Source organism: Maribacter arenosus (assembly GCF_014610845.1).
Classification (GTDB): domain Bacteria; phylum Bacteroidota; class Bacteroidia; order Flavobacteriales; family Flavobacteriaceae; genus Maribacter_A; species Maribacter_A arenosus.
Map to the genome: position 1 here is coordinate 1 of NZ_JABTCG010000007.1, position 109996 is coordinate 109996.

Consider the following 109996-nt stretch of genomic DNA (forward strand, 5'->3'; position numbering starts at 1 on the left):
TTTGCCGGGGTCACGTTGTCATCGGCGATATCCACCGTTGCAATGGTCAGATCTGCGATCTGTGCCGTTGTGATGCCTCCCGTTGGGACACTTAATGGATTCGTCACACTTCCATTACCAACAATTGTAGTACCATCTGCTTGTACAGTTCCCCCTGTTCCAGTTGGTAGGTTATCCCAAATTACATTATTTCCCGCATCAGTACTTAGAAATTGACCACTTGTACCAGGTTCTATTTTTATAGGAGTTACGTTAGCATCAGCTATTTTTGTTGTGATGACCGCATTGTTGGCCAGTTGCAATGTATTAATGCCGGCGTCGGCTACTTGAAATTCATTTGCTAGAGTTCCATCCCCTGTAATTGTTATCTGGTCTGCAAGTTCCGTGGTTCCGCCACCAGGTGGAAGGTCCACCCATGTAACTGCGGTCCCTGTGGCATTTGTCCTTAGGATCTGGTCCGCTGCTCCCGGTGCGATTTTGGCGTCGGTTACGTTAGCATCGAGAATCTTAACTGTAGTCACTGCATTGTTACCTAAATCAACAGTCTGTACCCCACCGTCAACTATTTTGGCAGTAGTCACAGCATTATCAGCAATGTCAATGGTTAAAATTGTACCATCAGTTATCTTAGTTGAATTGATGGCACCATCATTTACCTCAAATTCATTACCCGTAGTCCCATCACCTACGATGGTAACTTGATCCGCCAGTTCAGTGCTGCCTCCTCCAGGCGGTATTCCTGCCCAAACAACGTTCCCCCCAGCATCGGTATTTAAGAATTGACCAGTTACTCCTGGTTCTATGGTAAAAGGATCCCCAGCAGTACCGATACCAGTTATTGTTGTTTGATCGGCTACTTCGGTACTGCCGCCCCCACCTGCTAAAGAATTCAGGTTGACAGTAGTTGTGTTGCCAGGTTCTGTAATTACCAGTTCATTTGAAGCATTCAATATGGCATTTGTAATTAGCTCATTAGTTTCGTCCGTATCATCATCGTTTGCAATATGTGTCGCTAAATTATTTGTATTGGCGGTTACACTATTTTGCAAAGGAATGGCATTATATAAAGCCCCACCATCAGTACCAGACGTTATTGAGTTTGGAGTATTTCCACTCACAATGGTTTGCGTAGAACCCCCGACAACATTATCCACATAAACTTTCACCGCATTTTGGGTTGGATAACTAGTGTTAGATGTACCCAGTAGGGTATTCGGGTCTTTATTGGCAAGATCTTCTTTTGTAGCAAGTGTTGCTGTATTGGCATCTATATCATTTTGTAAAGGAATGGCATTGAACAATGCCCCACCATCGGTTCCCGCACTAATGGAATTAGGTGTATTAGCACTGACAATGGTTTGGGTCGAACCTGTTATTTGGGTGTCTACATAGGACTTGACGGCATTCTGGGTCGGAAAAAGTATGGCCGAATTGCCCAAGGCTATGTCATCCGATTTATTGGCCGCGTCTTCCTTTAAAGCGATATTGTCGGTATTGGTTTGAATATTGGCCGCATTGGTCGCAATATTCCCTGAATTTGCTGAAATGGCATCAAATACCGGGGTGTTGTTATAAAAAGCGCCCCCATTATCGGTTAGGGCATTATTTGGGGCACTACTCACGATATCGGCCCCTGTAATAAAACCGGGGGTATTCGTTAGGGTTCCCAAGGTGACCTCATCGGTATCAAGGGCTTCCAACCCCACCGCATTTTCCGCAATTTCATTCCGGCCTACAGCATCATTACCAATCTTACTCTGTCCGATGGAATTGTCCTGAATGTCGATTCCATTAATACCCCCATCCACAATTTGGGCACTGCGAATGCTATTTGGGGCCACCTCGATATGGTTGTTCTCCCCATTGGGCGTTATGACCAAGGTACTGTTGGCATTGACAAAGGGATCGGTCGTCAGGTTCGGAATGCCCCCAACCTCTTCACAAATATTGACCCATTGGGCGCCATCGTAATAATGCACACATTGCAAATCGGTGTTGTAGACCACGGCCCCGGGCAAGGGGGTAATGGCATTCATCTCTACCGTGTTTACACGGGTGATTACCAATACACGGGAATTGCTTTCAAGTTCCAATACCGAAGAAGGATCAATATTTTGGGGGTTGTCCCCAATTTTGATCTGACCTTGTATGGGACCGACAAATAAAATGCCAAAAACCAGAAATAATAGTGCTCGTTGCATACGAATAACAGATTAAAAAAATTCGAATTAGGGGGACTAACAAAAATAGAATTATATCGATACATATCTAATTTTAGGAGTTAAAATAACCGCTTATTGGGTTGAAGGGTTGTCCTTTGGGGCACAAAAGTTTATTGGGTCTGTTCTTGGCCATTATTTGGGCCTTTCTTCCCTTTTGGCCGTACCTTGGGACAAATTAACAAAAGTTTAGAGCCGACTGCTTTTATAAACCGTTTAGTTGTGTTTACTTTATGTTTCCTAAATTCCATATATGAAAGCCGTTTTACTTGCCGTTTGTTGTTTATTGTTCGTTGGCATAGGGTATTCCCAGGAAGATGACCGTAGCCCTTTAAGGGGCCAGGTCCTGTACCGAAACTCCTATGTGCCCGATGAAAATGTGATCAATACCACTTCGCAGTTCGCCACGATCACCAACGAAAAGGGGGAGTTTATAATCGACGTTAAATTGGGGGATGAGCTTGTGTTTACGGCCATCAATTACCAATTGCGCATTGTGATCATTACCGAGGAGATTTTAAAAAAGGGACGGTTGGTCGTAGAGGTTAATGAAAAAGTGACCCAATTGGATGAAGTGGTGGTGACCCCGGAAGATCAAGAAAGGTTCCTTGAAATCAAGAATGAAGAGTTTAAGGAGTATGAATATGAGATCGATCGTTCCACAGAGGTTGAGAATATTGCCATGCCCCAATATCAACGGGGTATGAAAGATGGAATTAATTTCGTCAATATTTTCAAGGCCCTTGTAAATACGAATCAATCTTCGGTTGAAAAACGTGCGCCTCTAAAAGTGAGCCAGGTCATGCGTCAGGTTTATGATGATGAGTTTTTTGTGAAAGATCTGAACGTGCCCCAGGACAAGATCGATGCCTTTTTGATCTATTGTGACAGTAAAATGCCGGCCCAGACCCTTTTGAAAAAAGAGAACGAATTTCAGCTGATCGATTTTCTGGTGACCCACAGTAAGACCTTCTTGATGCAAATGAATGACGAGGAATAAGCTACTTCTTTCCTTATTTCTTATACCCGGCGCTTTCTTAAGTGCCCAAACTTCGCCAAGTAAACAAATTGAAGGTCGCGTGTACAGCGAAAGTGGGGATGTGGCCGCTACCCATGTGCTCAACATTTCGGCAAAAAAGGCTTCGATTACCGATAATGAAGGTTTCTTTACCATTACCGCCAAACTTGGCGATACCTTGGTTTTTTCGGCGGTTCAGTACAAGCGAATGACCATGATGGTCACTTCGGCCATGCTCGATAGCAAGTTGCTCTATGTGCCCTTGGAAGAGGTGCTGAACCAGCTCGATGAGGTCATCGTAAGGCCCTATAACCTGACCGGCGATATGGCTACCGATTTGGCCCGTACCGAAATAGAGCCTTTGGTCACCGCATCGACCTTAGGCCTGCCCAATGCCTATGTCAGGATCCTTACAAAGGCCGAAAGGGAACTCTTCGCAGCTACCGCCAATCCTTTTACGGGTTTTGACCCTTTGATCAATGCCATAACAGGGCGTACCAAGATGCTAAAAAATAGGATTGTCAGGAATGAAAAATATGAACGCACCCAACGGGTGAGGGCTTTCTATCCCGATTCCCTCTATACCACGGAATTTCGGATTCCATTGGAAAAAATAGCCGATTTTATGTATTTCTGCGAGGTAGATCCGGCATTTCAGACCTTGGTCGATACCCATGACCGGTTCAAGATCTGGGAGTATATGCGAAAGAAGAGCATCATTTATAGGGAAAACAATGATTTGCACGATTGATTCTAGAAAGACAGGAAAAACTGCGTATTTGGCCGACTCAGACCGGGCAGTCAGGGTTGTTTTCTGGAGATTCTTTTTGGTATCCTTTTTATTCACCCTTACAAACCATGCCCAGCAAACCAAGGACCTGGAAGGACAGGTGTTTAGCATTGATGGCGATGTGGCCGGTACCCATGTCATGAACATCTCTTCCCAAAGGGCCACCATAACCGATGTAAACGGATTTTTCTCCATTCCCATAAGGTTCAACGATACCTTGGTTTTTTCGGCCGTTCAGTACAAACGGAAGGTAGTACCTGTACAATTGGCCATATACGAAAGCGGATTCCTGAATGTGTATATGGAAGCGGGGGAAATAAAGCTTGAAGAAGTAACGGTGATGCCGTATAATCTAAGTGGAAGATTGGCCAAGGATGTGGTCGGACTATCGATCGACCCTTTGGTAACGGCCAATACCCTGGGATTGCCCAATGCGGATGTACGGTTTCCTACCCAGGCCGAACGTAGCTTGTATGCGGCGAGGACGTGGGATGCGCACTTCTATATTATCGCTGCTGGCACCAATCTAGACCCTTTGATCAATTATTTTTCAGGGCGCACCAAAAGGTTGAATCAGCGCATCGCCCGTGAGGAAGCCTATGAACAGATCCAAAAAGTAAGAGGCTTTTATGTCGATTCGCTTTTTGTACAGGGGTTGCGCATCCCAAAGGAGCGAATTACCGATTTTATCAATTTCTGTGAAGTCGACACTGAATTCAAATCCCTGTTAGAAGCAAAGGATAAATTGGGATTATGGGAATTTATGTTGAAAAAAGGGGCCCGCTATAGGGAAGGGAATAATCTGGAATAGGTAATAGCTTGGCACAAAGATTGTTTAATTTTGATTGAAATTTTAAGGGAATGAAGTTTTTTAAGAAGAGTTTACTGCTGTTAGTATTGCCCGGGCTGGCATTTTCGACAGCCCATAAATTCTATGTTAGCGTAACCAATATCAACTATTCTGAAAAGACCGAAGCGATCCAAATTACCTCTCGTGTTTTTATCGATGATTTTGAAGACGTCTTATTCGAGCGTTATGGTATTGACTCGCATTTGGCTACGGATATGGAAACAGAATTGGCCAACGAATACATAGAGAAGTATTTTAAGGCAAAATTCCTGGTACATATCAATAGGAAACAAAGCACTTACACCTTTTTAGGAAAGAAATATGATAACGATGTAATGATCTGTTATATGGAAATTCCCGAGGTCGATGGGGAACGAATAAAATCTATAACCGTACAGAATGAAATTCTCACCGATCTCTTTGAGGAACAGCAAAATGTGGTCCATTTAAAAGTCAAGGGAAAGAAGAAGAGTTTTGTGCTCATTAAGGAGAATAATAAAGGAATGTTAAACTTGTGACATTCCCCTACAAATACTGAAAAATGCTTTAATTTTCGCCCTCTAAATACAAAAAATGAATAAAATCAAGTATGGTTTTGCTTCGATTTTCTTCCTGTTTGCCACGGTGATGACCGCCCAGGGAGTAGAACAAAACCAAAGAGCCCCCGGACACACCAACCTAAGCAAATTTAAACAGATGTATGAGGAGTTCGCTACTCCCAATTCCTACAGATCAGCCTCTGGGACCCCAGGACCCGATTATTACCAACAACAGGCCGATTATAAGATGGATATAGCGTTGGATGATAGGAATGCGAAAATTTATGGTACCGAAACCATTACCTATACGAATAATTCCCCCGATGCCCTGGAATTTCTCTGGTTACAATTAGATCAGAATGTGAGGGCCAAGGATAGTAAATCGCCCTTACGCGAAGGTTCTGAGGTTGCATTGACAGAGTACCCGAGCGGTTTCGCCAGTAAATATTTAAAAGAACCCTTTGATGGGGGTTTCAAAATAGAATATGTAAAGGACGATTCAGGTAAGCCTCTATCATTTACCGTCAACCAGACCATGATGCGTGTTGACCTTCCACAACCCCTTAAAAGTAAGGCGCAAATCTCCTTTTCATTAAAATGGTGGTACAATATTCCCGATCATACGATCAATAGGGCCCGCTCGGGGTACGAGTATTTTCCGAAAGATGGGAATAGGGCCTTTGTAATAGCCCAATTCTTCCCAAGAATGGCGGTTTACAATGATGTTGAAGGGTGGCAAAACCACCAATTTTGGGGCAATGGAGAATTTGCCCTTCCATTTGGCGACTATGAGGTGAATATTACGGTGCCTGCAGATCATATACTTGATGCCACGGGAGAACTTCAGAATAGAAAAGAGGTCTTTACGAAGGAAATGATGATTCGCTACGAGGAAGCGAAAAAATCATATGACAAACCTGTGTTCATTGTGACCCAAGCCGAAGCCGAGGCGGCCGAGCAAGGTTTTTCCGAGAATAAGAAAACATGGAAATTCAAGGCCAAAAATGTGAGGGACTTTGGATTTGCCTCTTCCCGAAAGTTTATTTGGGACATGCAAGCGGTTAAAATGGGCAATAGGGATGTGATGGCCATTTCGTTATATCCCAAGGAAGGCAATCCCCTTTGGGAAGAATATTCTACGAAAGCTGTAGCGCATACCTTAAAGACCTATTCCAAACATACCTTTGACTATCCCTATCCCAAGGCAATTTCGGTCCATGCAAAAAATCAAGGTATGGAGTACCCGATGATCTGTTGGAATTATGGAAGGCCCAACGAGGATGGTTCCTATTCGGAACGCATTAAATTCGGAATGATCAGTGTGATCATCCATGAAGTAGGCCATAACTTCTTCCCTATGATCGTGAATTCCGATGAGCGACAGTGGGCATGGATGGATGAAGGTTTGGATACGTTTGTACAGTATTTGACCGAACAGGCCTTCGGGGAAGAATATCCAGAGGCAATTGCCCCAAATAAAACCTATCCCTCTGGTAGCGGGGAACCAAGGAAGATCGTACCGTATATGAGCGGTGACCAAAGCACCATTTCACCCATAATGTCAAACCCCGAAAATGTATACCAATTGGGAGCAAACGCCTATAGTAAACCTGCTACGGCCCTCAATATCTTAAGGGAAACCATAATGGGAAGGGAGTTGTTCGATTATGCGTTCAAAACCTATGCGCAACGTTGGATGTTTAAGCACCCCACCCCCGAAGATTTTTTCAGGACGATGGAGGATGCCTCTGCCGTTGACTTGGATTGGTTCTGGAGAAGTTGGTTTTATACCACCGATTATGTCGATATCGGGGTAAAGGGAATTAAAAAGTATTATGTTTCCGATAAGCCCGGTAAGGAAATGCAGGAGTATATGGCAGCAAGGAACCTGACAGTGGCGGATCTGGTGCCGTTGGTTTTTTTGGCGGAAGAAGATGGGGATATTGATATGGATTTAAAGGGCAAAGCCCCGTCAGAAAACTCCCAAGCCTTAAAAGAGTTCATGATGGACAATATGACTGTCGAAGAAAGGGCAGCTGTTAAAGAGCCAAAATATTTTTATGAAATTACTTATGATAAGCCGGGAGGCATACCCATGCCTTTGATCGTTGAATATTCCTATGCGGACGGTTCCAAGGAAAATATTACCTATCCCCCAGAAATATGGCGAAAGAACGATGCGGAGGTAAAAGTGGTACTTCCTACCCAAAATGAATTGGTGGGGATTGTCGTGGATCCAAAGGCTGAAACCGCCGATATCGATACGAGCAATAACTCCTGGCCTAGGAAAGAAGAAAAAAATGACTTTGAAAGGTTTAAGGAAAACATAAAGGGATAGTCAAATTTTAAGATTATAAAAAAGTCTTGATGATATCATCGGGACTTTTTTATTTAGCAATTAATCTTCACTATATTTGGTGTATGTATTCAATGATATTTCTTTTCATCAGCGGGGGTGAAATATTTTTCATCTTATTCATTGTGGTGATGGTATTCGGCGCCGATAAGATTCCTGGCATTGCCAAGGGGTTGGGCAAAGGTATGCGGCAATTAAAGGATGCTACAGAGGATATTAAACGGGAGATCCAAAAAAGCGCTGAAAAACAAGGGATCGATACTAGTTTCGTTGAAGATATCAAAAAAGATGTCAATGAGGTTAAAAGCAACCTTGAATCCGGCTTGGGCGATGACATTAAAAAAGGCTACCAGAAAGTAAAAAAGAATGTCGAGGATGTTACAGGAAGCATAAAACGTCAATAAGCCATTACCTATGCTCGAGAAGATTCTGCAATGGGATAGGGAAACGCTGATTTATTTGAATAGTTTAGGAATAGAGGAATATGATTATTTCTGGTCTGCGGTAACCAATATCTACACATGGATCCCTTTATTTTTGTTTTTTTTCGTTCTTATTTTTTGGAAATTCCCTCGAAAGGAAGCCATCTATGTAACCCTTACGATATTGGCATTGATCGGTTTTATTTTGCTGGCTACCGATTTGACCAAGGGTTCTATCGGAAGGTTACGGCCCAATAATGATGCCGATATCAACACGTTGATTCGGGTGTTGCACAACCCTTCAAGTTTTAGTTTTTTCTCGGGCCATGCTTCCAGTTCATTTTCAATAACCACCATAATCGTCCTGTTTCTTCGGAAAAGGGTCAAATGGGTATACGTTTTCTACTTATGGCCGCTGCTTTTTGCCTTGAGTAGAATTTATGTTGGGGTTCATTATCCCGTCGATATCATTGTTGGGGCCTTGATCGGGATCCTAACTGCCTTTGCATTCTATTACCTCTACAGGCGGATTATCGCACCCTACTTAGGGATAACCCATCCCTAATCGGCAAAAGAACGGTCTCGAGGCGTGGATCTTCTTTGAGCATTCGATTGTACTCCAAAAGAATTTGAGTGGTCTTGTCCTTTTCTTTTACAGGTTCCAAAACTTTACCTGACCATAGCACATTGTCAGATAATATTAGGCTACCCGATCTTGTTTTCGGCATTACCTCCTGAAAGTAACCGGGATACTCCTTTTTTTCAGCATCGATGAACACCAAATCGAAAACCATATCCAACGTAGGGATGATTTTCAAGGCATCGCCCGTATGTTGTATGATCTGCCCCCCCAAACCACTCCGGTCAAAGTATTTTCGCTGTATATCGAAAAGCTCCTCGTTTACGTCTATGGTATGCAATTCCCCGCCTTCGGCCATCCCTTCCGCAAGACATAAGGCCGAATAGCCCGTATAGGTCCCGATTTCAAGGATGTGGGTAGGACAAACGATTTTGGATAATAGGCTCAACACCCTACCTTGAAAATGACCGGTGATCATTCTGGGTTGAATTACGGTACGATGTGTTTCATAGGAGAGGGCCTTCAATAATTCGGGCTCGTTTTCAGAATGGTCCTGAATATAATCTTCCAACAAAGAAGATAAAAAGTGCATGGGATTTTTTTGTAAAAATATGCAATTATGTACTACCTTGAAATTTGAATACATTGAATTCCACTAGTAGCTGCCCATGGATACCATACACATAAGAAGTGCTACCCAAAACGATTTGAAGGTATTACGCACGTTCGAGCAAGGGGTGATCAAGGCCGAAAGACCTTTTGATGTAACCCTGGATGCCGATCCCATAACCTACTATGATTTAGGGGAGTTGATACAAAACGATAATGCCCTTGTTGTCGTTGCGGAAACAAACGGTACGGTCATTGCATCGGGTTTTGCCCTGGTCAAACCCGCAAAACACTATTTAGACCATGATCACTTTGCGTATTTGGGTTTTATGTACACCCGTCCCGAATATAGGGGTAAAGGAGTAAACGCCAGAATCGTCGAAAGATTAAAACAATGGTCCTTTGCCAAAGGATTGAAAGAAATTCGATTGACCGTCTATAACGACAATCAAAGTGCGATTAAGGCTTATGAAAAAGTCGGGTTCAAAAAGCATATTATAACCATGCGATTGGCATAACCACATTCATAAGGTGAATTTTATTTAAACCGATATCGTACTTTTGAGGAAAAGAATAGGATGCAATTTCAGAATTCACTTGCCTTTGCACAACAGTTGGATGAGAAGGACGAACTTCGTAACTACAGAAAGGAATTCCATTTCCCCCAGATTGCTGGTAAGGATGTAATTTATTTCACTGGAAATTCCCTAGGATTACAGCCTAAAATGACACAGAGTTATATTGATGAGGTAATGAACGATTGGAAAGAACTGGGTGTGGAGGGTCATTTCCATGCCAATAAACCTTGGTGGGACTATCATGAACGATTGGCCGCCCCATTGGCCAAAATCATGGGAGCCCAGGAGGAAGAGATTTCCGTAATGAATACCTTGAGTGTAAACCTTCATTTATTAATGGTATCCTTTTTTAGACCTACAAAGTCACGTTATAAGATTTTATGCGAGGAGAAGGCGTTTCCCAGTGATCAATACCTATTGCAAAGTCAAGTACGGTTCCATGGTTTAAACCCCAATGAAACTATTGTGGAGGTAAAAAAAAGAAAAGGGGAACACTTTTGGCGCACCGAGGATATCCTCGCCAAAATAGAGGAATTAGGAGACGAACTCGCCTTGGTATTCATAGGTGGGGTCAACTATTACAACGGACAGGTTTTTGATATGCAAACCATTACCCAAGCTGGTAAGTCGGTAGGGGCTTATGTTGGATGGGACCTTGCCCATGCTGCGGGAAATATCGCCTTGAAATTGCATGATTGGGAGGTGGATTTTGCAGCGTGGTGTAGTTATAAATATATGAACAGTGGTCCGGGAAATGCCTCTGGGGTATTTATACACCAAAAACATTTGGGCCAAAATGATATGCCACGGTTCGAGGGATGGTGGGGAACGAAAAAGGAAACCCGTTTTTTGATGAAGCCAATTTTTGAACCTATGGATACCGCCGATGCATGGCAGATCAGTAATCCACCTGTTTTGGCCTTGGCACCCTATTTGGCATCCTTGCAACTTTTCGAGGCTGTGGGTATGGAAGCCCTGATCAAAAAACGAAATACAATCGTTGCGTATTTGGAGTTTATCCTGAATGAAATTGCCAATGAAGTCAGTGGAACCTTTGAAATAATCACCCCGAAGGATAGAGGGTGCCAGCTTTCTGTTTTTCTACATGGGCAGGGGAGGCCCCTATTCGATTATTTAATGAAACAGGGGGTAATAGCGGATTGGAGGGAGCCCAATGTCATTCGCCTGGCACCGGCGCCATTCTATTGTTCCTATGAAGATATGTTTCGATTTGGACAGTTATTAAAAGAGGGTATTTTGGCTCAAATCGATTAGTCCTCCAAGGCTATTTTCATTAGATTTGCCGCTTAATTACAACTAGCGATGAATTCACTTCGATTGATTCTATCGAATCCAAGATATTTTGGGCCTGCATGGGTATATGCGAGTCTTAATATTCTTTTTGGAACCTGGGCCATATACATCCCAACAGTAAAGGATAAGCTAAATATTGACAAGGCCGATCTTGGAATCGCCATTTTCTTTCTTGCCCTCGGCGTATTTACGGTATTTCCTATTGCCTCTAGGATCATTAATAAGATTGGAGTGGGAAGGGCAACTGCGCTTGGTGTACTCTTCAGTAGCTTATCCGCGTTACTGCCCTTGATTGTCCCTTCCTATTACTCTTTAATGGCAGCACTTTTTGTTTTTGGGGCCTGTAACGGTTTTACCGATATCTCTATGAATACCCTGGTTACGGAAATTGAAAAAGAAGACAAACAAAAATTCATGTCCGCCGCACATGGATTTTTTAGCTTGGGAGGGGTTTTGGCAGGTTTGGGCAGTTTTTTGATCATTGGGATAAATAATCCCCCTATGCATATGCTAGGTGCTGTGCTACTTGTTTTAGGCGTGAATATATTCTTTTTCAGAAAATATTACCATGTGAAGGCAGCTCCTATAGAAAAAGAACCCTTTGGTCTAAAATTATTCAAACCATTGATGCTTTTAGGGGTGGTTTCATTTATAGCTATGGGCAGTGAAGGGGCAATCGTGGACTGGAGTGGACTTTTTCTAAAAGAAATTAGCTTGGCCCCAGAGGCTTTGTGGGGTGCAGGCTTTTTGGGCTTTCAGATTACCATGACCTTGGGGCGTTTTGTGGGGGATGCCATTAGCTCCCGAATAGGCTCGATCAAAATAGTATCATTAGGGACTTCTATTGCAATTCTTGGTTATTTATTCATATTGTCAACGAACACCTATATGGCTATCGCAGGTTTTGCCTTAAGCGGCTTGGGATTTTCGGTAATCGTTCCCGAATTGTTTCGAATAGGCGGAAATGTCAAGGGAGTGCAATCATCGCAAGGAGTTGCATTCATTGCAGGTTTAGGGTATGCAGGATTTTTATTCGCACCGCCCATTCTAGGGTTTATTGCAAAAAGCTATTCATTGCTTGCCTGCTTTATAGTGCTTCTTTGTTGTGGGCTATTGGTCTTGGCGGCAACTTCCCTTATGAAAAAAAGGTAAGCTTTAACCTTAAATAGGTGTTATTCGGAAGAAACCTTTATATCGGAAAAATACAAGGTAAAACCCTCATTATTTTTATGCATTTTTGCGATTTTTAGTCCACCCATTTCCACATAATCCTCCCAAGTTGTTATAAGGGAAGGTTCTGGTTGGTTTCCTTTTCTAAAAACCCATTCCTTAACCAAATAATCTTCCCCAAAATAAAAATCATAGGCATCACCAGGGGTATAACCCCCATCGGAACCATAAACAATGGTTAGCTTATCCATTGTATTATTGCTAATCGGTGCTATTTCCTGTTTAGTATATGTATGTGTGAAGTTGTCTTGGTCCCATTCTAGATTGAAAGGAGCCAATAGCCAATATTTATCGTTTATAAACCCACCATTGGTTTTATAGGCAACACTATCCATTTTAGACCAATTATAGGAAAGTGTATCCCCTTTGGATATAGCTACAATATCGTTGGTTTTGGGCTTCCATATCCAAGTCCGTTCAAAGTGTGTGGTGTCCCTGTCCACATTAAACGTGAACTGTAATTCATCAACATTTTTCCAATTAGCCATACCGTTGGCATTGGCAATTTTTTCCAATATTGTAGGTTCCATTGCCACGAGGGGTTGTTCTGGCTTCTTTTCCATTTTACAACCCATGACGACCAAGACCAACAAGAGCAGTTTGCTATTATTCATTGTATTGCGGTTTATTCAAATATAATGGAATCGATCCAATAAAGGGATATAGGTAAAAAACAATTTCATATACATTTCAGCAACGGACGATCTTACTGGGAAAGAGGCCTATGACCATGGTTTCTACAAAGTTAGGCTTCCTGTTGAAAAAGTGTCGTATACATGAGTTGATCTGATCTTGTTTTATTGCAATTCGATGAATCAATTTTCTGAATATTTTTAATAAAATGCTTAGTTTTGGGTTCTTAAATAAAATAAGATGAGTTCGAAAAAGGGAAAAGTACAGGAAGCAATTGATGAAAAATTATTGGAAGAACGCAAGGTTTTTCTCTGGGGTATGGTCGATGATGATTCTGCCAAACACGTAATCGATCGTTTGTTGTATTTGGATATGCAGAATAATAAAGAAATCCAACTGTTCATCAATAGCCCTGGGGGGTATGTAACTTCAGGTTTTGCCATGTATGATACCATAAAGTCCTTGAAAAGTCCGGTATCTACTATTTGTACAGGATTAGCGGCTTCTATGGGGTCCATTTTGCTTTCTGTAGGTAAAAAGGGAAGAAGGTTTATACAACCCCATGCCCAGGTTATGATACATCAGCCTAGCGGAGGTGCTAGGGGCCAGGCATCGAATATTGAGATTCAAGCCAAGGAAATCATCAAGACCAAGGAATTAAGTGCAAAGATCCTTGCTGAGAATTGTGGACAGGACTATGAAAAGGTGCTCAGGGATTTTGATCGCGACTATTGGATGAACGCCCAGGAATCAATAGAATACGGTATAGTAGATGGTATTTTGAAATAATCAATAATACCTTTACAAACGAAAAAGTCCTTCGCAATCGTGTTGTGAAGGACTTTTTTAATGATATATATGGACGCCGAAGCGGATTGTAGTATATATACGGGAAATAGGGCTTGTTTGGATGTTTTTATGGGGTCATTTCCATCATTTTAAGGGATGTCCCAATCTGGCTTACAACCTTCATGAACTTGGAAGGATTGAAGTTTATTTTATTAAATTTACCAACTAACCCTCTTATTTTCCTTTTCCATAATGAAACAAACACCGAAGAAGATTGCCATTGTTGGATCGGGTCTGGTAGGTTCCTTGCTGTCTATTTATCTGAGAAGGCTGGGCCATGCTGTCACCGTTTTTGATCGAAGGCCCGATATACGTACCATTGTTTTCTCGGGACGTTCGATTAATTTGGCGATGAGCAATAGGGGCTGGAAGGCAATGGCGGAAATTGGAATTGAGGACGATATTAAGAAAATAGCCATACCCTTGGATAAAAGGGCCATGCATGTGGTAGGTAAACCCATGTACTTCCAAAAATATGGCAAAGATGGGGAAGCAATTTGGTCGATATCGCGAGGGATATTGAACAGAAAGATGATCGATTTGGCCGAAAAGGCCGGGGTTACCTTCAAATTTGAGGAAAAAGTGTGGGATGTAGATCTCCCAGAGGCCAAATTATACACGGGGGAAACTGAAAAAGGGGAGTGGGAAGAATATAAATATGACTTGATTTTTGGTTGCGATGGGGCTTTCTCAAGGGTACGCCATAAAATGCAACGCCGAAGTCGGTTTGATTATTCCCAGGATTTTATTGATGTAGGCTATAAGGAATTGACCATACCCGCGAATGCGGATGGTAGCCATAAATTGGATGCCCATTCTTTTCATATCTGGCCTAGGGGTAACTTTATGTTCATTGCCATGCCCAATTTGGATGGCAGTTTTACCTGTACCTTGTTTATGCCGTTTGAAGGTGAGATATCGTTCGAAAGTATAAAAACAAAGGAAGAGGCACAGCATTTTTTCAAGGTCAACTTTCCAAGTGTGGACCAGGAAATTGAAAATTTGGCCGAGGACTTCTTTAAGAATCCGACCAGTGCCATGGTCACTATGAAGTGTTATCCATGGACCTATTGGGACAAAGTAGCCTTGGTTGGTGATTCTGCCCATGCCATCGTGCCTTTCTATGGGCAAGGTATGAATGCCGGATTTGAGGATATATATATACTCAATGAAATCATAAAGAAACATGGTGACGATTGGGAATCCATTTTCCAAGAATATCAAAAAGAACGCAAGCCCAATGCAGATGCCATCGCTGAATTGAGTTATCGCAATTTTGTGGAAATGAGTAGTAAAACGGCCGACCCTAGGTTTTTATTACAAAAAAAGATAGAGAAAAGATTCGCGAAAAAACATCCCGATAAATGGATTCCATTATATTCTAGGGTCACCTTTTCCGATCGTCCCTATTCGGAGGCTTTGGCCATTGGGGATCAACAGGAAAAAATCATGCAACACGTCATGGAGTTACCAAATATTGAAGATAAATGGGATAGCGTCGAGGTTGAGGAGCGAATCTTAAGTTTGCTCTAGGGCCTGCCAACATAAAGCCATAAGTAGCTTTTATGTCCTTTTTCTTTATCAAACCATCAAAATACAGTCTTCCCATATAGGATGAACAGGTCCTATTGCTTTTTTGAATGTTTCATTTCAGCCTGGCGCATCGGCATACTATCTATTAAACTGAAAATGGCTTTAGGGTCCACAACAAAACGTTCCTTCATTTTTACGCCTCCATCCTTTCCAATAAGTATCAGGCCCTGAAAATCCTTTAATCCATAGGCTTCAATAATTTGCCTGGATTTTAATGCTGTTTTCCTTTTTAAGGTATCGAGAACGGCATCGTCGGTTACAATGAAAATGAGGATATCCCGATTCCGTAATTCTACTGGGTGGTGTTGTAAGGTTTTTAATTGCTCTTTTAGCTCCCCGGAACTAAAATCCGAAACCTTTAACAGCAGAATGCGATTTTCCCATTTATAATCATCGAGATTTTGGGCCATTGTGGTGGTTGAAATAAGAATCACGGTCAGTAGCCAGATGTTGTTGAGATATTGCATATTCGTAAAATAACCAAACCCTAAATTAACAAAAAAAGCCATCTGGGAAGATGGCTTTATACTGCTTAACCTTATTTTACCTATATCTTGGAGAACATTTTTTCCATTTTGGCTTGCTCTTCCTCTGCCAATACGGGATCGACCAAGATTCTTCCACTATGTTCGTCGGTAATGATTTTTTTGCGCGAAGCGATTTCCACTTGTACTTGTGGTGGTATGGTAAAAAAAGATCCCCCTGATGCCCCTCTCTCGACAGGTACCACGGCAAGTCCGTTCTTCACATTGTTTCTAATTCTTGCATAGGCTTTAACCAAGCGCTCCTCAATTTGCTCCTGGTACTCGATTGATTTGGACAAGAGTGCTTTTTCTTCTTTTTCGGTTTCCGCCAAAATCGCAGCCAATTCGTTTTTCTTATGTTTCAAGTGCGTTTCCCGTTCACTCAAGTTTTCCTTGGTTTCGGAAATCACCTCTTTTTTCTGTTCTATTTGCGCCTTGAACTCCTTTATATTCTTTTCTGCAAGTTGGATTTCCAATTCTTGAAATTCCAATTCTTTGCTTATAGAATTGAATTCCCTGCTGTTACGAACATTTTTTTGTTGCTCTGTATATTTCTTGATCAACGCTTTTGATTCATCGATCAAGTTCTTTTTAGCCGTGATTTCGAAATTGATCGTTTCTACATCGGTCTTAAGCTTGTCCAATCTAGTTTTTAGCCCTAAAACATCATCTTCCAAATCCTCTACTTCTAAGGGTAACTCGCCCCTAACATTGCGTATTTCGTCAACCCTAGAATCGATTAATTGCAAATCATACAATGCCCTCAACTTCGCTTCTACGGTTATTTCACCTTTTTTTGCCATACCTATAAATACTTGATTGGATTCGTTATACTTTCCGATAAACGGATTGCAAAATTAGGAATTTTTTTCGTAAGATAATCAACTAAAAGATTTTTTGTAAACTGTTCGGTTTCAAAGTGTCCGATATCCGCAATCACCATGCTACCTTCGGCTTCGTAAAATTGATGGTATTTGACATCTGCAGTGATGAAGAGGTCTGCGCCAGCCGCCTTGGCGGCCTTGATCGCAAAAGCGCCACTTCCACCCAAGACGGCCACTTTTTCAATAGGTTTTCCACGTAATTCTGAATGTCGAATGCATGATGCATGCATTCTTTCTTTAACGATTTTAAGAAAATCTACCTCCTTCATCGGATTTTGAAGCGAGCCGATCATGCCCATCCCGATGTTTTGATTCGTGTTTTCCAGGGTTAGGATTTCATAAGCCACCTCTTCATAAGGATGGTTTTTAAACAAGGCATTCATAACTTTTTTCTCGATCGCTGCTGAAAAAGTGATGTTCACCTGCATTTCTTCCTCATAGTGTATCTCACCGATTTTACCCTTTGTTGGATTGGCATGTTGGTCCGCTTTGTAAGAGCCTATTCCCTTAGAGGTAAAGCTACAATGGCTATAATTGCCAATGGTTCCTGCTCCGGCTTCAAATAGGGCGTTCTTTAAGCTCTCGGCCGCATCCAAAGGAACATAGGTGGTCAATTTCTTAATGGTACTTTTTTGTGGTATAAGAATTTTTGGATCCATGATGTCCAGTACCTCGCAAATCTTTGCATTTACCCCTTCCATGGCGTTGTCCAAGGCCGTATGCATACTATAAATGGCAATGTGATGCTGAATGGCCTTTATCACAGTACGTTCCACATACGTGGCGCCGGTAATTTTTTTGAGACCATTGAAAATTATGGGATGAAAACTCACGATAAGATTGCATTTTTGTGCGATTGCCTCTTCGACCACATTTTCCAAAGTATCCAAGGTTATCAGAATACCCGATACCTCTTGGTTTTGGTCACCGACCAAGAGTCCAACATTGTCAAAATCCTCGGCATGGGCCAATGGGGCCAATTCTTCCAATATCCTAGTAACTTCTTTTACTATCATTTTAGCGTTTTATAAGGTGATCAAAGATAAAATATTATATTTTCGTTCTAATGCAACTGCTTAGAAAAATAGCCTACCCCATTTCCTTGGTTTATGCCGTCGTGGTATATATTCGAAATATACTTTACGATGTTGGCTTTTTTAAAAGCACCTCCTTTAAAACCCCTACAATATGTGTGGGCAACCTGAGTGTCGGGGGTACTGGTAAAACCCCTATGATCGAATATTTAGTCGAAAATCTTAAGGGTTCATACAAAGTGGCCGTATTAAGTCGGGGATATGGACGAAAAACAAGAGGATATGTATTGGCTACAAGCAACAGTAAGGTTGAGGAAATAGGGGATGAGCCCCATCAAATAGTTGCTAAATTCCCTGATGTTACCGTTGCAGTCGATGGTAATAGGCGTAACGGCATAACAAATCTGGAACAATCCACCAGACCGGATGTTATTCTTTTGGACGACGCATTTCAGCACCGCAAGGTAAAGCCCCGTTTTTCGATACTGCTTACAGCCTTTGATAATTTATACTCCGAAGATTGGTATTTGCCCACTGGCAATTTAAGGGACTCAAGAAAAGAGGCCCAACGGGCCGATGTGATCATTGTCACTAAATGTCCTTCTACCTTGACCGAAGAAAGGCAACTTCAAATTAAAAAACAGCTACGGCCCAAAGAACATCAAAAAGTATTGTTCAGCGGATTGTACTTTGATGGGATATTAAGAAGCAATACCTCTAGCATAGCTTTAAACGATCTTTCGGGACAGAGGGTAACGTTGGTTACCGGCATTGCCAATCCAAGGCCTTTAGTCCGCTATCTGGAAAGTATGGGGTTGGATTTAGAGCATTTGGAATATAGGGACCATCATTTCTTCAGCACTTCGGAAATAGCACTTTTCAATTCAAAAGCAATGGTCTTGACAACAGAAAAGGACTTCGCCAGATTAAAGGGGAAGGTCAGCAATTTATATTATATACAAGTGAAACACGATTTCTTAAATGGGGGAGGTTCCATTTTGATCAATGCCGTAAAGGAGATTATACCGTAGGGGTACTACTTTCTGGGTGACCAAAAATGTTCTCCCCGATTTTTTGATAGAAAACCTCGGGTTTAAAGGGTTTTGTGACCACATCATTACATCCTGCGGCATAAAAACTTTCTAGACTATCGTCTAAAGAAATTGCGGTTAAAGCGATTATAGGCGTTTTCATATCGAATTTCCTAATTTCTATAGTCGCTTCTTCCCCACTAATGCCTGGCATGTGGATATCCATTAATATGGCATCATAGGTGTTCTTCTTGGCAAGTTCAATGGCTTCTGTTCCATTACTGGCGATATCGCTGGTAATATCTTTCTTTGATAACATTTTCTTTGTTATGACCTGATTGATCTTATTATCCTCAACGATCATCAAATGCAGACCTTTGAATTCATAATCGGTATGTGTGATCTCAAAGGGGATGTCATCGATGATATCATCCTTGCTTTTTAGTTTTAGTTCAAAATAGAAACAACTACCTTGGCCTAGATCACTTTCCAATTTTATGTTACTATCGAATAAACCTAATAGACTTTTTACTATGGTAAGCCCAAGCCCGGTACCTCCGTATTCCCTATTTATTTGTATAGAACCTTGTTCAAATCCTTCGAAAATCTTTTGTTGTTGGTCTTTGGAAATGCCAATACCATTATCCTTAACTTCAAAATAAAGAGTAACATCCTCTTCCTCTTTATGCACCATTTGAGCCTTTATGGTTACTTCCCCATTTTTTGTGAACTTCAAGGCATTACCGATAAGATTCATGAAAATTTGTGAAAGTTTCAAAGGATCGCTCATCAAATGGGAGGGGATGCTTTCATCATAATCCAAGACAAGCTTGGTGTGGTTTTCCTTGGCACTTTGTTGAAGGGAGTCAATGACCTCTTTTAAAACCTTTTTAAGATTGAACTCCATGATCAAAGGTTCTAATTTGTCGGCATCGATCTTGTTTATATGTAGAATATCATTAATAAAGTTCAGTAGATAATCCCCGGAGAATTTTAAAGCCTTGAGATGCTCTTTTTGGTTTTCATTGGGATTTTCTTCCAATAATAAGTGGGTAAGTCCTGTTACTGCATAAAGCGGGGTTCTCAATTCATGGCTTACTGTCGATAAAAAGTTGGTTTTGGCTTCCATCGCACTGACAGCGGCATCCCTAGCAGCCTGTAACTCACTATTTTTGGTATGCAAAAGATCGTTGGTCTTCAATTTTATCTGGTTGTTCCGGTATAAAGAAACTGCCAATAACGAAATGATAATCAAAAAAGCGGAAGTTAAGATTGCCGTTATTTCGGATCGGTTGGCAGATTTGCTCAACTCTTCAATCCGCTTATCCTGACGTTTAATTTCCGAGGCCATATTCTCACTATGTATTTCATCTGCCGTTTTCGTTGCCTGATTTAATTTTTCTAGACTAAAAAGCGAATCTTTGGCGGCATATAAATTTCGGGTAGCCGTAAGGGCGTTTTCAAATTTGCCTTGCCCTTCATTGGACTCGGCCAGTAATTCATTACTTTCAATGATCTCAACCGCAAAATTGTTTTCCTTGGCAAGTGCATTGGCATTTTCGGCATTTTTCGCCGCTTCTTCATAATTGCCGGTTCTAAGGTTGGTTCTCGCAAGTCCTAAATATGCCTTTGTAGCCAGGAAATCCTTTTCATATACATCGGTATTAACGACTAAGGAATTGAAATTTTTAGAGGCGCTTTCATATTTTTCGAGATTTAAATAGATCTCACCCTCGGTCAAAAGGATATTATTGAAGAAATTACGGTCATTATTCAGTTGCCTTGCTTCATTAAGCATAAAAATGGCTTGGAAATTTTGATTTTCCCTGAAAAGAAAAATGGCCTCAATATATTTATAGATGGCATCGCCGTATGGGTATTCAACCTCCCCTAATAAAACTTTGGCCCTGTCCCAATAATATTTGGCAGTGTTTTCCTTATTCAATTTAAGATAAAGCAAGGCGAACATATGGTAGCTATCAACGAGGGTTTTGACATCTTTGTTCTGTTCGGCCAGTGTAGCGGCTTTCTCCAGGGATTTTAGCGCGAGGTCTATTTCGTTTTTATTCCTATAGGTTCTTGCCTCATTAAAATAGGATTGTACGTCGTTCTGAACCGCATTGTCCTGTGCCGTTACACCGATGGATATGCATACAAAAGCCAAAATCAAAGTGAGATTTTTAAGGCACTTATGTAGTATTCTTAGGTTCAAACGAATTTCTTTTTTTATCCAATAATTGATTACTTCTATAATTCTGCTATTATCTCCAGTTTAAATATTAAACCCTCCAATGACCTTCATTATATTTAAAATTACAAAAGTCATCTGAGAATCAAACGTACAAGAATACTATCTATTGTTTATAACGGGGGATACTATAGGGTCTTTTGTGAAAAAAAGTATATTCTTTAGTTCGTTTAATGACGCTTTTTCAAAAGTATTATTTATTTCTTGAATGGTAGATTCCTTTTTTAGGTTAAAAATAATGTTGATCAAAGACTTATTCTCGACAGGGAATTTAATACCACAATCCATACTGACATGAGCTACGGACTTGGTGTTTGCCAAATAGTTGATTGCTACGTGATTCAATTGCGGATGGAACTTTTGAATTTTTAACGGGTTACCACCAATGCTACCGATATTGATTTTTTTCATTGGATGTTGTACCCTATTTCCCAAGTATATTGTAAAAGGCCAACGCCAATTACAATACATGCTTGTGTGCCTTGTAGGAAGAGCGCACCAACGCCCCACTTTCGACATGTCTGAAGCCCATTTTAAGACCAATTTCCTCATACTTTTTAAACTGCTCGGGAAGAATGAATTCCTTTACGGGCAGATGTTTTTTTGAAGGTTGAAGGTATTGTCCAATGGTAAGTACATCCACCTTGGCATTTCTAAGGTCTTCCATAGTTTCGAACACCTCCTCTTCAAGCTCTCCGAGACCTAACATGATCCCCGATTTTGTTCGGTTGACCCCTTGGCTATTTAGATACGCCAAAACCTCAAGGCTTCGTTCATACTTTGCTTGTATTCGTACCTCCCTAGTAAGTCGTTTAACGGTTTCCATATTATGGGATACTACTTCTGGGGCAACCTCGATTATGCGGTCTAAATGTCTTTCAATACCTTGAAAATCAGGAATAAGGGTTTCGAGTGTGGTTGTTGGGCTCATTCTTCGAATGGCCTTTACGGTCTCTGACCAGATTATAGATCCCATATCGGTCAGGTCATCGCGATCTACCGAGGTGATAACGGCGTGTTTTATCCCCATTAATGTAATAGATCTAGCCACTTTTTCAGGTTCTGCCCAGTCAACAGCAGATGGGCGACCTGTTTTAACGCCGCAAAAACCACATGAACGTGTACATATGTTACCTAATATCATAAATGTTGCGGTACCTTCACCCCAGCATTCCCCCATATTAGGGCAGCTACCCGAAGTGCAAATGGTATGCAGATCATATTTATCTACCAAATTTCGCAATTGGGTATATTTCTTACCTGTAGGTAATTTTACCCGCAACCATTTTGGTTTTCCTTGTGGAGGAGCCACATTATTCACGCCCATATTTGGATTTTGGACAAATATACGAACAAATTAATGTTTTGCCGATCAAGCGGAAGTCTATTAAAAAACTACAAGGGAAGCGCTTTAACGAAGTATTTTGGGGTGTTATTTCTTCTTTCTAATGATTTCCGCCAATAATTTTTTGGCCCGTAACAACTTTACCTTTATGTTGTTTATCGGTTCGTTGAGCTGGGCGGCAATAGCGGCATAACTCAATTCATGAAAATAGCGGAGGTTGATCACTTCTTGGTAATGTGGTTTCAACTTTTTAATATTCTGCAATAGTGTTGCCAAGTTCTGTTCTGTGATCAAACTGTCTTCAGCCGAAGGGGCATCATCCAAAACTTTTGAAATCGCTTCGTTGTTTCCCCATGCTTCCAAGACATTTCTTTTTCTTTTACGGATAAGATCAACGTGTATGTTCTTTGAAATGGTAATCAACCAAGTCTTGAACTCATAAGAATCGTCATACGAATTGATTTTGTCAAAGGCCTTGGAGAATGTTTGTATGGTAATATCCTCAGCATCATTTTCATTTTCGGTACGTTTGAGCTGAAAACCATAAACGTCATTCCAAAAAGTATCCAACAAGGTACTGAAGGCCATCTGGTTGCCCATTTTCGCCTTATTGATAATAGCAAGTAAGGTATCTTCGGTTTTATTCAAAATAGAATAAGGATTTACACCCTAAAGCACTATACTTAGTGCAATTCCGGGGCAGTATCTTTCTCGCAATCCCTTTCGCCCGGTAATTTCCCACACATGCCACATGCCTCTCCGTTCGTATTCAGAAAAGGACTTTGACTAGCGCAAGTTCCTGAGAACCGGCCATCTTTTTTAGACCATATTTTGATTGCAATGCCAGCAAAGGCGAGTGCTAAAAGACCTATTGTCAAAAGGATAAGCTTCATTGTAAAATTTTGTGCAAAGATATAAAAATAAAGCCCTGACTGTGTGGTCAGGGCTTTGAAAATAAGTGCTATTTTTTAAACTAGTAATCAATTTTGGCCACAACTTTATCAACCGAAGGGGTTTTATTGCCACCTTTAGGTTCGATGGTGATGTAGCTTACGGCCTTGTCCGCATAGGGCAAAGCCAAGAGTTTTTCTTTTCCCACGAATTCGTCGATGATTCCAAGGTTGATCATTTCGCCGTTCACTTCGGCCCACATTTGAAAACTTTGGTCTTCGGGTAGATGGGGAAGATTCTTTACATTGATATAGGATAACTTTTTTACGGGATTGATATAGGCAACGGCCTTCAATTCCTTCGCATTTTGGTTTCCCTTGACATTATACCTTCTTGTTTGAGGATTGTTCAATACAATGAATTGGTTACGAACATCCTCAAGTTCAAGCCTCATGTCTTCTTTCAATAATTCAATCTTATTGTTTACGATGACATTCTCCTCTTGTAGACTCTGATTCTGATTCCATAGGAAATAAGAGGCGCCGGCAAACATCACAGCAGCAAAACTGGCTGCAATGGCATACCTGAAGAATTTCTTTCTACTGGCATTCTCGGATTTAATTCGCGCCAGAATCTTGTTTTTTAATCCTTCCGGAGTCTTAATAGCATGCAGTTTCACGAAAGTCTCCAAGTTTTCCTGTAGCTCATCGTAGGTTTCCCTTACTTCAGGGTAAAGGGCCAAGTACCTTTCTACCTGTAAAGTTTCATGGTCATCGGTAGTTCCCAATAAATACTTTTCAAGCAAATCCGAATCCAAAAATATTTTTATTTTTTCTTTCATTATATCAGATTTAGTAAGAGCGCAAATATCATTGATGAACCATAGATTTTCTTTAATTCCCTAAGACCTATTTTCAATCTTGATTTTATGGTTCCCAAGGGGATATCCAGTTCATCACTGGCTTCTTGTTGGGTCATTCCATGAAAAAACAGGGCTTCAAGTACAATTTGATACTTGTCTTCTATCTTATCCAGGTTTTCACGGACATCCATAAATTCAGGCCTAATGCTATCAACGCCTAAGTTATATACGTCGGAAACGTCCATTTGGATTTCTTTATCGGATTTCGTGTTGACACTTCTTAGCTTATCTATGGCTGTATTTCTGGTAATTCGAAACAACCATGTGAATAATTTTGCCTTTGTAGCATCATATGAATCTGATTTCTTCCAGATTTTCACAAAACTTTCCTGTAAAACATCCTGGGCCAATTCTTCATCACGAACCACTTTTTTTGCAACACCGTACAGCGTATCACCATAGTGTTCGTACAAGAGCGATATGGCCTTATCATTTCGTTCTTGTAGTAATTCCACAATATGCTTTTCAAGAAGTGTGCTCATGTAATGGGTTGGCTACGAAAAATTTATGCACGCGGCATCCAATCGGTTCGTTTTAACCGTATATCCTTTAAACGCTAATTTATAAAATTGATTGTTATAGCTAGCGTTATCTCAAATTTTTAATTATAAATGTACAACTGGTAATTGTACATTTAGTTTTTGGTTAGTTTGGTTTGGTATAGCCCCTGTTATTCTTTAGCAGGGGTTATTTTATGATATTAACTTCCGGGGTTATTCTGATTCTATACCTTTCGAAAACGGAATTCATAATCTTTTCCGCCAACCCTATAATATCTTTACCGGTTGCATGGCCATAGTTGACCAGGACCAAGGCTTGGTTTTTATGTACTCCGGCATCCCCATAGCGTTTTCCTTTGAATCCGCATTGCTCGATCAACCATCCCGCAGGAACTTTATAGGCATTTTCAGATACTTTATAATATTTAGCTTTCGGATGTGCAGCAATGAAATCTGCGAATGTCGTTTTGGTCAAAACTGGATTTTTAAAGAAGCTTCCACTATTGCCCAATTCTTTGGGATCGGGAAGCTTACTTTGACGAATAGCCACTACGGCCTTGGAAACATCCTGTATAGTGGGTATTTTAATACCCCATTCCTGCAGTTGGGTTTCAATGGCGCCATAGGACGTATTTAGTGGGTGGTTTTTTTTGGTGAGTTTAAACAAGACCGAAGTTATTACATACTTGCCTTTTCCCTCATTTTTAAAATAGGAATCCCTATAATCGAACTGGCAATCGGCTTTTGAGAAGACCTTGATGGTCTGATCGTTCATATCCAAAGCTTCACAGCTAATAAAAGTGTCCTTGAGTTCAACACCGTAAGCCCCAATATTTTGGATGGGAGCTGTACCTGTATGCCCTGGGATGAGCGAAAGGTTCTCCAAACCCCCAAAATCATGTGCTAGGCACCAAAGTACCATATCGTGCCATACCTCACCGGCCATTACCTTAAGATAAACATGGCTATTATCTTCCTTAAGTATTTCCTTCCCTTTTATGTTTATATATAAAACAAGGGCGTCGATATCTTTTGTAATCAACATATTGCTACCCCCACTAAGTAGAAATGGCTCGGGGTACCCCTTAAGTTGTAGTGCTTTTTTTAGATCCTCCAAGGAATTTATTTCGCAGAAGTAACGCGCCGTAGCATCTATACCAAAAGTATTATAGTGTTTTAAGGATTTATTTTCTTGGATTTTCATCGACCCTTGTAGATTTTTAAGGCTTCTTTGAGAATATGCACCGCTTTCCTAAGACTATCCTTGTCCAATACATAAGCAATGCGTATTTGGTTTTTACCCAATCCTTCAGAAGCATAGAACCCCGCTGCAGGGGCTACCATGACGGTTTCGCCCTCTACCCTGAATTCCTCCAATAACCATTGTGCGAAATCATCCGAATCTTCTATGGGGAGTTCGGCGATGCAGTAAAAAGCCCCTTGGGGATGGCCAATTTTTATTCCATCGATTTTTTCCAGTTCCTCGATCAAGAGGTTTCTTCTGGAAACATACTCCTTTTTTACATCATCAAAATAGCTTTGTGGGGTTTCCAAGGCGGCCTCACTGGCAATCTGGGCATAGGTTGGAGGCGACAAACGGGCTTGCGCGAACTTTAGGGCTGTTTTTATGACTTCTTTGTTCTTCGATACCAAACAACCAATTCGTGCACCACACATGCTATATCTTTTGGAAACGGAGTCGATCATGATCGCATTTTCATCCAATCCTGATTCCTGCAGTATGGAGTAATGCTCCTTGCCATCATAGGTAAATTCCCGGTAGACTTCATCTGCAATCAAAAAAAGGTTATGTTTTTTGACTATAACGGCCAATTTTTGAATTTCATCCCGACTATATAAGTATCCCGTAGGGTTTCCCGGATTGCATATGAGTATCGCCTTTGTCCTAGCCGTTATCAGTTTCTCGAATTCCTCTATCGGAGGTAGGGCAAAATTATCATCGATTCGGGAAACTACCGGTACCACCTTGATTCCCATGGCCGTTGCAAATCCGTTATAATTTGCATAAAATGGTTCAGGAATAATGATTTCATCGTTGTTGTCCGCGATACTTCCCATGGTAAATGAAAGCGCTTCGGAACCCCCAGTGGTTACCAAGATGTCCTGTGCGGTGATATTAATGTGGTGTTTGGCATAATAATCGGCCAATTTTTCACGGTAAACCTCTGAGCCTTCCGTTCTGCTATACTCCAATACAGTAAGCGTATTGTTCTTTACGGCATCCAACGCAATTTTCGGGGTTTTGATATCAGGCTGCCCAATGTTCAAATGAATCACTTTTGCTCCGTCTTTTTTCGCCTGTTCGGCAAAAGGAACCAATTTCCGAATAGGTGATTCGGGCATCTCGAGCCCTTTTTTCGATATGGATGGCATACACTCTTAATTTTAAACAAAAATGAGAAATCATTACATAGAATACAATAGTACCCGAGTTTATTTAATATGTTTTCAATATGTTAATTTATAATGGTTTAATGGATATTTTACGTAAATTGAAGTAGAGCGAATAATTTATGGAGTAGGTTTTGAAAAAGTTTGGATTATTTTTTTTGGTATTGACACTATGCATTCCCTTTTTGGGAACAGGACAATCCTTTGAATTACCCAATGGCCAGAAATATCAAAAAGTAAAATTCGAACTTGTCAATAATCTGATTATTATCCCTATTGAGGTTAATGGAACCGAGCTTTCCTTTTTGCTGGATTCCGGGGTGAACCAACCTATTCTTTTTAACATAACCGATCAAGATTCTGTACAGATCAACAATGTATCGGAAATCAAAATCAAAGGGTTGGGTGAAGGGGAACCTATAAAAGCCTTAAGTTCTGTCGGCAATACCTTCAAGCTTAAAAGTATCACCAACCAGCAACAATTGTTATATGTGATCATAGATAAGAGCCTAAATTTTTCGACCAGTTTGGGAATTCCGGTGCATGGTATTATTGGGTATGATCTATTCCGCGATTTTGTGGTAGATATCAACTATGCTACCAAGACGATAAAATTTTTTGATCCTGATCACTATGTGTACAAAAAGGATAAGCGGAAAGAGATTTTACCATTGACCATTACTGGAAAAAAGGCTTACGTTGATGCCAATGTTTTTATTGCGGATTCTGAAAACATACCCGTGCATTTATTGATAGATACCGGGAGTAGTGATGCTATTTGGCTTTTTGAAGATGAAGAAATTGGGATACCCGCAGAGAATTACAATGATTTTCTAGGCAAAGGCCTAAACGGGGATATATTTGGAAAACGCACGAAGGTGAACAGCATCCAGCTGGGTAGTTTTGTACTTAGTGACGCCAAAGCGGCATTTCCGGATACCCGCTCTTTTGCTTCCATTAAGAATTTAGGCAATCGAAACGGTAGTATTGGAGGTGAGATATTAAAGCGATTTAATATTGTTTTCGACTATCCCAATCAAAAAATTACCTTGCGAAAAAACAGCATGTATAAATCGCCATTTCATTATAACCTTAGTGGAATTACATTACAGCACGATGGGCTTAGATTTGTGTCCCAACGCATTTCCGATGGACGTGGGGTAGTAAAAAGCAAGGAAGGTTCTTTTGGGAATGTGCAAATACTTTTTGAGAACCATACGCGGTTAAGTTTGGTTCCTGAGATCGTGGTTTCGGGTATCCGGGCAGGTAGCCCAGCTGAAACGGCAGGACTTAAGGAAGGGGATATTATACTGGCCGTAAATGGTAAGAGCATTCATCAATATAAGATCCAGGAAATTAAGCAGATGCTCGATGAAAAAAAAGGCAAAAAAATTCGGGTGCTTATCGAAAGGTATAACAGGGATTTGTTGTTTTCATTTGTTCTTGAGGATTTGTTCAAACATAAAAAACCCTGATTACGAAGATTTATGTAATCAGGGTTTTTATATTTATAGGGGTTCTTCTACTTGGTTCCTGTAGATTTCACCTCTCCTTTTATTTTAAGGACCTTTGTTGGGGTGTCTGCATTTGAAATGACCGTAACAGCTTTTCTTATTGGGCCAACACGATTTGTATCATACTTCACTTGAATTTCCCCGGTCTTGCCAGGTAAAATCGGGCCCTCCGGTTTCTTCGGTATCGTGCATCCACAACTAGAACTCACCTTGCTTATAATCAAAGGGGCGTCCCCAGTATTTGTAAATTCGAATACACGTACACCATCACTGCCTTTGGCTATTTCACCATAGTCCACAGTTTCGGTCTTAAACTCGATTTTTGCCACAGTTTCCTGGGCGCTTAGGCTAAATCCTAATAGTCCTACAAATAATACAAGTACTATTTTTTTCATCATTATTTAGTTTTGGGTGAATTTCAAAAGTAATCTTTTTAGACCAACGTCCAAAATTCTTTTTGTTATGTAATAACGTTACTTATTTTTGTTTGGTATTTAAAATTGGGCCAAAAACCCGTCAAAAATGATAATTTAACATATCTTTCCGGTCAATTTTTTTGTCACCGGTTCCCTTAAATCAAAAACTGTTCCAAAACATGGATATCCCTTCAAAATATGAACCTCAAAAGGTGGAAAACCGTTGGTATGACTACTGGATGAAGCATAATTATTTTCATTCCATACCCGACGGTCGGGAGCCCTATACCATTGTTATACCCCCACCTAACGTAACAGGTATACTGCATATGGGGCATATGCTCAACAACACTATTCAAGATGTTTTGATCCGTAGGGCACGATTACAGGGTAAAAATGCATGCTGGGTACCTGGAACCGATCATGCCTCGATCGCGACCGAAGCAAAGGTAGTGGCTAAACTCAAGGAGGAAGGTATACACAAGGCGGACCTTTCTAGGGAAGAGTTTTTGAACCATGCCTGGGATTGGACACATGAATATGGAGGTGTAATCCTAGAACAACTGAAAAAATTGGGATGTTCATGTGATTGGGACCGTACTGCCTTTACCATGGACGAGAATATGTCGGCTTCCGTAATCAAGGTATTTGTTGATTTGTTCAATAAGGGCATGATTTATAGAGGGTATCGCATGGTGAATTGGGATCCCCAGGCGCAAACCACCTTATCCGATGAGGAAGTGGTCTATGAAGAAAAACAAGGGCTTTTGTATTATTTGTCCTATCCCATAGAGGGATCCGATGAAAAGGTGATCATAGCTACTACGCGTCCGGAAACTATTCTAGGGGACACGGCCATATGTATCAACCCCAATGATGAACGATATTCCCATTTAAAAGGAAAAAAGGCCATTGTTCCTATCTGTAATAGGGTCATACCCATTATTACCGATGAATATGTTGATATTGAATTCGGAACAGGATGTTTAAAAGTGACCCCTGCACATGATGTCAACGACAAGGCCTTGGGTGAAAAACATGAATTGGAGACCGTCGATATTTTCAATGCCGATGCCACGCTCAATAGTTTTGGGTTGCATTATGAAGGAAAAGATCGGTTCGTGGTTCGTAAGGAAATAAAGAAAGAGCTTGAGGATAAGGGATTTTTGGTAAAGACCGAAAATTATATCAACAAAGTCGGTACATCGGAAAGGACGAAGGCCGTTATTGAGCCACGTTTGTCAGAACAATGGTTTTTAAAAATGGAGGACTTGGTAAAGCCGGCCATTGAGGCCGTTTTGGAAACCGATGATATTAATTTCTTTCCTAAAAAATTCGAGAATACATACCGCCACTGGATGGAAAATATAAGGGACTGGAATATTTCCAGGCAGTTATGGTGGGGACAACAGATTCCGGCTTACTATTTCGGCGACGGACAGGATGATTTTGTGGTGGCCGAATCTGTCGAAGAGGCACTAATTTTGGCCCAAGGAAAATCTAACAACTATGAACTAGCACTTTCCGATTTGCGGCAAGATGAAGATGTTGTTGATACTTGGTTTTCCTCATGGTTATGGCCTATGAGCGTTTTCAATGGTATTTTGGAGCCAGACAATAAGGAAATCAACTATTATTACCCCACAAGCGATCTTGTAACAGCCCCCGACATCATTTTCTTTTGGGTAGCCCGTATGATTATCGCCGGATATGAATATAGAGGCGAAAAACCTTTTGAAAATGTCTATTTTACAGGGATTGTCCGTGATAAGGAACGTCGCAAAATGTCCAAATCCTTGGGCAATTCTCCAGATGCGTTGAAATTGATAGAAAATTATGGGGCCGATGGGGTCCGTGTGGGCCTTTTATTAAGTTCTGCGGCCGGGAACGATCTGTTGTTCGATGAAGATCTTTGCCAACAAGGAAAGAATTTTGCCAATAAGATATGGAACGGTTTCCGATTGCTTAAAGGTTGGGAAGTGGCAGATATACCCCAACCAGAAGCGTCAAAATTGGGTATAGCATGGTATAATGCCAAGTTCAACCACACCTTGGCCGAGATTGAAGATCATTTTGGTAAATTTCGAATATCGGATGCCTTAATGGCGATTTATAAATTGATTTGGGATGACTATAGCTCTTGGTTGCTCGAGATTGTCAAACCAGCCTACCAACAACCGATAGATAGAATGTCCTTTGAGGCGATAATCGGTATTTTTGAGAATAATTTAAAGCTGTTGCATCCTTTTATGCCCTTTCTTACCGAGGAGATTTGGCAGCACATCGCAGAGCGTTCGCCCAACGAGGCACTAGTTGTATCCCAATGGCCTTCGATCCAAAAACCGGATGTTGGACTGATAAGGCAATTCGAGTTTGCCGCTGAGGTTATTGCGGGCATACGTACTATCAGAAAGGAAAAGAACATACCTATGAAGGAAAGTTTGGAACTTTTGGTATCGAATGCCGAAAAATTGGGAAGGGATTGGGATGCCATTATAAAAAAACTGACCAATGTTTCCTCTATATCCTATGTAGACGCCGCTGTAGAAGGTGCCCTTACCTTTAGGGTTAATAGCAATGAATATTTTATACCAATAAGTGGTGCCGTTGATGTGGAGGCCGAGATTAAAAAAATAAAAGAAGAATTGAAGTATACCAAAGGCTTTTTGCAGTCGGTTCGAAAGAAACTCTCCAATGAACGTTTTGTAAATAATGCCCCTGATAAGGTTATTGCCATAGAGCGCAAAAAGCAGGCGGATGCCGAGGCGAAAATCGAGACTTTGGAAAAGAGTTTGGCAAGTTTAAATTAATGGTTTTAATGATCTTTTTTTATTCAATTTAGGGTCATTTCCGAAGTGATGTGTATATTTAAGAAAAATAGGTCAAAATGAAACGATTATTACTTATTGGAATTTGCTTGGGTTTTCAATTTACAATCGCTCAGGAAAAAGCGGAGATTCTTCCCAAGGACATTCAAATTAAAACAGCGGTCTTACCGGCTCCCGAAGAAGACAAAGCAGGGGCCATGGTATATGGATATAATGATAAAGGGGAATTCGTGGTGTTGCGTGAAGGCACCAATAATTTGGTATGTATCTCGGATGACCCTAATAAAGAAGGGATTAGCGTATCCTGTTATTCCAAAAAACTGGAACCTTTTATGGCCAGAGGTCGTGAATTATCTGCTGAAGGGAAGGATTTTAATGAAAAGCGGGAAATACGTGGTGCCGAAGTGGCTTCGGGTAAAATACCTATGCCAAAGGCCCCTAGCATGACCTACATATTTTTCGGTAAGGATGAAAACTATGATAAGACTACCGGCGAACTGAAAGATGGACAGTTCAGGTATGTGATTTATACACCTTTCGCCACCCCGGAGGAGACCGGATTGCCTATTAAACCACACGCAAAAGGCATGCCCTGGTTGATGGATCCTGGAACACATAGGGCGCACATTATGATAGGACCTTTTAATTAAACCAAAATCAATTAGTTTAGTAGCTGACCGTAGTTTGTGAAAACATGATTATCGGTAGTCCAAGGCCTTGTTCAATTTTGAAACTTTAAGAAATTATAAAATAATACATGAAGTTTACCGCAGAAGATATAGTATCGGCAAAGACAAGAAAAGATTTGATTGCCATTGCGAATGAAAAAGATGTAAAAATAGACAAGGTTGTAAGAAACCTTGAATATGAATTGGAATTGAGCAAGCTCCAGAGCGAACTGGTGAACTTGCAACAATGGATTACCGAACATAATTTAAGGGTAGCCGTACTATTTGAAGGGCGTGATGCCGCAGGTAAAGGAGGTTCCATCAAACGGTTTATGGAACATTTGAACCCGCGATCTTCGAGGGTAGTTGCCCTTTCGAAACCTACGGACAATGAAAGAGGGCAATGGTATTTTAGAAGGTATATCAAAGAATTGCCCAACCCTGGCGAAATAGTCTTTTTTGACCGAAGTTGGTACAACCGGGCCGTTGTTGAACCTGTTATGGGCTTTTGTTCCAAAGAGGAATACAACCAATTTATGGTACAGGTACCGGAATTTGAACATATGTTATATGAGGATGGGGTCATTATCATTAAATTTTGGTTTTCGATATCCAAGGAGGTGCAGAGTAAAAGATTCAATTCCCGACTTAAGAATCCATTAAAACAATGGAAATTTAGTCCAGTGGATAAAATGGGACAAAAACTTTGGGATGAATATACTTTTTACAAAGAGCAGATGTTCACTAAGACCCATACGAACTTTAGTCCCTGGATTATTGTAAAGACCAACGATAAGAAAACGGCCAGATTGGAAAGTATGCGTTATTTGCTTTCGAAGTTCGATTATACCGATAAGAAAAAAATCTCGGACTTGATCCAACCCGATCCGAACATCATCGTTCGCTATTATAGGAATGCCAAACAAATCGATATATAAGAGATTAAAAATGAATAAAGTACAAGATATAATACTTACGGATGATGATTTGGATTTACTGAATTCAAAACTGGGGCTGCGAAGTTTGTTTAAAAGCAAGAAAATAGATTTAGAGAAAACCTTGGCAGAGGTGAAATACGAAATTCAATTGCGTGAACAACAGGCCGAGCTTGTAAAATTGCAGACATGGGCAATAGAGAACAGGAAAAAGATCGTTATTATTTTTGAAGGGAGGGATGCTGCAGGTAAAGGAGGTGCAATACGCAGAATGTCAGCCTATATAAATCCAAGATATTATAGAATTGTCGCTTTGAACAAACCCACCGAAGATGAAGAAGGACAGTGGTATTTCCAACGTTATGTGAACAAGTTGCCAAAACCTGGTAAAATTGTCTTTTTTGATCGTAGTTGGTATAATAGGGCCGTGGTAGAGCCTGTTAACCAATTTTGTACCCAAGAACAATATGAAAGGTTCATGTCTCAGGTCAATGATTTTGAAAAAATGATCATTGCCTCTGATACCTATTTGATCAAGTTTTATTTTTCAATTACCAAAGAGGAACAACAAAAACGTTTTGACGATATACGCAAAAGTAATTTAAAGCGCTGGAAATTATCGGCAGTGGACGAAAAGGCCCAGGGCCTTTGGGACGAATATACCAGATACAAAAAAGTGATGTTGGAGGAAACGGACACAGCATACGCGCCATGGGTTATTATTGAAGCTAACAGAAAGACAGAAGCCCGGTTGTTTGCCATGAATCATATCCTTAATACCATACCTTACAAATAAAACATATAGAGGCCCCCAAGGCATAGCTAAAGAAAACCGACCGCAATGGCGGTTTTCGTTATTTAAAAGCATTAGTTTTTAAATTCATTTAGAAGGGCAGGGTCTATTTTTATTAGGTTCCTTGCAAATCTATAAGAGATTCCAAAGTTGACCAGGTAATCGGCAAAGGCCGCATCTCCATTTCTAGGCATGCCAGTAAGAGCTTCAGCCTGCTTGTCCGTAACACTTTGGGGCCTTTCCCGTCGTACTGCAAAAGGTACGTTCAAGGTCAATGAGAAATTGTTCTTGGAAAAGGCAACTCCTGGATCAATGGAGAGCACATTCCCAGGTCTTCTGAATCCCTTATTCCCTCCCAATATATCTTTGACCGGAACGCCCTCATATCGAACTCCCAATGACGTTGTAATGTTTTGATATACATGATAGCTTAATCCACCGCGTACGGAAAATTGATCAGGAACGGCCATGATCGCCTCATTTTCCAAAATAGGGTTCAGCGTTTCCCTAAAAGTTCTAATGCCATTTACCTCCTTAGGATTCAGCAAATAAAACCCACCTCCATAGGCGAAGATATTCGAAGCGATCTTTGTATAAAACTGAAAATCCATGATTAACCCAAACCCACCATCACCGGGTTGTATGGATTGGTCGACCGGTCTTACTTGCGGGCTTTCTTCTGGACCCACATTATAGAAAACATCCGTGGCATTATAACTTCCCGTGGGCAGTTTTATTCCAAATCCAATGGCAATATTTACATTGGGGTGTTTTTCCAAGTCGAGTAACCAATACCCTAATCCCATCCGTATATCGCCCAGACCTCTTGAGAAAGTAGTATGGCGTTCCTCTCGGCCATGTTCATAAAGCGAAGATCTGGTATTTATGACCATAGGTAAGGAAATACTAGTATACCATCTTTGATTTATACCGTAAGTTAAAAAGTAATCCCAAGCATGTGCATTATTGATTACTTCCGTTTCATTGGCCAGACGGTCAGGCTCCTCCTCCAAACCCCTAAAATGTCTGAATGACCGAAAATAGCGGTAATTCATTCCGATTTGTATATCGCCTGAATTCAATAGGTTGTTTTCAAGGGTTGATCCAACGCATGACGAAAAATGCCTTATGGCAACACAACCTTGCCCCCAACAATGTATTGTGGCCAATGACAACATAAAAAAAAGAAGTACTACCGTCTTTTTTTGTGACTGTTTCATATGAATTGTTTTAGATGTTGAAAATCTATGAGCGGGGGAAGAATTTATTCAAATAAAAGGGCCAATCACGTTACCAAGATGACTGGCCCTTTTATACTTAATTATTCAACTCAACTTAAATCAGGGCTAAAATACGGTGAAATAGACTTGATAGGGATTAAGGAAAAACTAAATAAGATTAATGAAAAGTTAATAAGATGAACAAAAAACTAAAAACCGCTAAGAGAACCTTATTTTTATGCTTCTTTAGTAGGTATTTTGAAAAAGCGACGTCTCTATATCCTAATTTTTATAATTTCTATCCTAGGCCTTTCGATAGTACAGTACCAATATTTAAGAATTGGCATCAATTTGGCCAAAGTACAATTCAGTAGTAAGATTGGTTTGGCGACCGAGAATATTAAAAACACCCTGGAAACCAAAAACAAATTGACTTTTCTTCTCGCGAATGCCATAAAGGAAGATAGTCTGTATTTTGCGATAAGTGTAGATAGTCTAAAGGATGCCTCCAGCCATTTTTTGAATGACTTCCTTACCGAGAAATTAGTGGAAAAAGGTATTGAAGCCGATTTTACCTATCGCTTATTTACAAAAGACTCGGCGTACTACCTGAAATCTCCTGTAGTTTACGAGCGTTCGGCGGAAGTGGTCACCTATCCTATCGAAATTAAAGGGTACCTTCCTAAATTATTGGATGCCGATTTGATTTTGGAGATGAAATTTCGGAATTTAGACAGTTATTATCTCTCCAAACTCAATGGATTAACCGTCCCCAGTCTTATATTTATCTTAGGAATCGTAATTGCAATTCTGTGGATGTTGAGAACATATTATTGGCAGCGAAGTGTTATTACCACCACCAATGAGTTTATAAACAATCTTACCCATGAACTAAAGACTCCTGTATTTTCAATTGGTCTGGCATCTAAAATGTTGGAAGAGGGTATTCCCGCGGATAAAGCCCCGATTTTGGAGATAATAAGGCAGCAAGTCGAAAGATTGAAGGCCCATATCGATAAAGTATTGGAACTAGCCAGTTTTGAGGAAAGTAAGAGTGTCTTCAAACTAAAAGTTTTGGATTTCGGACCCAGATTGGAAAACCTTTGTAAAGAATTCAGTACGTTGGCCTCATTCGAAAAATGTAATTTTTCTTATCATTTGGAAGATAGACCTTATTTTATCAAAGCGGAAGTCTCCCATTTGGAGAATGCAATAAATAATCTACTTGATAATGCTAAGAAATACGCCCAAGACCCGAAAATCGAATTGCTTTCCCGTATAGAAAATGGAAAATTGGTTATTTCGATATCCGATAATGGGAAAGGAATTGAAAAGAAAGATCAAAAATTGGTCTTTCAAAAGTATTATAGGGTTTCTAACGGTAATAAGCACGAGGTAAAGGGATACGGATTGGGTCTTAGTTATGTTAAGAAAGTAATTAAAAAGCATAAAGGTAGCATTTTATTGCAAAGTGAATTGAATCAAGGCACAACGGTAGTATTTAAAATACCCTTGTATAAGCATGGAAAAAAAGTATAATATATTATTGGTAGAAGATGATGCTTCTTTAGGGTATTTGCTATCTGAATACCTCAAAATGAAGAACTTTGATGTAATTTGGGAAAAAAACCCTACCAAAGTAATGGGTCTCATTCAATCTAACCGATTCGATCTGGCGATTTTAGATGTAATGATGGTCGAAATGGATGGTTTCACCTTGGCTGCGGATATTTCAAAAAAATTTTCCAATCTTCCCTTTATATTTCTAACGGCAAGATCATTGAAGATAGATGTTCTAAAAGGATTTTCACTCGGGGCGTTGGATTATCTTAAGAAACCGATTGATGAGGAAGAGCTGGTGGTACGTATATTTACCTTGCTAGAAAGACTTAATAAAGGGACCTCCACAGATAAGGAAAAGGAGATGTTCGAAATTGGTTCGTATCGGTTGAATAGCTCAACACAGGAATTGATTTTTGAGTCCGAAATGACTCATTTGACGTCGCGCGAAAGTGATTTGCTTAAATATTTGGCTTCCCATCCGAATACTTTATGCCACCATAAGAATATATTGGAGACGATTTGGGGCAACGATGATTATTTTAATAGAAAAAGTTTAAATGTATTTATTACCCATTTAAGAAAGTATTTGGCAAAAGATCCTTCCTTGAAAATTGAAAATGTACACGGTAAAGGTTTTATCCTAAAAACCGATCTTGGAAAAAATAATTGATTTCCTTAATAATTGGTATATTTCATTATTGAAATCGAAACAGTGGAAATTTACGCCAACGCCCTACTATATGCTATTCCTTTTTTTATGTGCCTTTTGGTTATAGAAATGGGTTATGGCTACTTCGTAAAAAGCCAAAAACATAAGGTAATGGATTCGGTGGCGAGCATAAGCTCGGGACTTACCAATATCGTTAAGGATTCATTGGGCATAGGTATTATTATCGTAACCTACCCTTTCTTACTTGAACATTTGGCCTTGTTCTCTTTAGAATCCACTTGGATCGTTTGGTTGATTGCGTTTTTGGCGATCGATTTTGCTGGCTATTGGAACCACAGATTGAACCATAAAGTTAATTTTTTCTGGAACCAACATGTAATCCATCACAGTAGCGAGGAGTTTAATTTGGCTTGTGCCTTACGTCAACCTATCTCCAATCTATTGGGTTATTTCCCCATATTGATGTTTCCGGCGGCTATTATGGGCATCCCAAGTACTATTATAGCTATTCTGGCCCCTATTCATTTATTCGCCCAGTTTTGGTACCATACGCAGCATATCGGTAAATTAGGATGGGTAGAGAAAATTTTGGTGACACCCTCACAGCATCGAGTACACCATGCGATCAATCCTGAATATATAGATAAGAACCTAGGGCAGATTCTTTGTATTTGGGATCGTTGGTTTGGTACCTTTCAAGAAGAATTGGATGAAGTGCCTCCCCAATATGGCGTTTTAAAACCAGCCTCAACATGGAATCCGATTATCATAAACTTTCAGCATTTATGGCGATTAATTAAAGATGCATGGCGCACCCAAAATATTTGGGATAAATTTCGGATTTGGTTTATGCCCACTGGATGGAGGCCTGCGGATATGAAGGAAAAATATCCGTTAATGATAATCGATGATGTATTTCATTTTAAAAAGTACGAAACCCCTGCATCGAATGCTTTAAAGGGATATTCTATCTTTCAGGTTTTGTTTACGACTATTTTATTGTTGTTTATGTTCTATAACTATGCCTCGATCGGGTTTGATGGCTTATTGTTTTTCGGGGCATTCGTGTTCATAGGGATCTATGGGTATACCACTTTGATGGATAAGGTCGATTATGCTGTTTGGATAGAGGTGTTAAGGGGACTTTCCGGTATTGCCGTAATTTGGATTACAGGCGATTGGTTTGGTATTGATACGTATTTTAAATATGGCAGTCTTACGGTAGCTATTTATTTTTTGATAACCATATCCGCAGGAATTTATTTTACCTATTTGGAAAATAACCAGGCAACAAGTAATGTTGCGATTTAACTTGTAAACATTCACTTTATGAGACCATATATATTGGCCGAAACCAACTGGAAGGCACTCAAAAACGCCAATTTTGATTTGGCCGTTTTACCCTGGGGCGCAACCGAGGCACATAATTATCATTTACCCTACGCTACCGACGTCTATGAAAGCGACGCCCTAGCTGCGGAATCGGCAAGGATTGCCTGGAAAAAGGGGGCCAAGGTCATCGTTTTACCAACCATTCCATTTGGTGTGAATACGGGGCAATCGGATATTTATTTGGATATAAATTTAAACCCGAGTACTCAACTGTCTATATTGAATGATATCATTACGGTACTTGACCGACAAGGCATAAAGAAATTGATTATATTCAATAGCCATGGCGGTAATAATTTTAAACCTCTGGTTAGGGAATTGGGTTTAAGGTTTCCTGAAATGTTCCTATGTTTTTCGAACTGGTTCCAGTCGATGGATAAAACCGAATACTTTGATAATGAGGGCGACCATGCCGATGAAATGGAAACCAGTCTAATGTTATACCTAAAACCGGAGTTGGTACTTCCTAAGGAAGAGTGGGGTAGTGGGGCATCCAAAAATTATAAAATCAAATCTTTTTCAGAAGGTTGGATCTGGGCCGAACGCAAATGGTCCCAGATCAGTGAGGATACCGGTGTTGGTGACCCTGCACAAGCAACCGATAAAAAAGGCGAACGTTATTTTACCGATGTTACCCAGAAAATTGGGAATTTCTTTTTTGAACTTTGTAATGCAGATTTGAATGATCTTTATGAATAGGTTAGGGACCAAATCATTTTTTGATTTCTTTTTTCACCAAAGCTATATAGGATTCCATCGCCTCACGACGGCTAATGTTCCGTGCCTGTATCAAAGCATTGGCTTTGAAAGCATTTATTAGAGGGGTCTTGCTGCCGGGGTTGTCAAAGTTTTTGTTCGCAATTTTATAGTAAGCATATAATTTCAGCAAGAGGTCGGCGGGTAATGCCTCCGTGTAATTGTTTACTTCAGCAACTGCTTCCTCGAAATTCTTACGTAAGGTCTCTTTCTTCATGACGGTCAACAAAGGTAGCGATACAAGTTTTGGCTCCGACTACCTTTTGGTTAAGTTTCACTGCAATACCACAATCCAAAGGTAATAATAAGTCTGCCCTAGAACCAAATTTTATAAAACCCGAATCTTCCCCTTGACGCACACTTTCACCTTCCTCAGCATAGTTGACAATTCGTCTGGCCATAGCCCCTGCAATCTGGCGGTACAAAATTTCCCCGAATTTCGGTGTGTTTATGACGACCGTAGTTCGTTCATTGTCCGTACTGGATTTAGGGTGCCATGCCAATAAATATTTTCCTGGATGGTATTTGGAATATTTGATCGTTCCACTAATAGGATAGCGGGTAACATGGACATTGAAAGGAGACATGAATATAGATACCTGGAGTCTTTTATCGTTGAAATATTCAGTTTCTAGAACTTCTTCTATCACTACTACTTTACCATCAACAGGGGCCAGGATTTCATCAAAAAGATTGTTGGCACTTCTTTTAGGATTTCTAAAAAACTGAAGAATCAATACCAACACAACAATTGAAACGAACTGTAGTCCCCAACACAACCATTGGTTCGTTATGTAGAACTCTGAAAGTAAGACAATGGCAACGACTAAAAAAAAAGTCGTCAGTATTATAGTTTGGCCCTCTCTATGAAACATAAGTAAATATATTTAACGTTAAATAGGCAAAAGGAGCGGCGAATACCATACTGTCCAATCGGTCGAGCATACCACCATGGCCGGGTATAATAGCTCCACTATCCTTTACCCCAGCAGATCTTTTTAATTTTGATTCTATCAAATCACCTAGAGTGCCAAATAATACAATTACCGCTGCTAGAATCATCCATTGCGCAGGATCTAAAATTGGTTCGTACTTACCTAGGAAATAGGATGCAATGGCCGTAAATACAAAACCTCCCATCGTACCTTCTATGGTTTTTTTTGGCGAAACCGCGGGGAATAATTTGGTACGCCCTATGGTACTGCCAACCAGATAGGCAAAAGAATCGTTTATCCATATCAAGATAAAAATACCCATAATCAGCAATTTGGCAAAATCGTTGTTCTTATAGGGTATCATGGTCAGAAAGATGCAGCCACCCCCTATGTAAAACAGACCGATTAAAAATTTTTGATAAAACCGGAAGGGCTTCTTTTTTCTCGAAAAAAGAAAAAAGAGTAGGGTAATATTCGTCGATATCGTAAGAAACATTAGAATATTGATCAACCATTGATCATTAACCAAGTAGATGAACGCCCACCATAAGGCCAGATAGGCAATAAAAATATGGTAGCCTTTGAGATGTACAAGTCTTTTATATTCGTACAAACAGGCCAAACCGAAAGTCATAAACAAAAAATCGAATGCATCTGTACTTAGGAATACCGCTGAAAGTAAGATAATGATATAAACTACCCCAGAAAGTGCCCTTCTAATAACTTCTTTCATACTATAGATCTTCCAAAAGTAAAAGATACAGATTTTTGGAACTACTACCGTATGTTAAAAAATCATCCGAATTTTCATTAGTGGCTTGAAAGTGTTTGAGGGTGGTAATGTTGGCTGGAATACTATGACCGTATTTTTTCTTTATTTTTTTAAGTCCCTCCCCAATCGACTCTACCAATTGGCTAGTTGTGGCAAAAACAATGATATTGTCTGGGAGTTCATGAAGTTTCTTTTCCATCAATTGATTAGAGCATACTAGGATAGAACCGTTCTGGGCGATTAGGTGTTCGCAAGTCGTAAAGAAGACCTCACTTTCGGTGGCCTTATGGGTAAAAGCTATATTCTCTTTTGAAAACCGATCCTTTAGCATGGGGTTCATTACAAAGAAAAGTTGGTCTTCCCAACTATTTTCTTTTACAATATTCTGCAGTGCTTCGGATATTTCTTGAAATGAATCGCAATAGATGAATTTGCCACCGTTCTTTTTAAAATGAATGGTGAATTTTTCATCAACAGGAATATTAAGATCGGGCATATGTACCCCACGGGTTTCTGCGGTTTCCTTGGAAACCTTTTTTTTGCCTCCTCCGAAAAGTTTGTCAAATAGCCCCATTAAATTAATTAAAGCGTCTTACCGAGTCCTCATAGTAAGGACAACGTAAATCATGTTTATTTATTTTCTTTTTTGCCTTTCACTTTTTTCTCAGGAACAACTGCTTTTTCTTTCTCCTTGGCCAAACCTTCTTTTTTTTCACTCTCGGGCTCTTTCTCGGGCTCTTTCTCGGGTACTTTCTCGGTCACTTCTTGTCCTTTGCCATCAAAATGTTTGTCAAAAGGTCTTTTTCCAAAAATCTTTTCAAGATCTTCCTTGAAAATCACTTCTTTTTCCAAGAGACGCTCGGCCAGTTCAATGAGTTTGTCCTTGTTCTTTTCTAAGACATCGATCGCTCTTACATATTGCTCTTCGATTATCTTTGAGATTTCTGAATCGATTTTTCTGGCCGTCTCCTCACTATAAGGTTTTGTAAAACCATATTCATTTTGTCCGGAGGAATCATAATAGGTTAGATTGCCAATTTCATCGTTAAGGCCATAAACGGTTACCATTGCCCGGGCCTGTTTGGTGACTTTTTCAAGATCACTTAGTGCTCCAGTTGAGATTTGGTTGAAAATCACTTTTTCTGCGGCTCTACCCCCTAACGTGGCACACATTTCATCTAACATTTGCTCTGGTCGAACAATAAGTCTTTCTTCGGGTAAGTACCAAGCAGCTCCTAGAGACTGTCCTCTTGGAACAATGGTAACTTTCACCAATGGTGCAGCATGTTCTAACATCCAACTCGTAGTAGCATGACCTGCTTCATGATAGGCAATAGTTTTTTTCTCACCAGCAGTAATGATCTTGTTCTTTTTCTCTAAGCCACCTACAATTCTGTCCACCGCATCCAAGAAATCTTGTTTACCAACCGCTTTTTTCTCTTGTCGCGCGGCGATTAAAGCGGCTTCATTACAGACATTTGCGATATCTGCACCTGAAAATCCAGGGGTTTGTCTAGCTAAGAAATCCAAATCCAAGGTTTCCGCAGTCTTGATCGGTCTTAAATGCACTTCGAATATTTCTTTACGTTCCCGGATATCTGGCAGATCTACATAAATCTGTCTATCGAAACGACCAGCGCGCATTAAAGCTTTGTCCAATACATCGGCCCGGTTGGTTGCCGCAAGTACGATGACATTGGTATTGGTGCCAAAACCATCCATTTCTGTCAATAATTGGTTTAAGGTATTTTCACGTTCATCATTTGACCCTGTAAAATTATTTTTACCTCTTGCCCTACCAATCGCATCAATCTCATCTATAAATATAATAGCTGGGGATTTGTCCTTGGCCTGTTTAAAAAGATCTCTAACCCTAGATGCACCAACCCCAACGAACATCTCGACAAAGTCTGATCCGGACAATGAGAAAAATGGGACTTTAGCTTCACCGGCAACCGCTTTTGCCAATAGGGTTTTTCCTGTTCCCGGAGGCCCAACCAATAATGCGCCTTTGGGAATTTTACCACCAAGTGAAGTATATTTATCTGGATGTCTTAAAAATTCAACGATTTCTTCTACTTCTTCTTTAGCTCCCTCAAGACCTGCAACATCTTTAAACGAGGTACGGGTGTCTGTCTTTTCATCGAACAATTTGGCTTTCGATTTGCCTATATTGAAAATCTGACCTCCGGCACCACCACCACCGCCGCCCGACATTCGGCGCATTAGGTAAATCCAGATTCCGATAATAAGTACAAAGGGTAGAATTCCCAATAATAAATCACCTAAATAATTCGATTCTTTATCAAATTCGACAATGGTATCCAGGTTTACCTCCTTTTTGATTTCGGTGATTTCATTTTGGAAAATCTGAAGATCCCCATAATCCAGTATATATTGGGGCATGGCGCCTGTGGTAGGCAACATGGGTTTTTGCGATACATCCTTATGTACTTCCTTTAGTAAGGCTTCGTCTGTCAGGAAAACCTTGGCCTGATTTGTATTGGTGATTATCAAAATCTTACTGATATCGCCATTTCTTAAATACTCCTGTAGTTCGGAAGTGGTTGTTGTTTTGGTATTGGAAAGGCTACCTCCACCAATGAACTGAAACCCAATTAGAAATACTGCGATTAGCCCATAGATCCACCATGAACTGAATTTTGGTTTTTTGGGTGTTGTATTGTTATCTTTTGCCATTATTTATTTTTACTGATTAATACTACTTTCTACCAAGGTGAACTTGGCATCACCCCAAAGCCCTTCTATATCGTAGTATTCTCTAATATGTTTTTGGAAGACATGTACCACTACATTGACATAATCCATTAAAACCCATTCGGCATTGTCTTCACCTTCAACGTGCCAAGGTTTATCTTTTATTGCCTTGCTAACTGTTTTTTGGATTGAACCGACTATGGCATTAACATGTGTATTGGAAGTACCATTACAAATAATAAAGTAGTCGCATACGGTGTTTTCAATTTCTCTTAGATCAAGAACATTTATATCATGTCCTTTTACATTTTCTATTCCCTGTAAAATTAATGCAATTAACTCATCTGCACTAGCTTTCCTTTTCTGCATTCAATATTTTTAATTTGTACAAAGTTATTATTTTTTTGTTCTTTTATCCTTAAAAATTTTAACAATAGAAAGTTAATCCTTTTAAAGGGCGATACATGCAGATAATCAAACTTAATGCCACGGACTCTACGAACTTGTACTTAAAAGATTTAATGAACAAACGGTCCTTGGACGATTTTACTATTGTGGTTGCCGATTCCCAGACTCTGGGAAGGGGCCAAATGGGCACCAAATGGGAATCTGATCCTCATAAGAACCTAACGGTCAGTATTTTAAAAAAAATGGAATCCGAACAATTCGACAACCCTTTTTTATTGAATATCTGTGTTTCCATGGCCGTTTTTAACACCTTAAAAACATTACATATACCGTCTTTAAAAATTAAATGGCCAAACGACATTATGTCAGGCCATTTCAAGATTTGTGGAATATTGATTGAAAATATAATATCAGGGCCCCGAATACTTTATTCTATCATCGGTATAGGGTTAAATGTGAACCAGGAAAAGTTTTTGGATCTACCGAATGTTTCATCGCTTAAGCTATTGACCGGAAGAAATTATGAGTTGGATGGGTTATTGCTAAAGTTACAGCGCGAATTGAAGAATTCCTTTAAGGTTATTGAAGAAAAAGGGGCCGATGCGATCAGAGACCAATATGAAAGTGTATTATTTAGAAAAGATAAACCATCAACTTTCAAAGATGCGAACGGTCAAGTGTTCATGGGATTTATACGTGGTGTCTCCGATCAGGGAAAATTGGTAGTCGCCCATGAGGACGAATTCCTGCGAGAATATAATATGAAAGAAATCAGCTTGCTTTACTGACCCATTAAATACTACCAAGGTTTTCCGACAAGGTTCCCATAAAATTCGTTATGGGTTTTTTTATCATCATGGCCATCATGGCATTAAACTCCCCTTCGAAACTCAATAGCACTTCACAGGTATCCTCGTCGAGTGCAACGATATCCGCAGTCAAGGTAAAAGGTAATTTATCGCTTGCGGCTCCCAAGACTATTTTATCATATGGGTGCTGATCTTTCCGTTGCAAAACAATTTGGGGCATTCCCTTTAGGGCAAAAAGAAATCTATCCTCATTAATTACCTCGAACTTATCGATATTGTCAGGCATTAGTCTTTCAAAGTTCTTAAGATCCGTAAGAAATTCATAAACATCCTTAGCGCTTTTGTCAATCTTGTTTTTTTGGGTTTCTATATGCATGTTATGCTATTATTGGTTCCATTGGGACGGATCTTTGCGCCATTCCAATAATGTGGTCATTTGCTCTTCCTTGATATATCCTGTTTCCGAAGCTTGGGCAATGAGGTGGGCATAGTCGGACAAAGTATGGAGCTCAAGTTCCTTTTTTTCAAAATTTTTGGTAGCCACATCAAAACCATATGTGAATATGGCCAACATTCCTTTGATATTTGCCCCGGCAGCTGCCAAGGCGTCCACTGCATTTAGGCTACTTTTTCCTGTACTGATCAAATCTTCTATGACTACAACACTTTGACCTTGTTCGAGAAGGCCTTCAATTTGGTTTTGGCGGCCGTGGGATTTTGGTTCAGGGCGCACATAGATAAAAGGCAAACCTAGATAATCTGCTACCAAGGCCCCAATTCCTATGGCCCCAGTGGCCACCCCTGCAATTATATCAGGTTTTCCATAAAGGGTTTCAACCTGCTTGGCCATTTCCTCTCTGACAAAATTTCTTATGGGCGGATAGGATAAAATAATCCTGTTGTCGCAATAGATTGGTGATTTCCATCCCGAAGCCCAAATAAAGGGATTTTCAGGATCCAACTTTATTGCATTAATTTGCAGCAGAAGCTCTGCAGTTTTTTTCGCCGTGTTTTTATCTAAAACCATTACGCAAATGTATAAAGTTTTTGTTAAAGAACTACCTCTGATTTTAACAAATGAACTATCGGAAATATCGAACAGCAAATATTTTTTATTGAATGGTGATGCGGTACGTGAAGCGATCAATGCCTTGGCAAAGAAAAAGTTGACCGAAGCTTACATCTATCATCCAAACCATGAAGAAATACTTAAAAAATTCTGCAAGACCATTCCCAAGGAGGTGGCCGCAGGTGGTGTTGTCACCAATTCCAAGGGAAAAGTACTGTTCATTTACAGAAATGATAAGTGGGATTTGCCAAAGGGTAAATTGGATAAGGGGGAAACCATTGCGGAATGTGCCATTCGGGAGGTAGAGGAGGAGACCGGGGTTAAAAAACTGAAAATCGAAAATTTCTTGAATACCACCTATCATATCTTTAAGCGTAACGGTAAATACAGATTAAAGGAAGTACATTGGTTTGCCATGAAAACCACATATGAGGGAAAATTGAAAGGTCAAGCCAGTGAGGGAATCGAAAAAGTGAAGTGGAAAGGCCCTAATAAGATAAAAAAAGCACTTGCCAATTCGTATGTGAATATCCGGTCTTTGTTCGGGGAATAGGCCATAAGGTCGTTCTGCCTATAATCGCTTTTATTCCACTGGTTTGGTGATTTCGATAATTTCTGCCCTGGTTATCGGTTTATTGTTGAATCGTATCAAATGATGGGTTTTATGTTTATAAAATTCCCAGTTTTCATAATCCGCAGGATCGATAGAGGAGGTGACTATATTTATGAGTATTTTATTCGATATCGGTAGTTCAATGAATTCTGCTAAAAACTGCCATCCATCCATAATGGGCATATTTAGATCCAAGAAAATAACCTCAGGAACAGATTTATTGGTGTCCAAGGTTTTTTTTATGCCGTCAATGGCCAGTTTACCATTGCCATAGGTACTGATTGAATTGAATTCAATAGCCATATCCAACATTTTTCGAATTCCGAAAACGGTTATTGGATCATCATCAACAATATAAATGGAATTAATTTTCTTCATTGAAATAAATATTAAAAGTTGTTCCCACTCCCACGGTACTAGTGACGGTCATTTTCCCATTCATGGCCTCGATCTGGTTTTTTGACAAGTATAATCCAATACCTCGTGCATCGGGATTGTCATGAAACGTTTTGTACATTCCAAATAATTTATCCCCATATTTTTTTAAATCGATTCCGAGCCCATTATCCTCAATACTTAAAATCGTATACCCATTGTCTTTTGTGGCACTTAGCTTGATTATAGGGTTCCGTTCATGTGATCTGTATCTAATGGCATTGGTAATGAAATTGGTTAAAATACTTTCGGCATAAGCGGGTACCGCCGATATACAAACTTCATCCGATATGGTATTAATGATCTTCACCTTTTCCTTTTTTAGGGGAACAGCCAGGGTTTTCATTATTTTGTCAATATTTTTATTCAGGTTAATAGACGACTTCTTTAAATTTATCTTAGTGCTGATGGCTAAGACCTCATTAAGATTTTCTAAAGTTTCCAATAAATTATTCGAAGCATCGACCAACATTTTCACAATGTTTTTCTTTTCAGCCTCGTTTTTTTCATTGACCAGGAATTCCAAAAGCATTGAGAAATTGGCAGAGTGGGACCTTAAATTATGGGAAACAATGTGGGCAAAGTTTAAAAGTTTCTTGTTTTGTAACGAGGTTACATTGATTAGGCTTCTTAGTTCCTGCTCTTTTTGCTTTAATTCAGTTATATCAAGACTTATTCCCACTAGACCATAAGCATTGCCGTCTTCCCCTTTTAAAGGGATCTTTGAAGTTAAAAAAGTGGTAATAGTGCCATCTTTCTTTTTATTGACCGTTTCGGCCCCTAAAATTGGTTTTAGCGAAATCATTACTCGAAGATCCTCATCGCGGGATACTTGGGCAATCTCTTTGTCATAAAGGTCAAAATCGCTTTTGCCTAATAATTCTTCGGCATTATCAACACCTAAATAATCACATTCGGCTTTATTGACCAAAATCTTTCTTGAATGTTCATCTTTTATATATACGTTGAGTGGTAAATTGTCAATAACCGTTTTCAATAACTTGCGTTCTTCACGTATTTGCCTTTCTTTCTCTTCGGATTCGGTAATATCTTGAATAATGGTCCAAACCTGCTTTTCGCCTTTCTTGTTGACTATCAATGATTTATTGATAATCACTGAAAATTCAACACCGTTTTTATTGATTAATTTTTCTCCATACGGCCCAAAAGTCCCTTTTGTTTCAAGCTCAATACGGACCTGTTCCCTGTATTGTTTGCTTCTATTATGAAATAGTTCCCAAAAATTAATATTCGCAACATTCTTTTTATGATACCCGAATGTGCTTTCGAAAGAATGATTGAAATCGATTATTTTATCGGTTTCATAATCATAGAGTACAAAGCTTACTGGCGACATTTCATAAAGTGTCCTGAACTTTAACTCGCTTTCCTTTATTTTTTCCCTGGCTGCAACCATTTCCGTAATCATTCGGCCTTCTGCCAATAGGGACACTACTTTATTGTCTTCATTGTAAATGGGTTTCAAGGAGAAATCTACAGGAATCTTATTTTGGTCTTTATCATAAACTTCAACTTCATTTCGAACGAATTTTCCTTTTGCGGCAGCTTTTATACTTTTTTTAAGCGCCTGTTTTATAGCCTCCGTTTGGGGCCACCACATGGTTTCCCAGAATTTTTTGCCAATAATCTCTTCGGAAGTGACATTTGCGAAACCCAAAGCTGTTTCATTTATTTCAATAAAAGCCCCGTCGACATCGAGAATACCTGTAAATTGGTACGATGAATTGAAGATACTTCTAAAATTACGTTCTTTCTCTTCGAGTTCGCGCTGTGCTTTTCGCGTTTCGGTAATGTCCAGTGACATGCCGACAATTCCCTCTATCTCATTTTTGGCATTGAGTAAAGGAATCTTTGACACTAAAATTGAAGTCAAGGAGCCATCTTTGGCCTTGCATATGCTCTCTTTACCTAAAATCGGTTTTAAAGTATTGATTACTTCCAAGTCCTCGTCCCTAAAAGCTTGGGCTGTTTTTTTGTCATAAATGTCAAAGTCGTTTTTGCCCAAAATATCGTTGGGACCATCGACGCCTGCGAAATCACATTCCGCTTTATTGACCAGGATCTTCCTTGATTCTATGTCTTTGATATAGACGTTTATGGGAAGATTGTCGATCAATGTCTTTAATAGTTGTTCACTTTCCTTAATTTTTGTCTCGGACAATACTTGTTCGGTAATGTCTTGAAAGGTACCGATGAGACCAACTAGCTTATCCTTATCATAAATGGGCTTTCCCGAGGCAATAATCCATTTTTCGTTCCCTTTTGCCGTGATTAGCTGAAGTTTTTCATTCCAAGGTCTACCGTATTGTAGAACGTTGTTAAAAGCCATGGAAATGGTATTGCGACTATAACCGTTTTTATAAAAATCAATAGCTGTATCAATATTTGGTATAAAATCTTCTGGGACCTCATGAATTTTTTTGGTCATTTCACACCAATGAACACTATCTTTTTCGATATCGTATTCCCAAGTTCCAATTTTTGCTATTTCTGATTTACCTGCTAAAAGCGATTTTAGTTTCTCTAATTGCAATTCATTCAGAATCTTTTGTGATATATCCTCTGTTTGAATGATGATTCCAATGATATTTTCTTTTTCGTCATACCAGGGTACGTTGGTCCACTCAAATCTTTTTTCTTTATTTTCTTTAGTAAGGTAAGTTTCATAGGAAGATTCACTTCGTTTACCTTTAAGACTTTCTTTAATATCCCTTTGCCAACCTTTGCTCATTTGATTAAATAGTTCGCTAATTTTCTTACCGATTACACCATCATGCGTCAATTCGAAATCTTGGATCCATTTATCAGAAACATGAACAACTTCTAATTTCTTATTCAGAAAAACAGTCGCTTTTGGCAGCTGTTTAACCAAATAATTATTATAATCTATCCGTGTTTCCTTAATCATAACGAAGTAATTTCTTACGAATGTAGGCGTATTATTCAACAATGATAAAGCTTTGTTGTGAACAGGGCGATACTCGTTGTGATAAGGTTGTTAGGCAGTATGAAGCTTTAAATGGGGAAGATAATTAGAAAGAAAAAACGCACAAATTATAGATGATGTATACTTTTTGTATTATGGATTTTTTCACTTTTAATCTTACAAGAATGCATTATTTGGCCCGTACCGTATCAGGGACCAATATAGAATAGTCCCCTCCATTTCTAATGACATCCCTAACTATGGAAGAACTGATGAAAGACTTGCCCGATGAGGTCAATAAAAAAACAGTCTCGATTTCTGAAAGTTTCCTGTTGGTATGGGCAATGGCTTTTTCGAATTCGAAATCCCCAGGGTTTCTCAAACCCCGTAGAATAAAACCGGCATTTACCTTATCACAAAAATCCACGGTCAGGCCTTCGTAGGTAAGTACCTTAATTCTAGATTCCGTGATAAATGCCTTTGTAATAAATTCGATACGCTGTTCAAGGGTAAACATATATTTTTTGTCGGCATTAACGCCAACTGCAATGATAAGTTCATCGAAAAGTGTAATACCTCTTAAGATAATATCGTGGTGTCCCAATGTTAATGGGTCGAAGGAACCTGGAAAAATTGCACGTCTCATAGGATAAAGTTATGGGTTTTTTGGCAATACCTCCAATATGGCATTCCCAAACAACTCAGAAAGCGATATTCCGGCTATTTTAGCTTGCTGCGGAAGTATGCTTTCAGTGGTTAGCCCGGGAGTGGTATTCATTTCGAGCATATAGGGTTCATCCCCTACAAAAATGAATTCACTACGCGAAAACCCGTTCATCTTAAGAATATCGTAGACGTTTTTGGCAACTGCACTGACTTTTTCTTCCTGTTGCAAGCTGATTCTTGCAGGGGTAATTTCTTGTGATTTCCCTTCATATTTGGCCTCATAATCGAAAAATTCGTTCTCTGTGACGATCTCGGTTATGGGCAAAACCTTGGTTTTACCTTTATATTTGATAACCCCAACAGAGACTTCAATGCCCTCTAAGAAACCTTCAATGATTATCTCATTATCCTCTTTATAGGCCAGCTCAATGGCAGATTTCAACGTCTTCTTTTCGAATACTTTGGATATGCCGAAGCTACTGCCGGCTTTGTTGGCCTTTACAAAACAAGGCAACCCTACCTTGGCAACGATGGCATCCTCATTGACTTCATCACCATAATTCAAATAATAGGATGGGGCCGATTTAATACCATAGGGTTTTAAAACACTTAACAAATCCCTTTTATTAAAGGTCAAGGCAGCTTGATAGTAATTACAGGAGGTTTGCGGAATTCCGAGCAGTTCAAAATAGGCCTGCATCAGGCCGTCTTCCCCAGGGGTACCATGGATGGCGTTAAAAACGCAGTCAAACTTTATTTTTTGGTCATCGATTTTCACAGAGAAGTCGTCCCTGTTTACCGCATATTCCCTTTCTTCATCATCCACATATACCCATTTATCCCTAAATATATGTATTCGATAGCATTCAAAATTGGCTTTGTTCAAATACGTATAAACGACATTCCCACTCTTGAGCGAAATTTTGTACTCACTGGAATAGCCGCCCATGATAATGGCCACTTTTTTCTTCATAGTGTACTTTGGTCAATTGATAGAAAGCAACTTTCTAGTTTCAAAGTAAAGAAAAAGCCTTTGTTTTCTTTGAATTCCGATGATATTTTTTTAGCGTTTGGGCTAAGTTACACGAATTGTACCATTCTTTAACCAACATTTGGGAATGTGGTCGTTTAAAGTTTTACCTCATTTCCTATATTTGCGGGAACATTTATATCAGATGAGAAATTTTTTCAACTTTTTGCGAAGTCGTACCTTTTTAATTCAATTGGGTTTGGCCTTCGTATTATCGATTGTTTTAGTCTTCGCGGCTTTACGATGGTTGAACAGCACTACACACCATGGAGAGTTTGTTGAAGTGCCCGATTTTGCTAAAATGTCGGTGATGGATATGCGTAAGGGTGTTGAAGAAGCCGGTTTGCGTTATGAGGTCTTGGATTCTGCCAATTTTAATCCAGACTATCCAAGATTTTCAATTATTGAACAAGACCCAAAGGCAGGAAGTAAGGTGAAAGTGAATCGGAAAATATATTTTACGGTGAATCCGTCTGGATATAAAAAGGTCACCGTACCTAATATTATCCAAGTGACACAGCGAAATGCCGCATCTATGTTGAAGGCCGTTGGCCTGGATGTACAACGAGTAACCTATATTGATGAACTGGGAAAAGATATGGTCTACTATATCAAGTATAAGGGTAAGAATATAAATCCGGGGGAAAAACTTCCTAAGACCTCCAAATTAGAGTTGGTATGCGGTAACGGTACCATTACCGATCGGGCGCAGATAAAGGCAGATTCAGATTAAAATATGGGTCCACAACAACATGAGCCAAATGATGAAGAACTCTACGAACACCATAGGTTCGTCGCTTCAAAAGGGCAAGATCCATTACGGGTTGATAAATTTTTGATGAATTTTATTGAAAATGCCACACGCAACAAAATTCAACAAGCTGCCAAGGATGGTCATATTTGGGTCAATGATACTATAGTAAAGCAAAATTATAAGGTGAAAGCCGGGGATGAGGTCAAGGTACTCTTTGAGCATCCACCCCATGAGTTATTGCTTACACCTGAGGATATTCCTTTACAAATTGTTTATGAAGATGAGACGCTTCTCGTCGTCAATAAGCCGGCCGGAATGGTGGTGCATCCGGGACATGGTAATTACTCCGGGACCCTAATCAATGCCTTATTGTTCCATATCAAAGATTTACCTATAAACGATAATGAACGCCCGGGATTGGTGCATAGGATCGATAAGGATACATCGGGCCTATTGGTAGTTGCCAAAACTGAGGCGGCGATGACGCATTTGGCAAAACAGTTTTTTGATAAAACCTCAGAACGTGAGTATATTGCCTTGGTATGGGGAAATGTTGAAGATGACGAGGGAACAGTGGAAGGCCATATTGGTCGAAATCCGAAAAACCGTTTACAAATGCAGGTTTTTCCGGAAGGTGATGAGGGTAAGGATGCGGTTACACATTATAGTGTTTTGGAGCGCTTAGGTTATGTTACCTTAGTATCCTGTAAATTGGAATCCGGCCGTACGCATCAAATCCGGGTACATATGAAATATATTGGGCATACTCTTTTTAACGACGAACGTTATGGCGGGGATAGAATATTAAAGGGCACCACATTTACGAAATACAAACAATTCGTCGATAATGCATTTAAAATTCTCCCAAGACAGGCCTTACATGCCAAAACTTTGGGATTTGTTCACCCAATAACGGGCAAGCACATGCGTTTCGATTCCGAACTTCCTGAAGATATGGCCGCTTGTATCGCAAAATGGCAAGATTATGCCAAGCATAGCAAGCAATTATAAATTCTGATAATATCGCTATTGAAAACTACTTGCCCATTAAGGTAGGTTTCTAGGTTATTCCTTTTTATTTTTATACCTCCAAAAAAATTGAAATGAAAATTGTTATTTCCCCAGCAAAATCCTTGGATTTTGAGAGCGAATTGCCTTCTAAGAGATATTCCCAACCCCGATTTTTGGAACAAGCCCAAAAATTGAACAAGGTGCTTGTTAAGAAGAAACCCAGAGCTTTGGCGAAATTAATGGATATTTCGAATCAGCTTGCAGAACTCAATTGGGAGCGCAACCAGAAGTTCTCAATCCCGTTTGCCCCTTCAAATTCAAGACCGGCTATATATGCCTTTAATGGGGATGTTTATCAAGGGGTGGATGCGCATACGATTCCAGAGGAAAAGTTGGATAAATTACAGGATACACTGAGAATATTATCAGGCTTGTACGGGATTCTGAAACCGTTGGACCTGATCCAACCCTATCGTCTCGAAATGGGCACTGCATTGAGAATAGGGCGCAAAAAAAATCTTTACGAGTTTTGGAAAAAGGAACTGACCGACCATTTGAATGCTGAATTGGATGATAATGAACTGTTTATAAATTTAGCCAGTAAGGAGTATTTTGGTGCCCTAGATGAAAAGAAACTCAAAGTACCGATAATAACCCCAATTTTTAAGGATTGGAAAAACGACAAATTAAAGGTCATTAGTTTTTTTGCGAAAAAGGCAAGGGGATCTATGGTCCGATATATTTTGGATAACGAAGTGAAAACCTTAACCGATTTACGTGATTTTAAAGCTGATGGGTATCTATTTAGCAAGGAACATACGTTGAAAGAAAACGAACCGGTTTTTATTCGATAGAATAATTCTTCATTTTGGCCGTTTTAATCAAACAGTTTTCGCACAAAACCAACGTATGAAACGACTTCTTTTTTTAGCTACAAGTATTTTTATCTTCATTTTGGGCTGCTCAGATCGAGATGATGAACTGAACGGTATACAGATTCGGGTAAAAAATGTGAGTTCAATACATTTTGATACTATACAGGTAGGTGGCGACGAGATGGTTCATGCCAACGTTGCCCCTGATTCCTTTTCAGACTATTTGGAATACGAAACGGCCTATAGATATGCTTATATAGGTATATCGGCAGATGGGGAGACCTATGCGTTACAACCTATCGATTTCGTAGGGGAAACCCCTTTGCCCTTTGGATACTATACATATGAAATAGGGCTAGACCAAGAAGGTAATGTAACCTTGAATTTCGTTATCGACTAAGGACTATTTCTTTTTCTTGATATCTATTTTTTCTTCGACCGTCGGTCGCTTTTTAATTTTTCGAGGTCTTCTTGCTCCATATGAATTGTTGGCTATTTTACCTCTTCTAGATTTTTTGTCACCTTTTCCCATACATTGAAAATTTAATTTGTTTAAAGTTACTCATTTTACAAGAAATGGCCACTTGGGATTTATGACTTTCCAAAGATGTATATTTGAGGGTATGACTATTTTTTCATCTAAATAAATAGGTAAACCAGTTGTTTTTTCATTCACATCCATATGAACCCTTTCTTTTTGAGGAAGCCACGAAGTTGATTGTGGGCACTTTACCTCCGCCCAGGTTTACGAGCGGCGTATTGAAAGCTGGTGACGTAGACTTTTGTTATGGCAGTAGGGACGGTCAGTTATGGCCCATACTTAATCAAATCTTCGATTTAAATTTAAAGTTTGAAACCACTTTTGAAGCGATAGAACAGAGAAAGCGGTTTTTGATTCAACGAAAGATAGGGATCTGTGATATTGTGCAAAGCGCCGAACGTACCAAGGTCGATGCGTCTGATCTGGGAATGACAAACATAAAACTAAGAAATATCATAGGTTATCTACAACAATATGAGAAAGTCGATACCTTGTTGTTTACTGGGGGAAACAGTAAAAATGGGCCGGAGTATTTTTTTCGCCAACACCTAAAACAACACAAGATAAAGTTAGGGTTGGTCAAGAATCAAGTGCCACGAATCCATCAATTTAAGCTGCCTTCTGAAAATGGTTTGCAGAGAACTATACAAACCGTTTCATTGATCGCTCCCTCCGGAGCGGCCAATAGGGCCGTGGGGAGCCTCATGGATTTTAAGGAATTGAAAACCAAAAATCCAGGGTTCAGCACAGTGGATTACAGGGTGCTACAATATGCCCCATTTTTTTAGTACATCTTTAGGTGTTTCCTTAATATTTATTTTGGCTACCTGTTGGTTTTGTATTATAAGTGCCTTATTTTGTTATTTGATTAAATATGCAAATAGGGTTAATGGAATATGTCGATATTTGCCCATTCATTAAGTAAGGTAAATCCACAACCACTTTAAAATGTGGATACATTTGTAAAAGTCTATGCATCAAACAGAAAGATTAGCGGAATTTAAAAAATCGGTTCAGAATAAGTTCAATGTTTACAATAGCTTATTCCTGAATCTTCCATATAGGAATATCGAAAATGTAGGCATGGTGGTTCCACTTTTGCACCATCAATCTGTACAGGGTCTTAACCAAGGGCTTAATCCCCAGGACATTTTGGAATCGTTCTTCAAGAATTATGTGATGATAGAAGACGAAAAGGACCAAATAGATTTTATGTTCCGGATTATCCAGTATGTAGAGCGACAAGTAGTCTTGTACGATAGTGTTGAAGATGCGGCATTTCCGAAACTCCAAGAACATAGCGATTCACTTTCCATCAAGGATTATTTTCAACTGGTGAACAAGACCAAAAGTTGGGACAAAGTGACGGAAAAACTATCGACCTTCAGTGCCAGGATCGTACTTACAGCGCATCCGACCCAATTTTATACCCCAGCCGTACTTGATATCATGAACGATTTGCGGTTACTGATCTTGGATAATAGAATCGATGATATCGATGTTACCTTACAGCAATTAGGACTCACTTCCTTAATAAACAGCAAAAAGCCAACGCCCTTAGACGAGGCCAAAAACATTATCTATATCCTTAGGCATGTCTATTATGATGCCATGGGCGATTTATATGCCTACATAAAAGAGAATATTGATAATGATGATTTCGAGAACCATAATATAATGAAACTGGGATTTTGGCCAGGAGGTGATAGGGACGGCAACCCATTTGTAACGGCTGAAATAACAAAGAATGTCGCCGATGAGCTTAGGCTTAATCTAATGAAATGTTATTATAACGATCTTAAATTCCTACAGCAAAAACTTACTTTTAAGAAAGTTCAAGGCCCTTTGAAAATATTACGAAATCAGCTTTATTCGGCAATGTTCAATCCTAAGAAGAGTATACCATACCAAGAGATAATCAACCCTTTGATGATCATACGTGATGTTTTGATCAATGATTACCATGGGCTCTACCTAGGTAAGTTGGATCATTTTATCGATAAGGTGAAGATTTTCAAAACACATTTTGCAACACTTGATATTAGGCAAGACCATAGCCAACATGTTTTGGTTGTAGAAACCATTTTAAAGAAGAATGGGTACATAAAAGAAAGTATCGATGAATTGAAACAGGCCGAATTAGTTAATATACTGGTTCAGAAAAAAATCAAAGCAGATCCAAAGGACTATAAGGACATTGTAAAAGATACACTTTTGAATATTTCCCAATTGAAGGAAATACAGGCTAAAAATGGGGAAGAAGGCTGCAATAGGTATATTATCAGTAATTCTGAGGATATATTCTCCGTATTGTATGTGTATGGTTTGTTCAGATGGTGTGGCTGGCAAGATGATGCGATCACATTCGATATTATTCCGCTCTTTGAAACCATGAAAGGCATGTCAGAAGCCGAGGGTGTTATGCAATTCTTGTTTGATCTGCCTGAGTATCGCAGGCATTTAGAACAGCGAAAAGATAGCCAAACGATGATGCTCGGCTTTTCGGATGGCACTAAGGATGGAGGGTATGTAAAGGCGAACTGGTCAATTTTAAAGACTAAGGAACAGCTCTCCAAGATTTGTAAAAAGAACAATATCAAAGCCCTGTTTTTTGATGGTCGGGGTGGCCCGCCGGCACGTGGGGGTGGAAAGACCCATCGCTTTTATGCTGCCCAGACCAAAGATATCGCGAACAACGAAATACAATTGACCATTCAAGGACAGACCATTACAAGTACATATGGCACCAAGGAACAGTTTATGCACAATAGTGAGCAATTGTTGACCGCAGGTTTGTCGAACAATCTATTCGGGAAAGAAAACGTGATTTCCAAGGAACATCGTAAACTCCTGGAAGAATTGTCCGATTTGAGCTTTGAGAAATACGATGCATTGAAGAACCATGAAATGTTTATTCCTTATTTGGAAAACAGGAGCACACTTAAATATTACCAAAAAGCCAATATTGGTAGTAGACCAGGGAAAAGAGGTAATAAGAAACAATTGACCTTAAGTGACCTTAGGGCTATTTCTTTTGTAGGTTCATGGAGCCAATTGAAACAGAATGTACCTGGTTATTTTGGGATAGGTACGGCTATAAAAACGATTCGGGATACGGGTCGATTAAGGGAACTGAAAAAGATGTACAGGGAAGTCCCCTTTTTCAAGGCATTGATGCATAACAGTATGATGTCGCTCACAAAATGCTATTTTGAATTGACAAGCTATATGAAGGAGGATGCGAAGTATGGCGGTTTTTGGAATATTCTTCATGAAGAATATCAGCTTTCCAAAGAAATGCTGTTGTTGATTTCCGGTACCGAGGTCTTAATGGAGAATGAAGCCACATCGCGGGAATCTATTCAAATTAGGGAAAACATTGTACTACCTCTTTTAGTAATCCAACAATATGCACTTCAAAAAATAGGGCAAAAGACGGTCTATAAGGATGTTTATGAGAAAATAGTTACTCGATCTCTTTATGGGAATATCAATGCAAGTAGAAATTCAGCCTAAGAAAAAAGACCTTCAGGTTTTTATACCTTGAAGGTCTATAATTATTGTTTTTTATGCTGCAAAGTTTCTGAAACAAAGCAGTTTTAAAGCCCTACCTTTTATTCTGCTGCTTTCTAATGGTTTTTTTGTCAATATCAAAAGTATTGGTATCGATACTGGTATTTCCCGTCGGATTGGTCGGATTTGACTGTTCTACTTTTCTTTTAAACTTTTTGTTGTCTTTAATTATTCCCATTTAATTTATTTTTTAGGTTCATAAATAATATAAGGGTCAAATACGACAATCTCCGTTAAAAAGGTGATAAAGCTTTGTTAGGGAATGTTAAGGTGATGTCAATAAAGGTTCAAAAGGTCACTTAATTCATTTTTGTGCTTAGAATCCCATAAAACGCTTTGATCCCATAGGCTAGTTGCCCTATTCTAAGGTTCTCATTGGGACTATGCTGGTCGTTGTCGGGATTTACCATGGGAACGATGAACGCCGGAATCTGTAATTCATTGATAAATGGGGCAATGGGTACGGTACCGCCCATGATACGTATTTGAACCACATCATCCCCAAAGGAATCCTTTAAAACATTAACCAAAAAATTACCATAGGCATTGTTCAGGTCTGTCCGAAAGGCATTGGTGACCGATCCTTCAGTTATGGTGATGATCTTCTCATGAGCCATACGTTCCTCCTTGGTCGGTATCGAATCCATGATGAAGAATCCTTGATTTTGGATATGGGTTTTTACAAGGTCTTTGAGTCTGTTGCCATTCGACTCTGGCACCAATCGCATATCGATTTCGGCCGTGGCGCTTTCGGGAATTATAGTCCTGACTTTTTCACCAATCCATCCTGAACCCAATCCTCGAATATTCAATGAAGGATATTGCAAGGACTCTTGATAAAAACCACCTACTTTTTCAGGTGTTTTTATAGCTAGATACCCATTTATGGTTGCAGCATCCTCGGGGACATTTTTTAGTATCTCAGTGGTTGGGGCATCCAAGGATATTCCGTCATAATACCCATTAACCAACACCTTACCTTCGGCATCTTTCATACTGGCCAATAATTGGGCCAGTTGAAAACCGGGATTCGGGGCATAATTACCATAATGGCCACTATGCTGTGGTTTCATGGGTCCGTACGTGGTCAAGGTAAGCGTGGTGATGCCACGGCAACCATACACAACCGTGGGTTTGCCCGAAACATGTACCGGGCCATCATTAATGACCAGGAAATCGGCTTTCAACAAATCGCGGTATTCCTTAACCGCTTTTGGAAGAGGGCGGCTTCCTTTTTCCTCCTCGCTATCCAGGATCACTTTTACATTGAACGGGAAGGTTACATTGTTCCGTTTCAAAAGATCAATGGCGTTCAATAACATTACAATAGGGCCTTTGTCATCTGAGGTCGAGCGACCGAAAAGGCGCCAATCATAATTTAGATTATTCGCCAAACTATCAAAAGGTTGCTTTTTCCATTGATTCCCATCTTTTGATTTTAAGACAACGCTGTACGGGTTGGGTTGATCCCATTTGGTTGGATCGACCGGTTGCCCATCAAGATGCATATAAAAAAGAATGGTCGGTTTGTTATCCTCCATCGGTAATGCCGCAAAAAACAAGGATTCACCTTGAGTGGGTAAAATCGACGAATTAAATCCCCTTGCATTGAATTTGTTGGTCAACCAAGTTAGGTTTCTGTTAATGTCGGCATGTTCCGTGGCATCATTCGGGATGGCGACAAATTCCCGGAGTTCATTAATGGAATGGCTCACGTAGGTTTTTAAAACATCGTCATCCTGTGCCGTGGAATACCCCGAAATTACTAAACAAATTAGGGCAAGGTATCTTTTCATTTTCAGTATTTTTTGATAGGGTTTAAAAGTAGGCAATTCTGGTTTTTTGGTCGTAGTTTTTCCCATTTAATTATCAAGCGGTATATTTATTAAAATGAGTGTCCTCTTATCAAGTATTACTAACTTTACCCTTTTACAAATAAAATAAATTCCGAAAAAATGACTTTTTCAAATTGGTATTCAAAAATACCCTTGTTGATTTTGATTTTGGCAAATACACTATTCTATTCTTGTTCAGAAAACGGGGATGCTGAAGACATGGATTACGGTCCAATTTCTGTAGGGAAGGACTTATCTATTTATTTAAACGGTAGGGGGGTGATGATGCAAGCTTTTTACTGGGATGTTGAACCTCGTTTTGAATGGTGGAATACCATTGCCAATAAAACGGACGAATGGGCAGTTGCGGGAATAGATAGAATTTGGCTACCACCAGCATCGAAAGGGCAATCTGGAGGCTATTCCATGGGTTATGACCCATCGGACTATTATGATTTGGGGGAATATTTTCAACATGGCACCACGGAAACACGTTTTGGGTCAAGAACGGAGCTAGATAATCTAATTGCTAAGGCCCATGGCAATGGTATCGAGGTTATCGCAGATATTGTAATGGGCCACAACAGTGGAGGTGGTTTGCAGTATAATCCTTACCGGGATAAGGATACCTATACGCTGTTTAATCAATCGCATGGAAATGCCTCGGGAATATTCAATAGAAATTATGAGGATTATCACCCGAACAGCATTCATGCTATGGATGAACAAGCTTTGTTTTTTGAGGAACAAGACCTTTGTCATCTACAACCCAATGTTCAAAATGGATTTTGGAAAAATGAAAATTCCGTGGCAAAATATTATAAAAATACCGTCGGTTTTGATGGTTGGCGATTTGATTATGTCAAGAGTTTTAACGCACAATTCGTTAAGGCATGGACCGATGAAGTTGGCGGATGGTCAGTGGGTGAGTTTTATGATGGTAATGCCAATTTGGTTCGACAGTGGATGACGGGCTCTGGTATCAACGCATTCGATTTTCCCTGTTTGTTTCAGATGAAGGATGCATTTCTGCAAAATGATTTGAGTACTCTTGAAACTGGTGACATGCTTTGGAAAACCGATCCTGATAAAGCAGTGACTTTTGTGGCAAACCATGATACGGATCGTGAGCCAGTAATTAAAGAAAGCGATAAGCTTTATGCATACGCTTACATTCTTACACATCCGGGCTATCCCACAATTTTTTATTCCGATTATGAAAATATCGAATTCAAGGAAAAGTTGAATACACTTATATATATCAATAGAACACTTGCAGTTGGTGGGCTCACGGTACTATTTTCAAGTAACGAGGAATACATTGCTATGCGTGAGGGTGAAGGCGCAAATCCAGGATTGATCATCTACATCAACCGTAAGGCCTCAAAAGATACCCGAACGGTCATTACTCCTTGGATCAATAAAAAGCTACATGATTATTCAGGGAGTATTACTACCGGGCTTAGCACGGATAATGCCGGATCGGTATCACTTAAAGCTCCTGCAAGGGGTTATGCCATTTGGTCCTTGAACTAATGACCCTAATTTTTCAATAGGCCAATTACCTTTAAAACAATCAACCGCAGTAAAAGGATAAATGGGAAACCATGCAATACCACATCGAACCAATCCATAAAGGCCATGCCGTTTGCCCCACCGGCAATCCAACGGATTTTACCCCAGATATGTGGTTCAGGGAAAAAGGGTGCCAAGCCTAAAGCAAGACATAATAAAATAACAAGTTTCCAATTATTTACGAATTCCATATACTTATCGAATAGATTTAACAAACTTGGATATGGCATCGACCCCATGTGACGTCAGATGTTTAATAAACGCGGAGCCTATAATCGCCCCAGCTGCAGAACGCGTAGCTTGTTTAAAGGTTTCCGCATTATTGATACCAAAACCAACAATTTGAGGATTCTTGAGTTTCATTGCTGAAATACGGTCAAAATAATGTTGCTGTTCTTCACCAAAACCTTTGGTAGTGCCTGTGGTACTGGCCGAACTGACCATATAGATAAATCCGTTCGAGGCATCATCGATTTGTTTGATGCGCTCATCGCTGGTTTGTGGGGTTATGAGGAATACATTGATCAAACCGTATTTTTTAAAAATAACCTCGTATTCACTTTGATACACGTCCAAAGGTAAATCTGGTAGAATAAGTCCGTCGATACCGATCTCATGGCATTTTTTACAGAAAGCCTCGACCCCATATTGAAAAACGGGATTAAAATATCCCATGATAATCAATGGAATGGAAACCGATTTACGAATATCCTTTAATTGTTCAAAAAGTAGTTCGGTATGCATGCCTTTTTTTAAAGCAGCTGTTGAGCTTTCTTGAATCGTTGGCCCGTCGGCCAAGGGATCTGAAAAAGGCAACCCAATTTCAATGAGGTCAACCCCGTTTTTTTCCAGTTCCTCTAGTATGCGTACCGTATCATTCAATTCAGGGTAACCAGCTGTAAAATATATGGAAAGGATTTTTTTACCTTCTTTGATTTTTTGGTTTATTCTGTTCATCGTAGTATGTACCAAGTTAGAGTTCAAAATAGTTGATATAGGTGTCCAAATCCTTATCACCTCGCCCGGAGAGGTTGATAACAACAATGTCATCCGGCCTGAACTTCTTATACTCCAATATGGCAAAGGCATGGGAGCTTTCAATGGCTGGAATAATTCCCTCTAACTTTGAGAGCAATAATCCGGCTTTCATGGCCTCATCATCGGTAATGGAGATAAATTCCCCACGCCCGGATCTAAACAGATGGGCATGCATTGGGCCCACGCCGGGGTAATCGAGTCCGGCCGATATGGAATAAGGTTCCGTAATCTGTCCGTCCTGGGTCTGCATTAACAGGGTTTTACTACCATGGATAATCCCGACTTTTCCAAGTGCCGATGTGGCTGCACTTTCTCCTGAATCGATACCTTTTCCTGCAGCCTCGACGGCAATGATCCCTACTTCCGGATTATCCAGATAATGGTAATAGGCACCCGCGGCATTACTACCACCACCTACGCAGGCAACAACAAAGTCAGGATTTTCAACACCTTCTTTTTCTTTGAGCTGCCATTTTATTTCTTCGGAAATCACGGATTGAAACCGGGCTACCATATCGGGGTAGGGGTGTGGTCCTACCACGGAGCCAATAATATAATGGGTGTCGACGGGATTATTGATCCAATCGCGAATGGCCTCATTGGTGGCATCTTTTAAAGTTCTGCTCCCCGATAACGCCGGACGGACTTCTGCACCCAACATTTTCATCCGGGCTACGTTGGGGGCCTGTCTCGCAATATCTATTTCACCCATATACACCACACATTCTATACCCATTAATGCGCAAACCGTAGCTGTGGCAACACCATGTTGTCCGGCACCTGTTTCGGCAATGATCCTGTTTTTGCCTAATTTTTTGGCCATAAGTATCTGGCCAATGGTGTTATTTACCTTATGCGCCCCAGTATGGCATAGATCCTCCCTTTTGAGGTAAATCTTCGTATTGTATTTTTTTGATAAACGCTCAGCGAAATACAAAGGTGTCGGCCGACCAACATAATCCTTCAATAACTGGTCGAATTCCTTTTTGAATAAAGGTTCTTCCATAATACGGATATAGTTCTGTCGAAGTTCCTCCGTATTCGGATAAAGCATTTCGGGGATAAATGCCCCACCAAACTCCCCGTAATATCCTTTTTCGTCCGCGTGATATTTCATCTTAAACTTTTTATAAATTCTTTTAATTTAACAATGTCCTTCAACCCAGGTGCAATTTCAAACCTACTATTCACGTCTACGGCATGGCAATATCTTGATTCAGGCCGTGTCATAAATTCCTTGACGGATTCCAAATCCTCCAAACCAATGCCTCCACTTAGAAAAAAAGGTTTTTTGGATGGATAATCCTTCAATACCTTCCAATTGAACTTATATCCATTGCCTCCCGGCAATTTTCCTTTTGTATCGAACAAATAGTAATCACAAACCGATTCGAACGGCTGAAGTTCTTTAAAATCAAAGGCTTCTTTTATCGTAAAAACCTTAATGATCGAGACCCCTTTCAATTCACTTTTAAGAATACGACAGAATTCTGGAGTTTCATTCCCGTGTAATTGCACGGTTACAAGTTGATGGGCATTGACTTTTTCAATAATTTCTTCGATATATGCACTAACAAAAACCCCTACCTTTTTAATACGATGCGGTAGTTCCGCCCCATTCCCATCAAAATACCTTTTGGATTGTTCCCAGAATATAAATCCCAAATAATCGGGGTTTAATCCAGCAACGGCCGAGGTATTCAAATTCATACCACAAACCTTTATCCTTAGAGGCTCTCTTTCCGATTCGTTAGTGATTTTATGGTATTGGCTCATCTTAAGAATCTTCTTTATGCAAGGTATTAATGAACGTCATGGCACTTTTGCCTGGGTCATCGGTTTTCATAAAGTTCTCACCAATCAAAAAGCCTTGATACCCAAATAGCCTTAATTCTTTAATGGCTTCAACACTGCTAATACCACTTTCCGATACTTTTACAAAGTCGTTGGGAATCATGGTTGAAAGTAACTTGCTGGTTTCCAAGCTGACTTCAAACGTCTTTAGATTACGATTGTTCACCCCAAACATATCTAAACTGGGCATTATTGATTTTTGCAATTCCCCTTCATTATGGACTTCCAAAAGAACATCCATATTAAGGCTTTTTGCCAATTCAGAGAACGTTTTTATTTCATTTTTGGTCAATATGGCGGCGATCAAAAGAATGGCATCCGCACCATACGCTTTCGCTTCGACTATCTGATATTCATCAACAATAAATTCCTTTCGTAATAAAGGCAAGTCAACTGAAGCTCTCGCCAATAACAAATCTTCCAGCGAACCTCCAAAGTATTTAATGTCGGTAAGCACACTCATACCGCAAACCCCTGCTTTTTGATACCCTTTAGCCACTTGGCCAACATTTGTGTTTTGATTAATCGTTGATTTAGAAGGAGACCGCCTTTTGTGTTCTGCAATAATCCCTATGCTGCTATTCCGAAGTGCACTGGCAAGTGAGGCACCTTTTCTTTCAAACATAACGGATTGTTCAAATTGGGTAGAAGGGACAATCGATTTTTTTAACGCAACCTCCTTGCGCTTGTCTTTTACTATTTTTTCTAGGATGTTCATAGTCAATTTTTTTAAGCACTCAACGCCTGTAGTCGTTTTAAAGCGACCAATCCTTTTCCTGATCGTAATGATTCTTTGGCGCTCTCAAACCCTTGTTTAGGATTTGACCCATTGACTGTGGCTATGGCTATTCCGGCATTAGCGCAGACGACGTTATTTTGGGCTTCGGTACCTTTGCCTTCCAAGATATTCATAAAGATTTTAGCCGATTCTTCAATGGTTTCCCCACCGACTATTTGACTCTTTTTAATGCGATTTACGCCGAAATCTGCCGGATTTATTATGCCCTCCGAATTGTTCGAAATGGTTTTTGTGGCCCCGGTCAATGAAATTTCATCGTACCCGTCCAGTGCATGTACTACGGTGAAATTCTTATCGGTATTCTGATAGAGGTAACCATACATACGTGCCAATTCCAAATTAAAAACGCCTACCATTTGGTTTTTGGGAAAAGCAGGGTTGACCATGGGTCCCAGCATATTGAAAAAGGTCTTTACAGCCAATTCCCTTCGGATTGGGGCCACATTTTTCATGGCCGGATGGAACAAAGGGGCATGTAAAACACAAATCCCTGCTTCCTCTATAGACCTGGTAAGAAAATCAGCTTCATTGCTGAATTTTATCCCTAAAAATTCCAGGACATTGCTACTCCCACATTTTGAGGATACCCCATAATTTCCGTGCTTCGTTACTTTGATACCAGCACCAGCCGTTACGAAGGAAGCCAGGGTGGATATGTTGAAGGTATCCTTTCCATCACCGCCCGTTCCGCATAAATCGATAGGGTTGTACGCTGATAAATCTATGGATAGGCATAATTCCAACAATGCATTCCGAAAACCCTCAAGCTCCTCGATGGTTATACTTCGCATCATATAAACCGTTAGAAAAGCCGCGATCTGACTCGTGTTATACTCCCCTTTGGCGATATTTACCAAAACCCCTTTGGCATCTTCCTTGGTAAGGATATCGTGATTGATCAGTCTATTTAAAATTTCTTTCATACTAAGCTTTGCCTTTTAACCAGTTCTTCAAAATTTTCTTACCCTCAGGGGTCAACACCGATTCGGGATGAAATTGTACGGCACATACGTCATATTTTTTATGCCGAAGAGACATAATCTGTCCGTTTTCGTCAATAGAAGTCGCTTCCAAAACTTCGGGCATATTCGGATCAACGACCCAGGAATGATAGCGACCAACTTCAATTTCCCTTGGCAATCCATCGAAGATATGATCATCTTTGGTGATTTTTATTTTTGTGGCTATCCCATGATAAACCTCATCCAGATTGATCAATGAACCCCCGAAAACTTCGGCGATGGCTTGTTGCCCCAAGCATACTCCAAATATACTTTTTGTTTGGGCATAGGTTGCAATGATTTCTTTAAGCAACCCGGCCTCATCAGGGATGCCGGGACCAGGTGATAAGACGATTCTATCGTACGCAGCAACCTCTTCCAAAGTTAGTTGGTCGTTTCTTTTTACGATGACTTCACAATCCAAATCCTCCAAATAATGGACCAGATTATAGGTAAAGCTGTCATAGTTGTCGATTACCAATATTTTTTTCATATCATCTCTGTTTTGGAAATTTTAGATGGTTTCCGCAATTTCCAAGGCTTTGGTCAATGCTCCCAGTTTGTTATAGGTTTCCTGCAATTCGTCTTCGGGATCGGAGGCGGCTACCAAACCAGCTCCAGCTTGATAATGTAATTGATGGTTTTTACTCAAAAAAGTACGAATCATGATGGCATGGTTGAAATTTCCACTAAAATCCATAAAGCCAATGGCACCACCATAATAAGCCCTATTCGTCTTTTCATACTTCTCTATGAGTTGCATCGCCATATGTTTTGGGGCCCCACTCAATGTTCCGGCCGGAAAGGTATCTGCCACGACTTTCATAGTGGTGATATCTTTTTTCTTTTGCCCCGTTACCTTGGATACCAAATGGATGACATGGGAAAAGAACTGTACCTCCCTATAATTATCAACATTTACCAAATTGCCATTTCTACTCAAGTCGTTCCTGGCCAGATCGACCAACATTACATGCTCACTGTTTTCCTTATCATCCTCGGTCAACTTTTTGGCCAACTCGGCGTCCTGTTCATCATTTCCCGTTCTTTTGAAGGTGCCTGCTATAGGATGTATTTCCGCTTTGCCATTATTTACGATCAACTGGGCCTCTGGGGAGCTTCCGAATATTTTGAAATCCCCATAATCAAAGTAAAACAAATATGGGGAAGGGTTTATTGAGCGAAGGGCCCTATACACATTGAATTCGTCCCCTTTGAACCCTTGGGAAAATCTTCTGGAGAGCACCAATTGAAAAACATCCCCCCGTTGGCAATGTTTTTTCGCAAGAGCAACATGCTCTTTATACTCTTCATCTTTCAGATTTGATTTAGGTTTCCCTTCTTTGTTGAAGTTGTACGAAGCGAAGTTCTTTACATTGAGAATATGTTCGATTTCGGCTATATTACTTTCAGATTCATAACAATGGGCAAAGAGATACGCTTCATTTTTGAAATGATTGATAGCGATTATATTCTGATATACCGCATAATAAATATCGGGAATGTCCAAAGTATCATCTTTTTTGTTGATCTGGATGTCCTCGAAATACCGGACTGCATCATAGGCCATATAGCCGAATAAACCGTTGTTTATAAACTTAAATGAATTTTGATCGGCTTGGAATTTTAGACTGAATTCGTGGATGGTTTTTACCACATCGGTGTCAAGATCGATTTTTTTTGATGCAACTTTTCCATCAGGAAATGCCTCCATGATGGTTTCATTTTTAATCTTTATCGAAGCAATTGGGTTGCAGCAGATATAGGAAAAGCTATTGTCGTTGGCGTGATAGTCACTACTTTCCAAAAGAATACTATTCGGGAATCTATCGCGTATTTTTAAATATACGCTTACTGGGGTAATGGTATCCGCAAGGATTTTTTTATAATGCGATTTAAATTGATAGGCCATGATCAAAATTTAAATTAAAAAAGGCTTGTCGTGATAGACAAGCCTTTTGTATGGTTATACTACAATGATGCTTCGCTCACGACGTTTTTCGTAAGGTACTCCACCACCATGTATTTGTTCCTTTATTTTTCACTGGCCCAAATATAGAAATGATTTTTAAAACAACAAACACGTTTTTGGTTAAAAATAATAAGCCCTAGTGGCCGAAAGGCACCTAGGGCTTAGTTTGTGAGGTCAAGTTTATTAAAATACCAAATCTACAACAAGATCGAATTCATCATAGATTGTTTTATCGCCTAAATTATCGAAAAAGCTACCCGAGCCATAACGCACATCGTATTGGGCCCTGTCTATTTTCATAGTTGCGGTCGCTTTGCTACCATATATGGATACATCGAAAGCGACTGGTTTGGTAATACCTTTGATAGTTAGATCGCCTGTTACTTCATAGGAATTTTTACCCGTGGCTTCAACTTTAGTAAACACTAAAGATGATGTTGGATGGTTGGCAACACCAAAGAAATCATCCGATTTCAAATGCCCTTCCAACTTTCCTTTATATTCACCTTCCAAATCTGTACTGATCAATGAGGCCATTTCCACGGTAAAATCCCCTCCAATAAGGTTGCCTTCATCGAACATCAACGACCCACTCTTTAAATTTACGGTACCGGTGTGTGACCCGGTGACCTTATAGGCTTTCCACGTTACCGTACTTTCCTCGGTTTTAACTTCTTTTTTATCTACTTCAATCGGCTCGGTAGCTGTAGCCGAAAAGCCAAATATTACGGCTAAGGTCAATGCAAAAAAATTCTTTTTCATTTGTTTTTACTATTTAATTGTTAATAATCAGGATTGAAATTTATTTAATAAAATGTTTAGTTGCTCCAATTCATTTGTAGAGAATTGCTGCAATAAGTTTGTTTCTGTTTCTGAGACGATCGCGTCCATTTTTGAAAGTTGTTCATTACCTTTTAGCGTAATAAGAATTTCTATCTTTCTTCTATTTGACGGACAGGTATTCCTTTCAACATATTCTTTTAAAATCAGCTTATCAACCAATCGGGTCGTGTTGCTCATCTTGGTAACCATTCTTTCATTAATAGTAGAGAGGTTGGCAGGCTTTCCCTTTTGCCCTCTTAAAATTCGCAGAACATTGAACTGTTGAATGGATACGTCGAAAGGTTTTAATGCTTGGGCCATCTGCTCATTTATTGTATTGGCCACCAACATAAAATGAATAATCGTTCTACGTTCCATAGGTATTTTGCCAACAGTTTTTATACGCTCCTCTACATTCATGTACTTACAATAATTGTATATACAAATATACTAAGTTTGATGAATAATCTATTGTTGAAAAGAATAAATTTTTGTTAAATAAAATTGCCGCCCTATTTTGACACTTGTATTCTGCACGAGAATCTTTCTATGTTATGGAAAAATATTATTTTTGCCCCTTAAAATTTAGATAGAATGGCAGATTTATCCCAAAAGGAATGGGCAGAACAATTAAGAGCTGATGAAAATGCGGTCATCCTGGATGTTCGGACTCCTGCGGAGTTCCAACAAGGCTTCATTCCAGATGCCAGTAATATCGATATTTATCGGGGTCAACAGTTTATGGCGGAATTGGAAAAATTGGACAAATCAAAAAGTTATTACGTCTATTGTAGGTCGGGTGTCAGAAGTAGACAGGCATGCGCCTTAATGAATGGCCTTGGTATTGAAAAAGCCTATAACCTTGAGGGTGGTATTATAGCCTGGCAGGGAGAGGTTGTCCGCTGATCCACCACAAAATTTTGATGAGAAGTCCCACAATTATGAGGGATTTTTTATTTTAGGGGAATGCGGGAAGATTTACTTCATTTTATATGGAAATATAAAAAACTGCAATTGCAGAACTTGGTCACAACGCGTGATGAATCCTTGGTCATTATCGATCCTGGTTCCCATAATCTTCAATCAGGTCCCGATTTTTTCAATGCCAAAATCAACATCGACGGTCAACTTTGGGCCGGTAATGTGGAAGTACATCCTAATGCGTCGGACTGGTATGTCCATCATCATGAAGAGGATGTTGCTTATGATAATGTAATACTCCATGTGGTATGGCACGACGACATCAATGTCTATAGAAAGGACAATTCTTTAATACCCACCCTAGAATTGAAGAGGTATGTTTCAGAAGACCTATTAAAAAGTTACAAGGGTTTATTCGAAAATCGTTCAAATAAATTCATTAATTGCGAAAATGGAATTTCAACAGTCGATAAATTTACTGTTCGCAATTGGTTCGAACGATTATACATTGAACGTTTAGAGCAAAAATCCGAATTGGTCAATACGCTTTTGAAAAGTTCGAATAATGACTGGGAGAAGGTTTTGTTCATGCTCCTTCTCAAGAATTTTGGATTGAACATAAATGGTGCGTCCTTTTTAACCATAGCGCATGCCTTGGATTATTCAATCGTAAGAAAGTTACGAAATGACCATTTTCAACTGGAAAGTGTTTTCTTCGGTTTAGCTGGTTTGCTTGATTATAATAAAATAAAGGATCCCTATTTTGATTCGTTAAAAAAGGAATATGCCTATTTGCGGAAAAAATTCGATCTCACCCAAGAAAGCGTGCAACGACCCGAATTTTTCAAGCTTCGACCCACTAACTTCCCTACCATAAGACTTTCGCAAATCGCCGCGCTATACGAAGAACATGAAAACCTTTTTCAAAAAGTAATCAAAGCCCCAGGTCTGGATGACTTGTACGCTATTTTCGACATATCGGCAAGTCGGTATTGGGATATTCATTTTACGTTTGGGAAAGAATCAAAAAAGAGCCCGAAAAAATTGACCAAGCCATTCATCGACCTCCTCCTTATCAATACAATTCTACCTTTAAAGTTTTGTTATGCCCATCACAAGGGCACCGATGGTATTGTAGGGATTTTTTCCATAATAGAAAGAATAAAAAAAGAGGATAATAGTATTTTGAATAAATTCAAAGCAATTGGAGTACAAGTGAAAACGGCGGGTGATACCCAGGCAATTTTACAACTCTATAATGAATATTGTTCAAAAAATAAATGTTTACAATGTGCTATTGGTAGTAGTTTATTACATGGAAATATTTAAATTTAGTCTATGAACGTGTTCTATCAACTTTTATACTATCTTCAAAAAAGGGGATTTGAAGTTTGCAGGCGTATCGCGGAAAGGATGGGTATTCGGGCCAGGGTGGTTAGAACATCGTTCATTTACCTTACATTCGTAACCTTGGGGTTTGGGTTTGCTTTATACCTATTTTTGGCCTTTTGGTTGAAAATAAAGGATTTGGTGCATACCAAAAGGACCTCAGTTTTTGACCTCTAATTATGATTCGACTTTTTCGTTCCAAAATGTATTTGGCCATCAGTTTGATTGTGGTTGTTTTGGCAACTGGAATTATCGGATATAGGGTATTATCCAATTTATCATGGTTAGATGCCTTTTATATGACCGTTATTACGGTTACCACAGTGGGTTTTTCCGAAGTTGGTCCATTAAGCGTTGAGGCAAAGATATTTACGGTGTTTTTAATAATTTCGAGTGTATTCATATTTGCATTCGCCATCTCGGTTGTAACGGAATATATCTTAAGTAGAAATTCCTTGGATGTCTTAAAAAAGAAAAAAGTAAAAACCATGATCAATAAGTTAACCAACCATGTAATCATATGTGGTTTTGGACGAAACGGCAAACAGGCTGCCATAAGGTTGGAAGCCTATAAAAGACCTTTCGTTGTAGTGGAAAATGATAAGGAAGTTATCGAAAAATTTGGGGATACCATTCTATTTGTCGAAGGGGATGCCAATGAAGATGAAGTATTGTTGGAAGCTGGTATAAAGCAGGCAAAATATATTATAACCACCTTGCCAGATGATGCGGCTAACCTCTTTGTGGTATTATCCGCAAGGCAAATGAACAAATCACTGAATATAATTAGCCGGGCCTCGCTGGTTACCTCTCAGAAGAAGCTGAAATTGGCGGGAGCCAATCAAGTGATAATGCCCGATAAGATCGGCGGAGACCATATGGCTTCCCTAGTGGTCATGCCCGACCTGATTTCTTTTATGGACGAATTGTCCTTGGAAGGAGAGCATACGACCAATCTAGAGGAAGTGGCCATTGAGGATTTTGCCGAAGAAGTAGAGCACAAATCGCTTCGAGATCTTGATTTAAGGCGGAAAACTGGGTGTACCATTATCGGTTATATCGCTCCTGACGGTAAATACACTATTAATCCGGAAGCCGATATGCAATTACAACCCAAGAGTAAGGTCATCGTCCTGGGTAGGCCTGAGCAAATCCGTAAATTAAACGAAATGTTTCACATTTAATATTCTTTCTTTCTTCCCAATATTTGATTGGGTTGTTTTTTTTTAGGATATTGTCGGTCATTTGGGCCTATTACCAACTAATATTAACCACTACATTTTTAATATGAAGAAGTATCTCCTTCCCTTTTTAATGCTCTTTGGCATTATGACATTTTCCCAAGATCTTGTGGTTACCGGTAAGGCCATTAATCCATCAGATGATATTAACGATGGGGCCATAGAATTGGAAGTTGATGGAGGAACTGAACCGTATACCTATAAATGGAGCAATCAAGGTACTTCTTTACACTCTAAAATGGCCAGTGGCTTAGTAGAAGGAGTCCCATATACGGTAACCGTAATCGATGCCAATGGACAATCGGAAACTAAGGTATTCACCGTAAAGACCCAATCTATTACCGAAGTTTTTAACGGAACTATGACCCCAGCTGTAAGTGCCTTGGGATCGGTTCTATTTTGGGATCCCTTTGCGGCCATAGGTATATATGACCCAGTCGCCTATGCCGATCAGAAAATGATACCTGTCCCAGATTGGTCACCTGATGTAAATGATAGATTCGTTTTAAAACAATGGTTGAAACCCAATGGGTCAAAAGTTAAAAAAGGAGACCAAATAGCCGTAATTTCTAACAACAAGGGAACCGATGAAACCGTTTTGGCCTCTGCAACCGGCAAACTCCACTATTTGGTAGAGGAAGGAAAAGTAATTTACAATTCTGAGAATCAAGAGCATGTAATAGAGCAGGGTGCCCATTATTTAGCGAGTATAAAATATGACGAACCTATGGTCATGACCCATCCCAATGGGGATCCCATTACCAAGGACATTCCATTTATCGTAATGTGGCTGGTATTAGGGGCATTATTTTTTACCATTCGAATGGGCTTTATAAATATAAAAGGGTTTCGACATTCCATAGATTTGGCCAAGGGTAAATACGATGATCCTAACGCCCCCGGGCAAGTAACCCACTTTCAAGCTTTGGCCACAGCCGTTTCAGGCACAGTTGGTTTGGGCAATATTGCCGGAGTGGCAGTGGCGGTATCGCTTGGAGGGGCCGGAGCCACTTTTTGGATGATAGTCTGTGGTTTGTTAGGAATGTCCTCAAAATTTGTGGAGTGCACACTTGGCGTTAAATACAGGGACATTCTTCCCGATGGAAGGGTTTTTGGAGGTCCGATGAATTATCTCCGTTATGGACTTGAGAAAAGAAATATGAAGGGACTTGGCAAAGTACTTGCCGGGTTATTTGCGGTACTTGCTGTTGGCGCCTCCTTTGGCGGTGGAAATATGTTCCAGGCCAATCAATCATTTGAGCAATTGGCAGGGCAGTTTCCTGTACTGGCAGGTAACGGATTTTGGTTTGGGATTATCACGGCCATTCTCGTAGGCGTTGTCATAATTGGTGGTATTAGCAGTATTGCCAAGGTAACTGGTAAAATCGTTCCCATAATGGCATCGATTTATATCGTTGCGGCTTTAGTAGTGATCGGAATGAACATCGAGAATATTGGACCAGCTTTTTCTGCTATTTTTGAAGGTGCTTTCAATCCCGGAGCCCTTAAGGGAGGTATCATAGGGGTTCTGGTCATTGGCTTTCAAAGGGCGGCATTCTCCAATGAAGCCGGAGTTGGTTCCGCGGCAATTGCGCATAGCACGGCAAAGACCAATAATCCGCCATCTGAAGGCTTTGTTGCCCTACTCGAACCATTTATCGACACAGTAGTGGTATGTACCTTAACTGCCTTGGTGCTCATCTTTACTGGAATGCACGAAGTAGAGGGTATGGCAGGAGCGCAATTGACCTCCGACGCTTTTGCAAGTCAAATTTCTTGGTTTCCCTACGTTCTTGCCTTAGCTGTATTCTTGTTTGCATTTTCTACAATGATTTCCTGGTCGTATTATGGTATGCGCGCATGGACCTATCTATTTGGAAAAAGCAGAAAATCGGAAATGGTCTATAAAATGTTTTTCTTGGTTTTTGTTGTGGTAGGAGCATCAGTTAGTTTAGGGGCGGTATTGGATTTTTCGGATATGATGATCTTAGCGATGTCATTTCCTAATATAATTGGTCTATATATCATGTCTGGTGAAGTAAAAACCGATTTGAACGAATATTGGAAGAAATTAAAAAACAACCAATTGTTCAAAAAACAAAAGTTGGCCAAACAAAATTAATTCCATCGGTTGGTTTAATGATGAAAAATTTAAAATCCCACTTTAAGTTTTCTAAACAGGAGCGTAGTGGGATTTTCTTTTTGCTTTTTATCATTATTGGATTACAAACGGTATTTTATGTGGTGAAATCCACTTCGACCAGCCTAGAAGGAAGGCTATCGATAGATAAAGAAATCCAAGCAAGGATAGATTCACTAAGACAAGGAAGGTCTAAACACGATTCAATACCATTATTTCCCTTCAACCCTAATTATATTACTGATTATAAAGGATATGCCTTGGGAATGTCTTTGGAAGAAATCGATAGGTTGCATGCCTATCGAAAAAAAAATTTATTTGTAAACAGTCCAGAGGAATTTCAGAAAGTAACCCAAGTATCAGACTCATTCCTGAACCATATCTCGCCTTATTTCAAATTTCCTAATTGGGTCAAAAATAAATCTCCGGATAGGTCCAGGTCCCAAGCTCTTGAATCTGACGATTATCCTCGTAAAAAAGGGGAATCGAATCAAATCAAGGATCTTAATAAAGCAACAGCGAATGAATTAAGGTCGATTTACGGTATCGGGGATAAATTATCAATGAGAATCATAAAATTCAGGGACCGGTTAGGGGGTTTTTTGGTAGACGATCAATTGTACGATGTATATGGCTTGGAACCCGAAGTGGTTCAGAGAACCCTTGAAAAGTTCAAAGTGATGAACCCGCCACAGATTGAGAAGATAAACATTAATACGGCTTCGGAATTAGAGATATCCAAACTGATTTATATATCGAATACTTTGGCAACAAAAATTGTGGATTATAGGAAAAACAACGGAGCTTTCACCTCCTTTGGCGAATTAAATGAAATTGAAGGTTTCCCAGCATCGAAGATCGATAGAATTAAATTATATTTGGCCCTATAAAAAATTGCTCGAATGTTTAAAGATACGATGTGTTTTGATTACTCAGAAACCCAAGAGCATGTTGCTTCGGCTGCCAAGAAGTTTGCGGAACAACATATTCGGCCCCATATTATGGAATGGGATGAAGCCCAATTTTTCCCGGTTGATCTTTTTAAAAAAGCCGGCGAAATGGGATTTATGGGTATTTTGGTCCCAGAGGAATATGGAGGCTCTGGTCTAGGATACCACGAGTATATTGCCATTTTAGAGGAAATCTCCAAGGTAGACCCATCTATTGGGTTATCGATAGCAGCCCACAATTCACTATGCACTAATCATATTTTGACTTTTGGCAATAAAACCCAAAAGGAACGATGGATTCCAAAATTGGCGACTGGTGAGTGGATCGGTGCCTGGGGATTGACCGAGCATAATACCGGATCTGACGCTGGGGGTATGAGTACTACAGCAGTACAGGAGGGTAATGAATGGGTTTTGAATGGCGCTAAAAATTTTATAACCCATGGCATCAGCGGGGATATATCCGTAGTAATTGCCAGAACTGGGGAAAAGGGTGATAGCCACGGAATGACTGCCTTTGTCATTGAAAAAGGTACTCAAGGTTTTTCCAGTGGTAAGAAGGAGAATAAATTAGGCATGCGAGCTAGTGAAACAGCAGAACTGATATTCAATAATTGTAGAATTCCAGATGCCAATAGACTGGGCGATGTAGGCGATGGTTTCATTCAAAGTATGAAGGTGTTGGATGGAGGTAGGGTATCTATAGGCGCATTGTCTTTAGGTATTTCAAAGGGAGCCTATGAGGCGGCATTACAATATTCAAAGGAAAGGGTACAGTTTGGTAAACCCATAAACCAATTTCAAGCTATATCTTTTAAATTGGCCGATATGGCAACAGAGATCGAGGCATCCGAGTTGCTACTGCATAAAGCTGCATTTCTTAAGAATGAAGGTCGAAAAATGACTAAATTAAGTGCGATGTCCAAAATGTATGCTTCCGAGGTTTGTGTTAAAATTGCCAACGAGGCCGTTCAGGTACATGGTGGTTATGGTTACACCAAGGACTTCCCAGTTGAGAAGTTTTACAGAGATGCCAAACTTTGCACCATTGGGGAAGGTACTACCGAAATCCAAAAAGTGGTCATCTCAAAAAATATTTTAAAATAGTTGCCCGCTATTCCATTAATTCATTTTATATTTGCACCCCTAATCATAAAAGAAAGGAGGTTGTAGCCCATGTTAATAATACCGATAAAAGAAGGAGAAAACATAGACAGAGCTTTAAAACGTTTTAAACGAAAGTTCGATAAGACAGGCACCATGCGTCAATTGCGTAAACGTCAGCAATTCACGAAACCTTCCGTTCAAAGGCGAGCTCAAATACAAAAAGCACAATACATTCAAGGTTTAAGGGATCAAGAAGAAATCTAAGACCTTATATGGCAGTGTACAATTATTGATAAAAATCCCATCGAAAGATGGGATTTTTTTATTTTAACTAATTGCTTTGCTAACTTTGTGGTATGTCGATACCCAAGTTTATTTCTTATTTACGTCTGGAAAAGAATTACTCGGAACATACCTTAAAAGCATATGGGAACGATATTCAATCGTTTGTTGATTTTTGTTCCGTTGATTATGGTTTTGAAGATATCGATAAGGTTGAATATTCAATAATAAGAAGTTGGATAGTTGCCCTAGTAAATACTCGGATATCGAATAGGTCCATAAATAGAAAAATAGCTTCCTTGAAGGCCTATTATAAGTTTCTACAACAAATAGGCAGGATTAAAGTTAATCCCCTTGCTAAACATAAAGCCCTAAAAACATCGAAAAAAATCGAAGTGCCATTTTCAGAGGAAGAGATGCAACGTGTATTATCACAAATACCTTTTGCCGATGATTTTGAAGGAAGGCGCGATAAGTTGATTATCGAATTGCTCTATACAACAGGGATAAGAAGATCGGAATTGATCAATCTCAAAATGGGCGATGTTAAACTTGCCGAAAGATCAATTAAGGTATTGGGTAAACGAAACAAGGAACGTATAGTACCATTGCTGCTGCCTACGGTTGAACTGTTCATGTCCTATTTGCCGTGCCGAAATCGATTGGAATGCATAAGGGACAAGGAGTTCATTTTTCTTACCGGTTCTGGCAATAAAATATACGAAACCCTTGTTTATAGAATTATAAATGGGTATTTTAGTATGGTATCCTCCAAGGTCAAAAGAAGCCCTCATATATTGAGACATACCTTTGCAACCCATTTACTCAACAAGGGGGCGGATTTAAATTCAGTAAAAGAGTTGCTGGGCCATTCAAGTCTAGCTTCGACACAAGTTTATACACACAATAGTATTGCTGAACTTAAAAAAATACATACATCGGCCCACCCAAGGGGTAAAAAATCGCAAGGGCCATAAAATCGTTTAACATTTTAAATTTTAGCCTATGAAAGTAAATGCGCAATCAGTTAATTTCAATGCAGACCGAAAGTTGTTGGATTTTGTCCAGAATCGCTTGGATAAATTAGAAACTTTCTATGATAAAGTTATAAGTGCGGATATTTATTTGAAAGTTGAGAATACCAGCTCAAAAGAAAATAAGATTGTGGATATTAGACTAAATGTACCCAAGGATAGATTCATTGTCAGAAAGCAATGTAAATCTTTTGAGGAAGCAATCGATTCGGCCTGTAGTTCCTTGGAAAGGAAACTCAAAAAAATAAAGGAAATGCAACGCGAAAAGGTGTAATGAAAATTTTCCCAAATTTATTTTGTTTAAACAAATAAATATATACATTTGCAGTCCGTTAGAAATAGCGGACTTTTTTATGCGTAAAAAAGTGTTGATAGGCCGATGTAGCTCAGCTGGCTAGAGCAGCTGATTTGTAATCAGCAGGTCGTGGGTTCGAGTCCCTCTATCGGCTCAAAAGTTCTTTAAAAAAAGTATCGGGGAGATACTCAAGCGGCCAACGAGGGCAGACTGTAAATCTGCTGACTATGTCTTCGCAGGTTCGAATCCTGCTCTCCCCACTAAAGTGTGTGGAATGCAGATGCTCCCGGAACGTCGGGGCTGCTCTTCCCATCATGATTGGAAATAGCAAATTCCATAAAACTAATGCCAGCAAACTGGGATTGGGATGTGGAGGTCGAAAATTGGAATATAAAAAATGCGGGAGTAGCTCAGTTGGTAGAGCGTCAGCCTTCCAAGCTGAATGTCGCCGGTTCGAACCCGGTCTCCCGCTCAAAGAATTTTCTTGACATCGAGAATTTGGTTCAGATAGAGCAGTTCAAGGTGTTGTGAGATTAGGTTGAGAAACCTGTTCCGAGCAGGGTCGAGGTAAACCTAGGCTCCTGCCATAGGTATCAAAAGAACAGGTTCTTTTGATGTGATCTTGAGTAGTAAGGAAAAGTTTGTATCGTTTCTGGGCAAGTTCTAATGAGCTCGGTCCAATACTCAAAAACCATGGGTTAACGTTTGTTGTAATTTCGATGTTGTTTTGGTTTGTCAAGAAACATGTAGCATCAACCTAGAACCCAACAAGCCGACGTAGCTCAGGGGTAGAGCGTTTCCTTGGTAAGGAAGAGGTCACGGGTTCAATTCCCGTCGTTGGCTCATTTAAAGCATAAATTGTACACTAATATATAACTAAGATTAAAATTATTAAATATGGCAAAGGCAACATTTGATCGTTCCAAACCGCACTTAAATATCGGTACCATTGGACACGTAGATCACGGTAAAACTACATTGACTGCCGCTATTACTACAGTATTGGCTAACGCAGGATTATCTGAGGTGAGAAGTTTCGATTCTATCGACAACGCTCCTGAAGAAAAAGAAAGAGGGATCACCATCAACACGGCCCATGTTGAATACTCTACGGCGAAACGCCATTATGCACACGTTGATTGTCCTGGTCACGCGGATTACGTGAAGAACATGGTAACAGGTGCTGCCCAAATGGATGGCGCCATATTGGTGGTTGCTGCAACAGATGGCCCAATGCCACAAACTCGTGAGCACATACTTTTAGGTCGCCAGGTAGGTATTCCTAGAATTGTTGTTTTCATGAACAAAGTAGACATGGTCGATGACGAGGAATTAATAGAGCTTGTTGAAATGGAAGTAAGGGAATTGCTTTCTTTTTATGAGTATGATGGTGACAACGGCCCTGTAATCGCTGGTTCTGCGCTTGGTGCTTTGAACGGTGAGCAAAAATGGGTTGATACCGTAATGGAATTAATGAATGCTGTCGATGAGTGGATAGAGTTGCCAAAAAGGGATATAGAGAAAGATTTCTTAATGCCAGTCGAAGATGTATTTACGATTACAGGTCGTGGTACTGTTGCAACAGGGCGTATCGAAACAGGAGTTGCCAATACTGGTGATCCAGTTGATATTATCGGTATGGGTGCTGAAAAGTTGACTTCAACAATTACAGGGGTTGAAATGTTCCGTAAGATTTTGGACAGAGGTGAAGCTGGTGATAACGTTGGTATCTTATTAAGAGGTATTGAAAAAGCACAGATAAGCAGAGGTATGGTTATATGTAAGCCAGGTTCTGTTAAGCCACATGCTAAATTCGAGGCTGAGGTTTACATCCTTAAGAAAGAAGAAGGTGGCCGTCATACGCCATTTCATAATAACTACCGTCCACAATTCTACGTAAGAACTACAGATGTTACCGGTAACATTAGTCTTCCAAGTGGTGTTGAAATGGTAATGCCTGGAGATAACCTTACTATTACTGTTGATTTGATTCAGCCAATCGCATTGAGCGTAGGTTTACGTTTCGCTATCCGTGAAGGTGGTAGAACAGTGGGTGCTGGTCAGGTAACCAAGATTTTAGATTAAAATCATAAAATACTAGGTTGTATATAAGGTGTCCCGCAATTGCGGGATACCTTTCAATGTAAATATAAACGGGTGTAGCTCAGTTGGTAGAGCACTGGTCTCCAAAACCAGGTGTCGGGAGTTCGAGTCTCTCCTCCCGTGCAAAAATGGAATAGAAATACCCCAAGATTTACAAAGGCATTTTTGCCTGTTTAATTAAAAGAGTTTAGCAAATGTTGACGTATATAAAGGAATCAGTTGAGGAGTTAAGGAACAATGTTACCTTGCCTTCAAAGTCGGAATCGTCGAACTTAATGGTGGTGGTTGCAGTATTTTCTATCTTATTTGCGTTGGCCACTTGGGGCGTTGATACGGTCTTCAGTAAATTGATCAAACTTTATTTCACCAACGTTTTAAATTAAGTTAAGCCTTATGTCAGAAGTATTGGAAAAAAAATGGTATGTGGTAAGGGCAGTCAGTGGTCAAGAGAATAAAATCAAAGGCTACATAGAAAGTGAGGTCGCAAGGCTAGGGTTTTCCGATTACTTAGAAGAAGTTTTGGTACCTACAGAAAAAGTAGTCCAAATCAGAAATGGAAAGAAAATAAATAAAGAAAGGGTCTATTTTCCAGGTTATATAATGATCAAGGCCAATTTGGGCGGGGAAATGATTCATATTATTCGTTCAATAACCAACGTAATCGGTTTTTTAGGTGAAACAAAAGGGGGAGATCCGGTGCCATTGCGAAAATCGGAAGTTAACCGCATGTTAGGTAAGGTAGATGAATTGGCCGTTAACACCGATAGCGTAGCCATACCTTTCGTTCACGGAGAAACGGTCAAGGTTATAGATGGACCTTTCAATGGTTTTAACGGTACAGTTGAGAAAATCAATGAAGAAAAAAGAAAGCTTGAGGTAATGGTTAAGATTTTCGGAAGAAAGACACCGTTAGAGTTAAGCTATATGCAGGTTGAAAAAGTATAATAATAGTGTTACATATATAAAAGTTGTGTTGCTTCCTAAAGACACACTTTAAATTTAATTTTAAACAATGGCAAAAGAAGTAGGTAAAGTAGTTAAACTACAAGTTAGGGGAGGTGCAGCGAATCCATCGCCACCGGTTGGACCCGCCTTAGGTGCTGCCGGCGTTAACATCATGGAATTCTGTAAGCAGTTCAATGCTCGTACGCAGGATAAACCTGGAAAGGTTCTACCAGTTGTTATCACGGTATATAAAGATAAGTCGTTCGACTTTATCGTAAAGACACCGCCAGCGGCAGTTCAACTTTTGGAAGCAGCTAAGATTAAGAAAGGATCTGGCGAACCTAACAGGGTAAAACTAGGTAGCGTAACCTGGGACCAAATCAAGGCAATTGCTGAAGATAAAATGGTCGACCTCAATGCATTTACCGTAGAATCGGCAATGAGTATGGTAGCCGGTACAGCGCGTTCAATGGGTATGAAGGTTTCAGGTAAACGACCTTTTTAAAATCTTAAAAAGCAATTAAATGGCAAAGTTAACAAAGAAGCAAAAAGAGGCCCATGCTAAAATTGATAAAGAAAAATTATATTCAATTACAGAGGGATCAGCTTTAATAAAAGAGATAACCAATACAAAATTCGATGCATCCATTGATTTGGCCGTGCGTTTGGGGGTAGATCCAAGAAAAGCGAACCAAATGGTTCGTGGGGTGGTTACACTTCCACATGGTACAGGTAAGGATGTAAAGGTTTTGGCTTTGGTAACCCCAGACAAAGAAGCGGAGGCTACAGAAGCCGGTGCAGATTATGTTGGGTTAGACGAGTATTTGGAAAAAATCAAAAACGGTTGGACGGATGTTGATGTGATAATCACCATGCCGAGCGTTATGGGTAAACTAGGGCCTTTAGGTCGGGTTTTAGGACCAAGGGGTTTAATGCCCAATCCAAAAACAGGAACGGTTACAATGGATGTGGCCAAGGCGGTATCTGAGGTAAAGGCTGGTAAAATCGATTTCAAGGTAGATAAGACGGGAATTGTTCATGCTGCAATAGGAAAGGCATCTTTCCCTGTAGATAAGATTGCCGGTAATGCTAAGGAATTATTGGAAACCTTGAACAAATTGAAACCGTCCGCGTCCAAAGGTGTTTATATGAAAAGTATCTTCATGTCCAGTACCATGAGCCCCAGTGTTCAATTAGATCCAAAAACAGTTTAAGTAACTGGTAGTTCAAAATTTTAATTATGACAAGAGAAGAAAAATTAAACGTTATAGAAGATTTAACTGCTCAGTTAGCCGAAAATTCAACTATTTATTTAGCTGATATTTCAGGGTTGGACGCGACCACGACTTCAAATTTACGAAGAGCGTGTTTCAAGGCCAATATTAAACTTGCAGTAGTTAAGAACACACTCCTTGCCAAAGCAATGGAAGCTTCCGAAAAAGATTTCGGCGAACTTCCTGTTGTTTTAAAAGGAAATACATCATTGATGTTTTCAGAGGTAGGAAACGGTCCGGCAAAACTTATCAAGACTTTTAGAAAAAAAACAGATAAGCCTTTGTTGAAAGGTGCTTTCGTTGAGGAAGCCGTATTTATTGGTGATGACAAATTGGATACTTTGGTAAGTATAAAATCCAAAGAGGAAATGATCGGGGAAATTATTGGCTTGTTGCAATCACCAGCCAAGAATGTTATCTCTGGTCTTAAATCCGGTGGGGGAAAACTCGCAGGTATCCTTAAGACATTATCAGAAAGGGAATAGTACGCACTTAAATAATTATATTTTAAAATTTTATTAAACGATAGAAAAATGGCAGATTTAAAAGATTTCGCAGAACAATTGGTTAACTTGACCGTAAAAGAGGTTAATGAGTTGGCCGATATATTAAAAGATGAGTATGGCATCGAGCCTGCAGCTGCTGCAGTGGCTGTTGCCGCTGGTGGCGGAGCCGCTGAAAGTGGTGAGGCTGTTGAGGAAAAAACAGAATTCGATGTAATTTTAAAAGCCGCTGGTGCCTCTAAATTGGCAGTTGTAAAATTGGTTAAGGAATTGACTGGTTTAGGTTTGAAAGATGCAAAGGATATTGTTGATAGCGCACCTAAGGCCGTTAAGGAAGGTATCGCTAAAGACGAAGCTGAAGGTATTAAAAAATCATTGGAAGAAGCAGGAGCAGAAGTTGAGCTTAAATAGTCGCTACTACCATAACAGTTTGGGTTTAGGTCTTACCGCTATTTGTGGTTAGACCTAAGCCTTTTTATGCATTAAGTATATGAAGTCATATACGACCCATTAGTATTCACGATCAAAATTTTGTCCATAGATGTTCACAAATCAGACTGAGAGAATAAATTTTGCATCCGCTAAGAACACACCGGAATATCCGGATTTCTTGGACATTCAGATTAAATCATTTCAAGATTTTTTTCAACTTGAAACAAAATCTGACGAAAGGGGCACTGAAGGTTTATACAATACCTTCATGGAAAACTTTCCAATAACAGATACAAGAAACCAATTTGTGTTGGAATTTCTCGATTATTTCATAGATCCACCAAGATATTCGATTCAAGAATGTATTGAGCGTGGGCTAACCTATAGCGTGCCATTAAAAGCTAGATTAAAATTATATTGTACAGATCCGGAACATGAAGATTTTGAGACAATCGTACAAGATGTGTATTTGGGTACGATTCCTTATATGACCCCAAGTGGTACATTTGTCATTAATGGCGCAGAGCGTGTCGTTGTTTCACAATTACATCGTTCTCCCGGTGTATTTTTCGGACAATCATTCCATGCCAATGGTACAAAATTGTACTCCGCAAGGGTAATTCCTTTCAAAGGATCTTGGATTGAATTTGCTACCGATATCAATGGTGTTATGTATGCCTATATCGATAGAAAGAAAAAATTACCTGTAACCACATTGTTCAGGGCAATAGGATTTGAGAGTGACAAGGATATCCTTGAAATATTCGATCTTTCCGAGGAGGTAAAAGTTTCAAAAGCCGGATTAAAAAAGGTCCTAGGCCGTAAATTGGCCGCAAGGGTATTGAACACCTGGCATGAAGATTTCGTGGATGAAGATACGGGTGAGGTTGTATCCATTGAAAGAAATGAGATTATACTAGATCGTGATACGGTTTTGGAAAAGGATCATATCGAAGAGATTTTGGAAACGGATGTGAAGACCATTCTTTTGCACAAAGAGAATAACGCACAATCGGATTATGCAATCATCCACAATACTTTACAAAAAGACCCTACAAACTCTGAGAAAGAGGCTGTAGAACATATATATCGCCAATTGCGTAACGCTGAACCGCCCGATGAGGAAACGGCTCGTGGCATTATCGACAAACTGTTCTTCTCCGATCAACGATACAACTTAGGTGAAGTAGGCCGTTATAGAATGAACAAGAAATTAGGGTTGGATATTGGTATGGACAAGCAAGTCTTGACCAAGGAAGATATCATAACCATCATCAAATATTTAATCGAGCTGATCAACTCCAAAGCTGAGATCGATGATATCGACCACCTTTCGAACCGTCGTGTTCGAACAGTGGGCGAGCAATTGTCATCACAATTTGGTGTGGGTCTTGCCCGTATGGCGAGAACCATTCGTGAGCGTATGAACGTTCGTGATAACGAGGTCTTTACACCGATAGATTTGATTAATGCCAAGACCTTGTCTTCGGTAATCAATTCATTTTTTGGTACGAACCAGTTGTCGCAGTTCATGGACCAGACCAACCCACTGGCCGAGATAACGCACAAGCGTAGACTATCGGCACTTGGGCCAGGCGGACTTTCAAGAGAAAGGGCCGGTTTCGAGGTTCGTGATGTTCATTATACACACTACGGGAGATTATGTCCTATCGAAACACCGGAAGGACCAAATATTGGTTTAATTTCTTCTCTTGCTGTTTTTGCGAAAGTGAATCCTATGGGCTTCTTGGAAACTCCTTACCGTAAGGTAAATGATTCCAAGGTAGATGTAAATGATCATATCTATCTAAGTGCCGAGGAGGAGGAAGGTATGAAAATTGCCCAAGCGAATATTCCGCTTAAGGGGAATGGTACTATTGATTCTGATAAAGTAATTGCTAGGGAAGAAGGTGATTTCCCAGTGGTAGATCCTAAAGAGGTAAACTATACTGATGTTGCCCCAAACCAGATAGCCTCGATTTCAGCTTCCTTGATTCCTTTCTTGGAACATGATGATGCGAACCGTGCCTTGATGGGATCCAACATGATGCGGCAAGCGGTACCTTTATTAAAACCACAATCACCTATAGTAGGAACTGGACTGGAAAGACAAGTTGCTTCTGATTCCAGGGTATTGATCAACGCCGAAGGCGATGGGGTCATCGAGTATGTCGATGCGCAAAAAATCACCATAAAGTACAATCGATCCGATACAGAAAGATTGATCAGCTTCGATGAGGATGAAAAATCCTATAATTTGGTGAAATTCAGAAAAACCAACCAAGGCACGAGTATCAACCTGAAACCGATTGTTAAGAAAGGTGATAAAGTCAATAAGGGACAAGTGTTATGTGAAGGATATGCCACTGAAAAAGGGGAGCTTGCACTTGGTAGAAACCTCACCGTGGCCTTTATGCCTTGGAAAGGGTATAACTTTGAGGATGCCATCGTAATTTCTGAAAAAGTGGTGCGGGAAGATATATTTACATCAATACATGTTGATGAATATGCTTTGGAGGTTAGGGACACCAAATTAGGCGCAGAGGAATTGACACATGATATTCCCAATGTTTCTGAAGAGGCTACCAAGGACCTTGACGAAAACGGCATGATTCGTATAGGCGCTGAAGTTAAACCTGGGGATATCCTTATAGGTAAGATTACCCCAAAAGGGGAATCAGATCCAACACCTGAGGAAAAATTACTTCGTGCCATCTTTGGCGATAAGGCGGGTGATGTTAAGGATGCGTCCTTGAAAGCTTCTCCATCGCTTAGAGGTGTTGTGATTGACAAGAAATTGTTTTCAAGATCTATCAAAGATAAGCGTAAGCGTTCCGAGGATAAGGAAGCGATTTCTAACCTGGAAATGGAGTACGAGGTAAAATTCCAACAGCTAAAGGATGTATTGGTTGAAAAACTATTCACCTTGATCAATGGTAAGACATCACAAGGCGTATTGAACGATTTGGGAGAGGAAGTCCTTCCAAAAGGCAAGAAATACACCATGAAGATGTTGAATTCCGTTGATGATTTTGCGCATCTTGTAGCCGGTACTTGGACGACCGACAAGGATACCAATGTTTTGGTGGCTGACCTATTGCACAACTATAAGATTAAGCTTAATGACCTTCAAGGGAACTTGAGAAGGGATAAATTCACGATTTCTGTTGGTGATGAATTACCAGCGGGGATTATGAAATTGGCCAAAGTATATATAGCCAAGAAGCGTAAACTAAAAGTAGGTGATAAAATGGCCGGGCGACACGGTAATAAGGGTATTGTCTCTAGAATCGTACGTCAGGAAGATATGCCATTCTTGGAAGACGGTACTCCAGTAGATATTGTATTGAATCCACTAGGTGTACCATCGCGTATGAACATTGGTCAGATTTATGAAACTGTTCTTGGATGGGCAGGACTTAAATTAGGTAAAAAGTATGCTACACCAATATTTGATGGAGCTACTTTAGACGAGATCAATGCCTATACCGATGAAGCTGGGATACCAAGGTACGGCCACACTTATCTATATGACGGTGGTACTGGGCAAAGGTTCGATCAGCCGGCAACTGTCGGGGTAATCTACATGTTGAAATTAGGTCATATGGTAGATGATAAGATGCACGCCCGTTCTATAGGACCATATTCTTTAATTACACAACAACCTCTTGGTGGTAAGGCACAATTTGGTGGACAGCGTTTTGGAGAGATGGAAGTTTGGGCATTGGAAGCCTATGGGGCATCAGCAACATTACGTGAAATACTCACAGTGAAGTCCGATGATGTAATCGGTAGGGCTAAAACCTATGAGTCGATCGTTAAGGGAGAGACCATGCCAGAACCTGGATTGCCAGAATCTTTCAACGTACTCATGCACGAACTTAAAGGTTTAGGTTTGGATATCAGATTGGAAGAATAGTTTTAGAACACACATTATAATTTAGTAGCATAGTACATTATGGCTAGAATACACGATAATACACCACAAAAAAGGTTTAATAAGATTTCCATTGGTTTGGCTTCGCCGGAAGCAATTTTGGCAGAGTCAAGGGGTGAGGTCTTGAAACCGGAAACCATAAACTATAGAACGCATAAGCCCGAACGAGACGGACTTTTCTGCGAACGTATATTCGGTCCTGTAAAGGATTATGAATGTGCCTGTGGAAAATATAAGCGTATACGTTACCGAGGTATTGTATGTGATCGATGCGGTGTTGAGGTTACCGAGAAGAAAGTTAGAAGAGACAGGGTTGGACATATCAATTTGGTGGTTCCTGTTGCCCATATCTGGTACTTCCGTTCCTTGCCAAATAAAATAGGATACCTTTTAGGACTACCTTCCAAGAAATTGGATATGATCATTTACTACGAGCGTTATGTAGTGATTCAACCAGGTATTGCAAAAGGTCCTGAAGGGGAAGAAGTGAACAAGATGGACTTCTTGACCGAAGAGGAATATTTGAACATCTTGGAATCAATTCCACAGGAAAATCAATATTTAGAGGATTCAGACCCTAATAAGTTTATCGCAAAAATGGGAGCTGAGTGTTTAATTGATTTATTGGCACGGATCGATCTCAAGGAATTATCATACGAACTAAGGCACAAAGCCAATACCGAAACATCTAAACAACGTAAGACAGAGGCGTTAAAACGTCTTCAGGTAGTTGAAGCTTTGCGGGAATCGCAGGATAATAGGGACAATAGACCTGAGTGGATGATTATGAAGGTGATTCCTGTCATACCACCGGAACTTCGTCCTTTGGTACCATTGGATGGTGGTCGTTTCGCTACCTCGGATCTAAATGACCTTTATAGAAGGGTTATCATCAGAAATAATCGTCTAAAGCGTTTAGTAGAGATCAAGGCTCCAGAGGTAATTCTTAGAAATGAGAAACGAATGCTTCAAGAAGCCGTAGATTCCTTATTTGATAATACGAGAAAAGCATCAGCTGTAAAAACCGAATCGAACAGACCATTAAAGTCACTTTCAGATTCTTTAAAAGGTAAGCAAGGGCGTTTCCGCCAAAACCTTTTAGGTAAACGTGTAGATTATTCTGCCCGTTCGGTAATCGTTGTAGGTCCCGAATTGAAATTATTCGAGTGTGGACTTCCAAAAGATATGGCTGCGGAGCTATACAAACCTTTCGTTATACGTAAGTTGATTGAAAGAGGTATCGTAAAAACGGTTAAATCGGCCAAAAAGATAATAGATAAGAAAGAACCGGTTGTATGGGATATATTGGAGAACGTTCTTAAAGGGCATCCTGTATTACTTAACCGTGCCCCTACATTACACCGTTTAGGTATCCAGGCTTTTCAGCCCAAATTGATTGAAGGTAAAGCAATACGCCTACACCCATTGGTTTGTACCGCCTTTAATGCGGATTTTGATGGGGATCAGATGGCGGTCCATTTGCCATTGGGCCCTGAAGCTATTTTGGAATCCCAATTGTTGATGCTTGCATCGCATAATATTTTGAACCCTGCCAACGGTTCGCCTATTACGGTACCTTCCCAGGATATGGTTTTAGGGCTGTACTACATGACCAAAGAAAGAAAATCCACTCCAGAAGTTCCGGTTATTGGAGAGGGACTGACTTTTTATTCTTATGAAGAAGTAGAAATTGCTTTCAATGAAGGAAAGGTAAATCTTAATGCAGGGATAAAAGTCAGAGCAAAAGATTTTAATGAAGAAGGTGAATTAGTGAACCAGATTATTCCAACAACCGTTGGTAGGGTGCTATTCAACATGGAAGTTCCTGAACAAGCAGGTTATATCAATGATGTATTGAATAAAAAATCATTGCGGGATATTATCGGTAAGATCCTTGCCGTAACAGATGTTCCTACGACTGCTGATTTCTTGGATAAGATTAAAACCATGGGATATGAATTCGCCTTTAAAGGAGGTCTATCCTTTAGTTTGGGTGATATTATAATACCGCCTGAAAAACAATCGATGATCGATGAGGCCAATGTTCAGGTAGATGGTATTATGGCCAATTACAATATGGGACTTATTACCAATAATGAACGTTATAATCAGGTTATCGACGTATGGACTTCTACGAACGCTATGTTGACCGAATTGGCAATGAAGCGTATCCGGGAGGACCAACAAGGTTTCAACTCGGTATATATGATGTTGGATTCTGGGGCAAGGGGTTCTAAAGAACAGATTCGCCAGTTGACCGGAATGCGAGGATTAATGGCAAAGCCTAAAAAATCCACTGCAGGTGGAGGGGAAATTATCGAAAACCCGATCCTTTCCAACTTTAAGGAGGGATTATCGATCTTGGAATATTTTATTTCAACGCATGGTGCCCGTAAGGGACTTGCGGATACAGCTTTAAAAACGGCAGATGCAGGTTACTTGACGCGTCGTTTAGTTGATGTATCCCAAGATGTCATTGTTAACACCGAAGATTGTGAAACACTTCGAGGTATTGCAGTTGAGTCTTTAAAGAAAAACGAGGAAATTGTGGAAACTTTAGGGGAAAGGATTCTTGGAAGGGTTTCCCTTCATGATGTCCATAATCCGTTGACCGATGAACTTCTCGTGACGGCTGGACAGCAAATCATGGAAGCTGATGTCAAGAAGATTGAAGCATCCCCAATTGAAAAAGTTGAAGTGCGATCTGCATTGACTTGTGAAGCCGAAAAAGGTATTTGTGCAAAATGTTATGGCAGAAATCTTTCCACCAATAAAATGGTGCAAAGAGGAGAGGCTGTAGGTGTTGTTGCTGCCCAATCCATTGGTGAACCAGGTACACAGTTGACTCTTCGTACCTTCCATGTTGGGGGTATTGCAGGAAATATATCCGAGGAGAATAAGTTGACTGCTAAGTTCGATGGTATTGCTGAAATCGAAGATTTAAGAACTGTAAAGAGTGAAGATGGTGAAGGCAAAGCAATGGATATTGTAATTTCCAGAACCTCCGAAATTAAAATAGTTGATTCCAAAACCGGTATAACACTAAGTACGAATAATATTCCGTACGGGTCGCAATTGTTTATAAAGAACGGTGCCAAAGTAAAGAGTAATGAGGTCATTTGTCAGTGGGATCCCTATAATGGTGTCATTGTATCAGAATTCCCAGGTAAAATTGCTTATGAAAACATTGAGCAAGGTGTTACCTATCAGGTAGAGATCGATGAGCAGACAGGATTCCAAGAAAAAGTGATTTCCGAATCAAGGAACAAGAAGCTTATTCCTACATTGTTGATTATGAACAATAAAGACGAAGTTTTGCGTTCTTATAACCTGCCAGTTGGTTCACACCTGATGGTAGATGACGGTGACAAGATCAAGGAAGGTAAGATCTTGGTCAAGATACCTCGTAAATCTGCTAAGGCAGGAGATATTACAGGAGGTCTTCCGAGGGTAACCGAGTTGTTCGAAGCCAGAAACCCATCTAATCCGGCCGTTGTGTCCGAAATAGACGGTGTTGTTTCATTTGGTAAGATCAAACGAGGTAACCGAGAAATCATTATCGAGTCCAAGCTGGGCGAGGTCAAAAAGTATTTGGTGAAGCTGTCGAATCAGATTTTGGTACAAGAAAATGATTATGTGCGAGCCGGTATGCCTCTATCCGATGGATCAATCACACCAGAGGATATTCTCGCGATAAAAGGACCTTCTGCCGTACAACAGTATTTGGTTAATGAGGTACAAGAGGTATATCGATTACAAGGAGTGAAGATCAACGATAAGCATTTTGAGGTTGTAGTACGTCAAATGATGCGAAAAGTTCGAATTGAAGATCCGGGAGATACTATTTTCTTGGAAAATCAATTAGTACATAAATCCGACTTTATCGTTGAAAACGATGAGATTTTTGGTAAAAAGGTCGTTGTTGAAGCTGGGGAGTCTGAAAATCTTAGGGCTGGTCAAATAATTACGGCGCGTGAGCTAAGAGACGAGAATTCAATTCTAAAAAGAGCGGATAAATCGTTAGTCGAAGCAAGGGATGCCGTAGCGGCAACTGCAACGCCTATCTTACAAGGGATCACGAGAGCATCGTTACAGACTAAATCCTTTATTTCTGCAGCATCATTCCAAGAAACGACCAAAGTATTGAACGAAGCCGCTGTAAGTGGTAAAGTGGATACGCTAGAAGGATTGAAGGAAAATGTGATTGTGGGTCATAAAATACCTGCAGGAACAGGTATGAGGGATTATGAAAGTATCATAGTTGGTTCCAAAGAAGAGTATGATGAGATCATGGCTCGTAAGGAAGCATTGAAATTTTAATCGTAACCTATGAGTGATAAGGAGAAAAAACAAAAGCAGATTAATATTGAGTTAGACGAAAAAACGGCTGAAGGCACATATGCCAATTTAGCCATTATTAATCATTCGGTTTCTGAATTTGTAGTTGACTTTATCAGTTTAATGCCTGGGGCTCCAAAAGCCAAAGTCAAAAGTAGAATTGTATTGACGCCACAACATGCCAAGAAATTTTTAAAGGCATTGAGTGATAACGTTAGTCGATTTGAAAAAGCCCATGGCACGATCAAGGATTATGAACAACCTCCAGTACCCATTAATTTTGGACCTACAGGAGAGGCTTAAAAATACAAACCCTTTGCGACCAGCAAAGGGTTTGGTGTTTTAAAGAGTATAAGGTTTGTCCGTAAATGACCAGTTATAATACGTTTTTTCCTTACCGCTTCATCATCTTCTTAAAACTCAGAAGTAAAATGCAGTTTTACCGAAGGATATTTTTGTTGGGTCATTTGTAACGAGAATTGGGAATCGGCCAAGAATACCAATTGTTTTTGTTTGTCTTTGGCCAAGAATTTTTGCTTTACCCTTTTGAATTCTTTAAATTCCTCGTTTTTGGGGTCTTTCGCTTCTACCCAGCACGCTTTATAGACAGGAAAGTTTTCATAAGAACATTTAGCCCCGTATTCGTGTTCCAAACGATACTGGATAACTTCGAACTGCAATGCCCCTACAGTACCGATAACCTTTCGCCCGTTCAGTTCCAAAGTGAATAATTGGGCAACCCCCTCATCCATAAGTTGGTCTATTCCCTTACCCAATTGTTTCGATTTCATCGGGTCAGCATTGTTGATATAACGAAAATGCTCTGGGGAAAAACTAGGGATCCCTTTATAATGCAAAATTTCCCCTTCGGTCAGCGTATCCCCGATCTTAAAATTCCCTGTGTCATGTAAACCCACAATATCCCCTGGGTAAGAAATATCGACGATTTCTTTCTTTTCGGCAAAGAAAGCATTAGGGCTTGAGAATTTCAACTTCTTACCTTGACGTACGTGCAGATAAGGTTTGTTGCGTTCAAAGGTGCCCGATACTATTTTAACAAAGGCGAGCCGGTCACGGTGCTTGGGGTCCATATTGGCATGTATTTTGAAAACGAATCCCGAAAGTTCTTTTTCATTGGGATGTACCAGCCGTTCCTCAGCCATCTTTGGCCTAGGTGAGGGGGCTATTTGGATGAAACAATCTAGTAATTCGCGAACGCCGAAATTGTTAAGGGCAGACCCAAAAAATACAGGCTGCTGTTCCCCTTTCAAATAACTTTCTTTATGAAATGGGGAATAGACACCATGCACCAGTTCAAGGTTATCCCTTAATTGTTGTGCGGCTTTTTCGCCAATAATGGTTTCCAATTCAGGATTTTCGATATCATCGAATGCAATAGTATCTTCAATGTTTTTTTTGCTATCCCCACTGAAAAGGTTAATATTCTTTTCATATATGTTATAGATACCTTTAAAATCATACCCCATTCCGATAGGGAAACTCAGCGGTGTTACCGATAAGCCCAATTTCTGTTCTAAATCATCCAACAAGTCAAAAGCATCTTTTCCTTCCCTATCTAGCTTATTGATAAACACGATCATAGGAATATTTCGCATTCGACAAACCTCGACCAGCTTTACCGTTTGCTCCTCCACCCCTTTAGCGACATCAACGACGACAATGACACTATCAACGGCGGTGAGGGTCCTAAAAGTGTCCTCTGCAAAATCCTTGTGTCCGGGAGTATCCAGGATATTTATTTTTTTATCCTTGTACATAAAGGCCAAAACAGAGGTCGCCACCGATATTCCCCTTTGACGCTCAATCTCCATAAAGTCACTCGTTGCTGTTTTTTTAATTTTATTGTTTTTTACAGCACCTGCCTCTTGGATTGCACCTCCAAAAAGTAATAATTTTTCCGTAAGCGTTGTTTTTCCTGCATCCGGATGTGATATAATCCCAAAGGTACGTCGTCGCTCTATCTCATTCTTAAACCCCATTCACTAATTTTCGGCAAAAATAATGGAAAATATAGGATTTTGCTCCTTTTGGAAGCTTCTTTTCAGTATTAAAAGAACCCTGTGGTATTTTGATTGTAACTCTTGGATATGGTATAATTCAAACGAACTTCCCATGCAGTACAAATGCAAGGATGGGAGGATTATTTAATTATGGAATACAATGTAAAATGTTGATTATCATCGATAAGCAGATTGAAGATTTTCCTTACCCTGCACTTCGTCGATGAATTCCGTTGTTAACAGAAATTTGGTATTAATGTTTTTCATTCTATTTGTACATCGAAAATTTAAATATATCTTGCATTACTTATTCTAGAAGCCCCACTTCTTGCATAACTTCCTATTTTTGACCTTGGTATTTGGTAAATAATTGCTGATACTTATGGAAAATTTTACATATCCCAAATTCAGGTTACTCTTTACTGTATCTCTGAGATTTTTGCTGGTTTTTAGTTTGCTTGTTATTGGCTTAAACCCTACCTACGCCAGTACAAACAGTATTGTTATCCCAATGACAGGTGGCGATTTGGATGAAGACGGGGTTCCAGACGATGTTGATATCGACGATGATGGTGATGGAATTATAGACGCCATAGAAGATAAGAATTTAGATGGGGATAATGACCCGTCGACAAATCCAACGGACACCGATCAGGATGGAATACCTGATTATCGTGATAAGGATTCTGATGATGATGGTATATTGGATAATGTGGAGGCCCAAACTACTTTGGGTTTTATCGAAGCATGTGGAATTGATAGTGATGGCAATGGTTTGGATGACCATTATGAAGAAACTCCTGGAAGTTGTGGTGGATTGATTCCAATTGATACTGATGGTGATCATATTCCTGATTATGTCGATATTGATTCGGACAATGATGGTATTTTGGATAATGTCGAGGCTCAGACCACCTCAGGATTTATTCCTCCTTCTGGAGAAGACGGAAATCATAATGGTTTAGACGATGAATATGAACCCGCATGTCTTTGTGAGGGCTTGACGCCATTAGATACGGATACCGATGGAGTTCCTGATTTTAGGGATTTGGATTCTGATAACGATGGTATTTTGGATAATTTGGAAGCGCAAACCACTGAAGCATTTCAGGAACCATGTGGAATGGATAGCGATGGCAATGGTCTTGATGACCATTACGAAAATACCCCTGGATCGGGTGAGGGACTAACACCAATAAATTCCGATACCGATGAATATCCCAATTTTAGGGACATCGACTCGGACAACGACGGCATCCCGGACAATGTGGAGGCCCAGACGACTTCGGGCTATGTGGCGCCCAACAACGATGACGCTGCCACGTATGCCTCCAACGACGGTGTTAACTCGGCCTATCCCGATGGGCTGGTGCCCGTGAACACTGACGGCACCGATGAGGTGGACTATCTTGACACGGATACGGACAACGACCTGGTGGCGGACAACAACGAGGGGAACGACTTCAACTTCGACGGCATCCCCGACCAGACCTATACGGGCACGGACAGTGACGGGGACGGCCTGGACGATGGCTATGAGGGCTCTGATGTGAACGACGGCTTCGATGTGAACGACGAGATCGACGACCCTGCGAACGACTTACCGGATACCGACGGTACGGAGGACGTGAACTATAGGGACCTTGACGATGACGGGGACGGCATCGACACCCCCGACGAGGACGCCGACAACGATGGTGACCCCACCGACGACGATACCGATGGCGACGGCACACCGGATTACCTGGACCCGACCGATGATGGCACGGACACCGATGGTGACGGTGTACCTGACAGCACGGACCTTGACGATGACAACGATGGTATTTTGGATTCCACCGAGGATCCCAACCTTGATGGGGACAATGACCCATTGACCGATCCATTGGACAGTGACGGGGATGGATACCCGAACCATTTGGACATCGACTCGGACAACGACGGCATCCCGGACAATGTGGAGGCCCAGACGACTTCGGGCTATGTGGCGCCCAACAACGATGACGCTGCCACGTATGCCTCCAACGACGGTGTTAACTCGGCCTATCCCGATGGGCTGGTGCCCGTGAACACTGACGGCACCGATGAGGTGGACTATCTTGACACGGATACGGACAACGACCTGGTGGCGGACAACAACGAGGGGAACGACTTCAACTTCGATGGCATCCCCGACCAGACCTATACGGGCACTGACAGTGACGGGGACGGCCTGGACGATGGCTATGAGGGCTCTGATGTGAACGACGGCTTCGATGTGAACGATGAGATAGATGATCCCGCCAATGACCTTCCCGACACGGACGGTACGGAGGACGTGAACTATAGGGACCTTGACGATGACGGGGACGGCATCGACACCCCCGACGAGGACGCCGACAACGATGGCGACCCCACCGACGACGATACCGATGGCGACGGCACACCAGATTACCTGGACCCGACCGATGATGGCACGGACACCGATGGTGACGGGGTACCTGACAGCACGGACCTTGACGATGACAACGATGGTATTTTGGATGCCACCGAGGATCCCAACCTTGATGGGGACAATGACCCATTGACCGATCCATTGGACAGTGACGGGGATGGATACCCGAACCATTTGGACATCGACTCGGACAACGATGGCATCCCTGACAATGTGGAGGCCCAGACCACTGCCGGTTATGTGGCGCCCAACAACGATGACGCTGCCACTTATGCCTCCAACGACGGTGTTAACTCGGCCTATCCCGATGGGCTGGTGCCCGTGAACACTGACGGCACGGACGAGTTGGACTATCTTGATACGGATACGGACAACGACCTGGTGGCGGACAACAACGAGGGGAACGACTTCAACTTCGATGGCATCCCCGACCAGACCTATACGGGCACTGACAGTGACGGGGACGGCCTGGACGATGGCTATGAGGGCTCTGATGTGAACGACGGCTTCGATGTGAACGATGAGATAGATGATCCCGCCAATGACCTTCCCGACACGGACGGTACGGAGGACGTGAACTATAGGGACCTTGACGATGACGGGGACGGCATCGACACCCCCGATGAGGACGCCGACAACGATGGCGACCCCACCGACGACGATACCGATGGCGACGGCACGCCCGATTACCTTGATCCAACAGTCGGTAATGCTAATATTACGGTATTGAAAGTGGACGAATTTTTTGACGAGAATGGTGATGGCCTAGCACAGGTTGGAGAGGCGATTGACTTTACATTTACGGTAACGAATACTGGTACTGTAGCTGTAGGAAATATTACCATTACCGATCCACTGGTAGAAGTGTTAGGAGGTCCTTTGGAAATCTTAGAGCCAGGAGCAGTGGATGATACGACTTTTAGGGCAACATATATTATTACCCAAGCGGATATTGATAATGGTAGTTTTAGCAATTCTGCAACGGTAAGCGGAAATATTCCTGATGTTGGTACAATAAGCAGTCTTTCAGACGATCCAGATGACCCTACCAATAGGGATATTGATGGCGATGGTAACCCTGACGATCCAACTGTTACCGTATTCCCTGCTGATACAAAAATAGATGCCGTTGACGACACGGCCTCCACCGATGAGGATACCCCTGTAACAGTCGATATTCTGGCGAACGATACGGGTATTCCTGACAATGGAACCTTGACCGTGACAGATCCTACAAACGGTACCCTTGTGATCAATGACAGCGGCACACCCGAAGACCCAAGCGATGATACGGTAACCTATACCCCTGATACAGGCTTCAATGGTACGGACACTTTCGAATATACCGTCTGTGATGCGATGGATAATTGTGATACAGCAACTGTTACCGTAACAGTTGGGACACCACCAATGTTGGACGCGGTTGACGACACGGCCTCCACCGATGAGGACACGCCTGTCACAGTCGATATTCTGGCGAACGATACGGGTATTCCTGACAATGGGAGCTTGACCGTGACGGATCCTACAAACGGTACGGTTGTGATCAATGATGGGGGTACGCCCGACGACCCAAGCGATGATACGGTGACCTATACCCCTGATACAGGCTTCAATGGTACGGACACATTCGAATATACCGTTTGTGACGCGATGGATAATTGCGATACGGCCACAGTGACCGTAACGGTGGGCACACCACCGATGTTGGACGTTGTCGATGACACGGCCTCCACCGATGAGAATACCCCTGTCACAGTTGATATTCTGGCGAACGATACGGGTATTCCTGATAATGGGACATTGACCGTAACCGACCCTACAAACGGGACGATAGTGATCAATGACGGCGGCACACCCGACGACCCTAGCGATGATACGGTAACCTATACCCCTGATACAGGCTTCAATGGTACGGACACATTCGAATATACCGTCTGTGATGCGATGGATAATTGCGATACGGCCACAGTGACCGTAACGGTGGGCACACCACCGATGTTGGACGCAGTTGACGATACGGCCTCCACCGATGAGGATACCCCTGTAACAGTCGATATTCTGGCGAACGATACGGGTATTCCTGACAATGGGACCTTGATCGTGACAGATCCTACAAACGGTACCCTTGTGATCAATGACAGCGGCACACCCGAAGACCCAAGCGATGATACGGTAACCTATACCCCTGATACAGGCTTCAATGGCACGGACACTTTCGAATATACCGTCTGTGATGCGATGGATAATTGTGATACAGCAACTGTTACCGTAACAGTTGGGACACCACCAATGTTGGACGCGGTTGACGACACGGCCTCCACCGATGAGGACACGCCTGTCACAGTCGATATTCTGGCGAACGATACGGGTATTCCTGACAATGGGACCTTGACCGTGACGGATCCAACAAACGGCACCCTTGTAATCAATGATGGGGGTACGCCCGACGACCCAAGCGACGATACGGTGACCTATACCCCCAATACCGGTTATAACGGTACGGACACTTTCGAATATACGGTTTGTGATGCACAGGAAAATTGCGATACGGCCACAGTGACCGTAACGGTGGGCACACCACCAATGTTGGACGCAGTTGACGATACGGCCTCCACCGATGAGGATACCCCTGTAACAGTCGATATTCTGGCGAACGATACGGGTATTCCTGACAATGGGACCTTGACCGTGACGGATCCTATAAACGGAACGGTTTTGATCAATGACGGCGGCACGCCCGACGACCCAAGCGATGATACAGTGACCTACACTCCCGATACTGGTTTTAACGGTACGGACACGTTTGAGTATACCGTCTGTGACGCGATGGATAATTGCGATACGGCAACGGTGACCATAACGGTGGGCACACCACCGATGTTGGACGCTGTTGACGATACGGCCTCCACCGATGAGGATACCCCAGTGGACATCGATATATTGGCAAACGATACTGGCGTACCGAATATTGAGACATTAACAGTAACAGATGCTACAAACGGAACGGTTATGATCAATGATGGAGGCACACCTGATGATCCCAATGACGATACGGTGACCTATACCCCCGATACTGGTTTTAACGGTACGGACACATTTGAGTATACTATTTGCGATTCTATGGAAAATTGCGATACGGCAACGGTAACGGTAACAGTCGGCACCCCCTATGCCATAATCGATGCTGTGGATGATGATTACAGCAGTATTTTTGTTGATGGTACAACTGGAGGTATTGTTCCTGATAGCAATATATTTAACAATGACACCTTGGATGGGGATCCTTTAAATCCTGATGACGTTATCTTGACATCTACCCCAACAGACCAATTAACCATTAATCCTGATGGAACTATCGAGGTAACACCAGATACTAATGAAGGTACTTATACCATAGAATATTCCATCTGTGAAGTTGCGAATCCTTCAAATTGTGATACTGCCATTGTTACGGTTCTGGTTAGTATTGCTGAGGAAGAAGCTATATTGGTAAATCAAATGGTAACACCAAATGGGGATGGTAAGAATGACTTTTTATTCATAAAAGGGGTTCGAAATGCCAGGAACAATTCCTTGAAGATTTTTAATAGATGGGGTGTTGCGGTATATGAAGGTAAAGATTATAACAACCAAAATAACGTATTCGATGGTAGGTCTAAAGGAAGGTCGACGGTAAGTGCAGAGGACTATCTCCCAGCGGGCATATATTTTTATATCTTTGAATACCAAAAGAATAATAGTCAAAATACTACGGACAGCGGTTATATCTATGTCAGTAAATAACACCTTATACTATTTATGAACTTAAGAAATAGCATTATAGTATTGTTGACAATACTTTCTACCACGATTGTATCTGCCCAACAAGATGCCCAGTATACACAGTATATGTATAATACCATGAGTGTTAATCCGGCATATGCGGGTTCAAGGGGTCAATTAAGTGTAGCGGCATTATACCGTTCCCAATGGGTTGGTTTGGATGGTGCACCTACCTCACAAACCTTAAACCTTCACTCCCCAATAAGAAACAGTAAGTTGGGTTATGGTATTTCAATTGTTAATGATGAAATAGGAAATGGCGTGGTCCAGGAAACTTATTTTGACGCCGTACTTTCTTATACCGTAGATGTTTCCAGGGAGGGCAAACTTTCATTCGGCCTAAAAGCTGGGGGAAATTTACTTAACCTCGATTTTCAAGGCCTACGTAATTTTGATGTAGAACCTGTGAATCAGGATAATATTGAGAATAAGTTTTCGCCTAACGTCGGTGTTGGGGTATATTACCATACAAATTCTTTCTATGCGGGTCTTTCCGCTCCAAATTTGTTGGAAACAAACCATTTTGATAATAGTCAACAAGATTCGAACGATGTTCAGTTTTTATCGAAAGAACGCATTAATTTCTATTTTATAACAGGTTATGTTCTTGATTTGAACGGGAACCTGAAATTCAAGCCTGCAATATTGACCAAGGTAGTGGGAGGAGCCCCTCTACAAGTAGATCTATCCGCAAGTTTTTTGTTTAACGAGAAGTTTTCTTTCGGTGCGGCTTATAGATGGGACGCCGCAGTGAGCGCAATGGCAGGTTTTCAGATCTCGGAACAATTGATGTTAGGATTGGCTTATGATAGGGAAACAACAGATTTAGGAGGTACTCAGTTCAATGACGGGTCGTTCGAGGTTTTTTTAAGGTATGAATTGGTTAAAGCCTTCCGAAACCTTGTTTCACCTAGATTCTTCTAAAAGCAATTAAAGATGATTAAAAGAAATTTTATACTTGGAATTGTTTTGGTATTCTTGGTCGGTCAAAATACTTGGGCCCAAGAGAAACTTATTACAAAGGCCAACCAGAAGTATCGGGAGTATTCCTTCAGTCCTGCCATTGATATATACAAAAAAGTCCTAGATAAAGGATTTGTATCCGCTGATTTATTGAAAAATTTGGGCAATTCCTATTATTTCAATGCCGATTATAAGGAAGCTGCGGAGACGTATAAACGATTATTGAAAGATTATACTTCGGATATTGGGCCAGAATATTATTTCAGGTATTCCCAAACGTTAAAAAGTTTGGGGGATTATGAGGCTGCAAAAGGGATGATGGATGAATTCAGTAAAATAACCGCTGATGATGTTCGTGCAGGGTTTTATAAGAATGAAAAGGATTATTTAGAAGAAATTAAAAAGAATTCCGGTAGGTACGAAATCAAGCCATTTGAATACAATACCCCGTACTCTGAATTTGCGCCTTCCTATTATAAAAAAGGCCTTATTTTTTCGTCGGACAGGGACACCGGTAATTTGGCAAAGTACAGACACACATGGAACTCCAAGGATTTTCTGGACTTGTACAAGGTAAATACTGATAGTCTGGACAATAATCGGGTCACCAAATTAGGGGATGATATCAATACCAGATTGCACGAATCGACCTCAGTTGTTACCAATGATGGGAAATACCTTTATTTTACAAGGAATAATTTTAAGGATGGTAAGTATATTACTGATGAAAATGGAATAATAAGATTAAAAATATTACGAGCTTCTCTTGTGGATGGGGTCTGGACGAATATAGAGGAATTTCCTTTCAATAGTGATTCTTATTCTACGGCACACCCTACTTTTAGCGCCGATGGGAAAACAATGTATTTTGCCTCCGATATGCCTGGCACTTTGGGTCAGTCCGATATTTTTCGTGTGGCTGTATATGATGATGGGAAATTTGGAACCCCTGAGAATTTAGGGAGCAATATTAATACAGAGGCCAGAGAAACTTTTCCGTATATAACTTCCGAAAATGTTTTATATCTGTCGTCTGACGGTCATCCAGGACTTGGGGGGCTCGATGTATTTGCTGCAAAGATCGGATTAGACGATTATCAAGGTGCTGTGGTGAATGTTGGGGAGCCGGTTAACAGTAAAATGGATGATTTTACATTCGTTTTTGATGAAGATACCAGAAATGGGTATTTCGCATCCAATAGGGAAGGTGGACAAGGGGCAGATGATATTTATTCATTTGTGGAAACCATACCCCTAAAGCTCGTCTGTGATCAAGGCATATCAGGAACGGTAAGGGATAAAATCACCAATGATGTTTTGGTGGGTGCTACGGTAAAAGTTATTGATGAAAATAATGAAGAATTATTGACAACCATTACTGATTCTCAAGGAGAATACAAGCTTTCTGTGGATTGTAATCAAGGAAATTTTGTCAGAGCTTTAATGCAAGGGTATGTTCCTTCAGAGGAGTATTTGGGGAAATCGGATGGGAAGCCCAATATCATTGATTTCTATTTGGAACGAGATCAGGTTATGGCAGGTTTTGGAGACGATTTGGCTAAGTTACTTCAGTTGAGTACCATTTATTTTGATTTTGACAAGTATAATATCCGTAAGGATTCGGAAATAGAAGTACAAAAGGTAATTGCCGCCATGGAAAAATATCCGAGCCTTAAAATCAAGGTGAATTCACATACAGATAGTCGTGGTCGTGATGCATACAATCTTTGGTTATCCCAAAAAAGGGCCGAGTCAACTGTCAATTATATGATTTCAAGAGGCATCTCCGAAGATCGATTAAAAGGGGAAGGATATGGGGAAACCAAATTGGTGAACCATTGCGAGAATGGGGTACGCTGTACGGCGGCGGAGCATGAAAAAAACCGTAGGTCAGAATTCATAATCCTGGAATAAGAATTACAATTGATATTTTTAAAAAGGGCAGCCATTATAATGGCTGCCCTTTTTCTTTTTAAATACCTGTGTAATTATCCAATTTTATTGGGTTTATCTATGAAATGCACACATTTGCAATACAAGAAACACCAAGTTTTTGAATGTTCACTTATTAAATCGGGGGTTATACAACAATAATTACCACAAAATAAGCAATCAAGGTATTTTTATCAAAATTTAACTTAGCGAATAGTAATGTATAAATTAAAAGGGTATTCATTTCTTATGTTTTTTTTACTGTTGGGTATGTCTTTTTATGGGCAGGATACCTTTTTGGATAATTTCAATACTGTCTCCTATTCGAATAACAATGGAACCATGAATTATTCGGCCAATTGGGTTGATGATGAAGACGGTGATCCTACTAATGGCCGAATTTATATAAATGGCGGTTCAAATAGATTAAGGATTCAAAATATGGATGGGGTTATCCTTAGCCGTGCTTTGAATTTAGCAGGAGCAACAGGGGTTACCTTGTCAATGACGTATACCGAGATTTCTGGAAATGAACGTATAGATGTTGATTTGTGGAATGGTACAGGTTGGAATACGGTAGCAACACTTAATGGTTCGGGAACAGTGAATTATAATCTTGCGGCCGATGAAATGTCTGCTTCCTCCCAAATACGATTTGTCACAAATAGTGGAGACTGGGGTTCCTCGGAAGCTTATGAAATAGATAATGTACAATTTTCGGGAACTGTTCCTCCCGGAATTTCCATAGATGATATAACCGTCAATGAGGATGATGGTACTGCCGTCTTCACGGCTACCCATATTGGCACAAATACGGGTGGATCATTTACCGTAAATTACCAAACGGTTGATGGTACAGCTACCGCCGGTACTGATTATATGTCAAGTACGGGCACACTCAGTTTTAACGGAACTGCAGGCGATACGGAGCAAATAACCATTCCTATAATAGATAATAGCCTATACGATGGAGATAAAGACTTTACCATCCAGTTTACTTCAGTTTCTGATGCTTCTGTGAATATAGGTGATGTGGGAATAGGTACAATTGTGGATAACGAGGTCATATTATCCGATGTTCCCTTAACACTAATTGAAGAGTTTAATGGGTATTATGATTATGCAGTCACTGGAGGATCCTTGCGAGATCAACCCAATACGGGAAATCCCTGTTCTATAGTACCAACATCAACTGTTACGGGTTTAACAACTGCCATTCCGGGGACGGCGACTATAGAAAAGGCATATTTGTTATGGGCACATTCCAACCAAAATCCGGATACTTCTATAATTTTTGAAGGCCAAACGGTTAATGCCAATATTGCCTACACTTCATCTTTGAGTGGAAATCGAATTTTTTATGGGATGCTAAGCGATGTTACCTCAATAATTCAAGGCATCCCAAACCCGTCTACAAATGTATATGACTTTTCAGGTCTAAATATTGATAACACGGACACCTTTGCACAATATTGTTCAACGGCTACTACCTTGGGAGGTTGGTCTTTGCTCATTTTCTATGAGGAGACATCGTTACCTGCGGTATCTATAAATTTATACCATGGTTTCAAGGGAGAAAGTAATACCTCAAACTCATATACACTATCAGGTTTTTTTGCCATTGGAGCTACTGGGGCCAAAACAACAGCGTTGTCCTGGGAAGGTGATAGCACCTTGGATGGAAATAGTGCTGGCACAACCAATCCAAATGGGGAATCTTTAATTGTTACCAATCAATTGGGAACTAATTTTACCATGACAGGTGATGGGGGCCAAACAGGTAACAATGCCTATAATTCCACTATTTATGATAATACTATTCTTCCAAATATTAATATTACAAATTCTTATGGGGTTGATTTGGATACCTATGATATTTCACCATATATAGCTCCAACTGATTCTCAGATTACAGTGAATGTTAATACCGGTCAGGATTTTGTAATCTCGAATTTAGTACTGGTAAAAGTTCCAAGTAATTTAATTGTGGGCAAAATCTTTGAGGATATTAATTATGGTGGGGGAACGGGTAGAAATAGGGTAGCAGCTAGCGGTATACCAATTCAAGGGGTAACAATGGAGCTATACAACAGTTTGGGTGTTTTTGTAGAATCCACGGTTACGGATGCCTCTGGTAACTATTCATTTGGTGGAATGGCCAATGGTAGTTATAGTATTAGAGCGGTAAATGGAACGGTAGCATCAACGAGAGGAGGGGGAACTGCTTGTGGGAGCTGTTTGCCAGTTCAAACTTTTAGAAGAAATTATACAACAGGAATCGGTTTTGCTGATATAACTAATGAAGTGGGTGGAGCCAATCCTTCGGGAGTAGATTCTGGAGAGGGTACGTTAACCAATGCACAATCAGTGTCAACCGTGACGATAACAAGTGAAGGTGTCGTTGGCCTTGATTTTGGATTTAACTTCAATACGATAGTAAATACCAATGAAGATGGCCAAGGCTCACTGGAACAATTTATTCTAAATTCCAATGAACTTGATGAAATCGGATTGGATATTGTAGCCAATAGCATTTTTGACCCCGCAGCAGGAGAGGACACCTCTATATTTATGATTCCATCTACGGGAGATCCATTGGGGCGAACAGCCGATTCAAATTATACAAGCGGAATATTCGATATTGTTATCTCGAATGGAAGCCCGTTAACAGATGTAGGTGGTATGAATACTATAATCGATGGTCGAACCCAAACGGCATATTCAGGGGATACCAATACGGGTACTATAGGTTCAGGTGGAGCCCCAGTTGGTGTATCTACAATAAATCTACCCAATTACGAATTACCGGAAATTCAGTTAAATCGCAGTGGAGGAGATGTTATTAACACCGTGGGGGATTTAGTTGTAATTCGAAATATTGCTGTTCATGGTAATAACAATGCTGGGATTCGAGTTGTCGGAGGTTCAACAACGATTACAAATACACTTATTGGTGTTAATGCGGCAGGTGTCAACAGTGGAAATAAAGATTATGGGGTCGAAATATTAGGGGGAATAGCGATTATTGATGGTACTTATATAGCAACGAATACAGATGCCGGGATACTTATTAATGGGGGAACTTCCACAACCATTCAAAATAATCATATTACAGGGAATGGAGATGACGCTTGTGATGACAATATTACCATACAGAGTGGTACTGGCATTATTATTCAACATAATTTAATTGAAAATGCCGCAAGTTTGGCTATAGACGGTGACGGAATCTCAGGTGGTGTGGTCATTTCAGAGAACACAGTAACCTCCTCAGGACAAGATGGAGGCAATTGTGGTGGAAATGTTGAGAATGCGGGTATTCGACTGGATGGAAATAATTCCTCGATAACCAACAATATAATAGCCTCCAATGCTGGTCCAGGACTCGTATTGGCAGGGGGGAACACCTCGGGAAATTTAATTTCACAAAATTCTTTCTATAGCAATGGCATGGCCTCTCCGGCTTTAGGAATTGATCTCGGGGATGATGGCGTGACCTTAAATGACAATGGTGATAGCGATAGTGGTGAAAATGGTCTTGCGAATTTTCCGATAATTACAGCGGCCTATATTTCTGGCCCTAATTTGGTCATAAAAGGATGGTCCAGACCAGGTGCAACAATAGAAGTTTTTCTAACGGATATTAATGAAGGAACAGCTGCCATGGGAGATAACCAACTAGGGTTATCAACGGACTATGGTGAAGGTCAAACCTATCTGGGAACCGCTGTTGAAGGTAGTGTGAGCGACCTAGACACCGGATCTTCCTTATATACAGATGCTGATGGTAATACGGATAATACCAACCTATATGAATTTAGAATTCCACTTCCTAGTGGAGTTGTATTGGGTGAATTTATCACAGCCACGGCAACAATTGCCAATTCTACTTCAGAGTTTTCTCCTTATAGTATTATAAAGGTAAAAACGATAATAACCAATCGTAGAATAACCTATCGGGTGAATGGGAATTAATTCACAGCTATTTAGCGATATCAATTTTTCTTCAATTATTTAGTAATCAATTAACTAACATTCAATTGCCAGTAGTTAAAAGTTTTCTTTTTGGTTAAATATCGTATTTGTTCTAATAAAGAATTGAAATCAAATTGATGGCACAAAGTGAATAGATTTTAAATCTATCCTGCAATTTCATCATTTGGAATGCTCTATGCTTACTTTTATTCTTCGATAATAAGTAGCGATTCTAAAGAACGTGAAATTGAATCATCCCCTCTCCAGTAATCTTATAAAATGTACTTCAAAAACCTCCAATACGGCCCTTTTAACAGTTCGGGTAAATACCGTGATAACCAACAGAAGAATTACGTACAGGATCAATAAAAATTAACATGGTTTATTGGTCGTTAAACAATTTTTAATGAGGATTTTTCCTACCCGAAAACACTTGGAAAGTATTGATATAATGAGTCTGATCGACCAATGAATAGTCATAAAACCATTAGAAAAATCCATGGAAACCTCATTTTTTTTATAGTTAGGCTATACGAAACGACACTTACACAACAAATATTTTCCCACGGATGGTATACCGTTAATTTTGTAAAGTGTAATTGGTATGATTTGTTCCGTTGTGAGAATTGTATCGAATCAAACGAACCCAAATGAGTGAATGCCTTAACCAAAATATCAGAGTTTATAGTGTTAAAAACATATTCAATTTTATAGGTAAAAGGTATTCGAAAAATTTAATGTTGAATGGATTATCCATTCAATGATAAGAAACCAACTAATTAAATGATTTTGAAACACCAAACCATTAATAGTAAAGACGTTGTCATGAATAGAAAGATATTAATTCTGATTTTTCTTCTGTTTTCAGGATTTGCATTTTCGCAGACTACGGTCAACTTAGAAGATCAATGTAACTGTGAGGTTCTCAGTGGACCTGATGTTACGGCACCAGGAACGGTGACTCCGGCAGGAGCCGATACTGGTGATATTTATGTGAATACCAATACCGGTACCATCTATTTTTGGGATGGGGATTCTTGGGAACTGACTTCAACCGATAGTCAACAGGTTTTGGATTTTAGTTATGATACAGCCACTCGTGGACTTACTTTAGAGTTAGAGAATGGTGGGGCTCCTATTACCGCGATCCTTCCTGCGGAATCTTTGACCACACTGACTTTGAACGGTAATTCATTGGAATACCTTGATGAGAATAACATTACGAATCTAATACCCCTTAATGTTGGTAATCTGACTCTAGGGGTTGATGGTAATTCTTTGGATTATACGGATGAAGCGGGATTATTGACCAATATTCCATTGAATGTTGGTGCATTGACTTTCAATGCTGCTACACGCGAGCTTACCTATATTGATGAAGCGGGAACCTCAACAGTAATCATATTACCTGCTGAGACTGTTACTAATTTGGTTGATAATCTTGATGGTACCATCACCTATACCAATGAGGACGGTACTCCACAAACGATAAACAAATCTAGTCTAACCGATTTAGGCAGCGGTATCTATAGTTTTGACAATGGAGACGGTTCGCCCGTTGCGTTTGTCGGTACAGATAGCCAAACTGCAGCCGAGGTTAATTACGACAATACGACCTCCGGCCTGGTTGCCACGGACGTACAGGCCGCAATCGACGAGATCAACGCCGCCGCGGGCACTGTGGCCTTGGTGGATAATGGTGACGGCACCTATACTTTTACTGATGCAGCAGGAGGAACAGTTCTTATTACAGATACTTCCATATCTACCTTATCAA

99 protein-coding genes and 5 tRNA genes are annotated in these 109996 nt (G+C 40.3%); 61 read left to right on the forward strand and 43 right to left on the reverse strand.

Annotated elements, in window-relative coordinates:
• Window positions 1–2201: beta strand repeat-containing protein (locus tag HPE63_RS16685; protein ID WP_394355025.1), on the reverse strand; the 2201-nt coding region annotated here is incomplete at its 3' end.
• Between the two features lie 271 nt (window positions 2202–2472).
• Here HPE63_RS16685 and HPE63_RS16690 point away from each other — a divergent pair.
• From HPE63_RS16690 to HPE63_RS16720, 7 genes are all read left to right on the forward strand, one after another.
• On the forward strand, window positions 2473–3219 hold the full coding sequence (locus HPE63_RS16690) for a hypothetical protein (RefSeq protein WP_188315450.1): 747 nt from the start codon (window positions 2473–2475) through the stop codon (window positions 3217–3219).
• Window positions 3206–3988 (forward strand): hypothetical protein, encoded by a 783-nt coding sequence (locus HPE63_RS16695; RefSeq protein WP_188315451.1) that lies wholly within the window; start codon window positions 3206–3208, stop codon window positions 3986–3988. Before HPE63_RS16690 ends, HPE63_RS16695 begins: the two co-directional genes overlap by 14 nt.
• A complete protein-coding gene (locus tag HPE63_RS16700; protein WP_188315452.1) occupies window positions 3972–4838 on the forward strand; it encodes a carboxypeptidase-like regulatory domain-containing protein in 867 nt (288 codons plus the stop codon). Before HPE63_RS16695 ends, HPE63_RS16700 begins: the two co-directional genes overlap by 17 nt.
• 50 nt (window positions 4839–4888) lie before the next feature.
• Window positions 4889–5395 (forward strand): DUF6702 family protein, encoded by a 507-nt coding sequence (locus tag HPE63_RS16705; protein ID WP_188315453.1) that lies wholly within the window; start codon window positions 4889–4891, stop codon window positions 5393–5395.
• A gap of 55 nt (window positions 5396–5450) precedes the next feature.
• Entirely contained in the window at window positions 5451–7754 is a 2304-nt protein-coding gene (locus tag HPE63_RS16710) for a M1 family metallopeptidase (RefSeq protein WP_188315454.1), read from the forward strand.
• Between the two features lie 83 nt (window positions 7755–7837).
• Entirely contained in the window at window positions 7838–8176 is a 339-nt protein-coding gene (locus HPE63_RS16715; protein ID WP_188315455.1) for a Sec-independent protein translocase subunit TatA/TatB, read from the forward strand.
• Window positions 8177–8186: 10 nt separating this feature from the next.
• On the forward strand, window positions 8187–8759 hold the full coding sequence (locus HPE63_RS16720; protein ID WP_188315456.1) for a phosphatase PAP2 family protein: 573 nt from the start codon (window positions 8187–8189) through the stop codon (window positions 8757–8759).
• Here the strand turns inward: HPE63_RS16720 and HPE63_RS16725 are convergent.
• Complete coding sequence (locus tag HPE63_RS16725) at window positions 8725–9366, reverse strand: O-methyltransferase (protein WP_188315457.1); 642 nt, start codon at window positions 9364–9366, stop codon at window positions 8725–8727. The genes HPE63_RS16720 and HPE63_RS16725 overlap by 35 nt on opposite strands.
• A gap of 76 nt (window positions 9367–9442) precedes the next feature.
• Here HPE63_RS16725 and HPE63_RS16730 point away from each other — a divergent pair, with 76 nt between their 5' ends.
• The 3 genes from HPE63_RS16730 to HPE63_RS16740 are packed head-to-tail and all read left to right on the forward strand — an operon-like array spanning window position 9443 to window position 12427.
• Window positions 9443–9901, forward strand: coding sequence for a GNAT family N-acetyltransferase (locus HPE63_RS16730; protein WP_188315458.1), 459 nt, complete (start codon window positions 9443–9445; stop codon window positions 9899–9901).
• Window positions 9902–9961: 60 nt separating this feature from the next.
• Complete coding sequence (gene kynU / locus HPE63_RS16735; RefSeq protein WP_188315459.1) at window positions 9962–11236, forward strand: kynureninase; 1275 nt, start codon at window positions 9962–9964, stop codon at window positions 11234–11236.
• Window positions 11237–11284: 48 nt separating this feature from the next.
• Window positions 11285–12427: an MFS transporter gene (locus HPE63_RS16740; protein ID WP_188315460.1), complete on the forward strand. Its 1143-nt coding sequence runs from the start codon at window positions 11285–11287 to the stop codon at window positions 12425–12427.
• A gap of 20 nt (window positions 12428–12447) precedes the next feature.
• Here the strand turns inward: HPE63_RS16740 and HPE63_RS16745 are convergent, their stop codons facing one another.
• Entirely contained in the window at window positions 12448–13119 is a 672-nt protein-coding gene (locus HPE63_RS16745; protein ID WP_188315461.1) for a hypothetical protein, read from the reverse strand.
• 259 nt (window positions 13120–13378) lie between these two features.
• Here HPE63_RS16745 and HPE63_RS16750 point away from each other — a divergent pair, with 259 nt between their 5' ends.
• Window positions 13379–13927 carry a ClpP family protease gene (locus tag HPE63_RS16750; protein WP_188315462.1) on the forward strand — a complete coding sequence of 183 codons (549 nt, stop codon included), beginning with the start codon at window positions 13379–13381 and terminating at the stop codon, window positions 13925–13927.
• 252 nt (window positions 13928–14179) lie between these two features.
• Entirely contained in the window at window positions 14180–15520 is a 1341-nt protein-coding gene (locus HPE63_RS16755) for an FAD-dependent oxidoreductase (RefSeq protein ID WP_188315463.1), read from the forward strand.
• A gap of 92 nt (window positions 15521–15612) precedes the next feature.
• Here HPE63_RS16755 and HPE63_RS16760 read toward each other — a convergent pair whose 3' ends face one another.
• Genes HPE63_RS16760 through HPE63_RS16770 form a run of 3 tightly spaced genes read right to left on the reverse strand, consistent with a single transcriptional unit; the run spans window position 15613 to window position 18004 of the window.
• Window positions 15613–16089 carry a DUF4174 domain-containing protein gene (locus tag HPE63_RS16760; RefSeq protein ID WP_188315464.1) on the reverse strand — a complete coding sequence of 159 codons (477 nt, stop codon included), beginning with the start codon at window positions 16087–16089 and terminating at the stop codon, window positions 15613–15615.
• A gap of 38 nt (window positions 16090–16127) precedes the next feature.
• On the reverse strand, window positions 16128–16907 hold the full coding sequence (locus HPE63_RS16765; RefSeq protein ID WP_188315465.1) for a zinc ribbon domain-containing protein: 780 nt from the start codon (window positions 16905–16907) through the stop codon (window positions 16128–16130).
• A 2-nt stretch (window positions 16908–16909) separates the two neighbouring features.
• Window positions 16910–18004 carry a Nif3-like dinuclear metal center hexameric protein gene (locus HPE63_RS16770; RefSeq protein ID WP_188315466.1) on the reverse strand — a complete coding sequence of 365 codons (1095 nt, stop codon included), beginning with the start codon at window positions 18002–18004 and terminating at the stop codon, window positions 16910–16912.
• A 50-nt stretch (window positions 18005–18054) separates the two neighbouring features.
• Between HPE63_RS16770 and lpxK the strand changes: the two genes are divergently transcribed.
• Window positions 18055–19053, forward strand: a complete 999-nt coding sequence (lpxK, locus tag HPE63_RS16775) for a tetraacyldisaccharide 4'-kinase (RefSeq protein ID WP_188315467.1) — start codon at window positions 18055–18057, stop codon at window positions 19051–19053.
• On the opposite strand, the gene HPE63_RS16780 is transcribed toward lpxK, so the two are convergent.
• The 9 genes from HPE63_RS16780 to HPE63_RS16820 form a co-directional block, all read right to left on the reverse strand.
• Window positions 19043–21265 (reverse strand): tetratricopeptide repeat-containing hybrid sensor histidine kinase/response regulator, encoded by a 2223-nt coding sequence (locus HPE63_RS16780; RefSeq protein WP_188315468.1) that lies wholly within the window; start codon window positions 21263–21265, stop codon window positions 19043–19045. The two genes, lpxK and HPE63_RS16780, sit on opposite strands and share 11 nt — an antisense overlap.
• A 138-nt stretch (window positions 21266–21403) precedes the next feature.
• A complete protein-coding gene (locus tag HPE63_RS16785) occupies window positions 21404–21712 on the reverse strand; it encodes a hypothetical protein (RefSeq protein WP_188315469.1) in 309 nt (102 codons plus the stop codon).
• Between the two features lie 49 nt (window positions 21713–21761).
• The gene (gene lipA, locus HPE63_RS16790; RefSeq protein ID WP_188315470.1) at window positions 21762–22628 is read right to left on the reverse strand and encodes a lipoyl synthase; all 867 of its coding nucleotides are present in this window, start codon (window positions 22626–22628) and stop codon (window positions 21762–21764) included.
• A gap of 105 nt (window positions 22629–22733) precedes the next feature.
• Window positions 22734–23294, reverse strand: a complete 561-nt coding sequence (locus tag HPE63_RS16795) for an RNA polymerase sigma factor (protein ID WP_188315471.1) — start codon at window positions 23292–23294, stop codon at window positions 22734–22736.
• A 35-nt stretch (window positions 23295–23329) separates the two neighbouring features.
• Window positions 23330–23539, reverse strand: a complete 210-nt coding sequence (locus HPE63_RS16800; RefSeq protein WP_188315472.1) for a membrane or secreted protein — start codon at window positions 23537–23539, stop codon at window positions 23330–23332.
• 80 nt (window positions 23540–23619) lie between these two features.
• Window positions 23620–24378: an anti-sigma factor gene (locus HPE63_RS16805; protein ID WP_188315473.1), complete on the reverse strand. Its 759-nt coding sequence runs from the start codon at window positions 24376–24378 to the stop codon at window positions 23620–23622.
• On the reverse strand, window positions 24378–24941 hold the full coding sequence (locus tag HPE63_RS16810; RefSeq protein ID WP_188315474.1) for an RNA polymerase sigma factor: 564 nt from the start codon (window positions 24939–24941) through the stop codon (window positions 24378–24380). The genes HPE63_RS16805 and HPE63_RS16810 overlap by 1 nt, the downstream gene beginning before the upstream one ends.
• 205 nt (window positions 24942–25146) lie before the next feature.
• Window positions 25147–26163, reverse strand: a complete 1017-nt coding sequence (gene murB / locus HPE63_RS16815) for a UDP-N-acetylmuramate dehydrogenase (RefSeq protein ID WP_188315475.1) — start codon at window positions 26161–26163, stop codon at window positions 25147–25149.
• Window positions 26160–27353 (reverse strand): pyridoxal phosphate-dependent aminotransferase, encoded by a 1194-nt coding sequence (locus HPE63_RS16820; RefSeq protein WP_188315476.1) that lies wholly within the window; start codon window positions 27351–27353, stop codon window positions 26160–26162. Before HPE63_RS16820 ends, murB begins: the two co-directional genes overlap by 4 nt.
• 152 nt (window positions 27354–27505) lie before the next feature.
• Here HPE63_RS16820 and HPE63_RS16825 point away from each other — a divergent pair, with 152 nt between their 5' ends.
• Window positions 27506–28846 (forward strand): PDZ domain-containing protein, encoded by a 1341-nt coding sequence (locus HPE63_RS16825; RefSeq protein ID WP_188315477.1) that lies wholly within the window; start codon window positions 27506–27508, stop codon window positions 28844–28846.
• A gap of 47 nt (window positions 28847–28893) precedes the next feature.
• On the opposite strand, the gene HPE63_RS16830 is transcribed toward HPE63_RS16825, so the two are convergent.
• Entirely contained in the window at window positions 28894–29283 is a 390-nt protein-coding gene (locus HPE63_RS16830) for a DUF1573 domain-containing protein (RefSeq protein ID WP_188315478.1), read from the reverse strand.
• Window positions 29284–29480: 197 nt separating this feature from the next.
• Between HPE63_RS16830 and HPE63_RS16835 the strand changes: the two genes are divergently transcribed.
• The 4 genes from HPE63_RS16835 (at window position 29481) to ppk2 (HPE63_RS16850) (ending at window position 34528) form a co-directional block, all read left to right on the forward strand.
• A complete protein-coding gene (locus HPE63_RS16835) occupies window positions 29481–32111 on the forward strand; it encodes a valine--tRNA ligase (RefSeq protein WP_188315479.1) in 2631 nt (876 codons plus the stop codon).
• A 77-nt stretch (window positions 32112–32188) separates the two neighbouring features.
• Window positions 32189–32779, forward strand: a complete 591-nt coding sequence (locus HPE63_RS16840; protein ID WP_188315480.1) for a hypothetical protein — start codon at window positions 32189–32191, stop codon at window positions 32777–32779.
• A 107-nt stretch (window positions 32780–32886) separates the two neighbouring features.
• Window positions 32887–33735 carry a polyphosphate kinase 2 gene (gene ppk2, locus HPE63_RS16845; RefSeq protein ID WP_188315481.1) on the forward strand — a complete coding sequence of 283 codons (849 nt, stop codon included), beginning with the start codon at window positions 32887–32889 and terminating at the stop codon, window positions 33733–33735.
• A gap of 10 nt (window positions 33736–33745) precedes the next feature.
• Complete coding sequence (gene ppk2, locus HPE63_RS16850; RefSeq protein WP_223198204.1) at window positions 33746–34528, forward strand: polyphosphate kinase 2; 783 nt, start codon at window positions 33746–33748, stop codon at window positions 34526–34528.
• Window positions 34529–34599: 71 nt separating this feature from the next.
• Here the strand turns inward: ppk2 (HPE63_RS16850) and HPE63_RS16855 are convergent, their stop codons facing one another.
• Window positions 34600–35745 carry a hypothetical protein gene (locus HPE63_RS16855; RefSeq protein WP_188315483.1) on the reverse strand — a complete coding sequence of 382 codons (1146 nt, stop codon included), beginning with the start codon at window positions 35743–35745 and terminating at the stop codon, window positions 34600–34602.
• A gap of 351 nt (window positions 35746–36096) precedes the next feature.
• On the opposite strand from HPE63_RS16855, the gene HPE63_RS16860 reads away from it, so the two are divergent.
• From HPE63_RS16860 to HPE63_RS16875, 4 genes are read left to right on the forward strand one after another with little or no spacing between them, the layout of a single operon-like run.
• A complete protein-coding gene (locus HPE63_RS16860; protein WP_223198205.1) occupies window positions 36097–37284 on the forward strand; it encodes a sensor histidine kinase in 1188 nt (395 codons plus the stop codon).
• Complete coding sequence (locus HPE63_RS16865) at window positions 37268–37978, forward strand: response regulator transcription factor (RefSeq protein WP_188315484.1); 711 nt, start codon at window positions 37268–37270, stop codon at window positions 37976–37978. Before HPE63_RS16860 ends, HPE63_RS16865 begins: the two co-directional genes overlap by 17 nt.
• A 42-nt stretch (window positions 37979–38020) precedes the next feature.
• Window positions 38021–39289 carry a sterol desaturase family protein gene (locus HPE63_RS16870; RefSeq protein ID WP_188315485.1) on the forward strand — a complete coding sequence of 423 codons (1269 nt, stop codon included), beginning with the start codon at window positions 38021–38023 and terminating at the stop codon, window positions 39287–39289.
• An 18-nt stretch (window positions 39290–39307) separates the two neighbouring features.
• Window positions 39308–40069 (forward strand): creatininase family protein, encoded by a 762-nt coding sequence (locus tag HPE63_RS16875; RefSeq protein WP_188315486.1) that lies wholly within the window; start codon window positions 39308–39310, stop codon window positions 40067–40069.
• Window positions 40070–40082: 13 nt separating this feature from the next.
• Here HPE63_RS16875 and HPE63_RS16880 read toward each other — a convergent pair whose 3' ends face one another.
• From HPE63_RS16880 to rsfS, 6 genes are read right to left on the reverse strand one after another with little or no spacing between them, the layout of a single operon-like run.
• On the reverse strand, window positions 40083–40343 hold the full coding sequence (locus tag HPE63_RS16880; protein ID WP_188315487.1) for an acyl-CoA-binding protein: 261 nt from the start codon (window positions 40341–40343) through the stop codon (window positions 40083–40085).
• Complete coding sequence (locus HPE63_RS16885) at window positions 40321–41001, reverse strand: phosphatidylserine decarboxylase family protein (RefSeq protein ID WP_188315488.1); 681 nt, start codon at window positions 40999–41001, stop codon at window positions 40321–40323. The genes HPE63_RS16880 and HPE63_RS16885 overlap by 23 nt, the downstream gene beginning before the upstream one ends.
• Entirely contained in the window at window positions 40991–41794 is an 804-nt protein-coding gene (locus HPE63_RS16890; RefSeq protein ID WP_188315489.1) for a phosphatidate cytidylyltransferase, read from the reverse strand. The genes HPE63_RS16885 and HPE63_RS16890 overlap by 11 nt, the downstream gene beginning before the upstream one ends.
• Window position 41795: 1 nt before the next feature.
• The gene (locus HPE63_RS16895; protein ID WP_188315490.1) at window positions 41796–42407 is read right to left on the reverse strand and encodes an LUD domain-containing protein; all 612 of its coding nucleotides are present in this window, start codon (window positions 42405–42407) and stop codon (window positions 41796–41798) included.
• A gap of 56 nt (window positions 42408–42463) precedes the next feature.
• Entirely contained in the window at window positions 42464–44533 is a 2070-nt protein-coding gene (gene ftsH / locus HPE63_RS16900; protein WP_188315491.1) for an ATP-dependent zinc metalloprotease FtsH, read from the reverse strand.
• Between the two features lie 9 nt (window positions 44534–44542).
• Window positions 44543–44920 carry a ribosome silencing factor gene (gene rsfS, locus HPE63_RS16905; protein WP_188315492.1) on the reverse strand — a complete coding sequence of 126 codons (378 nt, stop codon included), beginning with the start codon at window positions 44918–44920 and terminating at the stop codon, window positions 44543–44545.
• 95 nt (window positions 44921–45015) lie between these two features.
• Here rsfS and HPE63_RS16910 point away from each other — a divergent pair, with 95 nt between their 5' ends.
• Window positions 45016–45747, forward strand: coding sequence for a biotin--[acetyl-CoA-carboxylase] ligase (locus tag HPE63_RS16910; protein ID WP_188315493.1), 732 nt, complete (start codon window positions 45016–45018; stop codon window positions 45745–45747).
• 4 nt (window positions 45748–45751) lie between these two features.
• On the opposite strand, the gene HPE63_RS16915 is transcribed toward HPE63_RS16910, so the two are convergent.
• Window positions 45752–46144 (reverse strand): SRPBCC family protein, encoded by a 393-nt coding sequence (locus tag HPE63_RS16915; protein WP_188315494.1) that lies wholly within the window; start codon window positions 46142–46144, stop codon window positions 45752–45754.
• Between the two features lie 9 nt (window positions 46145–46153).
• Window positions 46154–46795 carry an orotate phosphoribosyltransferase gene (gene pyrE, locus HPE63_RS16920; protein WP_188315495.1) on the reverse strand — a complete coding sequence of 214 codons (642 nt, stop codon included), beginning with the start codon at window positions 46793–46795 and terminating at the stop codon, window positions 46154–46156.
• Between the two features lie 7 nt (window positions 46796–46802).
• On the opposite strand from pyrE, the gene HPE63_RS16925 reads away from it, so the two are divergent.
• Entirely contained in the window at window positions 46803–47390 is a 588-nt protein-coding gene (locus HPE63_RS16925) for an NUDIX hydrolase (protein WP_188315496.1), read from the forward strand.
• Between the two features lie 30 nt (window positions 47391–47420).
• Here the strand turns inward: HPE63_RS16925 and HPE63_RS16930 are convergent, their stop codons facing one another.
• The 4 genes from HPE63_RS16930 to HPE63_RS16945 all read right to left on the reverse strand — a co-directional run bounded on the left by HPE63_RS16930 (window position 47421) and on the right by HPE63_RS16945 (window position 52471).
• Complete coding sequence (locus HPE63_RS16930; RefSeq protein ID WP_188315497.1) at window positions 47421–47828, reverse strand: response regulator transcription factor; 408 nt, start codon at window positions 47826–47828, stop codon at window positions 47421–47423.
• Window positions 47815–50814: a PAS domain S-box protein gene (locus HPE63_RS16935; protein ID WP_188315498.1), complete on the reverse strand. Its 3000-nt coding sequence runs from the start codon at window positions 50812–50814 to the stop codon at window positions 47815–47817. The genes HPE63_RS16930 and HPE63_RS16935 overlap by 14 nt, the downstream gene beginning before the upstream one ends.
• Before the next feature lie 208 nt (window positions 50815–51022).
• A complete protein-coding gene (gene coaD, locus HPE63_RS16940; protein ID WP_188315499.1) occupies window positions 51023–51478 on the reverse strand; it encodes a pantetheine-phosphate adenylyltransferase in 456 nt (151 codons plus the stop codon).
• A gap of 9 nt (window positions 51479–51487) precedes the next feature.
• Complete coding sequence (locus HPE63_RS16945; protein WP_188315500.1) at window positions 51488–52471, reverse strand: D-alanine--D-alanine ligase; 984 nt, start codon at window positions 52469–52471, stop codon at window positions 51488–51490.
• 202 nt (window positions 52472–52673) lie between these two features.
• Here HPE63_RS16945 and HPE63_RS16950 point away from each other — a divergent pair, with 202 nt between their 5' ends.
• The 4 genes from HPE63_RS16950 (at window position 52674) to HPE63_RS16965 (ending at window position 55568) form a co-directional block, all read left to right on the forward strand.
• On the forward strand, window positions 52674–53261 hold the full coding sequence (locus tag HPE63_RS16950) for a PASTA domain-containing protein (RefSeq protein ID WP_188315501.1): 588 nt from the start codon (window positions 52674–52676) through the stop codon (window positions 53259–53261).
• A gap of 3 nt (window positions 53262–53264) precedes the next feature.
• On the forward strand, window positions 53265–54293 hold the full coding sequence (locus HPE63_RS16955) for an RluA family pseudouridine synthase (protein ID WP_188315502.1): 1029 nt from the start codon (window positions 53265–53267) through the stop codon (window positions 54291–54293).
• Between the two features lie 92 nt (window positions 54294–54385).
• Entirely contained in the window at window positions 54386–55147 is a 762-nt protein-coding gene (yaaA, locus tag HPE63_RS16960) for a peroxide stress protein YaaA (protein ID WP_188315503.1), read from the forward strand.
• 55 nt (window positions 55148–55202) lie between these two features.
• On the forward strand, window positions 55203–55568 hold the full coding sequence (locus HPE63_RS16965) for a hypothetical protein (protein ID WP_188315504.1): 366 nt from the start codon (window positions 55203–55205) through the stop codon (window positions 55566–55568).
• 3 nt (window positions 55569–55571) lie between these two features.
• Here HPE63_RS16965 and HPE63_RS16970 read toward each other — a convergent pair whose 3' ends face one another.
• Window positions 55572–55700 (reverse strand): 30S ribosomal protein THX, encoded by a 129-nt coding sequence (locus HPE63_RS16970; RefSeq protein WP_188315505.1) that lies wholly within the window; start codon window positions 55698–55700, stop codon window positions 55572–55574.
• Window positions 55701–55828: 128 nt separating this feature from the next.
• On the opposite strand from HPE63_RS16970, the gene HPE63_RS16975 reads away from it, so the two are divergent.
• Both HPE63_RS16975 and HPE63_RS16980 read left to right on the forward strand, forming a co-directional pair.
• Window positions 55829–56497 (forward strand): uracil-DNA glycosylase family protein, encoded by a 669-nt coding sequence (locus HPE63_RS16975; protein WP_188315506.1) that lies wholly within the window; start codon window positions 55829–55831, stop codon window positions 56495–56497.
• Between the two features lie 184 nt (window positions 56498–56681).
• Window positions 56682–59225, forward strand: coding sequence for a phosphoenolpyruvate carboxylase (locus HPE63_RS16980; protein ID WP_188315507.1), 2544 nt, complete (start codon window positions 56682–56684; stop codon window positions 59223–59225).
• A gap of 91 nt (window positions 59226–59316) precedes the next feature.
• Here the strand turns inward: HPE63_RS16980 and HPE63_RS16985 are convergent, their stop codons facing one another.
• Window positions 59317–59460 carry a hypothetical protein gene (locus HPE63_RS16985; protein WP_188315508.1) on the reverse strand — a complete coding sequence of 48 codons (144 nt, stop codon included), beginning with the start codon at window positions 59458–59460 and terminating at the stop codon, window positions 59317–59319.
• Between the two features lie 121 nt (window positions 59461–59581).
• Window positions 59582–61078 carry a M20/M25/M40 family metallo-hydrolase gene (locus HPE63_RS16990; protein ID WP_188315509.1) on the reverse strand — a complete coding sequence of 499 codons (1497 nt, stop codon included), beginning with the start codon at window positions 61076–61078 and terminating at the stop codon, window positions 59582–59584.
• 159 nt (window positions 61079–61237) lie between these two features.
• Between HPE63_RS16990 and HPE63_RS16995 the strand changes: the two genes are divergently transcribed.
• Window positions 61238–62653, forward strand: coding sequence for an alpha-amylase (locus HPE63_RS16995; RefSeq protein WP_188315510.1), 1416 nt, complete (start codon window positions 61238–61240; stop codon window positions 62651–62653).
• Window positions 62654–62658: 5 nt separating this feature from the next.
• On the opposite strand, the gene HPE63_RS17000 is transcribed toward HPE63_RS16995, so the two are convergent.
• The 10 genes from HPE63_RS17000 to HPE63_RS17045 form a co-directional block, all read right to left on the reverse strand.
• On the reverse strand, window positions 62659–62883 hold the full coding sequence (locus tag HPE63_RS17000) for a hypothetical protein (protein ID WP_188315511.1): 225 nt from the start codon (window positions 62881–62883) through the stop codon (window positions 62659–62661).
• 4 nt (window positions 62884–62887) lie between these two features.
• Window positions 62888–63649, reverse strand: a complete 762-nt coding sequence (gene trpA, locus HPE63_RS17005; RefSeq protein WP_188315512.1) for a tryptophan synthase subunit alpha — start codon at window positions 63647–63649, stop codon at window positions 62888–62890.
• A 16-nt stretch (window positions 63650–63665) separates the two neighbouring features.
• Window positions 63666–64847, reverse strand: coding sequence for a tryptophan synthase subunit beta (trpB, locus tag HPE63_RS17010; protein ID WP_188315513.1), 1182 nt, complete (start codon window positions 64845–64847; stop codon window positions 63666–63668).
• The gene (locus tag HPE63_RS17015) at window positions 64844–65506 is read right to left on the reverse strand and encodes a phosphoribosylanthranilate isomerase (protein ID WP_188315514.1); all 663 of its coding nucleotides are present in this window, start codon (window positions 65504–65506) and stop codon (window positions 64844–64846) included. The genes trpB and HPE63_RS17015 overlap by 4 nt, the downstream gene beginning before the upstream one ends.
• A gap of 1 nt (window position 65507) precedes the next feature.
• Entirely contained in the window at window positions 65508–66302 is a 795-nt protein-coding gene (gene trpC, locus HPE63_RS17020) for an indole-3-glycerol phosphate synthase TrpC (RefSeq protein ID WP_188315515.1), read from the reverse strand.
• Between the two features lie 11 nt (window positions 66303–66313).
• On the reverse strand, window positions 66314–67306 hold the full coding sequence (trpD, locus tag HPE63_RS17025; RefSeq protein WP_188315516.1) for an anthranilate phosphoribosyltransferase: 993 nt from the start codon (window positions 67304–67306) through the stop codon (window positions 66314–66316).
• A 1-nt stretch (window position 67307) separates the two neighbouring features.
• Window positions 67308–67877, reverse strand: a complete 570-nt coding sequence (locus HPE63_RS17030) for an anthranilate synthase component II (protein ID WP_188315517.1) — start codon at window positions 67875–67877, stop codon at window positions 67308–67310.
• 21 nt (window positions 67878–67898) lie between these two features.
• On the reverse strand, window positions 67899–69296 hold the full coding sequence (locus tag HPE63_RS17035) for an anthranilate synthase component I family protein (RefSeq protein WP_188315518.1): 1398 nt from the start codon (window positions 69294–69296) through the stop codon (window positions 67899–67901).
• 243 nt (window positions 69297–69539) lie between these two features.
• Window positions 69540–70118 (reverse strand): YceI family protein, encoded by a 579-nt coding sequence (locus HPE63_RS17040; RefSeq protein WP_188315519.1) that lies wholly within the window; start codon window positions 70116–70118, stop codon window positions 69540–69542.
• A 27-nt stretch (window positions 70119–70145) separates the two neighbouring features.
• A complete protein-coding gene (locus HPE63_RS17045) occupies window positions 70146–70598 on the reverse strand; it encodes a MarR family winged helix-turn-helix transcriptional regulator (RefSeq protein WP_188315520.1) in 453 nt (150 codons plus the stop codon).
• Between the two features lie 174 nt (window positions 70599–70772).
• Between HPE63_RS17045 and HPE63_RS17050 the strand changes: the two genes are divergently transcribed.
• From HPE63_RS17050 to HPE63_RS17165, 25 genes are all read left to right on the forward strand, one after another.
• Window positions 70773–71084, forward strand: a complete 312-nt coding sequence (locus HPE63_RS17050; RefSeq protein ID WP_188315521.1) for a rhodanese-like domain-containing protein — start codon at window positions 70773–70775, stop codon at window positions 71082–71084.
• A 60-nt stretch (window positions 71085–71144) separates the two neighbouring features.
• Window positions 71145–72428 carry a DUF2851 family protein gene (locus HPE63_RS17055; protein WP_188315522.1) on the forward strand — a complete coding sequence of 428 codons (1284 nt, stop codon included), beginning with the start codon at window positions 71145–71147 and terminating at the stop codon, window positions 72426–72428.
• Window positions 72429–72437: 9 nt separating this feature from the next.
• On the forward strand, window positions 72438–72665 hold the full coding sequence (locus HPE63_RS18540; protein ID WP_223198206.1) for a PspC domain-containing protein: 228 nt from the start codon (window positions 72438–72440) through the stop codon (window positions 72663–72665).
• A gap of 2 nt (window positions 72666–72667) precedes the next feature.
• Entirely contained in the window at window positions 72668–73672 is a 1005-nt protein-coding gene (locus HPE63_RS17060; RefSeq protein WP_188315523.1) for a potassium channel family protein, read from the forward strand.
• 103 nt (window positions 73673–73775) lie between these two features.
• A complete protein-coding gene (locus HPE63_RS17065; RefSeq protein WP_188315524.1) occupies window positions 73776–75851 on the forward strand; it encodes an amino acid carrier protein in 2076 nt (691 codons plus the stop codon).
• Between the two features lie 17 nt (window positions 75852–75868).
• Complete coding sequence (locus tag HPE63_RS17070) at window positions 75869–76759, forward strand: ComEA family DNA-binding protein (protein ID WP_317172923.1); 891 nt, start codon at window positions 75869–75871, stop codon at window positions 76757–76759.
• A 27-nt stretch (window positions 76760–76786) separates the two neighbouring features.
• Entirely contained in the window at window positions 76787–77926 is a 1140-nt protein-coding gene (locus HPE63_RS17075) for an acyl-CoA dehydrogenase family protein (RefSeq protein ID WP_188315545.1), read from the forward strand.
• 69 nt (window positions 77927–77995) lie between these two features.
• Window positions 77996–78190 (forward strand): 30S ribosomal protein S21, encoded by a 195-nt coding sequence (gene rpsU / locus HPE63_RS17080; RefSeq protein WP_109654682.1) that lies wholly within the window; start codon window positions 77996–77998, stop codon window positions 78188–78190.
• A gap of 92 nt (window positions 78191–78282) precedes the next feature.
• The gene (locus HPE63_RS17085) at window positions 78283–79185 is read left to right on the forward strand and encodes a tyrosine-type recombinase/integrase (RefSeq protein ID WP_188315525.1); all 903 of its coding nucleotides are present in this window, start codon (window positions 78283–78285) and stop codon (window positions 79183–79185) included.
• A gap of 28 nt (window positions 79186–79213) precedes the next feature.
• Window positions 79214–79516: a ribosome hibernation-promoting factor, HPF/YfiA family gene (gene hpf, locus HPE63_RS17090; RefSeq protein ID WP_188315526.1), complete on the forward strand. Its 303-nt coding sequence runs from the start codon at window positions 79214–79216 to the stop codon at window positions 79514–79516.
• A 101-nt stretch (window positions 79517–79617) separates the two neighbouring features.
• A tRNA-Thr gene (locus tag HPE63_RS17095) sits at window positions 79618–79691 on the forward strand.
• Between the two features lie 24 nt (window positions 79692–79715).
• A tRNA-Tyr gene (locus tag HPE63_RS17100) sits at window positions 79716–79797 on the forward strand.
• A 139-nt stretch (window positions 79798–79936) separates the two neighbouring features.
• Window positions 79937–80009 (forward strand) — tRNA-Gly (locus HPE63_RS17105).
• Window positions 80010–80308: 299 nt separating this feature from the next.
• Window positions 80309–80380 (forward strand) — tRNA-Thr (locus HPE63_RS17110).
• 54 nt (window positions 80381–80434) lie between these two features.
• Complete coding sequence (gene tuf, locus HPE63_RS17115) at window positions 80435–81622, forward strand: elongation factor Tu (protein ID WP_188315527.1); 1188 nt, start codon at window positions 80435–80437, stop codon at window positions 81620–81622.
• 68 nt (window positions 81623–81690) lie between these two features.
• Window positions 81691–81763: transfer RNA gene (locus HPE63_RS17120), tRNA-Trp, on the forward strand.
• Window positions 81764–81834: 71 nt separating this feature from the next.
• Window positions 81835–82023, forward strand: coding sequence for a preprotein translocase subunit SecE (gene secE, locus HPE63_RS17125; RefSeq protein WP_188315528.1), 189 nt, complete (start codon window positions 81835–81837; stop codon window positions 82021–82023).
• A gap of 10 nt (window positions 82024–82033) precedes the next feature.
• Window positions 82034–82585: a transcription termination/antitermination protein NusG gene (gene nusG / locus HPE63_RS17130; RefSeq protein WP_188315529.1), complete on the forward strand. Its 552-nt coding sequence runs from the start codon at window positions 82034–82036 to the stop codon at window positions 82583–82585.
• A gap of 67 nt (window positions 82586–82652) precedes the next feature.
• On the forward strand, window positions 82653–83090 hold the full coding sequence (gene rplK, locus HPE63_RS17135) for a 50S ribosomal protein L11 (RefSeq protein WP_188315530.1): 438 nt from the start codon (window positions 82653–82655) through the stop codon (window positions 83088–83090).
• 19 nt (window positions 83091–83109) lie between these two features.
• A complete protein-coding gene (gene rplA / locus HPE63_RS17140; protein ID WP_188315531.1) occupies window positions 83110–83799 on the forward strand; it encodes a 50S ribosomal protein L1 in 690 nt (229 codons plus the stop codon).
• Between the two features lie 26 nt (window positions 83800–83825).
• On the forward strand, window positions 83826–84344 hold the full coding sequence (gene rplJ / locus HPE63_RS17145) for a 50S ribosomal protein L10 (RefSeq protein ID WP_188315532.1): 519 nt from the start codon (window positions 83826–83828) through the stop codon (window positions 84342–84344).
• A 48-nt stretch (window positions 84345–84392) separates the two neighbouring features.
• Window positions 84393–84773: a 50S ribosomal protein L7/L12 gene (gene rplL, locus HPE63_RS17150; RefSeq protein WP_188315533.1), complete on the forward strand. Its 381-nt coding sequence runs from the start codon at window positions 84393–84395 to the stop codon at window positions 84771–84773.
• 130 nt (window positions 84774–84903) lie between these two features.
• Complete coding sequence (gene rpoB, locus HPE63_RS17155) at window positions 84904–88713, forward strand: DNA-directed RNA polymerase subunit beta (RefSeq protein WP_188315534.1); 3810 nt, start codon at window positions 84904–84906, stop codon at window positions 88711–88713.
• A gap of 39 nt (window positions 88714–88752) precedes the next feature.
• Window positions 88753–93051 (forward strand): DNA-directed RNA polymerase subunit beta', encoded by a 4299-nt coding sequence (gene rpoC / locus HPE63_RS17160; RefSeq protein ID WP_188315535.1) that lies wholly within the window; start codon window positions 88753–88755, stop codon window positions 93049–93051.
• Window positions 93052–93060: 9 nt separating this feature from the next.
• The gene (locus HPE63_RS17165; protein ID WP_188315536.1) at window positions 93061–93372 is read left to right on the forward strand and encodes a DUF3467 domain-containing protein; all 312 of its coding nucleotides are present in this window, start codon (window positions 93061–93063) and stop codon (window positions 93370–93372) included.
• Between the two features lie 110 nt (window positions 93373–93482).
• Here HPE63_RS17165 and HPE63_RS17170 read toward each other — a convergent pair whose 3' ends face one another.
• Window positions 93483–95069, reverse strand: coding sequence for a peptide chain release factor 3 (locus HPE63_RS17170; RefSeq protein ID WP_188315537.1), 1587 nt, complete (start codon window positions 95067–95069; stop codon window positions 93483–93485).
• Between the two features lie 403 nt (window positions 95070–95472).
• Here HPE63_RS17170 and HPE63_RS17175 point away from each other — a divergent pair, with 403 nt between their 5' ends.
• The 5 genes from HPE63_RS17175 to HPE63_RS17195 form a co-directional block, all read left to right on the forward strand.
• Window positions 95473–101310 carry an Ig-like domain-containing protein gene (locus tag HPE63_RS17175; protein ID WP_188315538.1) on the forward strand — a complete coding sequence of 1946 codons (5838 nt, stop codon included), beginning with the start codon at window positions 95473–95475 and terminating at the stop codon, window positions 101308–101310.
• Window positions 101311–101325: 15 nt separating this feature from the next.
• Complete coding sequence (locus tag HPE63_RS17180) at window positions 101326–102273, forward strand: PorP/SprF family type IX secretion system membrane protein (RefSeq protein WP_188315539.1); 948 nt, start codon at window positions 101326–101328, stop codon at window positions 102271–102273.
• Between the two features lie 12 nt (window positions 102274–102285).
• Window positions 102286–104226 (forward strand): OmpA family protein, encoded by a 1941-nt coding sequence (locus HPE63_RS17185; RefSeq protein ID WP_188315540.1) that lies wholly within the window; start codon window positions 102286–102288, stop codon window positions 104224–104226.
• 267 nt (window positions 104227–104493) lie between these two features.
• Entirely contained in the window at window positions 104494–108219 is a 3726-nt protein-coding gene (locus tag HPE63_RS17190) for a beta strand repeat-containing protein (RefSeq protein WP_223198207.1), read from the forward strand.
• Between the two features lie 825 nt (window positions 108220–109044).
• The coding region (locus tag HPE63_RS17195; RefSeq protein WP_188315542.1) for a hypothetical protein at window positions 109045–109996 on the forward strand (952 nt) is incomplete at its 3' end.

Coding starts and splice junctions, on each gene's coding strand:
- HPE63_RS16690 (WP_188315450.1), top strand. CDS start 2,473: ATGAAAGCCGTTTTACTTGCCGTTTGTTGTTTATTGTTCGTTGGCATA.
- HPE63_RS16695 (WP_188315451.1), top strand. CDS start 3,206: ATGACGAGGAATAAGCTACTTCTTTCCTTATTTCTTATACCCGGCGCT.
- HPE63_RS16700 (WP_188315452.1), top strand. CDS start 3,972: ATGATTTGCACGATTGATTCTAGAAAGACAGGAAAAACTGCGTATTTG.
- HPE63_RS16705 (WP_188315453.1), top strand. CDS start 4,889: ATGAAGTTTTTTAAGAAGAGTTTACTGCTGTTAGTATTGCCCGGGCTG.
- HPE63_RS16710 (WP_188315454.1), top strand. CDS start 5,451: ATGAATAAAATCAAGTATGGTTTTGCTTCGATTTTCTTCCTGTTTGCC.
- HPE63_RS16715 (WP_188315455.1), top strand. CDS start 7,838: ATGTATTCAATGATATTTCTTTTCATCAGCGGGGGTGAAATATTTTTC.
- HPE63_RS16720 (WP_188315456.1), top strand. CDS start 8,187: ATGCTCGAGAAGATTCTGCAATGGGATAGGGAAACGCTGATTTATTTG.
- HPE63_RS16725 (WP_188315457.1), bottom strand. CDS start 9,366: ATGCACTTTTTATCTTCTTTGTTGGAAGATTATATTCAGGACCATTCT.
- HPE63_RS16730 (WP_188315458.1), top strand. CDS start 9,443: ATGGATACCATACACATAAGAAGTGCTACCCAAAACGATTTGAAGGTA.
- kynU (WP_188315459.1), top strand. CDS start 9,962: ATGCAATTTCAGAATTCACTTGCCTTTGCACAACAGTTGGATGAGAAG.
- HPE63_RS16740 (WP_188315460.1), top strand. CDS start 11,285: ATGAATTCACTTCGATTGATTCTATCGAATCCAAGATATTTTGGGCCT.
- HPE63_RS16745 (WP_188315461.1), bottom strand. CDS start 13,119: ATGAATAATAGCAAACTGCTCTTGTTGGTCTTGGTCGTCATGGGTTGT.
- HPE63_RS16750 (WP_188315462.1), top strand. CDS start 13,379: ATGAGTTCGAAAAAGGGAAAAGTACAGGAAGCAATTGATGAAAAATTA.
- HPE63_RS16755 (WP_188315463.1), top strand. CDS start 14,180: ATGAAACAAACACCGAAGAAGATTGCCATTGTTGGATCGGGTCTGGTA.
- HPE63_RS16760 (WP_188315464.1), bottom strand. CDS start 16,089: ATGGCTTTTTTTGTTAATTTAGGGTTTGGTTATTTTACGAATATGCAA.
- HPE63_RS16765 (WP_188315465.1), bottom strand. CDS start 16,907: ATGGCAAAAAAAGGTGAAATAACCGTAGAAGCGAAGTTGAGGGCATTG.
- HPE63_RS16770 (WP_188315466.1), bottom strand. CDS start 18,004: ATGATAGTAAAAGAAGTTACTAGGATATTGGAAGAATTGGCCCCATTG.
- lpxK (WP_188315467.1), top strand. CDS start 18,055: ATGCAACTGCTTAGAAAAATAGCCTACCCCATTTCCTTGGTTTATGCC.
- HPE63_RS16785 (WP_188315469.1), bottom strand. CDS start 21,712: ATGAAAAAAATCAATATCGGTAGCATTGGTGGTAACCCGTTAAAAATT.
- lipA (WP_188315470.1), bottom strand. CDS start 22,628: ATGGGCGTGAATAATGTGGCTCCTCCACAAGGAAAACCAAAATGGTTG.
- HPE63_RS16800 (WP_188315472.1), bottom strand. CDS start 23,539: ATGAAGCTTATCCTTTTGACAATAGGTCTTTTAGCACTCGCCTTTGCT.
- HPE63_RS16805 (WP_188315473.1), bottom strand. CDS start 24,378: ATGAAAGAAAAAATAAAAATATTTTTGGATTCGGATTTGCTTGAAAAG.
- HPE63_RS16810 (WP_188315474.1), bottom strand. CDS start 24,941: ATGAGCACACTTCTTGAAAAGCATATTGTGGAATTACTACAAGAACGA.
- murB (WP_188315475.1), bottom strand. CDS start 26,163: ATGAAAATCCAAGAAAATAAATCCTTAAAACACTATAATACTTTTGGT.
- HPE63_RS16820 (WP_188315476.1), bottom strand. CDS start 27,353: ATGCCATCCATATCGAAAAAAGGGCTCGAGATGCCCGAATCACCTATT.
- HPE63_RS16830 (WP_188315478.1), bottom strand. CDS start 29,283: ATGATGAAAAAAATAGTACTTGTATTATTTGTAGGACTATTAGGATTT.
- HPE63_RS16835 (WP_188315479.1), top strand. CDS start 29,481: ATGGATATCCCTTCAAAATATGAACCTCAAAAGGTGGAAAACCGTTGG.
- HPE63_RS16840 (WP_188315480.1), top strand. CDS start 32,189: ATGAAACGATTATTACTTATTGGAATTTGCTTGGGTTTTCAATTTACA.
- ppk2 (WP_188315481.1), top strand. CDS start 32,887: ATGAAGTTTACCGCAGAAGATATAGTATCGGCAAAGACAAGAAAAGAT.
- ppk2 (WP_223198204.1), top strand. CDS start 33,746: ATGAATAAAGTACAAGATATAATACTTACGGATGATGATTTGGATTTA.
- HPE63_RS16855 (WP_188315483.1), bottom strand. CDS start 35,745: ATGAAACAGTCACAAAAAAAGACGGTAGTACTTCTTTTTTTTATGTTG.
- HPE63_RS16865 (WP_188315484.1), top strand. CDS start 37,268: ATGGAAAAAAAGTATAATATATTATTGGTAGAAGATGATGCTTCTTTA.
- HPE63_RS16875 (WP_188315486.1), top strand. CDS start 39,308: ATGAGACCATATATATTGGCCGAAACCAACTGGAAGGCACTCAAAAAC.
- HPE63_RS16880 (WP_188315487.1), bottom strand. CDS start 40,343: ATGAAGAAAGAGACCTTACGTAAGAATTTCGAGGAAGCAGTTGCTGAA.
- HPE63_RS16885 (WP_188315488.1), bottom strand. CDS start 41,001: ATGTTTCATAGAGAGGGCCAAACTATAATACTGACGACTTTTTTTTTA.
- HPE63_RS16890 (WP_188315489.1), bottom strand. CDS start 41,794: ATGAAAGAAGTTATTAGAAGGGCACTTTCTGGGGTAGTTTATATCATT.
- HPE63_RS16895 (WP_188315490.1), bottom strand. CDS start 42,407: ATGGGGCTATTTGACAAACTTTTCGGAGGAGGCAAAAAAAAGGTTTCC.
- ftsH (WP_188315491.1), bottom strand. CDS start 44,533: ATGGCAAAAGATAACAATACAACACCCAAAAAACCAAAATTCAGTTCA.
- rsfS (WP_188315492.1), bottom strand. CDS start 44,920: ATGCAGAAAAGGAAAGCTAGTGCAGATGAGTTAATTGCATTAATTTTA.
- HPE63_RS16910 (WP_188315493.1), top strand. CDS start 45,016: ATGCAGATAATCAAACTTAATGCCACGGACTCTACGAACTTGTACTTA.
- HPE63_RS16915 (WP_188315494.1), bottom strand. CDS start 46,144: ATGCATATAGAAACCCAAAAAAACAAGATTGACAAAAGCGCTAAGGAT.
- pyrE (WP_188315495.1), bottom strand. CDS start 46,795: ATGGTTTTAGATAAAAACACGGCGAAAAAAACTGCAGAGCTTCTGCTG.
- HPE63_RS16925 (WP_188315496.1), top strand. CDS start 46,803: ATGTATAAAGTTTTTGTTAAAGAACTACCTCTGATTTTAACAAATGAA.
- HPE63_RS16930 (WP_188315497.1), bottom strand. CDS start 47,828: ATGAAGAAAATTAATTCCATTTATATTGTTGATGATGATCCAATAACC.
- HPE63_RS16935 (WP_188315498.1), bottom strand. CDS start 50,814: ATGATTAAGGAAACACGGATAGATTATAATAATTATTTGGTTAAACAG.
- coaD (WP_188315499.1), bottom strand. CDS start 51,478: ATGAGACGTGCAATTTTTCCAGGTTCCTTCGACCCATTAACATTGGGA.
- HPE63_RS16945 (WP_188315500.1), bottom strand. CDS start 52,471: ATGAAGAAAAAAGTGGCCATTATCATGGGCGGCTATTCCAGTGAGTAC.
- HPE63_RS16950 (WP_188315501.1), top strand. CDS start 52,674: ATGAGAAATTTTTTCAACTTTTTGCGAAGTCGTACCTTTTTAATTCAA.
- HPE63_RS16955 (WP_188315502.1), top strand. CDS start 53,265: ATGGGTCCACAACAACATGAGCCAAATGATGAAGAACTCTACGAACAC.
- yaaA (WP_188315503.1), top strand. CDS start 54,386: ATGAAAATTGTTATTTCCCCAGCAAAATCCTTGGATTTTGAGAGCGAA.
- HPE63_RS16965 (WP_188315504.1), top strand. CDS start 55,203: ATGAAACGACTTCTTTTTTTAGCTACAAGTATTTTTATCTTCATTTTG.
- HPE63_RS16970 (WP_188315505.1), bottom strand. CDS start 55,700: ATGGGAAAAGGTGACAAAAAATCTAGAAGAGGTAAAATAGCCAACAAT.
- HPE63_RS16980 (WP_188315507.1), top strand. CDS start 56,682: ATGCATCAAACAGAAAGATTAGCGGAATTTAAAAAATCGGTTCAGAAT.
- HPE63_RS16985 (WP_188315508.1), bottom strand. CDS start 59,460: ATGGGAATAATTAAAGACAACAAAAAGTTTAAAAGAAAAGTAGAACAG.
- HPE63_RS16990 (WP_188315509.1), bottom strand. CDS start 61,078: ATGAAAAGATACCTTGCCCTAATTTGTTTAGTAATTTCGGGGTATTCC.
- HPE63_RS16995 (WP_188315510.1), top strand. CDS start 61,238: ATGACTTTTTCAAATTGGTATTCAAAAATACCCTTGTTGATTTTGATT.
- HPE63_RS17000 (WP_188315511.1), bottom strand. CDS start 62,883: ATGGAATTCGTAAATAATTGGAAACTTGTTATTTTATTATGTCTTGCT.
- trpA (WP_188315512.1), bottom strand. CDS start 63,649: ATGAACAGAATAAACCAAAAAATCAAAGAAGGTAAAAAAATCCTTTCC.
- trpB (WP_188315513.1), bottom strand. CDS start 64,847: ATGAAATATCACGCGGACGAAAAAGGATATTACGGGGAGTTTGGTGGG.
- HPE63_RS17015 (WP_188315514.1), bottom strand. CDS start 65,506: ATGAGCCAATACCATAAAATCACTAACGAATCGGAAAGAGAGCCTCTA.
- trpC (WP_188315515.1), bottom strand. CDS start 66,302: ATGAACATCCTAGAAAAAATAGTAAAAGACAAGCGCAAGGAGGTTGCG.
- trpD (WP_188315516.1), bottom strand. CDS start 67,306: ATGAAAGAAATTTTAAATAGACTGATCAATCACGATATCCTTACCAAG.
- HPE63_RS17030 (WP_188315517.1), bottom strand. CDS start 67,877: ATGAAAAAAATATTGGTAATCGACAACTATGACAGCTTTACCTATAAT.
- HPE63_RS17035 (WP_188315518.1), bottom strand. CDS start 69,296: ATGGCCTATCAATTTAAATCGCATTATAAAAAAATCCTTGCGGATACC.
- HPE63_RS17040 (WP_188315519.1), bottom strand. CDS start 70,118: ATGAAAAAGAATTTTTTTGCATTGACCTTAGCCGTAATATTTGGCTTT.
- HPE63_RS17045 (WP_188315520.1), bottom strand. CDS start 70,598: ATGAATGTAGAGGAGCGTATAAAAACTGTTGGCAAAATACCTATGGAA.
- HPE63_RS17050 (WP_188315521.1), top strand. CDS start 70,773: ATGGCAGATTTATCCCAAAAGGAATGGGCAGAACAATTAAGAGCTGAT.
- HPE63_RS17055 (WP_188315522.1), top strand. CDS start 71,145: ATGCGGGAAGATTTACTTCATTTTATATGGAAATATAAAAAACTGCAA.
- HPE63_RS18540 (WP_223198206.1), top strand. CDS start 72,438: ATGAACGTGTTCTATCAACTTTTATACTATCTTCAAAAAAGGGGATTT.
- HPE63_RS17060 (WP_188315523.1), top strand. CDS start 72,668: ATGATTCGACTTTTTCGTTCCAAAATGTATTTGGCCATCAGTTTGATT.
- HPE63_RS17065 (WP_188315524.1), top strand. CDS start 73,776: ATGAAGAAGTATCTCCTTCCCTTTTTAATGCTCTTTGGCATTATGACA.
- HPE63_RS17070 (WP_317172923.1), top strand. CDS start 75,869: ATGATGAAAAATTTAAAATCCCACTTTAAGTTTTCTAAACAGGAGCGT.
- HPE63_RS17075 (WP_188315545.1), top strand. CDS start 76,787: ATGTGTTTTGATTACTCAGAAACCCAAGAGCATGTTGCTTCGGCTGCC.
- rpsU (WP_109654682.1), top strand. CDS start 77,996: ATGTTAATAATACCGATAAAAGAAGGAGAAAACATAGACAGAGCTTTA.
- HPE63_RS17085 (WP_188315525.1), top strand. CDS start 78,283: ATGTCGATACCCAAGTTTATTTCTTATTTACGTCTGGAAAAGAATTAC.
- hpf (WP_188315526.1), top strand. CDS start 79,214: ATGAAAGTAAATGCGCAATCAGTTAATTTCAATGCAGACCGAAAGTTG.
- tuf (WP_188315527.1), top strand. CDS start 80,435: ATGGCAAAGGCAACATTTGATCGTTCCAAACCGCACTTAAATATCGGT.
- secE (WP_188315528.1), top strand. CDS start 81,835: ATGTTGACGTATATAAAGGAATCAGTTGAGGAGTTAAGGAACAATGTT.
- nusG (WP_188315529.1), top strand. CDS start 82,034: ATGTCAGAAGTATTGGAAAAAAAATGGTATGTGGTAAGGGCAGTCAGT.
- rplK (WP_188315530.1), top strand. CDS start 82,653: ATGGCAAAAGAAGTAGGTAAAGTAGTTAAACTACAAGTTAGGGGAGGT.
- rplA (WP_188315531.1), top strand. CDS start 83,110: ATGGCAAAGTTAACAAAGAAGCAAAAAGAGGCCCATGCTAAAATTGAT.
- rplJ (WP_188315532.1), top strand. CDS start 83,826: ATGACAAGAGAAGAAAAATTAAACGTTATAGAAGATTTAACTGCTCAG.
- rplL (WP_188315533.1), top strand. CDS start 84,393: ATGGCAGATTTAAAAGATTTCGCAGAACAATTGGTTAACTTGACCGTA.
- rpoB (WP_188315534.1), top strand. CDS start 84,904: ATGTTCACAAATCAGACTGAGAGAATAAATTTTGCATCCGCTAAGAAC.
- rpoC (WP_188315535.1), top strand. CDS start 88,753: ATGGCTAGAATACACGATAATACACCACAAAAAAGGTTTAATAAGATT.
- HPE63_RS17165 (WP_188315536.1), top strand. CDS start 93,061: ATGAGTGATAAGGAGAAAAAACAAAAGCAGATTAATATTGAGTTAGAC.
- HPE63_RS17170 (WP_188315537.1), bottom strand. CDS start 95,069: ATGGGGTTTAAGAATGAGATAGAGCGACGACGTACCTTTGGGATTATA.
- HPE63_RS17175 (WP_188315538.1), top strand. CDS start 95,473: ATGGAAAATTTTACATATCCCAAATTCAGGTTACTCTTTACTGTATCT.
- HPE63_RS17180 (WP_188315539.1), top strand. CDS start 101,326: ATGAACTTAAGAAATAGCATTATAGTATTGTTGACAATACTTTCTACC.
- HPE63_RS17185 (WP_188315540.1), top strand. CDS start 102,286: ATGATTAAAAGAAATTTTATACTTGGAATTGTTTTGGTATTCTTGGTC.
- HPE63_RS17190 (WP_223198207.1), top strand. CDS start 104,494: ATGTTTTTTTTACTGTTGGGTATGTCTTTTTATGGGCAGGATACCTTT.